The sequence below is a fragment of the Streptomyces sp. NPDC042259 genome (assembly GCF_055582085.1).
On sequence record NZ_JBVJDW010000018.1, the window covers coordinates 1 to 88,962 of the forward strand.

The following is an 88,962-nucleotide window of genomic DNA, read 5'->3' on the forward strand; positions in this document are numbered from 1 at the left end:
GAGCGCAACAGCGACCTCACCGGCCTCGACGCGGCAGACCTCGGCCTCCGCCTGCTCATAGCGTGAATGGGCACCGGTTCGAACCGACCCGGGTTACACCTCCTCGTCACCGTCCTCGGGCGTCTGGGGCGCGGAAGGTACGCAGGCCCTGGCCGGGCCGCTGGCGGTGATGTCGAACAGGTAGCGGCCCAGGAAGTTGATGTGCCGGTCCTTGAGCGGGGAGAGCCGGGCGACGTCCTCGTCCTTGAGGCCGTGGCCCTCGGCGCGGAGCTGAGTGTCGGCGGCGTTCAGGTAGCGGGTGTTCCACAGGACGACGGCGTTGAGGACCAGGTCCAGGGCGGCGAGCTGGTCCTCCTGGCCCTCGGGGTACGCCTGGCGGATCTGGCCACGGCCGCCGTGGCAGATCGCGCGGGCGAGGCGGTGGCGAGCGTCCTGCACGGTGAGCTGCCGGTTCATCAGCCGCCGGTAGGTGCCGTCTACCGGGTCGACCAGGGCGAGCAGGACAGTTGCCGAAGACGAGCGGCTTCCCGGCCGCAGCGTCGCCCGCCACCCCGCGCTCGCCGCAAGCCTCCCACAGGGTCCGGAGCCGGCGGAGGCGCGGATCCCGAAGGCGGCACTGGACGCCTTCACCACGGCGCTGAGCGTGCGCACGGCGGCGCTGCGCACCTGGCCCGACGGCGTCGAGTGGATGTACGAGCTGGGCTCGTGGGACGAGCCGCACCTCGAGGTGGCGCTCATGCCTGGCGGTGAAGAGGTGTGGCTGCGGATGTCCACCGACCGCTCCAGCGTCGCGGTGCGGACCATCGAGCAGTGGCTCGCCTTCACACGAGAACTGCCAGGAGCGGCGCCGCCGCCGGACTGAGGCGCGCGTTCGGTCTGGCGACCAGTCCGTATTTCGCGGGTCGCTGCTTCGGCTGGAGACCGTGGTCGGGCAGTGTCGGCACAGGGGGAGACGTCGCCCTGCGTGCGGTTGCGGGAGTTCGATGGGAACTGCACGATGCGACGATGAGTTTCCCGGCCCGGCCGGTCTTCGGGGTTCGTCAGGTGATCAGAAAGTGCGAAGCAGGAGGAGCGATATGAGCCAATTGCTGCGGGTCCAGAACTTCACCGTCTCGAGCGACGGGTTCGGCGCGGGGGAGGGCCAGAGCCTCGAGAAGCCGTTCGGCCATGCCGATCCGGGGAGCTTGCTCGCCTGGGCCTTTGCCACCGACCACCCGCCCATCAGCCGCTCCGAACCCGGCAGCCGAGGTCTGGACGACTACTTCACGCGGGACTACTCCCGCAACATCGGCGCCGAGATCATGGGCCGCAACAAGTTCGGGCCGCAGCGCGGGCCCTGGCAGGACCACGAGTGGCAGGGATGGTGGGGTGACAATCCCCCGTTCCACACGCCGGTGTTCGTCATGACGCACCACAGGCGCCCGTCGTTCACGCTCTCCGACACCACGTTCCACTTCGTCGGCGGCGACCCGGCCGCGGTGCTCGCCCAGGCGAAGGAGGCAGCTCGGGGGCGGGACGTCCGGCTTGGCGGTGGGGCCACGGTCATCCGGCAGTTCCTCGAGGCCGACCTCCTCGACACCTTGCATGTGGCGGTCGCGCCGACGAAGCTCGGCTCCGGGGCCCGGCTGTGGGAGTCCCCCGACGAGCTGCTCGACCGGTTCCACCAGGACGTCGTGCCCAGCCCGAGCGGCGTGACGCACCACCTGTTCTGGCGGAAGTGAGACCGGACCAGCCGACCGACACGGGCTCCGCACCGGCGCCTGCGGGGTGTCCTCACCTCTGTAGTGAGGGCACCCCGCAACTCGGTTCCGCCCGCGGACCCACGCACCCGGAGAACTATCCGACTGCCGGCAGGAGACGCCAAGAGGCCCGCTCCTCACCAGCCGTCGCGATTCGCGCGCGTCTGTGGGCCGGTCACCTTCAGCGGTTGCTGTTCGACGGTGTTCCCGGGGTCCTTCCGGGGCTGAGGCATGGGCACTCGGCGTTGGGATGCCTACGTCGAGCCGGCGGGCCCGGCACGGTGAAGCGTTGCCCCGGTCAGGGCAGGGTGTGGATCCACTTGGTGATGATGTCGGCGTACTGCTGGGCCATCGGTTCGTGCATGGTGTGCGGGGCGTCGAGCGGGGTGAAGGTGACGGGCCGTCCGGTGGATTCGAGCAGGCGGCGGCCACGGCGATGATCAGAAGCGTGACACCCCGGTCGACGGACCCGGCCGGCTGGGGGTAGACCACGGTGCCGTGGGCGGTGGCCTGCGCGGATGCCGTTCCCGCGCCGGGCAGGGTGAATCCCACCCGGGCGCCGGCGGATCCGGTCCCCCGGAGAGTTCGCTCCTGTGCCGGCGAAAACCGGGGCCCCAGTCAGCAGGAGCGTGCTCGTGATGGCTACAGCCATGGCCATGGTGATGGATATCCGGGGGGCCTTGCTGTTCACGCGTGTTTCCTTACTCGCCAGATAGCCGGGGTCCGGCACGCCATCGCTCGGGAGTTGAAGTCCTGTCGCGAAGGGCGGGCCTTCACGCAGTGCACGCCTCACCGCCACACGGCGCGGAGCCTGCTCCGGAGAGCTAACCGCCTGGCCCGTTGATGCCGCCATCCACTAAAAGGCGGCGAACACCCCGCACTATGGCGGGGGCTTACAGACGCCCCCACCCCTGAGTGCTTCGTCGGGCGCGAGCGTGTGCAGGCGGGTGGTGAATGCCCGGAGGAGGTGGGCAGTGCGCCTGTGCCACGTAGTGGGGGCATGGAGGGCGGCTGGTGCGAGGGCGCGAGATCCTCACTGCCGGGGCCTCCCGAGCCCCGAGGACACCGCCGAGCGCCTGCGCCGGCTTCGCGAGCACGCCCAGCTACTGATCCCGGCCGCACGTCAACGCGGCGAGGGATGCCGGAACGGCATACCCACGGCCTACTTCGGCATCCTCACCCTGGGGCTGGTGGCGGATGAACCGATGCCTCAGCACCAGCGGCAAGGCGAGCCTTCCCGAGGCCGCATGGCTCCGGAGCCGGGGCAGGGCTGTGACAGCAGCCCCGCGCCCCGGGCGAAGGAGGAGGACGAGCTGTGAACCGCGCTATCCACCCGCCCCGCTGAGGTAGTGGGCCAGGGCCGGTCCGCCTCGGCCCATTTCGACCAGTTCCAGCAGCAGGCCGTCCGTGGTGCGGTGGTAGAAGACTCCCGGTTCGGTGTCGCCAGCCAGGACGACCGCCGCGGCCTCCAGCGGGGACCCGGCCTCGGTCAGCCGGGCGGACTCCGCCGGTGCGTCCGCGGCCCAGTAGCCGACGTGGTGCAGCCCTGGCGTGGACCAGATGCTGCCGGGGACCAGTTCCAGGAGTTCGAGGTAGGGCGGTCCCTGTGTGGAGAACGTCATCATCGGGCCGTCACCGGTGGGCCGGCCGTCGGTGATCTGGTTCCCGCTGCGGACCGGTGACAGCCAGCGCACGCCGAGCAGGTCGGTCAGTTCGGCCATGGCCCGGTCCAGGTCGGTAACGACTACGCCGAGGTGGTAGTCGGGGACTACGACAGGCATCGTTCTCTCCCTTCTCGCGGTCGGCGGGGCGGTACGAAAACCCCGCTCCCCTCAACAATACGTCCGACCGATCGGACTTTCTTTGTTACGCTGTGATACATGAAGGTCACCCATCGGAGCGTCGACGGCCGCCGACTGCGCGGCGAACGCAGCAGAGCGGCCGCGCTCGACGCCGCCGTCGAGCTGGCCTCCACCGATGGACTGGACGGGCTGACGCTGGGGCACCTCGCCGACCGGCTGGGAGTGAGCAAATCCGGGCTGTTCACCCACTGGCCCGACAAGGAGACCCTCCAGCTGGCGGTGATCGACCGCGCCCGCGGGCAATGGGCCGAGCACGTGGTGCGCCCCGCCCTCGACGGGCGCGGCGGGGTGCGCGCGCTGTGGGCACTGCACGAACAAAGGCTGGACTTCTACGCCAGGCGCGCGCTCCCCGGCGGCTGCTTCTTCGTCGCCGCACAGACCGAATTCGACGACCGGCCGGGCCCGGTCCAGGACAGTCTGCGCACCCAACTCCAGGAATGGGAGGCCTTGTTGGTCTCCCTCATCCAGGATGCGGTCCGGGCAGGCGAACTGCGCCAGGACACCGCACCCGACCTGCTCGCCTACGAATTCGACGCACTCGGCCAGGCCGCCGTCACCCGCTCCCGGCTCCTGGACCGCCAAGCGGTCTTCACCCACGCCCGCACTTCGCTCCTGCTGCGCCTGCGCGGGCTGTGCACCGATCCCGGCCTGCTGCCCAACAGATAGCCCGGTCGGCGCTGCGGGTGCCGCCCAGGAGGTGGGCTCGTGTGCTCAGTCCGGTGAACCCACGTCCGCCGCTCGGGGCCATCGCACGACGGTGTGGACGGAATGTCGGTCGAAGAGTGCCCCTGCGCTCTTCCCCATGGCCCTCGCTGCGGCTTACGCGTTCGCCCGCTTCGCCGCGCCTGACGACAGCCCATTGCTCAGGGGGAAAGTCGTATTCCTCGCAGCGGCACCGTTGATATGCGGGGCTGTGTTGACGGGTTGGTGACCCACGCCGGCGTGGGCTGTGTCCGGCTCTGAGATGTGCGTGACGAAGGAGGATTCACCAGGGGGACGATGGCTGCGGGGTCAGGTACGCGCAGGCCACCGGCAGGTCTCGGCTCGTACTACCTCGCTGGACCAGGGAGTACCCCGGCCTCCGTTGAACGGAGGTCCGGGGTACTCCGGAGAGCGGCTGGCCGGAGTCCAGGATCTCGCCTTCCGGATCTACGGGTCCCGGCACCGGGCTTCACTCCTCTAGAAGAAGCCGAGCTTCTTCGGCGAGTAGCTCACCAGCAGATTCTTCGTCTGCTGATAGTGATCCAGCATCAGCCGATGGTTCTCCCGTCCGATCCCCGACTGCTTGTAGCCGCCGAAGGCGGCGTGCGCCGGGTAGGCGTGGTAGCAGTTGGTCCAGACGCGGCCGGCCTGGATGGCGCGGCCCGCTCGGTAGGCCGTGGTGCCGTCGCGGGTCCAGACGCCGGCGCCCAGGCCGTAGAGGGTGTCGTTGGCCGTGGCGATCGCGTCGTCGAAGTCGGTGAAGGGGGCCACCGCCACCACCGGGCCGAAGATCTCCTCCTGGAAGACCCGCATGTGGTTGTCGCCCTCGAAGATGGTGGGCTGGACGTAGTAGCCGCCCGCGAGTTCGCCGCCGAGGTCGGCGCGGGCGCCGCCGGTGCGGATGCGGGCGCCTTCCTGCCTGCCGATGTCCAGGTAGGAGAGGATCTTCTCCAACTGGTCGTTGGAGGCCTGGGCGCCGATCATCGTGTCGGTGTCCAGCGGGTGGCCCGGGAGGATCCGTTCCGTGCGGGCCGTGGCCGCTTCCAGGAAGGCGGCGTAGTGGCCTCGCTGGATCAGGGCGCGGGAGGGGCAGGTGCAGACCTCGCCCTGGTTGAGGGCGAACATCGTGAAGCCTTCGAGGGCCTTGTCGAGGAAGTCGTCGTCGGCGGCCGAGACGTCGTCGAAGAAGATGTTCGGGCTCTTGCCGCCCAGTTCCAGCGTCACCGGGATGATGTTCTCCGACGCGTACTGCATGATCAGGCGGCCCGTCGTCGTCTCGCCGGTGAAGGAGATCTTCGCGACGCGGGGGCTGGAGGCGAGCGGCTTGCCGGCTTCGACGCCGAAGCCGTTGACGATGTTCACCACGCCCGGTGGCAGCAGGTCGGCCACCAGGTCCAGCCAGACGTGGATCGACGCCGGGGTCTGTTCCGCCGGTTTCAGGACGACGGCGTTGCCCGTGGCCAGGGCCGGCGCCAGTTTCCACGCGGCCATCAGGAGGGGGAAGTTCCAGGGGATGATCTGGGCGACCACGCCGAGCGGCTCGTGGAAGTGGTAGGCGACGGTGTCCTCGTCGATCTGGGAGAGGCCGCCCTCCTGGGCGCGGATCGCGCCGGCGAAGTAGCGGAAGTGGTCGACGGCGAGCGGGATGTCGGCGGCGAGGGCCTCGCTGACCGGCTTGCCGTTCTCCCAGGACTCCGCGACCGCGAGGAGTTCGAGGTTGTCCTCCATCCGGTCGGCTATGCGGTTCAGCAGGAGGGCGCGCTCGGCGGGGGAGGTGCGGCCCCAGGCGGGGGCGGCCGCGTGGGCCGCGTCCAGTGCCCGTTCGACGTCCTCCGCCGTGCCGCGCGCGATCTCCGTGAACGGCTGCCCGTTCACCGGGGTCGGGTTCTCGAAGTACCGGCCCTGCTTGGGCGGGACGTACTCGCCACCGATCCAGTGGTCGTAGCGGGGGCGGTAGGAGACGACCGCCTCGGGGGAGCCGGGGTCGGCGTAGCGGGTCATGGGCTGCCTTCCGGTGTGCTGCCGCCCGCTCCCGACGCGGGCGGCGGTCGGAGGGACGCTAGCGGCGGGAAGGTTGCCCGAACGTTGCTTCCGCGCCGGGCGCGTACGCCTCACGCAGGCGGCGTGCCCGTGCCGCCACCGCACCCCGCTGCGGCGCGCTCCTCGGCATCGCGGCCAGCAGCCGCTCCCACACCTCCAAGTCCTCCTCGCCCCACGGGCTGTCGGCCCACAGCCGGAGCGCGGTCGCGTCCCCGCCGCCCAGGACCGCGCGCCGCAGCCGGTCCTCCAGCAGCCGGCGCAGCCGGCGGATCCCCGGCGCCTCCGACGACGGCAGCAGGGGGCCGTCATAGGCGCGTACGGCCCCGCGCAGGTCACCCGCCGCCAGTTCCCGTTCCACCCGCGCGGCGTCCGTCTCCACCGGCCCGCACAGGCGGTACGGGCGGGACGCGAGCAGCGGGCCCACCAGCCGCCGCAGCCGTGACAGCTCCGCCCGCGGCGTCACCGCGGGCACGGCGCGCTCGCCGTACAGTGCCACCGACAACTGATCGCCCGTCAGGCCGCCGGGGTGCGCGGCCAGCAGGACCAGGATCTCGCTGTGCCGCCGGCCCAGTCGTATGCGTCGCCCGTCCGCCGTCAGCACGGCCTCGTCCCGGCCCAGTGCCGACAGGGCGAGCCCGGGGGCGGGCGACCGCGTCGTCAGCTGCGCCTCGGCGGCCCGTGCCGTCGCCTGGACCAGCGCCAGGCTGTGCGGGGCGGCCAGGTGGTCGCCGCCGGTGATGTCGATCGCCCCGAGCAGCCGCCCGGTGCGCGGGTCGTGCACGGGCGCGGCGGCACAGGTCCACGGCTGGACGAGACGGTTGTAGTGCTCGGTGGCGAAGATCTGTACCGCGTGATCCAGGGCGAGGGCCGTGCCCGGTGCGTTCGTGCCCGCGTGCCGCTCGTCCCAGCGGGCACCGGGGACGAAGTTCATGGCCTCGGCCCGGGTCCGGACGCCCCGGTGCCCCTCCACCCACAGCATCCGGCCCGACGCGTCGCACACCGCGAGCAGATGCCGTCCGTCGTCGGCGATCGAACCGAGCAGCTCACGGACGAGCGGCAGCACGAGCGCCAGCGGATGCGCCTCGCGGTAGCCCGCCAGCTCGGCGTCGGCCAGCTCGACCGGGGCGACGAACTCCGGGCCGGGCAGCGCCGCGGCGGAGCGCCGCCAGGAGTCGGCGACCACCCGGCGGACGTGGCCGCTCAGCGCGCCCCCGGCCGTGAAGCCCTCGTGGGCGGTCCCGACGGCGGCACACCGCTCGGCGGGATCCGCACCCGACACCAACGCCAGCCATGGGTTGACCACGTGGACCCCTCCCGCCCCGCCCCGGCCGTCCGGAAGCCGTCACCGTCGTCGCCGTCCGGAAGCCGTCGCCGTCCCCTCGCGTCCCCTCGCCGTCCGGAGGCCGGCGCCGACCCTACCGCCGTAACGCGCCCCATCCGGTTTCCCGGCGGCCAGAAACGGCGAGAACAAGCCCAGGAGGTACACGCGCCTCACCTCCCGGAGCCCCCCCGGGCACCCCCCAGAGAACACGCCCCGGCGGCACTCCCGAACCACCCCCGGAAATTCGAGCACCCCCACCTGAAGCGGGAGTTACACCCATGCGCAAATTAGTCGCCGACATCGCCGAACGCACCCTCGCCGCCTACGTGACCACCTTCCTCGGCCTCCTCCTGGCCGACGGTTTCGACCTCACGGACATCTCCGCGCTCAAGGCCGCCGCCATCGCCTCGATACCCGCGGCCCTCTCCGTGATCAAGGGGGCCATCGGGGCCCGCCTCGGTGACAGAACCAGCGCCGCCTGGCTGCCGGCCGGTGGTGGCGGGGCCTCCGGCAGACGCTGACGACGGCGGAACCCGGCCGTTCACACGGGGTGTGCGTGACGCACCCGCGCCCACCCCTCGCACACGCTCCCGCGCCCGGCCCGCACCCGCTTGACTCGTTGCTGCGAGTCCCAATGGAGCGACGGGACGGGGCCGCCGGTCACACCCCCCGAGCCGGCGGCCCACCGCCCCGTACCGCCGGGCGGACGGTACGGGGCGGAGCCGTGCGCCCGGGCGGGCGGCTCCCCGGGCGTCATGACGCCCCCCGCCGTCGTCCCGCGCGCGACGGGTGCAACGATGTGCACGTCATGAGTGCAGGGCAGTCCGGACAGGTACCGCGGACGCTGCGAGCCGCCGTGTTCGCAGCGGTCTGTGTGCTGCTCGCTGCCCTGGGGCACGCGGTCATGTCCGGCACGCACGTTCCCTGGTGGGCGGTGGCCGTCGCGCTGTGCGGTACGGGCAGCGGCGCGTGGTTCCTGGCGGGCCGCGAACGCGGTCCGGCGCTGATCACGCTCGCCACCGTGGGCGCGCAGACGGGACTGCACGAGTTCTTCACGCTCGCCCAGAACGTCGCGCGCAACGCCGCCCTCGAAGCGGCCGCCCGCGCGGGCGGCGGCATGACCGGCATGCCGGGGTCCGGGGCGCCGGGATCCGGGGCGTCGATGCCCATGGGCGGTCACTCGATGCCCATGCCCGCGCCCGTGGGGCACTCCATGGGCGGTTCCATGGACCAGATGGCCATGCACACCGGCCACGGTGCCCTCGGCATGTGGTCCGCGCACGTCCTCGTCGCCGTCATCTGCGGCATCTGGCTGTCCGGCGGTGAGCAGGCCGCGTTCCGGCTCGGCCGCACCCTCGGCGCCCGGCTCTTCGCGCCGCTCCTCGTCCTCTTCCTCGACGTACCGCCCCGCTCCCGGCCGCCGCGCGTCCGCGCCGACCGGACGCGCGCCGCGCAGCGCCTGCGGCAGCTGCTGTACGCCCATGTCCTGGTCACACGTGGTCCACCGGCCGGTGTCGCCGTCGGCTGACGGCGACACCTCAGGCCGAACCCACGTCACCGGGCCCGCCGACGCGCAGCCGTCGGGCGCCCGGATCCCCAGGAAGGACCCAGGGCGATGACCCCTGCCCGCACACCGGACGTGCCACGACGGCACGTTCCCCCTTCGGCCGGCCCGGCGCGTGCCGTTGCCCCGGCCGCCTCGACGACCGCCTCAACCGAGGTCGAAGGCCGCCGTCAGCAGCTTGAGCCGACGCGCCCGCTCGTCCCAGCGGCAGCACTCGGCACACCCCAGCAGATGCGAGTCGAGCGTGGCGTCGAAGATGCCCGGAGGCAGCTCCTCACCGTCCACCCGGGCGGATACAGCGGTACGAAAATCAACGCAATGCACCCCGCCATCGTCCCCGGCGGCACCGCCACCCGGCGCACCACCCCCCGCCCGGGGGGCCGCGGTGCGTGACGACGAGACGGTGACCGCGTGGGCGCTGGCCGCGCGCGGCGGTGATTCCGACGCGGTGGAGCGCTTCATCCGCGCCACCCAGAGCGACGTCCGACGGTACGTCGCCCGGCTGAGCAACGACCCGCAGGGCGCGGACGACCTCGTCCAGGAGACGTATCTGCGTGCCCTGCGCGGCCTGCCGCGCTTCGAGGGCCGCTCCTCGGCCCGCACCTGGCTGCTGTCCATCGCCCGCCGTACGGTCGTGGACCGGCTCCGCTTCAACGCGGCCCGCCCCCGGCTGTCGGACACCGACGACTGGCAGGGCGCCGCCGAGCGCACCCAGTCCGCGGAACTGCCCGGCTTCGACGAGGGGGTGGTGCTCTCCCAGCTCCTCGACCGGCTGCCGTACGAGCGGCGCGAGGCGTTCGTCCTGACCCAGTTGCTGGGGCTGCCGTACGCCGAGGCCGCGGCCGTGGCCGGCTGCCCGGTCGGCACGGTGCGCTCCCGCGTGGCACGGGCCCGCGAGGCACTGATCGCCCAGCTGGAGACGGCCGAGCGGGACGCGGCGCGCGCACCGGCCGCGCCCGTCCCGGCGCTCGCCGGGTAGCGGCCCGCGGCGCCCGGCGCGCCGCGTCCACGACACCGCGCGGGCCGCGGACCGCCGGGGTGCCACCCCAGCGGCCCGCGGCCCGCGCGGCCGGTCCCGCTCAGCTCCCCGTCCCCGGGCGGACGACCACGGCCTGGGTCCGAACGGTGCCGCTCTCGCGGAACCGCAGGACGAACGGGACCCGGTCGCCGACGCGCAGCCCGCGCGGCGGTGCGCCGACCATGACGTCCAGGCCGTGCGGGGACATTTCCAGCTTTCCCCGGGCGGGCACGGTCGCGGACCCGGTCATGCCCATGGAGCCCGCGCCGTTCCTGACGACGGTCCGGCTCAGCATCGCCCGGCCGCCCGCCGTCGGGGCCTCGACGCCGATCAGCTCGTCGTCCCGGTCACCGTCGTTGCGCACCCGGAAGAACACCGCGGTGTCGTCGGCGCCGAAGGGAAGCAGCATGCGCCCCTCCTCGACGGTCACGCCCGCGGGCCGTCCCGCCTCGCCGGACGCGGTCCACGCGACCAGCCCCGCGAGGGTCACCGCGCAGGCGATGACAGGCACGAGCGCCGTGAGCGCGGACCCGGCGAGGCGGGGGAGGAGGGGGGAAGGGGCCTTCATCACCTGTCACCTCGTGCATGCGTAGCGGTGGCGGATCCGTCCGTACGGTCCGCGCCGGCGGACGGCAGGTCGGTGCCGGTGCCGGGGCCCGTGCCGGTGCCCGTGCCGGTGTGCCGGGCGCTGTCGGTACCGGTGTCGCCGGTGGCGTGGCGGCCACTGCCGGCGTTGCCGTGTGCGGCGGCGGCCGGGTGTCCCGCGCCGGTGGACGGCAGGTCCGTGCCGGTGCCGGTGCCGGTGCCGGTGCCTGTGCCGGTGCCTGTGCCGGTGTGCCGGGCGCCGTCCGCGCCGGTGGACGGTCGGTCCGTGCCGGTGCCTGCGCGCCGGGCGTCGTCCGCATCCGTGTCGCCGGTGGCGTGACGGTCACCGTTATCGTCGCCGGGTGTGACGGCGGCCGGGCCTCCCGCGTCGTCCGCCCCCACGCGCCGCCGCGCCACCGCGGCCGTCCGTCCGCCCGCTCGTCCGCCCGTCCGGCCCGGCCGTGCCGGTGACGGCTGCCAGCCGCGCAGCCGCAGGCTGTTGCCCACCACCAGCAGTGAACTCACCGACATCGCCGCCGCCGCGACCATGGGGCTCAGCAGCCCGACGACCGCGAGCGGCACCGTGACGAGGTTGTAGCCGAAGGCCCAGACGAGATTGGCCCGTACGGTCACCGACGTGCGCCGGGCCAGCCGGACCGCGTCCGCCAGCGCGCCCATGTCCTCGCGCACGAGCGTCACATCGGCCGCCCCGATGGCCGCGTCGGTGCCGCTGCCCATCGCGATGCCGAGATCCGCGCCGGCCAGCGCCGCCGTGTCGTTGACCCCGTCCCCGATGACGGCGACCCGGTGGCCCCGGGCCCGCAACGAGCGGACGAGCCCGGCCTTGTCCTCGGGAGTGGCCCGGGCATGCACCTCGGTGATGCCCAGCTCGTCCGCGACGGCCCGCGCGGCGGCCGCGCTGTCACCCGTGGCCAGCACGGGCCGCAGCCCCAGCCGCTTGAGGTGGTCGACCGCCCGATAGCTGCCGGGCCGCACGGTGTCCCCGAGGGCGATCACCGCTTCGGCCGTGCCGTTCACCCGTACCAGCACGACGGTCCGGCCGTCCTTCTCGGCGGCGCGCACGGCCGACGCCAGGACGTCCGGCAGACCGCCCTCCGACGAACCGGCACGCGACCCGCCCTTCGCCCCTCGCTTCCTCGCCGGCGCCGAGTCCGGCCGGACCACCTCCACCCGGTGGCCCGCCACGCGGCCCGCCACGCCCACCCCCGCCGTGGCGGTGAACCCCTCCACGGGCGGGAGCGCCACGGCCGGTCCACCGGCCGTGGCCCGCAGCGCGTACGCGTGGACCGCGCGGCCCACCGGATGCTCCGAGCCACCCTCCACCGCCCCCGCGAGCCGGACCGCCGCCTCGGCACCGAGGCCACCGACGCGGGCCGTCACCTCGGTCACCGCCATCGAACCCGTGGTGAGCGTGCCCGTCTTGTCCAGGACGACGGTGTCCACGCGGCGCAGCCCCTCCAGCGCTCGCGGCCCGCTGACGAGAACGCCGAGACCGGCGCCCCGGCCCGTGGCGGCCAGCAGAGCGGTCGGGGTCGCGAGCCCCAGCGCGCAGGGACAGGCCACCACGAGCACGGCCACCGCCGACGTGACCGCCGCCTGCGGATCGGCACCCGCGCCGAGCCAGAAGCCGAGGACGGTGACGGCGACGGCCAGGACCGCCGGGACGAACACACCGGCGACCGCGTCGGCCAGCCGCTGCACCCGGGCCTTGCCCGCCTGCGCGTCCTCCACCAGCCGGGAGATCCGGGCCAGTCGCGTGTCCGCGCCGACCGCCGTGGCCCGCACCTCCAGCAGCCCGCCGGAATTGACGGCACCCCCCACCACGGCGGTGCCGGGCCCCGCCTCGACCGGTGCGCTCTCGCCCGTGATGAGCGACAGATCCAACGCCGAGGCGCCCGCCACGACCACTCCGTCGGTCGCGACGCGCTCACCGGGCCGGACGACGAAGCGGTCACCGACCCGCAGCTCCGCGATCGGCACCCGCCGCTCGGCGCCGTCGGCCTCGCGGACGACGACGTCCTTCGCCGCGAGCGCCGCGAGGGCCCGCAACGCGGACCCCGTGCCGCGTCGCGCCCGGGCCTCCAGCGTGCGGCCGGCCAGGACGAACAGCGGCACGGCGACCACCGCCTCCAGATACACGTCCGCCGTGCCGCCCATCCCCGTGCCCGAGGGCAGCAGGGTGAACGGCATCCGCATCCCCGGCTCCCCGGCACCGCCGAGGAACAGCGCGTACGTCGACCACGAGTACGAGGCGAGCACCCCGAGGGAGACCAGCGTGTCCATGGTGGCGGCGGCGTGCCGCAGCCCGCGCAGCGCCTTCTCGTGGAACGGCCACGCGCCCCACACCGCGACCGGGGTCGCCAGCGCGAAGCACAGCCACTGCCAGTTGCGGAACTGCAGCGCCGGCGCCATCGACAGCACCAGCACCGGAACCGACAGCAGCGCCGTGACCAGCAGCCGGGTGCGGGCGGACGCCGCCGCCCGAGCCGCGTCGTCCGCCTCCGGGGCCGTCCCCGCCGACGCGTTCTCCCGCGCGGCGGGCGGCTCCGGCAGCCGGGCGGTGAAGCCCAGACCCTCCACCACCGCCACGAGTTCCGCGGGTGTCACCGCCGCCGGGTGCGCGACGCGGGCCTTGCCGGTGGCGAGGTTGACGCTCGCGCTCACCCCGTCCAGCCGGCCGAGCTTCTTCTCCACCCGCCCCACGCACGCCGCGCAGGTCATCCCGCCGACGATCAGCTCGGTGGTCGCGTCAGCGACCGGCGCGGGCCCGGTGACGGCCCCGGGCTCCCGGGCCGCCCCGCTCATCGGACCACCCGCACTGCCGGAGCACCCATGTCGTGCATGCCGCCCATGCCGCCGGAGCGGCCCGAGCCGCCGCCCGAACCACCACCGGAGCCCCCGGAGGTGCCCGGATCGCCGCCGGTGCGGTGCATGCCGGGGGCCACGGGGCCGGCCGCCGTCCCGGTCGCGTACGCGACACCGAAGAGGGCGGCCAGCAGCAGGACGAAACCGATCAGGGTTCCGTACGGACTGAGGAGGTGACGTGCTGTCATCGCGGCATCGTGACACGTCGGGCGCCGCGTCCGGCCCCGTGCGGGCCGCCCCCGGCGCGTGAGGATTATCCCTTTCGCACCCGGGAACCAGCGGCCTCCGGCAACCGACTACCCAAGGATCCCGCGCCCCGGTAATGGCCGCCTGGAACCCCGCTCCCGCACGGGTGTGAAGACGCGGGAACTCACCCGCCGCGCCGTACGACTTCCTGGGGGTCCACGACTTCGCGAGGAGAGACCCCGTGCCGCTGCCCGACCCGTTCCCCCTCTACGGACCCGCGTACAAGCGCGACCCCTACCCGCTCTACGAGCGGATGCGGGCCGAGGGGCCCATCCACCGGGTGCTCTTCCCGAGCGGGGTCACCGCCTGGCTCGTCACCGGGCACGCCGCCGCGCAGCGGACCCTCGCCGATACCCGGCTCGGCAAGAACCACGCCCTGGGCAACGACCGCTGGCGCGAACGCGCCTCGATCATGCCCGAGCCGCAGCACTCCCGGCTCCAGGTGCATCTGCTGCACCAGGACCCGCCGAAGCACACCACCATGCGCCGCTATGTGACCGACGCCTTCGCCCCGCGCCGCGTCGAGGAACTGCGGCCCCGCTTCCAGGAGATGGCGGACGCGCTCGTCGACGCGATGCCCGCCGGCACCGACACCGTGGACCTCGTCCGCTGCTTCGCCGCCCGGTTCCCCTTCCAGGTCCTCGCCGAGGTCATCGGACTGCCCCCGCACCTCGCCGGCCGCTTCCGGCGCGAATGGGGCAAGGTCGTGGCACCCGTCGGGCCTCAGGACCCCGGCCGCCCCGCATACGAGGCGCTGCTGCGCGGCCTGCAGGGCTATATCGCCGAGGTCGTCGCGCACAAGCGCGCCGAGCCCGGGGAGGACCTCCTCGGCCGGCTGGTCGCCGCCCGCGACGAGGGCGAACTCACGCCGGAGGAGCTGGACTCCATGGTCTTCCAGCTGCTGGTCGCCGGACAGGAGCCGGTCACCAACCAGATCACCACCGCCCTGGTGGCCCTGACCCGTCACCCCCGGGCACTGGAACGGCTGCGCGCCGAACCGGAGCTGATGCCGCAAGCCGTCGAGGAGCTGCTGCGCCTCGACAGCGCCTTCGAGCTGACCACCTGGCGGTTCCTGGCCGAGGACGCCGATCTGCACGGCACCCGCGTTCCCGCCGGCGACTCCGTGATCGTCTCCCTGTGCGCCGCCAACCGCGACCCCGAACGGTTCCCCGACCCCGACACCCTCGACCTCGACCGCGCCCAGGGCCCGCACCTGGCCTTCGGCCACGGCATCCACTTCTGCCCCGGCGCGGCCCTCGCCCGCATCGAACTCCAGATCGCCCTGGCCACCCTGATACACCGGCTGCCGGGCCTGCGCCTCGCCGTCCCCGACGAGGACCTCGCCTGGATCCCCGCCGTCCTCGGCCGGGGCGTGAGCGAACTGCCCGTCGCCTTCGACCGGCCCGTGTGCCCCCGCCCCCGGGGATGACGCGACCCATGCCGAACAGCACCCTGACCCGGACCCCGGTCGAGACCCGCGTCCTGGAACTCCTCCTGCCCTACCACCGCACGACGGAGCCGGGCCCCCCGGACCCCGCCGCGCACCCTCGACAGCTGGACCAGATACGTCGGTTCACCGAGGCCGACGAGCCGGTCCTGTTCACCCTGCCCGGCTTCCCGTGCAAGTCCCCGAACCCCGCCAAGGTCCTCGGCCACCTCCCCGACGAGGGCGAACGGCTCTCCCTGCGCTTCCTGGACCGGCTGTGCGCCCGCATCGGCGAGGTGTACGCGCCGGGCGCGCGCATGCTCATCTGCTCCGACGGCCATATCTTCGGCGACCTCATCAACGTCCCCGACGCGCACATCGACGCCTACGGGGACGAACTGCGCGCCCTCATCCGCCGGGAGCGGCTGAGCCACCTCGACACCTTCGACCTGCGCCAGGTGCACGGGGAGCTGGACTACGACACCAAGCGCGCCCTCGTCACCGACGCCTACGCGCCCGCCCTGGAGACGTTGCGCGCCCAGGTCCGTACCGACGAGGAGACCGCCCGTCTCTACCGCGGCATCACCCGTTTCCTCGTCGAGGACACCGCGGGCTTCACCGGCACCCGGTCCGCGCTGCAACGCGCCTGCCGGACCCGGGCGTACGGCGTCATCGCCCGCAGCCGCGCCTGGGGCGACCTCATCGCGGACCACCACCCCCGGTCCGTGCGGCTGTCCATCCACCCGCAGCGACCGGGCGCCGCGAAGTTCGGCATCCGGCTGCTGGACGCCGCCGACGCGTGGGCCACCCCGTGGCACACGACGGTGCTGCGTGAGGCCGGGGGCGGGGCGCGGCTGACGCACCGCGCGGACGCGGAACGGCTGGGGCGGCTGGTCCTGCGGGACGGGCGGCCGAGCCACTACGAAGTGCCCCGCTGACGCGCGGTGTCCGCAATCGCCGGACGGGCCTGATGTGGCTGAGCCCAGCCACATCAAGCCCGCCGGCCCCGGGGCGTTCACACGCCGGCGGGCGCCCGGTGGTCGAAGGCGATGAGGGGGTCGCCGGTCAGCGGGTGCTCGACCACGGCCGCCCGGACGCCGAACACCTCCGCCAGCAGCTCCGGCGTCAGGACCTCGCGCGGGGTGCCCGAGGCCACCACCGCCCCGTCGTGCAGGACGTGCAGCCGGTCGCACACCGACGCCGCCGCGTTGAGATCGTGCAGTGCCACCAGTGTCGTACGGCGCTGGGCGCGCAGCAGGGCCAGCAGCTCCACCTGGTGACGTACGTCCAGGTGGTTCGTCGGCTCGTCCAGCACCAGCACCCGCGGGTCCTGGGCGAGCGCCCGCGCCAGCAGCACCCGCTGGCGCTCGCCACCGGACAGCGCCGAGAACCGCCGCCGCCCGGCGCCGGCCATCCCCACCCGCGCCAGCGCCGCCGTCACCTTCTCGGTGTCGGTGCGGTCCTCGCCCGCGAACGCCCGCTTGTAGGGGGTGCGGCCCATCGCGACGATCTCCCGGACCGACAGCTCGAAGTCGCTGCCCCGCTCCTGCGGCAGCGCCGCCACCTGCCGGGCCGACCGCACGGCCGACAGCGACCGGATGTCGGTCCCGTCCAGCAGCACCCGGCCGGCGTGCGGCCGCAGATGCCGGTAGACGGTGCGCAGCACGGTCGACTTGCCGCTGCCGTTCGGCCCGACGAGCCCCGCGATCTCACCGTCCCCGGCGACGAGCCGTACCCCCGAGACGACGGTCCGCCCGGACAACGCCACCTCCAGGTCCTCGATGGCGATCCTCATGGTCGTCCTCCCTCATGCCTTCTCGAGGCGCCGGTCCAGCAGATACAGCAAAGTGGGCGCCCCGATCAGCGCGGTGACCACCCCCACGGGCAGTTCCTGGTCGGGCAGGGCGGTACGGGCCACGAGGTCGACGACGACCAGGAGCACCGCACCGAACAGCGCGGCCACCGGCAGCAGCCGGCGGTGGTCGCCGCCCACCACCATCCGGCACGCGTGCGGCACCATCAGCCCGACGAAGCCGATCGCCCCCGACACCGACACCAGCACGCCCGTGAGCACGCTGGTGACCACGAACAGCTCACGCCGCAGCCGGGTCACCTCCACCCCCAGACTGGCGGCGGTCTCGTCCCCCATCAGCAGTGCGTTGAGCGCCCGGGCCCGTGCGAGCAGCGCCACCAGACCGAGCAGCACCGCCGCCGCGGGCAGGGCGAGCCCGCTCCACTGGGCGCCGCCGAGGGAGCCCATCAGCCAGAACAGCACACCGTGCGTCTGCTGGTCGTCCCCCGCCTGCAACACCAGGTAGTGGGTGAAGCCGGACAGGAACTGTCCGATGCCCACCCCCGCCAGCACCAGCCGCAGCGGCGAGAACCCGCCCCCGCGCCGGGCCATCGCCCACACCAGCGCGAACGAGGCGAGCGCCCCGGCGAACGCCGCCGACGACAACCCCAGCCCCAGCAGCCCGCCCGCGCCGGCCCCCAGCACGATCGCCGCGACCGCGCCCAGCGAGGCCCCGCTGGAGACGCCCAGCAGATACGGGTCGGCGAGCGGATTACGGACCAGGGCCTGGACGGCCGTGCCGACCAGGCCCAGGCCCGCGCCCACCACCGCGGCCAGCAGGGCGCGCGGCACCCGCAGCTGCCACACAATCAGATCCCGGGTACCGGGCACCGGCTCCCCGCCGCCCACCCCGCGGGCCACCGCGGACCACACCTCGCCGAGCGGCACCGGCGACGACCCCAGGCACACGGACGCGGTCAGCGCGAGCAGCAGGGCGGGGGCCAGCACCAGGCAGGCCCAGCGGGCCGCCGCCGCGCCGTGCTCCCGCTCCCGTACGGGCGCTTCCGCTTCCTCCCCGATCGCGGCGGTCGCCGTCATCTACTTCACCCGGTCCGGGTGGACGGTGTGGGCGATCTCCCGCACGGTGTCCGCGCTGCGCACCCCGCCGATCGTGGTCCGCTCGGAGCCGATGCGCAGGAAGTGCCCCTCCTTCACGGCCTTCAGGTCCTTGGTCGCCGGGAAGGTGCGCAGGAAGTCCGCGGCCTCGTCGAAGCCCTTGCGGTTCGCCTCCTCGCTGCCGCGGTCGCGGACGCCGAGCTGGATCCAATCGGGGTTCTTGGCGACGACGCTCTCCCAGTCCACCGGCTTGAAGTCACCGGCGCAGTCGGCGAAGACGTTCCGCGCCCCGGCCATGGTGATCACCGCGTGGGCGACCTGCCGGTTGCACACCGCCATCGGCTGCTTGGTGCCGGCGTCGTAGTCGAAGAAGAAGTACGAGGGCCGCTTCGCCTCGGGCACGTCCTTCAGCGCGTCCCGTACCGCGTCCGTCTTCTTCCGCATGCCGGCGACCAGCTCGGCGGCGCGCGCCGAGGTGCCGGTCACCTTGCCCAGCTCCTCGATGTCGGCCTCCACCCCCGACAGGTCCGTCCGCGCGGCCTTGCCCATCGACGCGCACGCCGTCGACTTCAGATAGACGTGGCGGATCCCGGCGCTCTTGAACTCCTCGGCCGTGGGCGCCATGCCCATCCCGCCCATGTTCTTCATCGAGGAGAAGGAGTCGACGTACAGGTCGGCGCCCGATGCCAGCAGCTTCTCCTTCGGGATCACCTTCCTGCCCAGCACCGGCACCTTCTCGGTGCGATCCGCGAACTGCGGGGGCACCGTGCCCTTGCCCGGCGGGAAGCCCGTCCCGGCCACCTTGTCGCCCGCGCCCAGCCACATCAACAGTTCCAGGGCGGCGGCGTTGCTGGTGACGATCCGCCGGGGTGCCGCGTCGAAGGTCGTCTTCGTCCCGGCGCAGTCGGAGACGCTCACGGGGAAACCGCCCTTGGCGGCGGAGGCGGCACCCGACTCATCGGCCCCCTTCGACCCACCGCCGCCGCAAGCCGTCGCCGACAGGGCCACCGCGGCCAGCACACCGCACCACGCACGAGGGCGCATCAGAAAACTCCAGGAACTCGACGTACCAACGACACGCGCGAACCCGCGCGCGGGGCCACGCCGGTGCGGGCCCGGTCCAGGTAGTCGGCCCGGGTGCCCGCCCGGTTCCCGCGTGTCGCGAAGAAGCCCGTCCCGCGCCGCGCGCCCGTCATACGCTGCGGGAAAGCCACCGGGGGCCGCGGCGCGCGACGCGGCCCCCGGGAGCCGCCGCAGCCCGCCGACTTCAGGAGACCGGGATGACGAACCAATTCGCCGAGATGCCCACCGACTGGCGCCGCGCCCTCGCCATCGTCGCCCACCCCGACGACCTCGAATACGGGGCCTCCGCCGCCGTCGCCACCTGGCTCGACGGCGACCGCACTTGCGTCTATCTGCTGGCCAGCGTCGGCGAGGCGGGCATCGACACCATGCCCCCGGCCGAGGCCGGACCGCTGCGCGAGCGCGAGCAGTGGGCCAGCGCCGCGGCCGTCGGCGTGACGACCGTGGAGTTCCTCGGCCACCGCGACGGCGTCATCGAGTACGGGACGGGGCTGCGCCGTGACTTCGCCGCCGCCATCCGCCGCCACCGCCCCGAACTCGTCCTCACCCTCAACCACCACGACACCTGGGCGGGCGGCGCCTTCTGGAACACCCCCGACCACCGGGCCGTCGGCCGGGCCGCCCTGGACGCCGTCGCCGACGCAGGCAACCGCTGGATCTTCCCCGAACTCGTCGAGGACGGACTGCTGCCCTGGGACGGCGTCCGCTACGTCGCGGTCGCCGGCTCCCCGCACGCGACCCACGCCGTCGACGCGAGCGACGGTTTCGAGCGGGCCGTGCAGTCCCTGCTCGCCCACCGCACCTACATCGAGGCCCTGACCAAGGAGGACCCGGAGACGTACTGCCGCACCTTCCTGGAGGGCAACATGGCGGCCGTCGCCGAGCGGTTCGGGGGACGGCCGGGGGTGGCGTTCGAGCTGTTCCGGCGGTGAACCCCCGGCCGTCGGCTCAGAGCTTGCGGTAGGCGCGGGCGTCGTCCGTCGCCGCGAGGACCGCGGCCAGGTCGCCGCCCGCCGACGCCGTCACCAGGGCGGTCACCGCGCCCTCGACGAAGGGCGCGTCCGCGATGCGTACGTCGGCCCCGGCGGGCAGGCCGCCCTCCCGGTCGGCGAGGAGTGCCTTGACGGTGAGGACCGCGCTGCCCATGTCGCACAGCACCACTACGCCGCCGCCCCGGTCGACGTCCCGCACCGCCCGGCGGACCAGCTCCGCGCTGGTGCCCACGCCCCCGTCGGGCAGCCCGCCGGCGGCCGCGACCGGGGCCGGGTCGCCCGTACCGACCAGGGCCTCGGCGAGCGCCGCCGTCGAGGCGGCCACCTCGCGACTGTGCGAGACCAGCACCACGCCGACGCGGCCGGCCGGCCGCCGCGCCGCCTCCTCGCGCGGTGCCGCGTCCTCCTCCGCGCTCCCCTCCGGCGCCGCCTCGCACAACGCCGGGTCCGTCGCCTCGAACAGGGCGGTGATCAGCATCGCGGAGGACGTGGCGCCCGGGTCCTGGTGCCCGACGCTGCGTTCGCCCAGGTAACTGGCGCGCCCCCGCCGGGCCCGCAGCGGCACCGTCGCCGCCGCCCCTTCCCGGGCGGCCCGTGCCGCCGCGTCCAGCGCGGCTACCACGTCCCCGCCCGCCAGGGCCTCGGCGTAGGCGTCGGCGGCCGGTTGCAGGGCGTCGACCATGGTCTTGTCGCCGGGGGCGGAGTCACCGAGCCGTCGCACGCTCGCGACGGCGGCGGCCAGCGCCCGCCCCAGCGTCTCGGGGGCGACCACGGCGTCCTCGCCCAGCAGCTTGCCCATGCGGCGCAGCACGGTGCCGAACAGCGGGCCCGAAGCGCCGCCGACGGTATTGGTCAGATGGGCGCCCACGGCGGTCAGCAGCGCTCCGGGCGTGGCCCGCGGCTCGGCGGCCGTGACCTCGGCGGCCGAGGTGAAGCCGCGCTTGAGGTTGGCGCCGTGGTCGGCGTCACCGATGGCGGCGTCGAGTTCGGTCAGATACGCGGCCCGCGCGACGACGACCCGTGTGGTGCGGTCCAGGAAGCGGCGGAAGAAGTCCGTGTCGAGCGTGACGGTCATGGGCGGGCTGCTCCTCGTCGCTGTGGGCCGTTGCCCCACCGGGTGCGGGCCGTCCCAGCGTAGGCGCCCTGCGGGCGCGCGTCCTCGAACGCCGGACGGGCTTGGTTTGGGTGAGCCCTTGGCCAACCAGCCCGTCCGGTGATGGAGGACAGTCCTACTTGATGGCCTTGATCAGCTCACCATTGGCCGTGTCGCCGCTCAGCTCCCAGAAGAACGTGCCGCCCAGGCCCTGCTGTTGCTTGTAGTTCATCTTTCCGGCGATCGTCGAGGGAGTGTCGTAGCTCCACCATTCGTTGCCGCATTTGGCGTAGGCCGTGCCGGCGACCGTGCCGTTCGCGGGGCACTTGGACTTGAGGACCCGGTAGTCGTCGATGCCCTGTTCGTACGTGCCCGCCGCCGGGCCCGTGGCCGTGCCGCCGGGGGCGGACTGGGTGACGCCGGTCCAGCCGCGGCCGTAGAAGCCGATGCCCAGCAGGAGCTTCGAGGACGGGACGCCGAGGCCCTTGAGCTTCTGGATTGCGGCGTCGGTGTGGAACCCGGCCTTGGGGATGCCGTTGTACGAGGTCAGCGGCGAGTGCGGGGCGGTGGGGCCCTTGGCGTCCCAGGCGCCGAAGAAGTCGTACGTCATCGGGTTGTACCAGTCGACGTAGCGCGCCGCGCCCGCGTAGTTCGCGGCGTCTATCTTGCCGCCGTCGCTGCCGTCGGCCGTGATGGCGGCGGTGAGCAGGTTCTTCTGGCCGAACTTCGCACGCAGTGCGGCCATCACGTCGCGGAAGGCGTCCCGGCCGCTGGTGTCGCAGGTCAGGCCGCAGGCGTTCGGGTACTCCCAGTCGATGTCGATGCCGTCGAAGACATCGGCCCAGCGCGGGTCCTCCACGAGCTTGTAACAGGACTCGGCGAACGCGGCCGGGTTTTTCGCGGCCTCGCCGAAGCCGCCCGACCAGGTCCAGCCGCCGAAGGACCAGATCACCTTCAGGTTCGGGTGCAGTTTCTTGAGCTTGCGCAGCTGGTTGAAGTTGCCGCGCAGGGCGCCGTTGTCCCAGGTGTCGGCCTTGCCGTCGACGCTGCCGGCCGCGTCGTAGGCCTTGTCGTAGTCGGCGTAGGCGTCACCGATGGCGCACTTGCCGCCGGTGACGTTGCCGAAGGCGTAGTTGATGTGGGTGAGCTTGGCCGCGGAGCCGGAGGTCTCGATGTTCTTGACGTGGTAATTGCGGCCGTAGACACCCCAGTTGGTGAAGTATCCGACGACCTTGGAACCGGCCGTGGTGTCGTCGTCGGCGGGTCCGGCGGCGGCCCGTGCCGGCGGCGCCGTGGTGACTGCGCCCGCTGTGCCGGCGACGGCGGTGCCCGCGAAGAGGGTGGTGGCGAGCATCGCGGTGCCCGCGGCGAAGGCCGCGACCAGGGTGCGGGGCCGGCGGAGGGGGTGGTGTCCGAGCGGTCTGGGCATGGTTCTCCTCGGTGGGGTGGGGAGAGCGGGGGGTGCGTGACCTGCGCCCATGGTTTGACATGGACGCGTTGAACAGTGGGGAAACGGTAGAAGGACTAGACCAGTGTGGTCAATGGTTTGGACCAACCCCGGCAGCGACCCGCATCGGCCCGGACCAAACCGGGGCCGATCCGGGCCCCGAAGTCCTCATGATCGACAGACCCGTGACGGGAGGCAGCCGATCGGGCATACTCCAATCCGCCACAGCCGCAGGTCATCCCGGACCGAGACCCGGCAGGGGATCATCGACTGAGGCATCCCCGACGGCGGCGCCACACCCTTGCGCGCCCGCCGCCGCAGCGCCCGACAGGGAGGAGAGCCGCGCCATGACCGACCACGGCCCGCAGCCGGTGGAGCGTCAGCTGCCCACCGAGGAGGCCCGCGACCTGATCTCGCTCGTCCGCGAGATGGTCCAGCGGGAGATCGAGCCGAACGCGTCGGGCGAGGAGGACGCCGGGCACTTCCCCCGCGAGGTCTTCGCCCTGCTCTCCGCGTCCGGACTGCTCGCCCTGCCCTACGCCGAGGAGTTCGGCGGCGGCGACCAGCCGTACGAGGTCTACCTCCAGGTGCTGGAGGAGCTGGCCGCGGCCCGGCTGACGGTGGGGCTTGGCGTCAGCGTCCACACCCTCGCCTGCCACGCGCTCGCCGGTTACGGCACCAAGGAGCAGCGGACCGAGCACCTGCCCGCCATGCTCGGCGGCGGCCTGCTCGGCGCGTACTGCCTCTCCGAGCCCGCCTCGGGCTCCGACGCCGCCTCCCTGCGCACCCGCGCCACACGCCACGGCGACACCTGGACCATCGAGGGCACCAAGGCGTGGATCACCCACGGTGGCGTCGCGGACTTCTACACCGTCCTGGCGCGGACCGGCGGCGAGGGCGCCCACGGGATCACCGCCTTCCTCGTCCCCGGCGACGCCCCCGGCCTCACCGCCGCCGCCCCCGAGCGCAAGATGGGGATGAAGGGCTCGCCGACCGCCCAACTGCACTTCGACGGGGTCCAGGTCGCCGACGCCCGCCGTATCGGCGAGGAGGGCCAGGGCTTCGCCATCGCCCTGTCCGCCCTCGACTCCGGCCGTCTCGGCATCGCCGCCTGCGCGATCGGTGTGGCCCAGGCCGCGCTGGACGAGTCCCTGTCCTACGTCGCGGAGCGGCGGCAGTTCGGCCGCCCGCTCGCCGACTTCCAGGGGCTGCGCTTCATGCTCGCGGACATGGCCACCCAGATCGAGGCGGGCCGCTCCCTCTACCTCACCGCGGCCCGGCTGCGGGACGCCGGCCTGCCGTTCTCCAAGCAGGCCGCCATGGCCAAGCTCTTCTGCACCGACACCGCGATGAAGGTCACCACCGACGCCGTCCAGCTGCTCGGCGGCTACGGCTACACCGTGGACTTCCCCGTCGAACGCTATATGCGCGAGGCGAAGGTCCTGCAGATCGTCGAAGGCACCAACCAGATCCAGCGCATGGTCGTCGCCCGCCACCTCGCGGGCCCCGAGTCGCGCTGACCGCGGGGCCCGCCCGGAGGGGTCAGCGCGTCAGCCGCGACAGCTCCGGGAGGGCCGCCGTCGACGCGCCGCGGATGCCCGCGGTGGCCTTCAGGCCCGTCGCGGTGCCGACCGCTATCACCAGCCCGCCGTGCTCACGGACCCAGCGGCGGGCCACGGCGACACCCACCGCCGAGGACGGCTCCAGGAACAGCCCCTGGGCGCCCAACTCCCGGTGCTCGGCCATGAACACCTCGGTCGGGACGGCCACCGCCGACCCGTTGGACCGGCGCAGCGCGTCGAGCCCCTGCCAGGTGGGCCGCTCCTCGCCGAGGGAGAAGGCGGGGGAGGGGCGGTAGGGCACGGAGGTACGTTCCTGCTCCGCCGTCGCGCTGTGGGCCAGTGCCGCGGTGAAGGGCGCCGCCGCGTCGGGCTCGGCCGCCACCAGGCGGGGGGCGCGCGTCAGCAGCCCGGCCGCGCACAGCTCGCGGAAGCCGCGCTCGACGCCGGACAGCAGATCCGCGCGGCTGGTGGGGACCACCACCGCCGCGACCTCGTCCCCGAAGTCCCGGGCGATCTCGTACGCGACGGACTTGTAGCCCTCGTTGGCGTAGGCGTTGCCACCGGGGGCGGGCGAGGCGAAGCTGGTCAGCGGATACCAGCCGAACCGCTCCACGGCCTCCCGCATCGCCGCGTTCCGCGCCGCGCCGTCCTCGCGCACCACCCGGAACGCGCCCAGCGCGTCGATCTGCGCCCGCAGCGGCGCGGGCACCTCGTCCGTGGTGAAGACCACGCACCGCAGTCCGGCGCGCGCCGCGTACGCGGCGGCGGCCGCGCCCGCGTTGCCGGACGAGGCCGCGACCACGGTGTCGGCCCCGGCGGCGACGGCGGCCGCGACGCCCACGGCCATCGCCCGGTCCTTGTGTGAGCCGGTCGGGTTGGCGCCCTCGTACTTCACCCACAGCTCACCGTGGGCCGGCTGACGCGAGCGGAGCGGCACATGGGGCGTGGCACCCTCGCCGAGGGTCACCGGCGGCCCGGTCACGGGCAGGGCGGAGGGCCAGCCCCAGGGGCCACCCGGGTACGCCGGCAGGGACAGGCCGGTCAGATCGGCCAGGGGCGGTACCGGGTTCGCGCCGATGCCCTCCGCGCGGCAGGGTCCGCACCCCGAGAGGTCCTCGGCCGCCGTGGCGCAACGGGGGCAGTGCAGGGGCGTCGAAGGCATGCGAACTCCTCGTGGAGAGAGGGCGGACGAGCCTTCGACGGTAACAGTCAGAATGACTTAGCGACCCATACAGCGAACCCGTGCAGCCCCGTTCCCCCGCTGCCCGGGCCGCCGCGGGATCAGCGGTGCCGGCGCATCTCCGGGATCCGTACCGGGCGGGAGCCGGGGCCGCCGATGTGCGAGAACGGCTGCCGCCGCCAGTCCAGGCTCTCCGGCAGATTGAGCAGCAGGGCCGCGTCGCACTCCCGCGTCTCCAGCGAATCGCCGGCGGGCGCCGCCTCCTCCACGCCGCGGCCCGTGCCGGGGCAGACCGTGAGCCCGAAGGGGTTCCACGGCGACGGGCACAGCGCGTGCTCGGGGAGCACGTCCTCGTCGGCGAGCAGCGCGATCGGCCGCGCGCAGTCCGGGCACGTCACCCGGAACATCTCGTAGATCTCGTACAGGCTGCCGTCGCCGTCATTGAGGCGTTCCAGGCTGGGCATAGTGCTTCTCCCCCTCGGATGGGCCGGCCAGGCACCTCGGCCTCGGCCACAGCAAGCACTTCCCTGGTGGAGGGTCAGATAACCGCCCGTTCCGGCACAGGACACGGGCGCATGGGTGTGTCGTTCCTCACATGCCTTGTGGGGCTATGCGCCCGTTCGGCTGTGCCGGGCCGCCCGCGAACCAGTAGGTTGACCCGCGTGGAGGAGCTGGACAGAGAAATCGTGGAACTGCTCGTCAAGGACGGGCGGATGAGTTACACCGACCTGGGGAAGGCCACGGGCCTGTCCACCTCGGCGGTGCACCAGCGCGTGCGCCGGCTCGAACAGCGCGGCGTCATCCGGGGCTACGTGGCGGTGGTCGACCCCGAGGCCGTCGGGTTGCCGCTCACCGCGTTCATCTCGGTGACGCCCTTCGACCCGAGCGCCCCCGACGACATCGCCGACCGGCTCGCCGAGATCCCCGAGATCGAGGCCTGCCACAGCGTCGCCGGCGACGAGAACTACATCCTCAAGGTCCGCGTCGCCACGCCGTTGGAGCTGGAGCACCTGCTCGCCCGGATCCGCTCGCTGGCGGGGGTCTCGACGCGCACGACGATCGTCCTGTCGACCCCGTACGAGGCCAGACCGCCCCGGGTGGGCTGAACCACCGGGCCCGCCCGGCGGCCGGGGACCGGGCCCGGGGCGGGGCCCCGGTTACGGGCAGGGCCGGGGCTGGGGGAAGATTCGCTGCATGAGCGAGCGCCCCACCCCTCAGGACGAGCCCCGTACCGTGCTGCTGCGCGGCGGCGAGGTGCACAGCCCCGCCGACCCCTTCGCCACGGCCATGGTGGTCGAGCGCGGCCATGTCGCCTGGGTCGGCTCCGAAGGCGCGGCGGACTCCTTCGCCGACGGCGTGGACGAGGTCGTCGACCTCGAAGGCGCGCTCGTCACCCCCGCGTTCACCGACGCCCACGTGCACACCACCGCCACCGGCCTCGCGCTCACCGGACTCGACCTGACCGACGCCCGTACGCTCCCCGAGGCCCTGGACCGCGTCCGCGCCCACGCCGCCGCCCGGCCCGCCGACCGGGTGCTGCTCGGCCACGGCTGGGACGCCAGCCGCTGGCCCGAACGGCGGCCCCCCTCCCGCCGGGAACTCGACGAGGCCACCGGCGGCCGGCCGCTCTACCTCACCCGGGCCGACGTCCACTCCGCCGTCGTCACCACGGCCCTGCTCGACCTCGTCCCGCACGCCGCCGGCCTGCCCGGCGGCAGCCCCGACGGGCCGCTGACCGGCGACGCCCACCACGCCGTGCGCACCGCCGCGTACGCGAGCGTCGCCCCCGCCCAGCGCGCCGCCGCGCAGACCGCGGCGCTGGAGCGGGCCGCCTCGCTCGGCATCGGCTCACTCCACGAATGCGCCGGACCGCTGATCTCCGGTGCCGACGACCTCACCGGGCTGCTGGGCCTGGCCGCCGAACGCCCCGGCCCGCGCGTCGTCGGCTACTGGGCCGAGGCGTACACCACGGCCGCCGACGCGGGCCGCGTCCGTGAACTCGGCGCGCTCGGCGCGGCCGGTGACCTCTTCGTCGACGGCTCCCTCGGCTCGCACACCGCGTGCCTCCACGAGCCCTACGCCGACGGCCCGCACCCGGGCCACACCGGCGACGCGCACCTGGACGCCGCCGCCATCGCCGCCCATGTCACCGCCTGCACCGAGGCGGGCGTCCAGGCCGGCTTCCACGCCATCGGCGACGCCGCGCTCACCGCCGTCGTCGAGGGCGTACGGGCCGCCGCCGACAAGCTGGGCCTCGCCCGCGTCCGCGCCGCCCGGCACCGCGTCGAGCACGCCGAGATGCTCACCCCCGAGCACATCGCCGCCTTCGCCGAACTCGCCCTCACCGCCTCCGTCCAGCCGGCCTTCGACGCCGCCTGGGGCGGTGACGAGGCCATGTACGCCGAACGGCTGGGCGTCGAGCGGGCCCGCACCCTCAACCCCTACGCGGCCCTGCTGCGGGCCGGCGTCCCGCTCGCCCTCGGCTCCGACAGCCCCGTCACCCCCCTCGACCCGTGGGGCACCGTCCGTGCCGCCGCCTTCCACCGCACCCCCGCGCACCGCGTCTCGGTGCGGGCCGCCTTCACCGCGCACACCCGGGGCGGCTGGCGGGCCGTCGGCCGGGACGACGCGGGTGTCCTGGTGCCGGGCGCGCCCGCCGACTACGCCGTCTGGCGGACCGGCGAACTCGTCGTGCAGGTACCCGACGACCGGGTCGCCAGCTGGTCCACCGACCCCCGTTCGGGCACGCCCGGCCTGCCCGATCTCACCCCCGGCGCCCCCCTCCCGGTCTGTCTGCGCACGGTGGTCGGCGGGCACACCGTCTTCACGCGTCCGAACGAGTGACGCGCGAGGGGCCGCGTACGGCCGAACGACGTGCCGTGAGTTCGCCCCTCCGCCGCCCCACGCCCCGTACTGACCTGCTGATTTGAGGCAGCCACGCAGGTCGTGGGGGTGTTGACAGGGTGCGGGCGGCGGCGGGTAGGTTCGGTGGAGTCCACCACAGGACGTCCGACCGGTGAATCTCCACACAGTCGTCGAGCGCCGCTGGGCCATGGGCGGTGAGCCGGAGCGCTCACCGCCACTGGGAGCCAGGTCCAGCGCACGGGGGCGAGGGACGATTCGGCCGGGCCGGCAGGTGCGACCCGGGTGGGGCCCGGACGTTCAGTAGACAACGGCATTCGGTCGACTCGCAGCCAGCGGATCCCAGGCCGGCCCGAAGGACGCCGGGCCCCCATTCGCCCAGGGCGGCAGGGCCCGCTGCCCGCACCCGGGAGCCGGTGGACCCTGCGGGCGTTGTACGGTCGGGCTTCACCACCGGACAGCAGCAGGAAGGCGCGACCGTGCCCCCGGGTCCCGAAACCACCGCCGACGCCGCCGGCGGCGACACCGCCGGCCGGCCGGGCGGGCCGACTTCCCGCTCCCCGCGCCCGCCCGCGCGGCCCGACGCCGCCGACGGGCCGGAGCGCGACACCGCCGACGACGCGGCGAAGGCGCCCGCACCGCCCGTGGCGGCGGGCGCCCCCGACGCAGGGGAGGACCCGGGCACGGGCCCCGCCGACGATGACCGGGCAACCCCGCCCGGCGGCCCCACGCGGCGCACCCGTCTCGTCCGCCTGGCCCGCCGGGAGGCGCGGCGCAGCGTCCTGGCCGCCGTCGCCGGACTGGCCCTCACCGCGTCGTTCCCGCCGTACGACCTGTGGCCGCTGTCCTTCGTGGCCGTCGCCGCCCTGGCCCTGCTGACCCGGGGGCGCACCGCCCGGCAGGGCGCCTGGACGGGCTTCGCCTTCGCGCTGCCGTTCTTCTTCTTCCTGCTCCGCTGGCTGCACGTGGTCGGCTACGACGCCGTGTTCGGCCTCTCCGTCATCGAGGCCCTCTTCATCGCCCTGCTCGGCGCCGGCCTGGCCGTGACCTCACGGCTGCCCGCCTGGCCGCTGTGGGGCGCCTGTCTGTGGGTCGCACAGGAGTGGGCCCGCGACCGGGCCCCGTTCGGCGGCTTCCCGTGGGGGCGGCTCGCCTTCGCCAACACCGCCTCCCCCTTCACCCCGCTCGCCGCGCTCGGCGGCGCCCCACTGGTCACCTTCGCCGTGGCGCTCACCGGAGGGCTGCTGGCCTGCGCGGTGGTCGCCGCCTGGCGCCTGCGGGGAGCCGCGGGCGACCGCGTACGGGCCGTACGCGCCGCCCTGCCCGCCATCGAGGCCGCCGGGCTGGCCGCGGCCGTCGTCCTCGCCGGGTACGCGGTGCCGGTGCCCACCAAGGCGGTCGACACGGTCGACATCGCCATCGTCCAGGGCAACGTCCAGAACCCGGGGATGAACTTCCTCGGCCGCCCGATGATGATCCTCGACAACCACGTGGACGCCACCCTCGCCCTGGCAAAGGACATCACGGCCGGCCGGGTGAAGAAGCCCGACCTGGTCATCTGGCCGGAGAACTCCTCCGACCTCGACCCCTTCCAGTACGCCCGGGCCTACGACCGGATCGAGGAGGCCGTGCGGGCGGTCGGCGCCCCGGTCCTCGTGGGCGCCCTCGTCGACCACCCGGGCAAGCCCGGCTACGTCGACAACCAGGGCATCGTCTGGGACCCCGTCAAGGGCCCCGGCGCCTCGTACACCAAGCAGCACCCGGTGCCGTTCGGCGAGTACGTGCCCTTCCGGTCGCAGCTGAGCAAGGTCATCAGCCGCCTCCAGCGCGTCCCCCGCGACTTCTACCCCGGCGACCACACCGGGGTCCTCGCCCTCGGCCCGGCCCGGCTCGGCGACGTCATCTGCTTCGAGGTGGCCTACGACGAGATCGTCCACGACACCGTCACGGCCGGTGCCCGCGCCCTCGTCGTCCAGACCAACAACGCCACCTACGGCCGCACCGGGCAGCCCGAGCAGCAGCTGGCCATGTCCCGGCTGCGGGCCGTCGAGCACGGCCGGGCCGTGGTCACCGCCGCGACGAGCGGCATCAGCGCGGTCGTCGCCCCCGACGGCGAGGTGCTCCACCGCAGCGCGGAGTTCACCCGCGATGTGATCAGCACCTCCATCCCGCTGCGGGACGAGATCACCGTCGCGGACCGCGCCGGTGCGGCGCCCGAATGGGCGCTCGCTATGGTGGGCCTTCTGTCCTGCGCGGCCGCGATCATGATCGGCCGTCGAGGACGTCCGGACGAGAAGGGGCAGCAGTGAACGACGGTGGTCAGCGGAGATACGGTCCGCTCGGCACGACCTTGGTGATCATCCCGACCTACAACGAGGCGGAGAACATCAAGCTCATCGTCGGCCGGGTGCGGTCGGCCGTGCCACAGGCGCACATCCTCGTCGCCGACGACAACAGCCCCGACGGCACCGGCAAGCTCGCCGACGAGCTGGCCGCCGACGACGACCACGTCAAGGTGCTGCACCGCAAGGGCAAGGAAGGCCTGGGCGCCGCCTATCTGGCCGGCTTCCACTGGGGCCTGGACAACGGCTACGGCGTCCTGGTGGAAATGGACGCCGACGGCTCCCACCAGCCCGAGGAGCTGCCCCGGCTGCTCACCGCCCTCAAGGGCGCCGACCTGGTGCTCGGCTCCCGCTGGGTGCCCGGTGGCCGGGTCGTGAACTGGCCGAAGTCCCGCGAGTTCCTCTCCCGCGGCGGCTCCACCTACTCCCGCCTCCTCCTCGACGTCCCGATCCGCGACGTCACCGGCGGTTTCCGCGCCTTCCGCCGGGAGACCCTGGAGGGTCTGGGCATCGACGAGGTCGCCTCCCAGGGCTACTGCTTCCAGGTCGACCTGGCCTGGCGGGCCGTCAAGGCCGGCTTCCACGTGGTCGAGGTCCCCATCACCTTCGTCGAGCGCGAACTGGGTGACAGCAAGATGAGCCGCGACATCGTCGCGGAGGCCCTGTGGCGGGTCACGTCCTGGGGCGTCGGCTCCCGGGTCGGCAAGGCCCTGGGCCGGGGACCCGGCCGATAGTCGCGGGGTGGTGCCCGGGCCGGTCCGGCGGATCCACGGCCGCGGGCCGTCTTCTGCCGCCCGTGGCGGCGGGCTCCCCGCGGGCGCCTCGCCGCGTGGCGGTGGCGCGGCCGATACGGGCCGCCCACCAGGGCATCCGCACCGGCGCGGCCCAGGCACACTTGAGTCATGACGTTCGGAGCACAGCAGACGATGGACGGCCGGCCGCCGAAGCGAGGCCGGGCCCGCAGGCTCATCCCCCTCGCCGTGGCGGTCTGGGCGGTGCTGGAGATCTGGCTGCTGGCCATGGTGGCCGACGCGGCGGGCGGGCTCACCGTCTTCGCCCTGCTGGCCGGAGGAGTGCTGCTCGGCGGATATGTGATCAAGCGCGCCGGGCGCCGCGCCTGGCGGCGGCTGACGCAGTCCCTCCAGCCGCCCCGGACCCCGGAGGCCGGACAGGCCCCGGAGGCCGCCGGAGGGTCGGGCGGAAACGGTCTGACGATGCTGGGCGGGCTGCTGCTCATGGTCCCGGGCCTGATCTCCGACGCGGCCGGTCTGCTGTGCCTCTTCCCGCCGACCCGCGCGCTGCTGCGCAAGCGCCTGGAGCGCGGCGTGGACCGCCGGGCGGCGGCCTTCGGCCCGGGCACCCTCGGTGACGCCTTCCAGCAGGCCCGGATGCGTCAGCCGGACGGAAAGGTCGTCCAGGGCGAGGTCATCCGGGAGGACGGGTCCGCTCCGCGGCGGGATCCTGGACTTCCCCGGTAGCGTCCCGCCACCGGCCCGTCCTCCCGCCTGCGGCGGTGGGCGCCCTGCGGGCGCGTCCTCAAGCGCCGGACGGGCCGGTAGTGGCGATCCCGGTCGCCGGTCTGTCCGGCCCGCACACGGAACGGACAAGGGCCCGGGCCACTGCTCAGTGCAGTGGCCCGGGCCCTTGACGGATCCGATGGATCAATCCCTATGCCGCCCGAAGGAACTCAGGCGGACTTGCGGTTGTCCCGCGGATGCACAGCGATGTTCATGGCACCGGAGCGCAGGACGGCCAGCCTCTCGGCCAGCACCTCCTCCAGCTCCTCGCGGGTACGCCGCTCCATGAGCATGTCCCAGTGCGTACGCGCTGGCTTGCCCTTCTTCTCCTCAGGACCATCGCCGTCTACCAGGAGTGCCACGGCGCCACACGCCTTGCACTCCCACTCCGGCGGGATCTCCGCCTCTACCGAGAACGGCATCTCAAATCGATGTCCGTTCGGGCATGCGTACTCCACCGCCTGGCGCGGGGCCAGATCGATGCCGCGGTCGGTCTCGTAGCTGGTAACCACGAGTCGCGTGCCGCGGAGAGCTCGCTCACTCATGAATCGTGCCTCCCGGGCTTGGTCGCCCACAGGACAGGTGTCGCTGTCGTCGTCATCCGGTCAACGTCCGGTCGGCGGTGAAGATTCCCCGTTGAGGGACATGCGTCGCCCGTCGTGCCGCCCCTTGTTGTACCCACCAACGCCCGGTTTGTCACATCTGACAACAGATGTCACCCTGTGTTTCTGCTGGTTCAGCGCGCAGTAACGGTCCGTCCGGTGGGTCAAAGGCGTACACTACCGGCCCGTCGGTCCGTGGCCTAAACCAGGTCCGGAACTTCGCGAGCCGTGACCGTCGCGGGGGCCACCGCGACGGCCGCCGAACGCTCCGCCGGGGCGAAGAAACGCAGGAAGAACTGCGACAGCGGCCCGATGGCCACCGCGTACAGCACCGTCCCGGCGCCCACCGAGCCGCCGAGGGCGAAGCCGGTCGCCAGCACGACCACCTCGATGCAGGTACGCACCAGTCGCACCGAGCGTCCGGTCCTGCGGTGCAGGCCGGTCATCAGCCCGTCCCGGGGCCCCGGACCGAAGCGCGGGGTGAGGTAGAGCCCGGTCGCCACCGCGCACAGCGCGATCGAGAGCAGCAGCAGCGGGATCCGCGCCCACAGCGACCCGGGAGCCGGCACCACGGTCAGCGTCGCGTCCAGCGCCAGACCGATCACCAGCACGTTGGAGACCGTGCCCAGGCCGGGCCGCTGGCGCAGCGGCACCCACAGCAGCAGCACGAGCGCCCCGATGAGGATGGCCGCCGTCCCGATCGACAGCCCCGTACGGCCCGCGACACCCTGGCTCAGGACGTCCCACGGCGCCAGCCCGAGCCCCGCCCGCAGCTGCAGCCCCGCGCTCACCCCGTACAGCACCAGCCCGCCGTACAGCTGGAGCAGACGGCGGGCGAGGGACGACCCCCCTGACGCGGACAATGGTTCCTCCTGAAGTCGTCACCGGACCGGGCCGCACCTGGCCGGATCCGGTGACCGAAAGCTTGCCGACGGCGGCCGCCGGTGGTGTGAGTGGCCCGCCGCGTGCCAGTCTGTGGACTGGTACGGGATGAACTCCATGGCCAATTCCCGAAAGGTGGACCGCACGAGATGAGTCAGTGGACCTCTTCGGTGGGGGCGCCGCAATTGGCGCGTCTCCTCGGTTCGCAGCACGCGCGTGACACCGTGACCCCGATCGGCGGCCGCCGCTCGCCCGCCTACCGTTCCCTCGCGGACGGCATCCGGCTGCTCGTCCTCGAAGGACGCGTCCCGGTGGCCGCCCGGCTGCCCGCCGAGCGGGAACTGGCCGCGGCGCTCTCCGTCAGCCGCACCACCGTCGCCGCCGCCTATGAGGCCCTGCGCGGCGAGGGCTTCCTCGAATCCCGGCGCGGCGCCGGCAGCTGGACCGCCGTGCCCGCCGGCAACCCGCTGCCCACCCGAGGGCTCGACCCCCTCCCGCCGGAGGCCGCCGGTTCCGTGATCGACCTGGGCTGCGCCGCCCTCACCGCCCCGGAACCGTGGCTCACCCGCGCCTTCCAGGGCGCCCTGGAGGAGCTGCCGCCCTACGCCCACACCCACGGCGACTACCCCGCCGGGCTCCCCGCCCTGCGCCAGGCCCTCGCCGACCGCTACACCGCCCGCGGCATCCCGACCATGCCCGAGCAGATCATGGTGACGACCGGTGCCATGGGCGCCGTCGCCGCCATCTGCCGGCTGTTCGCCGGGCGCGGCGAGCGGGTCGCCGTGGAATCCCCCTCGTACGCCAACGTCCTGCAGCTCATGCGCGAGGCCGGCACCCGGCTGGTGCCCGTCGCGATGGCCGACCGGCTGGCCGGCTGGGACCTGCCCGCCTGGCGCCAGGTGCTGCGCGACGCCGCGCCCCGGCTCGCCTACGTCATCGCCGACTTCCACAACCCGACGGGCGCGCTGGCCCCCGAGGAGCAACGCCGGCAGCTCGTCGAGGCCGCCCGGGCGGCCGGCACCGTCCTCATCGCCGACGAGACCATGTCCGACCTGTGTCTCGAACCGGACGTCGCGCTGCCGCGGCCCGTGTGCGCCTTCGACCCGGCGGGCAGCGCGGTGATCACCGTCGGTTCGGCCAGCAAGACGTTCTGGGCCGGGCTGCGGATCGGCTGGGTGCGCGCCGCCCCGGACGTCATCCGCAGCCTCGTCGCCGCCCGCGCCTACGCCGACCTCGGTACGCCCGTGCTCGAACAGCTCGCCGTCACCTGGCTGCTGAGCACCGAGGGCTGGGACGCCTCCATCGGCATACGGCGCACCCAGACGCGGGAGAACCGGGACGCCCTCGTCGACTCCCTCGGCCGTCATCTGCCCGACTGGGAGTTCACCGTCCCCCAGGGCGGGCTCACCCTGTGGGTGCGCACGGGCGGGCTCTCCGGATCGCGCATCGCCGAGGCGGGGGAGCGGCTCGGGGTGCGGGTGCCCTCCGGGCCGCGCTTCGGCGTCGACGGGGCCTTCGAGGGCTTCGTGCGGCTTCCGTTCACCGTCACCGGGGCCGTCGCCGAGGAGGCCGCGACCCGGCTCGCCGAGGCCGCCCGTCTGGTGGCGAGCGGCGCGACGGCCGCGGTCGAGGCGCCGCGGACCTACGTGGCCTGAAGCCCCGGACCCGCGCCGGGGGCGTGGTCGCCGGCGCGGGTCAGGTCACCGCTCCCCGGCCCGGCCGGTCCGGGCCCCGTGCTCTCGCCGGCCTCCGCCAGTTCGGCACCGGCCCAGGCCAGCGCCGGCCCGGCCTGGGTCGATTCGACACTGAGCCATACCGGGTCGGTGCCCGCCCAGGGGGGCTGCAGCGTGCCGCCGGAGACCGGGACCGCGGTCGCCCACGCGGTGCCCGCACCGCCCTCCGTCGAGTCCGGGTCGGGCCCGGGCGCCGCGTGCGGGGCCACGGGGGTGAGGGCGGGATCGGGGTACGCCCACGCGTCCGCCATGTCGCCCGCTGCGGGCGGAGCCTCGGGCAGCAGGGACAGCACCGCCTCGCGCTGCGCCTCGGTCGTCTCCTCGTCGTACGGGTTCGGGGTGTGGGGCACCTGCACCCGGTGCACCGGCCCCGAGCCCAGCCGGGCGTACCCGCGGCCCGCGGGGACGTCCCGCGCCGGTGTGGTGTGCGGTGGCGCGCCGAGGGCGGTGCGCACCTGCTCGGGGGTCACGGCGCCGAGGACCAGCCGGGCCCGGGTGTGGGTCCGCACCGGCTCGGTGAGCTGCTCGTAGCCGTCGAGCTGTTCGGCCACCGCGACGGTGACGTTGCCGACCCGGCCGTGCCGCAGCGGCACTTGCAGCAGCTCCTGCGGATCGCGGCGCCCCTCGCCCCGGGCGAGGTGGCTCAGCACCGTGGGCCGGTCGACGACGACCCACAGGGGGCGGCGGATGTCCTCGGGCACCGGCAGCCCCTGCTGGCGGGCGTGGTTGGCGGTGAGCAGCCGGCGCTCGGTCTCGTGCGCGGCCCACTCCAGGGTCGCGAGGGCCCCCGCGAGGGAGGACTCGACGGCCAGCACCCCGTCCCGGCCGCGCAGGAACGCGTACTCGCCCGCGCCGCTGCCGTCGACCACCACGACGTCGCCGTGGTGGAGGGCCTGCAGGGTGAGCGACCGCAGCAGCGTGGTGGTGCCGCTCGACGGCTGGCCGAGGGCCAGCAGGTGCGGCTCGGTGGAACGCTGGCCGGTGCGCCATACGACGGGCGGCGCGTCCCGGGTCTCCTCGCCCGCGGTCACCGGCAGGGTCCGCTGGACGTCCGAGGCGTCGGTGAAGCCGAGCACGGCCTCGCCGGGGGCGGTGACGAACCGTTGGGCGAAGACGTCGGTCGCGAGCGCGGGCAGCGCGTGCAGGGCCAGGCGGTTGCCCGCCTCGTCCCAGTCGAAGCGGTACTCGCGGCCCCGGCCGGCCTTGAGGTGCAGCAACTGCTCGATGCGCGTCCGGGACTCGGCGTCGCCGTCGGTGAAGTAGGCGGGGTAGCGCAGCCGGAGGCCGGTCAGCCGCCCCCTTTCGTCGAAGGCGTGCCCCTCGAACGCCGCGCTCCAGCTGCCCCCGTGCGCGTAGAGCGGCGCCGGGTCGCCCGGCGCCGCGAAGTACGGCACCAGGGCCTCGTACAGGGCCTGGAGCCGCCCGGTGTCCGCCTCGCCCACCTCCGCCGCCGGCCGGGGCGCGTTCCGGCGCCCCGTCCAGGCGGCCGACGCCATCAGCGCGATCGTGGCGAGCGCCGGGCCGTACGGGACGAGTGCCACGATGAACAGGCACGAGCCCACCAGGACCACCGTGGGCCCCCGCCGTTCCTTCGGGGTCTGCGCCCACTGGCGCCGCCCGGAGGCGGCCAGGGAGCGCAGGCCCCGCGAGAGGACGATCAGCGGGTGGAGCACATCGGCGGCGTTGTCGGCGACGGTGCGCGAGAACTCCCGGGCCCGGGTGAGCGTCGGGTTCTCGGACAGAAAGCGGGGGAGCGTACGCCGGCCCACGTCGGTCTCCTGTTGTCGGTGCGTGCGGGGTGCGGAGGCGTCAGAACTTGAGCCCGCCCAGGAGGCTCGCGAGGCTCGCCCCGCCGGCCTTGATGCTGGGCGCGATCGCCGTACCCGCGAGGTAGAAGCCGAAGAGACAGCAGACGAGCGCGTGCGATGCCTTCAGGCCGTCCTTCCGGAAGAACAGGAACACGACGACACCGAGGAGCACGACGCCGGAGATGGTCAGGATCATGGGGTTCTCCTGTTGGTGGGGGACGGTCACCATGAGTCCCTCCAGACTCACAGAAAGTGCTAATACGGCAAAAGCGGCAAAGGGGTCATCGAGGGTCCGCTTCACTCGACCGGGAGGGTGACGATCGTCGGAGCCGGGGCAGGCGAACCCCCAAAACACGGCCCGGAACCGGCGCGTCGATGATCATCGGACTGTCGTCACGCCGCTGACGCCCGCCACCGGGGATCCACGGCGTTTCACCCGGACGGACGCGCCCGAACCCGTGGAGGAGCCGCCGACGGCCCCACCGGGGGCCGGTTGGCCGAAGCGACGCGCGCCGGGCGGCACGCCCGGTTCCCCCGCGCGCGGCCGTACGTAGGGTAGAGCGGCACCCATGTCGGGGTGCCGCCAGGCGCCGAACCGGAGGACCGCAGACCATGACCGAGTCGACTCCCGAGACCGAGCCCGCACACGACCCCGAGGTCCTCCAGCTCGCGGCCAAGGTCTTCGACCTGGCGCGGCACGGGGACACCGACACCCTCGCCGCCTACGTGGACGCGGGAGTTCCGGCCAACCTCACCAACGACAGGGGTGACTCGCTCATCATGCTGGCCGCCTACCACGGCCATCTGGACGCGGTGAACGCCCTGCTCCAGCGCGGCGCCGACCCCAACCGGCCCAACGACCGCGGCCAGACGCCGCTCGGCGGTGCCGTCTTCAAGGGCGAGGACGAGGTCGTCCGCGTCCTCCTCGCCCACGGCGCGGACCCGCACGCGGGCTCGCCCTCGGCGATCGAGGCCGCGGGCGTCTTCGGCCGCCAGGACCTGTTGGAGCTGTTCCAGGGGCAGTGAGCGCGGTGACGGCCGGGCGGGCGCCGCGACGCCGGACGCCCGCCCGGCCGCGTCGCCGTCACCAGCGGACGGGAAGTTCCCGCAGCCCCCCTCCGGGGAAGCGGTCGGTGTGCCAGGCGAGCGTCTCCAGGGGAACCGCCGGCCGCAGGGCGGGCAAGCGGCGCACCAGCGTGGCGACGGCCACCTCGACCATGGTGGTGGCCAGCGCCGTCCCCAGACAGGCGTGCCGGCCGTAGCCGAAGACGAAGTCCGCCACACCCGCCCCGGGGCGCCGGACGTCCAGGACGTCACAGGACGGGAACCGCCCGGGATCCCGCTGGGCGGCCCAGGTCAACGGCATCACTCCGTCGCCGCGCTTGATGGACACCCCCGCGAGGGCGAAGTCCCGGCGTGCCAGCAGAACGCGGTAGTAGGGCGTGGCCAGTTGCGTCCGCATGAGTTCCCGCACGGCGTTCGGAGCCAGTTCCGGCGAGGCGCGCAGGGCCTCCAGCTGTTCGGGGTGGCGCAGCAGACCGTAGACGCAGGCGCCGATGGCGGCGGCCGTGGACTCGTAGCCCGCGAAGAGGACGCTGAAGGCGAGTTGCACGATCTCGTTGTCGGTGAGCCGGTCGTCCTCGTCCTGCGCCGCCAGCCAGGCGCTGAGGAGGTCCGGCCCGGGGCGCGTGCGTTTCTCCTCGAGACGCTCGGTCAGATAGGCGAACATCGCGTGGAGAGCGGTGAGCGTCTCGTCCTCGGACGCCGCCTCGATCGCGGTCATCCGGTCCGCCCAACGGCGGAACACGGCGCCGTCACGCTCGGGCACGCCCAGGAGAGCGCACAGCACGGCGAGGGGCAGGGGGTACGCCAGGCGGGCCAGCAGGTCGTCCGGGGGGCCGCTTTCCTCGATGCCGTCGAGGAGTCCGTCGGCCAGCCGCCGGATGCGGGGACGCAGCTCGGCCACGCGGGCCGGTGTCAGGGGTCTGCCCGCCAGACGGCGCAGCTGGGCGTGGGGCGGGCCGTCGAGCAGGAGCGTACGGTCGCGCAGGGCCGTGGCCATCGTCGCCTCGGTGCCCAGGTGGGGATCATCCGTCGTCAGCTCGCGGCCCAGGCAAGGGTGGTTGAGCGCGGTGCGCACCTCGTCGTAGCCGGTGACCACCCACACCAGGGCACCGCCGGACAGCCGGGCCCGGAAGACCGGCCCCGCCGGCAGCGCAGGCGGCTCGCCCGAGAACGGGCACGCCGGGTACGCGTGGATCTGCTCGCTCACGACGCCACCTCGGGGCTCTCGCTGTGGGCACGGCCGGACATGACGAACGCTTCCGGGAGCGGGGAACGTCGCGCTGCCTCGGGCCCCGTGCGGACGCCCGACCGGTGTCTCGGTGAGGGTCCGCACGACGTGCCCGGCACGCGGTCGGCGCTCCGGGCTGGGGCTGTACGCGAGTGTGGCCCGGCCCCGCCCGGCCGCGCTACGGCTCCGCGAGAGGAGTGATCCGCCATGACGGGTGTGGCGCAGGGGCCGGATCGTCCGGCTCCCCGCGATCCCCCGTCGCACCTCCCGCGCTCACCCGCCGGAAGCCGCGCTCCCGCTCCGGGTCCGGCGCCGCGACCGGTCGGCGCCGGGGGCCCGTGGGACATCCGCTGTCACCCGCGCCGCACACGCAGCGGCCGTTGATCACAAACCGTTGATCACGAACACCCCGCGCACTACGGTTCGATCGCATGACCATGCGCAGGGAAGACGGGTACGAGATCGACACCGATCCGGGACGGCTCGACGTCGACCGGGTGCACCACTGGCTGTCGACGGACACGTACTGGGCCGCCGGACGCAGCCGGGCGACCGTCGAGCGGAGCATCCGGGCCTCGGTCAACTTCGGCGTCTACGACGCGCACGGGTCGCAAGCCGCCTACGCTCGCGTCGTCACCGATCTGACGACGTTCGCCTGGCTCTGCGACGTGTACGTCGACCGCGCCCACCGCGGCACGGGCCTGGGCATGTGGCTGGCCACGGCTGTCCGCGACCACTTGGCTCCCTACCGGCTCAAGCGCGTGATGCTGTCCACGCTCGACGCGCACGGCCTCTACGCCAAGGTCGGCTTCGTCCCCCTCCCGGACCCCGACAGGCTGATGTTCATGGGCCCCGCCTCATGACGGCCTGTGGCTTACCGTTTAGGGGCTTCGACGACCCGTACGAGTGCCCTGACGCGGCCGTCTTCCGTCAGGTCCAGCTCGTTCGCGTCGAGGGGCGACAGGCCGCCCGCGGTGATCGACTCCTTGGCGAATTGTGATGACCGCGTCCCCGCCCGTCGCCGCCCGAGTGGATCCGCGCCGTCTGCCGGTCGAAGACGTGGTGGCGCGCGTGGAGAAGGCCCTGCATGTGCGATTGGACCGGCAGACGCTGGTACGCAAACGCCGGTCCTTGGGGGGCCGTACGGACCGGGGTACGTGGGTGCGTATCGAGCGGCGGGGATTCGAACGGATCGGCCCGCAGGGCTGGAACGGGACCGAGGCCGCCGCGGTGCTGCAAGGGGGCGCGATGCCCGAGTGGTACCAGGGCGTGGCGTGGCGGGAGCCCGGTGAGCCGGTGATGTGGCGGGCGGACGAGTTGGAGATGGCCGTCTCGCCGCCGGTCGGCAAGGGAGCCCTGGCACTTGAGGCCCCGGGCGCAGGGAGCCCCAACGGTAGGCGCCCTGTACGCGGCGCACTGTGGGCGCGCGGGCAGAAAAAGGGGGAGCCCTCGTCGTGGCTAAGGTCGGTCCGACCCAAGTCCTCCATGTTCACCAGCCGGGCGGAACCCTCGGTCGACGATGCAGGACGAGCCGCTAGCTGAGCGGCACGGCATACAGAGTGTCCCCTGCTGAAATCCCCGTACTGTAAAGCAGCCTGTCATCCGACTCTTTCCTGTGAAGGCGGGCCCACGCTGTCCCCATCCTGCGGTAGGCGTGTCCCTTCTTTTGGTCGACCAACACCCACTTGTCTCCGTACGTGTACGGGGGGACCCACTCCGGCGCGAACGACCACGCCTCGTTCAAGAATTCCTGCACGAGAGTATCGTCGCTTACCGGAATCTGCACAGACGCCACATCGTGATCCATTTGGCTGTAGGAAATCTCGATGAAGCGATGACGGAAGTCTTCGCGCGCACTCTCGATCACCCCTGCCACTATGGCGTCCTGGCCGATGGCACCCATTTTCGCATCGAGCATCTTCGGAATCACCTCCTCTATTGCCGAGCGAATTGACGCCTCCATGTTCTCCACGCTGCGGTTGCGTGAAGTGTTGAGAGCGTTGACGAAGTCTCGTACGCTCGGGTTTTTGGAGTAGTCCTTCGGGGCGTAGAGGACATAGGGGCGCTGCACGAGGATCGCGAAAAACGCGGAGGCGACTCCTATCGGAAAGATCACGGAAAAGAGCACCAGAACCGCTTGCAGCCAGCCTTGCGTTTGGGTGGCCGCCGTACCTGCGGCGGCTTCTGATACTGTCAAGAAAAGCGAGATGATCCACAGTGGGTTGAGTGCTCTGGGACCCCTGGGGGCATTCGAAGGCTGGCTCACAATTGCCTCTCACGAGTTGCGCTGCGCATAAGCATTGCAGCGTGCGCTGCGACTCGTAGGTGGTTTTGCGTGATGGGTTGATTTGTGCGGTATGGGGTGCGGCGACGCCCAAGCGGCCTCTGGGTGAAGCGGGGCGTAGGGCCGGTCGCCGAACAGGCGTCGGCGGCGCGAGCGCACTGGCGCGGGCCTTGACGAGCAGTCACCCCGGCGGAGGGGTGCCCACCGCCCGTCAGTCAACGCGCCCCGGCCGTCCCGCCAACCACCGCGTCTTAGGAGCCTCTTAATCCCGTTCGTTATCAACTCCTCATGGACTTCTTCAGCTCCCGCCGCCCCACGCGCGCCACGCGCGCCGTCCGTGCCGCCGCCGTGGCACTCGCGGCCACCATCCCGTGCGTCACCCTCGCCGACCCCGCACAGGCCACCGCGCACCACACCGCTCCCAGCGCCCCGCACTCGGCTCGCGTGCACGCCGGGCACCTCGTCGACCTTCCCGTCCGCGGCGGCACCGCCACCGTCGACACGACGACGCTCCGCGTGACGGCACGCACGGGCAAGGGGGAGGTCGAGCTGTCCGCCCCCGCCGCCACCGTTCCCGGCAGGCCCGGGAAGGTGACCGTCACCGCCGACGGTGCGCGCTGGGACTACCCCGGCACCGGACTGGCCGTCACCGCCCGCTCCGACCAAGGGCGGCTCGTCGTCTCCGTCTCGTCCACCGGCGCCGCCGACCGCGCGCTGTCCTGGCCCGTCACCGGTACCGACCGGGCCGTCTCCGCCCTTCAGCTGCCGCGCGGGGAAGGGCTGTCCCTGCCCGTCGCCGACCCGTTCTGGAACTCCGGCCGGGCGCAGCTCGTCGACGGCGACCTCGACATGTCCTCGGCGCTGACCATGCCGATGTGGGGGCACACCCTCGACGGCCGGGGCGGCGTCAGCTACATCGTGCCCACCGACATCGGTACCTCCCTGCGCTCGACGTCCGATCACGGGCGGCTGCGCACCGCCGCCACCCACCGCTTCTCCCGCGCCGAGGGCACCACCGCGTACACCGTCACCTTCGCCCTCACCGACGGTTCCCCCGTGGCGCCCGCCGTCGACTACCGCGCTTGGCTGCGGCAGCAGGGGAAGCTCGGCAGCCTGCGCGCCAAGACCGACGCGGTGCCGGCCACCAAGAAGCTGCTCGGGGCCTTCCACGCCTACACCTGGGGCGAGGCCCGTACCGCCGAGGGCGTGAAGAAGCTGCGGGCGCTCGGCGTGGACCGCATGTGGCTCGGTTACGACGCCGACGCCACCCCCATGGACGCCGCCGCCGTGACCGCCGCCAAGAAGGCCGGGTACCTCGTCGGACCGTACGACTCCTTCGCCAACGGCCAGGACCCCACGGCCTCCGACGCCCCCACCTCCGTCTGGCCCGGCAAGGTCTACCCCGACTTCTGCGTCCAGGGCGCCGACGGCAAGCCCGTCCCCGGCTTCCACGACCGCGGCTGCTACCTCAGCTCCGAGGCGTTCGAGAAGGCCGAACCCACCCGGCACCACCTCGCCGACCGCACCAAGAAGATGACCGCCAACGGTGCCGACAGCTACTTCCTGGACGTCGACGCCGCCGGTGAGCTGTTCCGCGACCACAGCGCCGCCCACCCCATGGACCAGGCCCGCGACCGTGCCAACCGGCTCGCCCGGATGAAGCGCCTGTCCGGCAAGGACGGCCTCGTCCTCGGCTCCGAGTCCGCCGGGGCCTGGTCCAACCAGGTCCTCGCCTTCGACCACGGGTCCGGCACCCCGGTCGCCGACGGGCTGTGGAAGGCGCAGAAGGACAAGGAGAAGTGGGGCGGCTACACCCCCGCCAAGGCCCCGGGCATCTTCTTCAAGCCCGCCGAACTCCCCGACGACGTCGCGAAGGCCATGTACGACCCCGCCTACCGCGTCCCGCTGTACGAGACCGCCCTGCACGACTCCCTCGTCAACACCGAGCGCTGGGAGCTGGCCTACGACAAGCTGCCGCGCCAGAAGACCACCCGCGCCCTGCTGGCGATGCTCTACAACACCCCGCTCAACTTCGTCCTCGACGGGCAGTCCCTCAAGGAGCGCGGCAGTGAACTCGTCGCGCTGCAGAAGTACTTCAAGCCCCTGCACGAGGCGGCGGGCACCGAGGCCATGACCGGCTTCCGCGTCCTGAACGCCGACCGCACCCTCCAGCGCACCGTCTTCGGCGACGGCACCCTCACCGTCACCGCGAACTTCGACACCCGGGCCCACGACGGGCTGCCCGGCGGCTGCGTCGACGCGAAGCTGCGCGACGACAAGAAGCCACGACGTCTGTGCCCCGCCGACGTCAACCGGTGACCTCAGTCGGCGGCCGGGGGCAGCACGGCCAGCACGCTCTCCACCGTGTCCGCCTCCGCCGCCGTCTTGTCCTCCCGGTAGCGCAGCACCCGCGCGAACCGCAGGGTCACCCCCTCCGGGTACCGGGAGGACCGCTGGACGCCGTCGAAGGCGATCTCCACCACCAGCTCCGGCCGCACCCGCACCACGAAGCCGTCGTCGGAGAGGGCCAGCTCCCCCAGCCGCTCGGTCTGCCAGGCCAGCAGCGCGTCCGTCAGCCCCTTGAACGTCTTGCCGAGCATGGCGAACGAACCGTCCGCCCGCCGCGCCCCCAGATGCAGGTTCGACAGCTTTCCCGTCCGCCGCCCGTGCCCCCACTCGGCGGCCAGCACCACCAGGTCCAGGGTGTGCACCGGCTTGACCTTCAGCCAGGACGCACCGCGCCGGCCCGCGCTGTACGGCGCGTCCAGCGCCTTGGCCACCACCCCCTCGTGGCCCCGCCGCAACACCTCGGCCGCGAACTCCCGCGCCGCCGCGCGCGCCCCGGCCGCCGCCGGGTCGGCGACCACCAGCCGCCGGACGCGCAGCGGCCCGGGCACCACCCGCGCCAGCTCCGTGTGCCGCTCGGCCGTCGGCAGCCCCAGCAGATCACGGTCGTCGACCGCCAGCAGGTCGAAGAAGACCGGGGACAACGGCACCGTGACCGCCGCCCCCGCCACGTCCGTGCGGGAGCCGACCCGGCCGGCGGTCTCCTGGAACGGGCGCGGGCGGCCCGCCGCGTCCAGGGCGATCAGCTCGCCGTCCAGCACGGCCCGGGACACCGGCAGCTCCCGGGCCACGCGCGCCAGTTCCGGGAGCCGCTCGGTGATCTCGTCCAGGGTGCGGGTGTAGACCCGCACCTCGTCGCCGTCCCGGTGCACCTGCACCCGGATGCCGTCCAGCTTCTCCTCCACCGCGCAGGGCCCGAGCCGGTCGAGTGCCTCGTCCACGTCCTTGGCGCTGTGCGCGAGCATCGGCTGCACCGGCCGCCCCACCTCCAGACGGAAGTCCGCCAGCGCCGCCGGCCCTCCGGCCAGCAGCGCCCGGGCGACCGTACCGAGGGAACCGCCCAGCATCACCGCCCGCCGCACGTCCGCCGGGGCCGCGCCCGTCGCGGCCGCGAGCCCCTCCACGGCCAGCGCGTCCAGGGCGCCCTGCCGCAGCTCACCGCTGATCAGTCCCAGCAGGAAACGCTGCTCCTCGGCCGTGGCCGCGCCCATCAGCGCGTCCACCTGCCGCTTGCGTTCGGCCTGCGCGCCCTTGCCCGTCACGCCCGCGATCCGGCTGAGAGCCGCGTCCACCTCCCAGACGGTCAGGGTCGGGGTGCCGGCAGGGGCGGCGGCGTCGCGCAGGGTGCTCCAGCCGACGCCGATCCGGCGCTGCGGCAGCCGGCCGGCCAGATACGGAATGGCGATCGGTGCCTCGTCGGGACCGGCCTCGCGGAACAGCGCCGCCAGCAGGGAGATCTTCACCGACCGCGCGCTCGTCGCCGCGACCTGTGCGGACACCCGGGCGATATCGACAAGAAGCATGCGTTCATCCTGCGCCGCGCGCCGCACGGGCGCCTCCCGGATCACCGGGGCGCCTCACCCGGCGGACCGTCCCGCCTCCCGGTCGCGCCCGGCACCGTCGCTGATTCTGACGAGCAGGGCCACCACCAGCCAGTTCGCGACCAGGGCCGAGCCGCCCTTGGCGAGGAACGGCAGGGCCTTGCCGGTCAGCGGGATGAGGCCCATGACACCGCCCGCCACGACGAAGACCTGGAGCGCCAGCGCCGCCGACAGCCCCACCGCCAGCAGCTTGCCGAACGGGTCGGACGAGGCCAGCGCCACGCTCAGCCCCCGCTGTACGAGCAGCGCGTACAGCAGGAGCACCGCCATGGTCCCGGTGAGCCCGAGTTCCTCCCCGACGGTGGTGAGGATGAAGTCGCTGCGACCCGCGAAGCCGATGAGTTCGGGACGGCCCCGGCCCAGGCCGGTGCCCGTGACACCGCCGCTGCCGAAGCCGAAGAGGGCCTGGGCGAGCTGGTCGGAGCCCGTCCCCGCGGGCTGCCGGTCCTTCGGCAGGAACACCGCGAAGGGATGCTGCCAGGCGACGATGCGCCCCTTGACGTGCGGTTCGGTCGAGCCCACGACGACGGCCCCCACGGCGGCCATGGACAGCCCGACCAGCACCCAGCTCAGGCGTTCGGTGGCGGTGTAGAGCATCACCACGAACAGCCCGAAGAAGATCAGCGAGGTGCCGAGATCGCGCTCGAAGACCAGCACCACCAGGCTCAGCGCCCAGACGCCCAGGATCGGCCCGAGCTGCCGCCCCGGTGGCAGCCGCACCCCCAGTACCCGGCGGCCGGTGAGCGCGAGGGCGTCCCGGTGGGCGACCAGATAGCCCGCGAAGAACACCGTGATCATGGTTTTGACGAATTCGCCGGGCTGCAGCGACAACGGCCCCAGCAGGATCCACCGCTTGGCGCCGTAGGTGTCACCGGGGAAGAAGGCCGGTGCCATCAGGAGCACCAGCGCGACGGTCATCAGGACGTAGAGACAGCGCTGCAACCGGCGGTGGTCCCGCAGCACCAGCAGCACACCGACACAGACCGCGACCCCGATGACGGACCATATGAGCTGGCCCGGGGCGGTCGGTTCGGAGTCGTACGCCGCCCGGTACGCGGGGTCCAGCCGGTACAGCAGCACCAGGCCGAGGCCGGAGAGCAGCGTCGCCAGGGGCAGGATCAGCGGATCGGCGTACGGGGCGTAGCGGCGTACCGCCAGATGCGGCACCAGCGCCAGGACGGTGATGGCGGCGGCGAACCCGGCGAACCCGTCGGGGACGGCTCCGTCGAGCGCGAGGCCCGCGCAGGCGTGGCCGAAGCAGCCGATGAGGACGGCGAAGACCAGCAGCCGTGCTTCGTCGCGGCGCCGCCTCCGTGGTGCCGGTGACGGCGCCTCGGGGATCCGGCTGTCGTCACTGTCCTCGACCCGTACGGAATCCACGGTCACACTCATGAATCATGGACGGCACGGTCCGAAGGAAACCTGGGGGTCACGAAGGTCTCCACGGGAGCGGCGGCATTGTCCGGATCGTGCGCACGCGGGCCACGCGGCGGCCGGATCGGCGGGCCGGGGTGCCGGAAAGCCTGGGCCTTGGCCGATCACCGTGCGTCACTTTTCGCACACCTGGTGGAATTACCGTAACCGGGCGGCGCCGGGCCGAGTTGACGCCTTCGGACAGCAGGAGCCGCCAGCAGGACGGGAGCAGTGGATCAGCCATGAGCAAACGCCAGAAGGGCCGTAGACACCGCGAGGTCAACCGCACCCCCCGCCCGGTCGGTTCGCGCCGCCCGGACCCGCGCGCGCAGCCACGCGCGGAACCAGGTGCCGCACCGCGTGCGGAGCCGCGTGCCGAACCGCGCGTGGTGGTCCCCGCCGGGGCACCGGACCTCGGCCGTCACGAGGCCCGTACCTGGGAGGGGCTGCGGGCGTCCGGCGCCGAGGGGGCGTCCGTCGAGGAACTGTGCGCGGCCGTGGGCTACCAGGCGCGCACCGTCCTCAAGCACGTCAACGGGCTCGCCGCGCACGGCATGGCCGAGCAGCGCGGAGACCGCTGGTACGCGAGGCACACGGCGGAGGGCGGGTCGGCGCGACCGGCCGAGGACGCGCTCGTCGGCTCCTAGGCCGTCTCGTCAAGGAGACCGTGTCGTCAAGCGCCGGACGGGCCGAACGGCTGGGCTCAGCCGGTTCCGGCCCGTCCGGCGCTTGAGGACACGCCGCGGGGCGCTCACCGCCGCGCGCGGCGGCGAGCATGGGCGGGCGTCACCCGAGGTGCGTCGCGCCCCCGGTCTCCCGGCGGCGGGTGGCGAGCGCGGTGAGCACCGCCTCGTGGGCGAACAGGGCGTCGGCCGCCCGGTCCAGCGAGCGCGCCGCCGACTCGGCGCGGGCCGCGTGCCCCAGGATCCGCCGCCGCAGGGCGGCACCCTCGGCGCCGGGCAGCGACACCGCCGCGGCGCCCTCCCGGAGCCGGGCGGCCTGTTCCCGCAGCCGGCCCGCCTGGGCGTGCACGGGCTGCGACCAGGGCGCGATCCCGGCGAAACAGACACCGTCGGCTACCCCGGCGGCCTCTTCGGAGCCGTCGCAGCCGCCCGCCCCTGAGGCCCCGTCCCGCTCCTCGCGGTGGTCCGGGCTCACCGGTTCACCCCCCGCGGCTTCGGCCGCAGCGCCGTCCAGGGCGCGAAGACGTTCCGTGTCCCCTCCAGCGCCGGGGCGAGTTCCGGGTGATGGCGCAGCAGGACGTCGCTCATCCCGGTGCGGTCGATCCACTCCAGGCCCTCGGCGGTGTAGACCTCCGGCCGGTAGTCGGTGGTGAAGAAGCGGTCGCTCTTCAGCCGCCGGGACGCCATCAGCACGAAGACCCGGAACGCGGTGTCGCTGAACGCGAAACCCCGGGGCTTGGGTTCGGCGTACATGCCGACCATCGTGTCCACGCGGTCCAGCCGTCCGTCGTAGACCTCCCGCAGCTCGGCCGCCAGCCCGGCGTTCCCGCCGGTGAGGTCCTCGAAGGAGGTCACGGGGGGACGGTGCAGCGCCGTACGGAAAGCGGCGTAGCGCGGCACGCCCCGCTCGCGGTCGCGCAGGACGTCCACCGTGCCGACGTCGACGTGCTCCCCGGAGATACGGGCGAGATCCCGCAGACAGTCGGGGTGGTTGTGCAAGGTGATGGCCCCGGGGTTCATGGTGCCGAAGGAGTACAGCAGATCGGACCAGCCCCAGTGGTCCACCGCTTTCCGGGTCGCCAGCGCCTGGAGCGCGTCGAAATCCGTCCGGTCGATGAGTTCGCCCGTGCGGTGGGAGCGGATCTCGTACTCGTCGCGGATCAGCGGGTGCAGCCGGTAGGAGCTGACGAACTCCTCGGTCATCGAGAACGGCGCGGTGTGGTGGTCGGTGGCACCACCGGGGATGCCGAAGAGCATCTCGCCCTTGCCGAACCGCCGTACGGTGCGGCGCAGCCGGGCGGGCAGCACCCCGTACCAATTGAGGTGCATCGCCGCCCGGGTCACCCGCTGGTCGATCAGCGCGGGGGTCCACTCCACCGTATGGATCTTCGCCATGACGGCGGCGTTGACGAGTCTCGCCGTCTGGAAGAGCCGCTCGTCGTCCCAGGTGGGGTGGGCGGCGGCGACACGGTCGCAGATCGCGTTGTGCTCCTTGGCGAAGAGCGTGTGCAGCAGGGAGAGGCCGACCCAGTAGTTGTCGTTGAAGCCGGTGGCGTCGATGCCGGAGAGGCCCTCCCCGGTCTCGTCGGGCAACCGGCCCTTCTCCACGATGAGTTTGCCGCCCTCACCGGTGCGCAGGGCCCGGCACCGCGCCTCGCTCGATCCGTAGAGCTGCGAGCCGTCCCACCAGTGGGTGACGGTGTTCTCGTACGTCGGCGGGCGGTCCCCGCCGGTGTGGGCGACCGGGTCGGGACGCGAGCGGCGCACCGCCATCGGGCAGCGCGGCCAGTCGTCGTCCGCGGCGATCGGGACCTCCAGCGGCCCGTCGGTCTTGTTGTCGCCGTGGCTGAACCACCCGTGGTTCTGGAACTGGATCCAGGCCGCCGCCAGCATGTTGAGGGTGGGCGCCGGGCGGAAGCCCGCGCGGCGCGCCAGCAGCCGTCTGCTGACCTCCCGCGGGCTGGGGGCGAACAGGCCGTCGTCCTCGGCTTCGGGGAAGGTCTGCGGCAGCGCGCAGTTGCGGTCGAAGCGGGTACCGGCCCGGCCCATGTCGACGTCGTCCGGGTCGTAGCCCGACCCGTCGTAGCTGCGGTACGGCAGCAGCTCGGGCGTCGGCGTGCGCGGGCGCTCGCCGCCGGCGCCGAAGGTGTCGTGCAGATTGCGCGCGCGCAGCAGCTCCCGCTGCTTCCTGATCTCCAGCAGCGCCAGCGGGAGGGGCAACGAGTGCCACTCGCGACGGGGCCGCGGTACCGGGGGCATCAAACAACTCTCCAGGGCTTGGGACGCCGGCGTATGCGAGGGATGCCGGCATACATGCGTGTGGGTGCGAGGGGCGGGGGTCAGCGGTCGTGGAGGCGGAAGACGACGGTCTCCTCGACGGGCCCCCGGTACGGGGCGAGCAGGGCGTCCACCCGGTCGCGCGCCTCGGGGACGACCTCGTCGAGACTTCGCGCGTAGATCCCCACGTTGTGGCATTGCGGGAAGTCGTGCGCGGGATCCATCCAGGTGATCTCCAGCCAGTCCGCGGGCACCGGGAAGACCGACACCGGACTGCGGCCCTCCAGGTTGGGCACCACATCGTGCTCGTTGACGAGACTGACCACCCGGGTCGCGGGGTCGCGGGGGCGTTTGAAGTCGATGGGCGAGCCGACGGCCACGACGTGGGTCAGCCGCCACTTCTGGTTGACCTCGGGGATCTCCGTCAGATTCATGGCCGCGATGCCGCCCTGACTGTGCCCGATCAGTGCGATCGACGCCCCCTCGGGGACGGTCTGGGCGACGGCCTTGCGGACGGCCCGGGTGTAGGGCGAGTCATTGCGGCCTACCGCCGTGACCGCGCCCACCAGGTCCTGCGGGGTGGCGTTGCGGGGCAGGCCGAAGGCCATGCCGGCCAGCAGCACCAGATAACGGGTGACGCCGTCCGGACCGGTGACCCGCTGGACGAGCATCCGGCCGTCGTTGCCGATCGCGGCCAGGTTCCGCAGATGCGTCACGATGCCCCCGCCACGGGCGCCATGCGTGTCGGGGCCGCCGGACTCCAAGGCGGCCAGCAGCGCCGGGTCCGGCGGCTCGGCCACCGCCCGGCCCGCGCCCCGGTCCCAGCGGGCCCAGGCCCCGATGCCCGTGCCCAGCAGGGGATCGCCCTCGGCCCGCGAACCGGTGACGATGCACCAGGCCGCAGCGTCGTTGAACGGGTTCTCGTCCACCAGCGCGTTCCACGCCATGACCTCGGTGAGCGAGGGGGCGAGCGCGGCCAGGGCCCGTTCGGCGCCGTCCGCCCGGACCGTCCGGCTGAAGATCCGCAGCGCCTGGGTCTGCCGGTCGGCCTCGATGGCGCTCAGCAGCCGGCGCACCGGGCCGTCCTCGACGAACTCCGGGTGGCGCACCGCGCACAGCCGGATCCGCAGCTTGAGCGAGGTGACCGCCACCGCGACCGCCAGATTCTCCCGGCTGGTGAGCACCCCGCCCAGCCACGCGGCCCGGCCCACCCGCCCGCCGTCCGGGGCGTAGCCCAGGCCGGCGGGTTCGGTGAGGGTGCGGGCCAGGGCCCGCACCGCCCGTACCCCGGTGCGGGGCGAGCGGCCGAGCGAGGCCGCCAAGTGCGGGTCGGTGGCGATCGCGGTGACCGTACGGCCCGCCTCGCGGATCACCCCGGCCACCTCGCCGAGCATCCGGGCGACGGCCGCGAGCGAGACGGTGTCCAGGCCCTCGGCCCCGCCCTCGGGCCCGTTCTCGGCCCCGCCCTCCGCAGGGTCCCGGCCGGCCGGGGCGCCCGGCCGGGCCGTGCTGTCGGCCGTCATACGCCCTCCGCCGGCCGGCGCGAGCGGACCCCGAGACGCAGCCGCGCCGTGTCGAAGGTGTGCGGCAACGGCCGGTCCGGGTCCAGCCGCGGACCGGCCACGGCCAGCTCCCCGGCGCGCAGGAACTCGGCGACGAACCCGGTGGCCAGCTGGAGGCCCAGCTCCATGCCGCTGCACTGGGCCTCACCCCGGCTGAAGGGACTGACCGCCCAGTCCCGCTCCGCCGTGCCGTCCAGCCACTTCTCGGGAGCGAACCGGTGCGCGTAGTCGATCCGTTCACCGTCGCGCGCGTGGAACCCCGCGGGCACCAGCACATTGACGCCCCCCGGTGCCACCGCGTCGCGCCAGCGGGTCTCGGCCGTGGTGCGCCGCATCAGGCTCGACACCGGCGGCCACAGCCGGGCGGCTTCCTGGACGCAGGCACGGACGTAGGGCATGGCCTGGAACCCCTCCGCGGTGCGCGGCCCGTACGCCCGGTCGGCCGCCTCCGTCTCCGCGAGCGCCCGCTCGTACTGGACGGGATGCGAGGCGAGCAGGGACAGGGCCTGGAGAGCCGCCGCGTGCACCACGCCCAGCGCCATGAACCAGTGGGCGATCTGCCCCTCGGGGGCGGTCTCCGGCCCCCGGGGGGCGCTGCCGAACAGCCCGGCCAGGCTGCGCGGGTCGGGGTCGCCCAGATAGCGGGCCTGATGCTGCGTCAGCCGCCGTCGGATTCTGCGGGTGCGGCCGGCGCGCCAGCGCCGCGCGCCCATCCAGTTGGCCTCGGCCAGCAGCAGATCGAGCAGCCGGGAGAACTCCACGTCGTCGGCGGCGGCCTCGCCCAGGAAGCAGCGCCGCCCCACCCGCTCGAAACGCTCGCGGATCACGTCCGGCCGCAGCCCCTGCTCCGCCTCGGGGCCCAGCAGGGCCGCCGCCTCCTCGCCCACCACCCGCAGGAAGTGGTCCGCGAGACGGTGCACGGGGCAACCCGCGTCGAGCACCGCGTCGTTGAACACCCGCCGCGCCGCGCGCTGCCCGCCGTGCGAGGCGACCAGCGCCTCGGGCTGCACGGCCGCGAAGCCGCTCACCTTCTCCCAGGTGTCCACCGCGTACACCTCGACGGGGCCGGCCAGCACCTGCTTGGCGTCCTCGGCGTCGAGGACGAGCAGGGTGGGGCCACTGGTGCCGCGCACCAGGACCGGGCCGCGGCCGTGCCGGCGGCGCATCCGGCGCATCAGCTCCAGCCCGCGCCGGGCGGGATCGGCCCGGGCGACGAGCGCGGCGACACGGGGACGGGAACGGAAGACGCCCTTGACGTAGGTGGGAAGGAAATACACCAGGGCGAGGCGGAGGTTCTCGCTCCTGGACGCGGCCGGCAAGGCGGCGCGCCGGTCGTCGAACCCCCGGGCGGTGGTGTCGAAGGAGTCGCTCACGCCAGCACCTTCCCCGGGTTGAGCAGCCCCTCGGGGTCGAGCAGCCGTTTGACGTCCCGCTGCAACCTCAGGTTGCGGGGCGGCAGTTCCCGGGCCAGCCAGTCGCGTTTGAGGACGCCGACGCCGTGTTCGCCGGTGATGGTGCCGCCCAGCTCCAGCCCGGCGGCCATGATGGCGTCGTACGCCTCCTTCGCGCGCCGGACCGCGTCGGGGTCGGAGCGGTCGAAGATGACGGTCGGGTGCAGATTGCCGTCCCCCGCGTGGCCGACGGTGGAGATGTAGAGGTCGTACTCGTCGGCGATCACCTCGATCCGTTCGATGAGCGTGGCCAGCGCGGCCCGCGGCACCGCGACGTCCTCGATGAACGCCGTCACGTCCCCCGACAGCGCCGCCGCCCGCGCCCCGAGCGCCGGCAGCACCAACCGGCGTGCCTCCAGCACCGCCTTCGCCTCCCGCTCGTCGGTGGCGGCGCTGACGGACAGCGCCTTCGCGGACCGGCACAGCGCGGCCATCGCCCGCACCTGTGCGGCGGCGTCCGGGGCGTCGCTCGCCACGATCAGCGTGGCCGCGGCGTGCCCGGCCAGCAGCGGATGGCCGAGCGCGGCGACCGCCTCGGTGGTGGTGCGGTCCATCAGCTCCAGCGCGGAGGGGATGTGCCCCTCCCGGATGATCGCGGCCACCGCCTCGCCCGCGTCCGAGGCGGACGGGAACTGGGCCAGCAGCGCCAGGGCGGGCGGCTGCGGGGGCCGCAGCGCCAGCGTCGCCTCGACGATGACGCCCAACGTGCCCTCGGAGCCGACGAACAGCCGGGTGAGGTCGTACCCGGCGACGCCCTTGACGGTGCGCCGGCCGACGCGCAGCACCTCGCCGTCGGCGAGCACGACGGTCAGTCCGAGGACGTAATCGGCGGTGACGCCGTACTTCACACAGCACAGCCCGCCCGCCCCGGTGGCGATGTTCCCGCCGATCGTGCAGGTCTCCCAGGAGGCCGGGTCCGGCGGGTAGCACAGGCCCCGCTCCGCGACGGCCGCGGCGAGGTCGGCGGTGACCACCCCGGGCTCGCAGCGCACCAGCCGGTTCGCGGTGTCGATCTCCAGGACGCGGTTCATCCGGACCATGGACAGCACCACACAGCCGTCGACGGCGTTGGCGGCCCCGGCGAGGCCGGTACGAGCACCCTGCGGCACGACGGGCACACCGTAGGCGCGGGCCGTGCGGACCACGTGCTGGACCTGCTCGACGGTGTCGGGGCACACCACGGCGGCGGGTCTGCCCGCCTCGCTGAACGGCGCGGAGTCCCGGGTGTGCAGGTCGAGTTCGGCTTCGCCGGTCAGGACGGAGCCGGCCGGCAGGGCGGTGTTCAGGGCGGTGAGGAGGGGATTTTCCACGATGACGGTCATCGGCAACTCCATGCGGCGGGGGGCCGCTGACGAGACGGTGCGAGGAAGAGGGGGAGCGGCGCGGTCACAGCGTGGGGGGAACGGTGGTGATGGGCGCCACGATGAGCACCGGACCGTCCGGGGAGGTGGTGGCGGCCGCGACCAGCTCGGCGAGGTGCGCCGCGTCCGTGGCGCGATGCGCCGGGACCCCGTAGCCCCGGGCCAGGGCACACAGATCGATGCCGGGGATGTCCAGGCCGGGTACGCCGGGAGTGTTCTCGAAGCGGCCGAACCACTTGAGGATCGCGTACTCCCGGTTCGCCGGGATCACGAAGGTGACGGGGACGCGGTAGGCGGCCGCGGTCCACAGCGCGGTGATCGCGTACTGGGCGGAACCGTCACCGACGAGGGCCAGCACCGGCCGGTCCGGCCGGCCGAGCCGGGCACCCACCGCCGCCGCGAGACCGAAGCCCAGACCGCCGCCGGTGGTCATCAGGAAGGAGCCCGGCCGGTCGATGCGCACCTGGTCGCGGAAGGCCTGGACGTTGGAGGGCGATTCGTTGACCCACACGGTCTCGGGCGGGGCGGCGCTCGCGACGGCCGCGAGCGCGTCCACCGCGGACATCGGCTCGGGGGCCGCGTCGGCGGCGGGCGGCGCGCCCCGGACCCCGGCCGGGGTCCGGGCGGCCGCGGGCACCGTCGCCCCGGCCGACGCCTCCGCCGGGCCGTCGGCGCCGTCGGTCTTCTTCTCCAGCACCTCCGTCAGCAGCTCCAGGGTGGGCCGCAGTCCCGCGACGAGGGCGTCCCCGACGGGGGCGCGCGCCGCCTCGTCGGGGTCGCTGGTCAGCAGCACCAGCTCGGCTCCGTCCGGCAGCACCGGGCCGGGCACATAGGGGTAGTAGCGGAAGACGGGCGCCCCCACCACCAGCACCAGATCGTGCCCGGCCAGGGTCTGGGCCAGCGGCGCGAGGGCCGGCGGCAGGACGCCCTGGTAGAGGGGGTGGTCCTCGGGGAAGCCGACCCGGCCCTCGATGGGCGAGGCCCACACCGGCAGCCGCCGGTGCTCGGCGAGCGCGACGGCGGCCTCCCAGGCGCCTTCGGCGTCCACCGCGCCACCGGTCACCAGCACGGGGTTGGCGGCCGCAGCCAGTCTCCGGGCGAGGGCCTGAACGGCGGGCATGGCGGCGGCCGTGGAGTCGTGGACCCGGCGGCCGGCGGCGGCCATCGCCGCCGCGTACTCCGCCGCGTCCAGTTCGACGTCGAAGTCGTCCATCGGCAGGGACAGGAACACCGGGCCGCGCGGCGCGGTCTCGGCCAGGTGGAACGCCCGGGCCAGCGCCGCGGGCACGTCCTGCGCGCGCGGTGGTTCGTACGCCCACTTCACGGCCGGGCGGGGCAGGACGGTGGCGTCCACGTTGGTCAGCAGCGCCTCCATGGTCATCATGGCGCGGACCTGCTGACCGGCGGTCACCACCATGGGGGTGTGGTTGGCGGCCGCGGTGACGATGGCCCCCATGGCGTTGCCGACGCCGGGGGCCGTGTGGAGATTGACCAGGGCGGTCTGCCCGGTGGCCTGCGCGTATCCGTCGGCCATTCCGACGACGACGGCTTCCTGGAGGCCGAGGACGTACCGGAAGTCGTCCGGGAAGTCCTGGAGGAAGGGGAGTTCCGTGGAGCCCGGGTTGCCGAACACCGTTGTCACTCCACGGGACCGCAACAGCTCAAGTGTGGCTGCGCGTACGGTCGTCATGCCTCGCACCTCTTGGGATCGGTGGGCCGATGGGGAGAGGGGAGCATTGCCACTTCCCGCCCGGCGAAGCCATGACAGCCGAAGATCAGCTCAGTATTCATCCGCAGGAGTGAAAACCTGCTTTTACGCCCGGTCGGACCGGTCTGGGGGTCTTACGGTCGCCGGTATGCCCGACTTGGACGAAGTCATCCAGCGGATCCGTCACGACATGGACAGACGGCTGCGCGAGCGGCTGCGCGGGGTGCCGCAGGAGCGGCCGGCCGACTGGCCCGCCGGCACCCTCGCCGACCGCCCGCTCGACGCGGTCGAGCCCGGGCAGGCGGCCGGGACCGGCTGAGGCGTACCCGGGGCGTGCCCGCCCCGGGACCAAGGCGCGCCCGGCCGCGGACGCGACGGCGGGAGGCGGGCCGTCTGTCTCGGCCGCCTCCCGCCGTCCGGTCGCCGCGGTACGGGTGGATGGGGTGTGGGGTGTCCGCCGGTGCTCAGCGCCTGGATCTGCTCATTCCCAGCCCCGCGAGCGCGAGCGAGCACAGGACGGCCACGGCGCCGACGATGATGTTGCTGACGATGGCACGGGTGGTGTCGGCGCTGCCCGCCACGACCCAGGGCGCGACGATCGTCCACGCGGCGATGCACAGCGCGGCCCAGCTCATCGCGTGCGTACGCTCGTACGCCGACCCGAAGCCGCCGAGCAGACAAGCGAAGGCCGCGCCGGCGATCAGATTGGTGATGGCCAGGGTCGTTGAGCCATTGAATCCGACAATCCATGGTGAGGCTGCCAGATAGACACCGCACATAAAGGCGAGGGCTTCGACGCCCTGTGCGGTGGGTGTCGCGGTGGTCTCTTCCGAGTGCGCGCGAAGCGCCAGGAGATCCGGGTGCTGGTCGATACGGGGCGACGTAGGAGCGCTCACGTCGGCCACCTTCTTTCCCTACTCAAGTGCGACCTGGCAGTATTTTAACCTCAATTGCCCCAATTTCCATCCTGATGGCGTAGACGAACCCCGCCCCGGGACTCGTCTACGGCCGCACCGGGACGAACCGCACCGGCGTGCCCGGCACCGCCTGGGCGGCGGCGGCCAGCGCCGGTTCGGGGACCACCCCGACGACGGGGTAGCCGCCGGTCGTGGGGTGATCCGCGAGGAAGACCACGGGGCGGCCGTCGGGCGGGACCTGGACGGCGCCGAGGACCATGCCCTCGCTGGGCAGTTCGCCCTCCCGCGCCCGCTCCAGGGGCGGCCCCTCGGTGCGCAGCCCGATGCGGTTACTGGCCGGCGACACCCGGAATCCGCCGCCCGCCAGGGTGCGCCGCGCCCCGGGGGTGAACCAGTCGTCCCGGGGGCCGAGGACGACCGGCAGCACCAGCCCGGCCGTGGGCGGGCCCGGCCAGGGCACGACGTCGGCCGCGAGCGGCGGCCCGCACGGGGCTCCGAGGGGCAGCGAGGCCCCGTCGGCGAGCGGTGCGGGCCCCAGGCCCGAAAGCAGGTCGCGGGAGCGGCTGCCGAGCACCGGGGGTACGTTCACGCCGCCCGCGAAGGCCACGTGGCAGCGCAGCCCCGCGCGGGCGCGGCCCACGTCGAGCACGGCACCCGCCGGGAGGCGCACCGGCGCGCCCCACGCCACCGGGCGGCCGTCGACCCGTACCGGACAGGGCGCCCCCGTCACGGCGGCCGTCACGGCCGTGTCCGTACGCACGGCGCATCCGTCGACTGTGGTCTCCAGGGTGGCGAACGCGGCGGGGTTGCCCACCAGCCGGTTGGCGAGCCGGTGCGCGGGCTGGTCGAGGGCGCCGGAGCGGGGCACCCCCAGATGCGCGTGGCCGGGCCGGCCCAGGTCCTGCACGGTCGTCAGCGCACCGGCCCGCACCACCGTCAGGGCGCTCACGGGAGCACCTCGAAGCGCACCCGGGTGCCCGGGGCGAGCAGCGCGGCCGGCTCCCGCCCGGGGTCCCACAGGGGCGCGTCGGTGACGCCGACGAGCTGCCAGCCGCCGGGGGAGGAGCGCGGGTAGACGCCGGTGTAGGGGCCGGCCAGGCCCACCGAACCGGCGGGCACGGAGGTGCGCGGAGTGGACCGGCGCGGCACCCACAACCGCTCGGGCAGACCGGTGAGATAGCCGAAGCCGGGTGCGAAACCGCAGAAGGCGACGCGGAATTCGAGCCCGGCGTGGATGCGCGGGACCTCGTCCACGGACACCCCCCACAGGGCGGCGACCTCGGCGAGGTCGGCTCCGTCGTAGCGGACCGGCAGGACGACGGCCGCGGCGTCGGCGGCGGTCGGCGGGGGGACGGACCAGCCCGCGATGTCCGCGGCGAGGGCCCGCGGGTCGTCCAGGCCGTCCAGCAGCACCGTGCGGGCGGCGGGCACGATCTCGCCCACGGGCGGCAGCGCCCCCCTGGCGCGGCGGCGCAGCAGCTCGGCGTGCAGGGCCTGTGCCTGTTCGGCGGTGGCGACCTCGACGAGCAGGGCGCGGCGCCCGACGGGCAGGGCGCGGACACCCGTGAACGTGCCCGCGCGCTCCTGGGGGCGCGCGCTCACGCGAACGCCTCGATCCGCACGTCGGCGGCCGCCAGCGCGTCCCGTACCCGGCGGGCGAGGAGCGCGGCCCCGGGGGTGTCGCCGTGCAGGCACAGCGAGCGGGCGTCGACGGCGACCTCCTCGCCGGTGCGGGCGAGGACGGTGGACGCGCGGGCGATGCGGACGGACCGGGCGACGACGGCGTCCGGGTCGTCGATCACGGCGCCGGGTTCGCGGCGCGGGACGAGGGTGCCCGCGGCGGTGTACGCGCGGTCCGCGAACGCCTCCCGGACCACCGGCAGGCCGGCCCGCCCGGCGGCCTCGTGCAGCCGCGAGGCGGGCAGCCCGAGGACGGGCAGGGCCCCGCCCGCGGCCGTGACGCCCGCCACCACGGCGGCGGCCTGCTCGGCGTCGGCGACCGTGCGGTTGTACAGCGCGCCGTGCGGCTTGACATACGCGACGTCCGAGCCGGCCGCCCGGGCGAAGACGCGCAACGCGCCGATCTGGTAGGTGATCTCGTCGGCCAGTTCGTCGGGCGGCACGTCCATCGCCCGGCGTCCGAATCCGGCCAGGTCGCGGTAGGAGACCTGGGCGCCGATGCGCACGCCGTGTTCGACGGCCCGCTCGCACACCCGGCGCATCGTGGAGGGGTCGCCCGCGTGGAAGCCGCAGGCGACGTTCGCGCTGGTGACGACCGACAGCAGCGCGTCGTCGTCGGTGAGCCGCCAGCGTCCGAAGCCCTCGCCCAGATCGGCGTTGAGGTCGAGCGCGGGCCGGGCCGTGTCCGGTCCGCCGAGGGGTGCGGTCATCGGCCGTCCTCCCGCATCACGTCGAGGATGAGTGCCCGGGCGTCGTCCAGATAGGCGGCCAGCTCGGCTTCGGCCCTCTCGTACGCGCCGTCGTCGAGGAGGGTCGCGAGCGCGCGGTTGCGCGCCAGGAACGGTTCGTGGAAGCGGCGCGGCGAGGGCATCGCGTGGAAGGCCAGGCGCAGTTCGGCCAGCAGCCGGTCCATGGCGGTGTCGATGCGGGCGCTGCCGGCCAGCGCGGCGAGCGCCCGGTGGAAGCGGAGGTCCGCCGAGCCCACCTCGCGCCAGTCCTCCCCGGTGGCGGCGCGCTCGCCCTCGGCCACCGCCCGGGCGACGGCCTCGCGCAGCGGCCGGGCCGCGCCGGCGGCGGCCCGTACCCCGGCGGTCTCCAGGGCGGCGCGCACCCGGTAGATGTCCGTGACGTCGGCGGGCTCCGGGACCCGGACGAACACCCCCCGGTTCAGCACGTGATCGACCAGGCTCTCGTGGACGAGCAGCCGGAACGCCTCGCGCAGCGTATTGCGCGAGACCCCCAGGTCCCGGCCGAGAGCCTCCTCGGACAGCCGGGTGCCGGGCGGCAGACCGCCGTCCTCGATACGGGTCCGCAGCGCGTCGGCCACGCGCTGCGCGGTGGATCGGGCCATGCGTCCTCCACGGTCCGGCAGTCGGAGGTTCAGGGCCGGTCAAGAGCGATACGGATGCGTCAGCCAAGAGACCGGCAGTCAAACCTCTTGAGGATTGTTGAACAATATCTTAGCCTCCTCGCCAGTCACCTCACCCGATCGAGTGAGGTCCGGGAACGCGGAAGGCAAGGCCCATGCTCGTTCTCCTGGGCGTCCTCGTGGTCGTGATCGGCTTCGCCACGAGGCGCAACCCCCTGCTGGTCGTCGGTGTCGCGGGCATCGCCACCGGGCTGCTCGGCGGGCTCTCGCCGCGGCAGGTGCTGGCCGCCTTCGGCACCGGCTTCGCCTCCAGCCGGGCCGTGACGATCTTCGTGATCACGCTTCCCGTCATCGGCCTCCTGGAGCGCTACGGACTCCAGGAACAGGCCCGGCGGCTGATCACCCGCTTCGCCGGGCTCACCACCGGCCGCTTCCTGGCCCTCTACCTGCTGCTCCGGCAGCTCACCGCGGCACTCGGCCTCATCAGCGTCTTCGGACACGCCCAGACCGTGCGCCCGCTCGCCGCCCCCATGGCCGAGGGCGCGGCCGAACGGCGCCACGGGCCGCTGCCCGACAAGGCCCGGGAGAAGGTGCGCTCCTTCGCCGCCAGCGCCGACAACGTCGGGCTCTTCTTCGGCGAGGACGTCTTCCTGGCCGTCGGCTCGATCCTGCTCATCACCGGGTTCGTGAACACCACCTACCACACCCACCTCGAACCGCTGCAGCTCGCGCTGTGGGCCGTCCCCACCGCCCTGTGCGCCCTCGCCGTCCACGGCTGGCGGCTGCTGCGCCTGGACCGGACCCTGGCCGCCTCGGCCGCCGGAGCCGACGCGTGCGAGACCCCCGACCGGAAGGCCGCCAAGTGATCAAGGCAGAGTGGTTCTACTGGCTCGTCGGCGGCATCTTCCTGGTGATGGCCGCGCAGATGCTCGCCGACCGCAGCAACCCCAAGCGGCTGGGCACCGCCGCCTTCTGGGGGCTGATCGGCCTCGGCTTCGTCTACAGCACCTGGGTCGTCGACAAGTCGGCGCCGCCCGAGCCGCTGGGCGCCGCCGTCCTCGCCATGGCCGCTCTCGCGGGCTTCGGCTTCACCGGGCGCGGGGTGGCCCGTACGACGACGCCCGAGGAGCGGGCGGCGAGCGCGCTGCGGTTCGGCGGCAGGCTGTTCGTGCCCGCCCTCACCATCCCCGCCGTGGCCCTGGTCTGCGCGGTCGGCGTCAAGAAGCTCTCCCTGGGAGGCGAACCCGTCCTGCAGAAGGGCAGCGAGACCATCCTCGGACTCGGCATCGGTGCCCTCGCCGCCCTCGCCGTGGGGATGGTGATGCTGCGCGAGCGGCGGATCACCGTGCCCGTGCACGCCGGACGCTCGATGCTGGAGTCGATGGGCTGGGCGATGCTGCTGCCGCAGCTGCTCGCCACCCTCGGCTCGATCTTCTCCGTCGCGGGCGTCGGCGACCAGGTCCGCCGGATCACCACCGCCGTCCTGCCGGACGGCTCGGTCCTCGTCGCGGTCGTCGTCTACTGCGTGGGGATGTTCCTCTTCACCATCGTCATGGGCAACGGTTTCGCCGCGTTCCCCGTCATGACCGCGGCGGTCGGCTGGCCGGTGCTGGTGGAGCAGGCGCACGGCAACGCCTCCGCGGTCCTCGCCGTCGGCATGCTCGCGGGCTTCTGCGGCACGCTGGTGACGCCCATGGCCGCGAACTACAACGTCGTGCCGGCCGCCCTGCTGGAACTCAAGGACCAGTACGGTCCCATCAAGGCTCAACTGCCCACCGCGGTCGTCCTGCTCGGCTGCAATATCGTCATCATGGCCGTCTTCGCCTTTTAACCCTTTACGACATCGTCTGACGTCATATGGCGCCTTATGGCGTCACTTGTCCTCCAGGGAGCGCCCCGCGATGACCCGGGTACTGCTGACCGGTTTCGAACCCTTCGGCGGCGAAAGCCTCAACCCCTCCTGGCAGGCCGTACGCGCCGTCGCCGTCGACCCGCCCCAGGGGATCGACGTGCACGCCGCCCAACTGCCCTGCGTCTTCGGCGACGCCATCGACGCCCTGTACGACGCCGTCCGGGAGACCGGGCCCGACCTCGTCGTCTGCGTCGGCCAGGCCGGCGGCCGCCCCGACCTGACCGTCGAGCGCGTCGCCGTCAACATCGACGACGCCGTCATCCCCGACAATCTGGGCGCCCGGCCCGTCGACGAACCCGTCGTCCCCGGCGGCCCGGCCGCCTATTTCGCCACCCTCCCCGTCAAGGCGTGCGTCGCCGCCGTCCGCGACGCGGGACTGCCCGCCTCCGTCTCCCAGACCGCCGGCACCTTCGTCTGCAACCACGTCTTCTACGCGCTCATGCACCTCGCCGCGACCGAACGCCCCGGTCTGCGGGGCGGGTTCGTCCACGTGCCGTACGCGCCGGAACAGGTCACCGGCCGGGCCCTGCCGTCACTCCCCGTGGCCACCGTCGCCGAGGCGCTGCGTATGATCGTGATCACCGCCGCGCACCGGACCGAGGACGTCCGGGCTGTGGGCGGCGCCACACACTGACCGCGCGGGCCCCGGCGCCCGGCCCCCGCGCCCGTGCCGTTTCGTCCGTTGTCGGGGTGAGCGCCTACTCTGTGCGACGTGACTTCTCCAGCCCCGGCGGCCGTTCCGCCCCAGCTCAACGGGCCGACGCGACCGGCCCCGGGTCCGGCCGCCGACGAGGGCCTGGCCCGCCGGCTGCGGGCGCTCGCCTGCACCGCCCCGCTGCACGACCTGGACGTCCGCAAGGCCAACCTGGCCGGCGAGTACGGCGGCTACGCGATGGCGGAGGTGGCCCTGGCCGCCATCGACCTGGTCACGCTCAACATGGACTTCGACACCGGCGCCGACCACGAGCAGATAGTGGCCAGACTGCTGCCGCGCGTCGCCGCCCAGGAACCGCGCCGGACCGCCGCCGAGCACGAGCGCGTCGCCCGCTGGGTGCTGGAGAACCTCATCAACGTCGGCAGTGTCGACCGCGGCTTCCGGGCCGTCTACGGCACCTTCGGCACCGACGGCGCGTACGTCCGGCGCGACTACGACTTCAAGCTCATCGAGGAAGTGCCCGGCCCCGGCGGCACCGTCTTCCTGCGCACCACCGACGAGGCCGTCAACGTGCTCGTCGGCGCCCTCGACACCGACGTCACCAGCGCGCAGATCGCCGCCGAGGTGAAGCTGGAGGTTCTCATCAGCCGGGGCCGGCTCGCCGACGCCCAGCTCGCCGCGGAGCAGGCCCGCTACCGCACCGTGCAGTACGCGGAGACCCTCCGCAAGACCCTCGACGCCACCCGCCGCAACGTCCGGGCCGTGGACTGGCTGCGCGCCGTCCCCGACATGATCGCCGAGGCGCTCGACCACGTCGCCGACCGCTACCGCCACGAGAACGCGATCCTCACCAACATCCGCAAGGCGCGCGACGAGGCCGAGGAGCCCGAGAACAAGCGGCGCGCCGCCGAGCTGGTCGACATCGTCAAGGACTGCATCCGCCGCCACACCCAGCTGCAGTCCCGGCTGCTGGAAGCCGGCCCCCTCTTCCGCGCCGAACAGGACCGGCAGGCCTTCGCACCCCCCGCCGCCCGCGCCGGCCTCGACCTGTACGGGCAGCTCCTCGCCCCCGTCCTGCCGCTCCCGCTCGAGCGGGCCGGCCGCGTCACCGACGCCTTCTTCACCCATGGCACCGGTCTGCGCACCCCGGTGTCGGTCCGGGTGGGCGACCTGGTGGAGATGCTGCTGACGCCGCCCGCCGAGCGCGAGCACCTCGGCGCGGAGATGCCCGAGCCCGACCTCATCGCGACCCCGGACGACAGCCGCTTCAGCGAGGAGCAGCTCGCGAGCGCGATGGAACTGCTCGACCTGCCGGCCGACGCGCCCCGCCGCCTCTCCGGCCTCCTGGCCGACGCCCGCCGCCGCGACCCGGACCTGCCCTACCTCGTCGCCCTGCTGGCCGTCCACGCCGCGAGCCCCTCCGTCGGCACCGCCTACCGCCAGGGCGAACAGACCCTGCTGTTCGCCGTCGACGACGGCACCCCGCTCGACGACATCGAGTTCGGCGGTGCCGACCTCATCGTCGGCAAGGCCCTCCTGGACGCGGCGGGCATGGCGGCCGACCGCGCGGAGGCGTCGTGAGTGCCGTGCGGCTTCCCGCCGTGGCGGATGGAGACACCACGGTCCTGCCCTTCTCCCGGCCACCGCTGGGAGGCGCTCCCGGTTTCCCGGGGGCATGCCCCCCGCTGACGGGAAGGGGCGGGACCGGGGAAGAACTCCCGCCGCCACGGCGAGCCACCACCGCGGCGCGGCCCGGCGGTGCCGAACCGACCACGACCCATGAAACCCCCAGCAGGAGCACCGACCGTGACTGAGTACGACGCCGAGGACCCGGCGCAGCCCGACGCAGCTGACACGGAACCGGTACGCGGTAGTGGCAGCGTCACCCCCGCCGACGCCGCCGACGCCGCACGGCTCATCGCCTTCGGGCTCCAGCCCAAGCTGCTGCCCGCCCGCGACGCCGAGTACGCCGAACTGCTGCGCCGCCACCGTGACGACCCCGCCTTCGCACGGCTCGCGGACGCCGTGGCCGCCGGGCTCGGGCTCGTCGTGCTGGAGGTGTCCACCCGGGCGGGCATGGCCGTCACCGCCGCCGAGGACTCCGTCTTCGCCGTCCGGATGGGCGACTACGCCCGCCGCGCCACCGCCGACTCCGCCGACCGGTTCCTGCACGGCCTCGCCCACCTCGCGGTCGCCGCCATGGCCTTCCCGCGCCCCGAGGACCTCGCCGACGACGGTTACATCGGCCGCGTCACCGTCAACGGCATCGACGCGTTCGTCCGCCAGGCCTGCCGCCGGCTGGAGGAGAAGGCCGCCGAACAGGGCGAGAACACCGACCCCACCACCGACGCCCCCGGCCTCGAAGCCGCCTGGCGGGTGTACGCGCGACGCAGCGCGACCGGCGCCACCAAGGACGCCCGCCGCCTCGCGGGCTCCACCACCGGCATCATCGCCAAGGCCGTCGCCTTCCTCGTCGACTCCGGCTTCCTCCAGCGCACCGGCGACGACGCCGGCGGCGCCTACCGCACCACGCCCCGCTACCAGCTCCAGGTCCGCGACATGGCGGGCAGCGCCGCCATGGCCGAGCTGCTGGAACTGGGCGTCGTACCCGTCGGCGACGGCAGCGCCACGCTGCTGCCGCCCGACGACGCCGACGCCCTCGACCTCGTCGCGGACGCCGGACTGCCGTTCTTCGAGAACGAGTTCGAGAACAAGTAGCGCCCCCGCGCGCCGACGCGGAACGACACAGCCCCCCACCGCTTCCTGACCACCGCCCGTCACGACAACGAGAGTCCGCCATGTACGAGCTGTCCCGGGTCCGCCTCTACTCCATCGGGCCCGCCGGTGCGCGGTACGCCGACACCGTGCTGGACCTGCGGAGCGTCGGCGCGCCGGTGCCCCACCCCGCGCCCGCGCAGGCGGAGTTCTTCGAGGACGAGCCCGTGGGCCCGCCGCGCCGCCCCGCGCCCGCGGGCGTGCTCTTCCTGGAGAACGGCGGCGGCAAGTCCGTCCTCCTCAAGCTGATCTTCTCGGTGATGCTGCCGGGCCACCGCAACACCCTGGGCGGCGCCAGCTCCGGCGTGCTCCGCAAGTTCCTCCTCGCCGACGACTGCGGTCACGTCGCCCTGGAGTGGAGCCACGTCCTCACCGGCGAGTCCGTGGTCGTCGGCAAGGTCAGCGAGTGGCGCGGCCGCCAGGTCTCGGGCGACCCCCGGAAGTTCGCCGAGGCCTGGTACTCCTTCCGGCCCGGCCCCGGCCTGAGCCTCGACTCGCTGCCCGTCGCCGAGTCCACCGCCATGCGCGGCGGCACCGACGGCGGCTCCGGCGCCCGCGGCCGGCGCCGCACCATGAAGGGCTTCCGCGACGCCCTCACCGAGGCCGGCAAGGCCTACCCGCACCTCGACGTGGTGTGGGAGGAGATCCACGAGCGCTGGAACGAGCACCTCGGCGAGCTGGGCCTGGACCCCGAACTCTTCCGCTACCAGCGCGAGATGAACGCCGACGAGGGCGAGGCCGCCGGCCTCTTCGCCGTCAAGAACGACTCGGACTTCACCGACCTGCTGCTGCGCGCCGTCACCGACACCCGCGACACCGACGGCCTCGCCGACCTCGTGCACGGCTTCGCCCACAAACTGGGCCGCCGCGCCGAGCTGACCGCCGAACGGGACTTCACGGCCGGCTCACTGGATCTGCTGACCCGGATCGCCGACTCCGCCGCCCTGCGCGAGCAGGCGCGCGGCGTGCACACCGGGGCCGAACGCCGCACCCGTGTCCTCGCCCGCCGGCTCTCCGCGCGCGGCGCCGAGGAACGCGGCCGTACCGCCGAGCTGGCCGAGCGGGTCGCCGCCGCCGCGCAGGGCGTCACCGACGCCGAGACCGAACGCGGCCGCCGCTCCCTGGTCGCCGCCGAGCTGGCCTACCGGCACGCCTCGCTGGCGCTCGCCGCCGCCGAGAAGGCCGCCGCCGCCCAGCGCCGCGAACTCCTCGACGCCCGCACCCTGCACTCCGCCTGGCAGGCCGCCGAGACCGTCCTGCGCCACCGGGCCGCCGCCGACCGCTCCGCGCGCGTCGCCGCCGCCATCCAGGAGGCCGAGCGGGACGCGGCCCCCGCGCTGGCCGCCCGCGCCCAGGCCGCCACCGAACTCGTCCGGGCCCTCAACACCGCCGCCGAGGAAGGCGAGCGCGTCGCCAACGAGGAGGAGGAACGCTCGGCCGCCCTCCAGGAGACGAGCGAGGCCGCCCACCGCGACGCCACCTCCGCCGCCACCGAGGCCCAGCGCGCCCGCAGCGAGGCCGGCCACCTGCGCCAGCGGCTCGCCGAGGTCGAGCAGGAGACCGCCGAGGCCGTCCGCGCCGGCTGGCTCGACGACACCGCCCCCGACGCCGACCCGGCCAGGGCCGCGCTCGCCGCCAGCGACGCCGAGAAGCCCGCGGCCGCCGCCTACGAGAGCGCCCGCGAAGCCGCCCGCCAGGCAGCCGAGCGCGCCAAGGAGGCCGCCGCCGCCCAGGCCCGCACCGAGCTGTCCGCCGCCCGCGCCGCCGACGCCGCCACGGCGGCGGAGTCCGCCTACGACGCCGAGCGCCGCGCCGCCGAGTCCCTCGGCGCCGACCAGCGCATCGTCGAACTCCTGGGCCTGCCCCAGCCGACGGCCGCCGGACAGGTACCCGGACCGCGCTCCGGCACCGCCCCCGCCGACACCACCGCGCCGCCCGCCGCCCGCCGCACGGCGGACGGCCCCCTGACGGCCGAGGAGCTGGACCGCAACGCCGACGCGCTGCGGGAAATGCTCGACGCGAGCGTCGCCGCCTCCGAACGGCAGATGTTCGACCTGCGCACCGCCGCCGCCGACGACTCCCGCATCCTCGGCGCGCTCGGTGACGGCGGACTGCTCCCGCCCAGCCCCGACGTCCTCGCCACCGTCGAATACCTCGGCGAGCACGGCATCCCCGCGCTGCCCGGCTGGCGCTACCTCGCCCAGGCCGTCGACCCGGCCGAGCACGCCACCGTCCTCGCGGCCCGGCCCGAACTCGTCGACGGCGTCGTCATCACCGACCCGGACGCCCACGCCCGGGCCCGGGACGTACTCGGCCAGGCCTCGCTGCTGCCCCGCTCCGCCGTGGCCGTCGGCACCACCGCCGCCCTGCTCGCCCCGGCACCCGAGCCGGAGACGAACGACGGCTCCGCCCCCGGCGTCTTTCTCGTGCCCCCGAACCCCGCCATGCACGACGAGCGGGCCGCCGACGACGAACGGCACGCCCTGCGCGCCCGGGCCGCCGCCCGGGACGAGGAGATCCGGGCCATAGCGGCACGGCTGGCCGGCGACCGCACGCTCGCCGCCCGGCTGGCGTCCTGGCGCGCCGGCTGCCCGGCCGGACGGCTCGCCGAGCTGGCCGCCGAGGCCGAGCGGGCCCGCACCGCCGCCGACGACGCCCAGGAGGAGCTGGCCGAACTCCGCGTCGCCCGCGCCGAGGCCGACGAGAACGCCGCCGAAGCCGCCCGGGTACGCGACGAACGGCAGGAGACCGCCCAGCGCGCCCGCCGGGTCGCCGACGCCCTCGCCGGACTCGCCTACCGGCTGCGCGAGCGTGCCGCCTGGCAGTCCCGGCTGCGCGAACTCGCCGAGGAGGCCACCGAGGCCGAGGAGCGGGCGGCGGTCTGCGTGGACCGCGCACGCGCCGCCGACGAGGACCGCCGCGCCGCCCAGCGCGCCGCCGACGACGCCCGCCGCACGGCCCGCGCGCTGCGCGCCGAGCGCGCCGAGATCGCCGGCGCCCCCGACGAGGTCGCGGCCGACGCCCCGGCCCCCACCGCCTCGCTGCCCGCCCTGCGGGAAGCGCACCGCGCCGCCTCGCAGCTCTACGAGAAGGTCGGCGTCGGCGCCGACCTGCGCGCCGAACAGGCCCGCGCCGAAAGCGACGAGAGCGCCGCCCGCGCCGAACTCGACCGCCTCACCAACAAGGTCCGCACCCGCGCCGCCCAGCTCCTCGAAGGCACCGACGGCGCCGACGGCCCGTCCCGGCAGGCCGCGGCGGCCCGCGCCGAAGCCCTCGTGCAGATGCTGGAGACCCGCGCCTCCACCGCCAGCGAACAGCTCGGCCGGCTGCGCGGCGAGGCCGAGCGGCTTGCCCCCGCCGACGGCGACACGCACACCGAACTGCCCGCCGAACTGGTACCCGCCGACGCCGACCGGGCCAAGGAACTGCTGCGCACCGCCACGGCCGAACTCGCCGCCGGCACCGACGCCCTGGAACGCGCCCGCACCGCCCACGGCGACCTGCTGCGCTCCCACCGCGCCGCCGAGGACGCCGCCACCGGCTTCGACGACACCGCCGCCCTCCTGCGCGACCTGCTCCGCGACAACACCCCCGACGACGACGGCGAGCAGCCCGAGCCGTACACCGGGACCCTGGAGGAGGCCCGGCAGGCCGCCGCGGAGGCCCGCCGCTCCCTGCGCGGCTGCGCGGGCGAGCTGTCGGCCGCCGAGTCCGCCGTCCGCGAGGCCAGTGACGTCCTCGTGCGGCACGCCAACTCCACCCGCTACGAGCAGGTGCGCACCCCCGCCCGCCAGCAGATCCGCGAGCTGCCCGCCGCCGCCCTGCCGGAGCACGCCCTCGCCTGGGCGGAGGCCTTCGCGCCCCGGCTGCGGGTACTGACCGACGAGCTGGAGCAGCTGGAACGCAACCGCGACAGCATCGTCGACCGGCTGCGCGGCCTGGTCGAGTCCTCGCTCACCACACTGCGCTCCGCGCAGCGCCTCTCCCGGCTGCCCGAGGGCCTGGGGGAGTGGTCGGGCCAGGAGTTCCTGCGCATCCGCTTCGAGGACCCGGACCAGTCCACCCTCACCGAGCGACTCGGCGAGGTCATCGACGAGGCGACCAGCTCGGCCGTCAAGAAGAACTCCGACCTGCGCCGCGACGGCATGTCCCTGCTGCTGCGGGGCGTCCAGGCGGCGCTGCTGCCGCGCGGGGTGGCCGTGGAGATCCTCAAGCCGGACGCCGTGCTGCGCGCCGAGCGGGTGCCGGTCCGGCAGATGGGCGACGTGTTCTCCGGCGGCCAGCTGCTGACCGCGGCCATCGCCCTGTACTGCACCATGGCCGCCCTGCGCAGCAACGACCGCGGCCGCGACAAGCAGCGGCACGCGGGCACGCTGTTCCTCGACAACCCGATCGGCCGCGCCAACGCCACCTATCTGCTGGAGCTCCAGCGGGCGGTCGCCGACGCGCTCGGCGTGCAGCTCCTCTACACCACCGGCCTCTTCGACACCACGGCCCTGGCGGAGTTCCCGCTCGTCATCCGGTTGCGCAACGACGCGGACCTGCGCGCGGGACTGAAGTACATCAGCGTCGAGGAACACCTGCGCCCCGGCCTGCCCCAGCAGGACCCGGACGCCGAACCGGTCCACGGCGAGATCACCGCGACCCGCATGTACCGCCGCCCGACGGAGGAACCGGCGCGAACCAACGCGTAACGCCTGGCCGGCGGTGCGCTGTTGTCCTCAATCGCCGGACGGGCTCGATCAAGCCCGTCCGGCGATTGAGGACGCGCCCGCAGGGCGCCCGCCGCCGCAGGCGGCAAAGACCGGCCCGTGGCCAACGCTCCGCCGGCCAGGCCTACGCATCAGGCAGAGGCAGAGGCAGCCGCCCCAGCCGCGCGGCGGCCCCCGGGTACCGGCCGTAACGCCCGCGCAGCAACCGCTCCACCTCGTCCCGCAGCCGGCACAACCCGTCGAGCTGCCCGCCGGGCCTACGCATCGCCTCGTCGATCGCCAGCAGCTCCTCCGCGGGCACCTGGCTGACGTACGTCCGCAGTTCGGCGAGGTCGAGCCGGCGGTTGAAGTCGTGCACCGCGTCCCGCCAGCGGTGCAGCAGCGCGATCAGCTCGTCGTGCCCCGCCTCGGAGAACGCCCCGGACACCAGCGCCGCGTCCGTCGCGGACTGCACGAGCCGCGGATAGACCCGGGCCCGCGGGGCCAGCGGGTCCTGGGGCAGGAAGCTCTCCCCGGTCAGCAGCTCGGTGTTCTTCACCAGCTCGTCGGCGAGCGCGCACAGTGCCTGCGCGCGCCGCTCCCGCGCGGCCGCCCGCCGCTCCGCGTACACCCCGGTGATGGCCGCGACGAGGGCGAGGCCGGAGGCCACGGGCTCGAAGCGGCTGCCCGGGTCCGCGGCGACGGTCAGCCACCACACGCACGTACCGAGCGCGAACAGCAGACAGGAGATCGTGGCGGCGGCGAAGAACTGCCGGCTGAACCGGCTGACGATCTCCGCCGGTCGTCCTTCCGGGCGTCGCATCGCGGGCCGTCAGTCGCGGAACGGATTGGGCCCGGCGGGCCGCCGCCCCGGCACGGGCGGCGCGTCGGCGCACTGGAGCATCAGCAACGCCAGCCCGAACGCGGGCCGGTCGAAGGCGGCCTGCCCGACGTCGTGGGTCTCGCCCACCTTCGTCACCCGCGCGTCCACGAGCATCTTCTCCAGCCCGGCCGGGGTGTATTTGCGGCTGAGCAGCAGCCGGATGGTGTCCTGGTCGGGGAACGGCACCGTGCTGCGGTCGGGCAGCGTCAGCTCCAGCGGGCCGCCCGTGCGGTTGCGGTACACGACCTTGATCTTCAGCGCCCGGTCGTCCTCGACCAGCCCCTCGCAGGTGAGGCTGTTCATGTCGATCTGGAGGTCGGTGTACTGCATCAGGGCGCTGGTCACGAACTCCCTGAAGCGCGGGCTGTTCTCGTATTCGTGTGCCGCCGCGTGCGCCGCCGCCTCGTCCTGCCCTGCCGTGCTGGCCACCTCCAGCAGAAAGCGGTCCTGCGGGCGCAGCAGCTTCTCGGCGAGCAGGGCCAGCAGCTGGGTGTCGTTGTCGAAGTTGGCGAGCGTGTTGCCCAGCAGGGAGTACAGGACCGGCTCGTCGCCCACCGCGTGCCGGATCAGGGTGCACAGCCGGTCGAGATTGGCGGGCATCGAGAAGTCCAGCTGCACCGGCAGCACATCGGCGGGCGGCACGTGCAGATGCTCCAGCGCCTCGCGCTGGGCCAGCCGCAGCATCTCGGCGCTCACGTCGACGGGGATGTAGCAGCCCGAGCGGCCCCGGCTGTCGAGGTATCTCAGCAGCGCCTGGTCCTTCTGGCCGGTGCCCGGCCCCAGGCTCACATAGTGCAGCGGACCCTCGGGCAGCGTCTGGGTCATCGCGCGCCAGCGGCGGCTGAACGAGCCGATGCTCTCCCGCATCACCGGGTAGTACAGGTCGTTGCACGCGTGGGCCCACGCCACCGTCGACTCCAGCCCCCAATAGGAGAAGCCGGAGGTGATGCGCTTGCCCGAGCCGCTCGGATCCGGCCCGTGCCGCAGCCCCGCGGTCACCTGCGCGAGCTTGCCCGACTGCTCTTCGCCGACCAGGCACACCGTCCAGCCCGGGTCCCCGAGAATGGACGGAATCCGACGCACTGCCTGTTCCCGATCCGACATCGTGACGCCCCCTCCGGCCGGCCGCCGCGCACGGCCGACGCACCGTCAACTCACGAAACTACCCGCCCGTTGACGATCAGGGGAAGCGTGGTCGGCGTGCTCGGCGCATCGCGCGCGCCGAACTGCTGGGCACCGACACCACACCATGGCGCTGACGCCACACCTGCCGGGTCACCCACACATCCAGCACCCCCCACGTCGCGGCCACCACGCTCGCCACCGCACTGAGCAGCGCGGGCAGCGCGAGCCAGGAACCGGCGAGGGCGAACAGCGTCGCCACGATGGCCTGCACCAGCGTCACCGCGATGAGGAGCACCGCGCGTACCGCGGAGTCACGGACCGGATCGGGCATTCTCGGCCGCTTGGCGGGCTCCTCCACCCACAACGGCCTGCGCGGGTACGACCGGATGTCGCGATCCTGGTTCATGACGGCTCACCTCCCCCATTGGCTGCCCCGTCCGGGCCACTTCCAAAAGGATTCCAAAACGATCCAAAAGCATTCCAACAGTGGGGGAATCGGGTGTGACGCCGTCGTCGTCCCCTCCGGCACGCCCCTTCGAAGAGCGATCGACCAGGCCCGATGGTTCCCGTGGGGAGGGTAATTCCAGCCAGTTCGGCCGGTTGGGCGACCCACCGGAAGCGGCCCCCGGGCCACCGCGGCGTGGGGGAAAGTCGGGAATCATCGGACAACTGATGACGCCCGGACCGCCGCAGCCGGTTCGACGGCCGCACTGGTCTTCGAGCACAGCGCAGCGCAGTAGTAGGCTCACGCCGCGTTATCCGTCGGAACACCACCCCCGCGCGCCGGGGTTCACGTAGGGGAGGCCATGCGCTTTCGCGGGAAGTCGATCCGCCGGAAGATCGTGGCGTTGCTGCTGGTGCCACTGGTGTCCCTGACCGCGCTGTGGGCCTTCGCCACCGTGATCACGGGCAGCGAGGCGATGCAATTGCTCGGCGTCGCCGACGCGATGCGCAAAATCGGTTACCCCGCCGACGACCTGGTGCGCGCCCTGCAACAGGAACGCCGCCAGGCCCTCGTCCACCTCGCCGACCCGCGCCGCTCCGACGCCCAGGCCGCCCTGCGCCAGCGGCAGCGCACCACCGACCGGATGGTCGCCACCTTCCGCTCCGGCGCCGCCGACGGCGTCCGCGACGAGGTGGACGACACCGCCCGGGCCCGCTTCACCGCCATCGAGAAGAGCCTGGAGACCATCGAGACCATCCGCCGCAAGGTCGATGACAACACCGTCTCCCGGTACGGCGCCTTCCAGGCCTACAACGACCTCATCGAGCCCTACTACGCCTTCCTCGGCAGTCTGAGCGCGGTCCAGGACGACGACCTGGACCGCGAGGGCCGCGCCCTGGTCGGGATCACCCGGGCCCGCGAGGCCGTCTCCCGCGAGGACGCCCTGCTCGCCGCCGCGTTCGCCGCGGGCAGCATGAGCCGCCAGGACCTGCGCGCCTTCTCCGACCACGTCGCCGAACGCCGGGTCCTCTACAACAACAACCTGCCCCTCCTCCCCGTCACCGACCAGAAGATCTACGAGGACTACTGGCGCGGCGCCAACGCCCAGGCGCTGCGCACCGCCGAGGACGCCGTGATCCTCGCGGGCGCCTCCCGGGCCACCCACACCGTCAACCCCCAGCGCTGGCAGAACACCATCGGCCCCGTCCTCGACGACCTCGGCCGGATGGGCATCGACGCCAGCAACCGCTACGCGGACCGCGTCGAGCCCGTCGCTGTCGGCGTCCTCTGCAAGGCCGCCGCCGCGGGCGTCCTGGGCCTCGCCGCCCTCGTCTGCTCCCTCGTCGTCTCCTTCAAGATCGGCCGCGGTCTGGTACGGGACCTCGGCCGGCTGCGCAAGGACGCCCACGAGGTCTCCGGCATCCGGCTGCCCAGCGTGATGCGCCGCCTCGCCGCCGGCGAGACGGTCGACATCGAGACCGAGGCCCCCCGCCTCGAATACGGCGCCGACGAACTCGGCCAGGTCGGCCAGGCCCTCAACACCCTCCAGCGCGCCGCCGTCGAAGCCGCGGTGAAACAGGCCGACATGCGCCGCGGCGTCTCCGACGTCTTCGTCAACCTCGCCCGTCGCAGCCAGGTCCTGCTGCACCGCCAGCTGACGCTCCTCGACACCATGGAACGCCGCACCGAGGACACCGACGAACTCGCCGACCTCTTCCGCCTCGACCACCTCACCACCCGCATGCGCCGCCACGCCGAGGGCCTCGTCATCCTCTCCGGCGCGGCCCCCTCCCGGCAGTGGCGCAAACCCATCCAGCTGATGGACGTCGTCCGGGCCGCGGTCGGCGAGGTCGAGGACTACAAGCGCGTCGAGGTACGCCGGCTGCCCCGGCTGGCCGTCCACGGCCCCGCCGTCGCCGACCTCACCCACCTCCTCGCCGAACTCCTGGAGAACGCCACCGTCTTCTCACCGCCGCACACCGCGGTCCAGGTCGTCGGCGAGCGGGTCGCCAACGGCTTCACCCTCGAAATCCACGACCGGGGCCTCGGCATGGCCCCCGACGCCATGCTGGAGGCCAACCTCCGGCTCGCGGAGACCCCCGAGTTCGAACTCTCCGACACCGACCGCCTCGGCCTGTTCGTGGTCAGCCGGCTCGCCCAGCGCCAAGGCGTACGGGTCTCCCTCCAGTCCTCCCCCTACGGCGGCACGACCGCCGTCGTCTTCATCCCCACCACGCTGCTCGCCGAGACGGCGGCGGGCCCCGGAGCGGGCGGGCCGGGCAGGGGCCGGGCGCGCGGCGAGGACACCGGCGCACACGCCGCCCCGCCCAAGGCGTCCGCCGAGCGGGGTGGGACACCCCCGCTCACCCGCCGCCCACCACTGGCCCCCGTGCCCCCGGCCCTCCCGGACCCGGACGACCGTCCCGTGCGGGGCTGGGCGGCCCGGAAGAACCTGCCGGTCGAACTCGAACCACCGCTCTCCCTCTTCGACGACGAGGCGGACGAGAGCTGGCACGACGGCGAGAACGGCTGGCCCATCCCGCACCACGCCAAAGCGGCCCCCGGGACTCCTCCGGCCAAGGACCCCGGTGCCGAGCAGCACCACCAGGCGAACGACGCACCCGCCCCGCTGCCCCGCCGCAGGCCCCCCGTCCTGGTCACCGACCACGGGCGGCGCCTCGACGACACCGACCCGGACGGTCCGCCGGACGTGACGCGCGAGCCCGCCAAGGACACCGCCGGTGAGCCGGACGAGGAGCGGACGCCGACCGGCGGACTGCCCCGGCGCGTACGACAGGCCAGCCTCGCACCCCAGTTGAAGGACGGCCCGCAGGACCGGCCCGGCCCCGCCCCGCCACCCGCCGACCCCCGCCCCCCGCGCGACGCCGACGAGGTACGGGCCAAGATGGCCGCCCTCCAGCGCGGTTGGCAACGCGGCCGGGAGGAGAATGAGGCGAACCCACCGGGAACAGCAGCACCAGGAACAACATCTGAGGGGGACGGTCGATGACCGCACCGAAGGCCGCGATACGCACCGCACCGACCGGGCGGAGCAGCGGATCACCGACCGGCACGGGAGAGCTGAGCTGGCTCCTCGACGACCTGGTCGAGCGCGTCGGCAGCATCAGCAAGGCCCTCGTCCTCTCCGGCGACGGCCTGCCCACCGGCACTTCGAAGGGCCTCACCCGCGAGGACGGCGAACATCTGGCCGCCGTCGCCTCCGGCTTCCACAGCCTCGCCAAGGGCGTGGGCCGGCACTTCGACGCCGGCGACGTCCGCCAGACCATGGTCGAGCTGGACGAGGCCTTCCTGTTCGTCACCGCCGCCGGCGACGGCAGCTGCCTGGCCGTGCTCGCGGACGCGGAGTCCGACATCGGGCTGGTCGCCTACGAGATGACGCTGCTCGTCAAGCGTGTGGGCGCACACCTGGGCACCGCTCCGCGGACCGGCGTGGCCGCCGACGAGTGACGGCCGGCATGACCGGAGACGGCACCGCCTCCGCCCGGGGCGCACCGACACCCCCCGGGCCCCCCGCCCCCGCCCGGCCACGGCCCGGGGCGGGGGAGCCCGCCGCCCGCTGGTACGACGACGCGGCGGGCCCCGTCGTACGCCCGTACGCGATGACCCGGGGGCGCACCCGCAGCGCCGCCGAGGCCAAGCTCGACCTGATCGCGGTCGTCGTCGCCGACGAGAGCCTGGCCGACCACCCCGGCGGCGCGCACGCCATCGCCGACCAGACGCTGTCCCCGGAACACCTCGACATCGTCGACCTCAGCCGCGACGCACCGCAGTCCATCGCCGAACTGTCGGCCGGGCTCGATCTGCCGGTCGGTGTGGTCCGGGTCCTCGTCGGAGACCTGATCGACGCCGAGCTGGTCCGGGTCTCCCGGCCGGTCCCCCCGGCGGAACTGCCCGACGAGAGCGTGCTGCGCGAAGTCATCGACGGACTGCGGGCACTGTGACCCCACCGCCGCCCCTGAGGACTTGTGGGGGCGGTGGTCCGTGCGGAACGATCACATCCACGGGGGAGCGCGATACCGCACTGAACCTGAAGAGGAGGAACAGACCATGGTGTTCAGGCGCTCCGACCGGGGCCGCATACGGTCCGCCAGCGATCCGGTGACCCTCAAACTCCTGGTCGCGGGCGGTTTCGGGGTGGGGAAGACCACGCTCGTGGGCGCGGTGAGCGAGATCAGGCCCCTGCGCACCGAGGAGGTCCTCACCGAGGCGGGCCGCCCCGTCGACGACACCCACGGCGTCGAAGGCAAACGCACCACCACCGTCGCCATGGACTTCGGCCGCATCACCCTCCGCGACGACCTGGTGCTCTACCTCTTCGGCACCCCCGGCCAGGACCGCTTCTGGTTCCTGTGGGACGAACTGGCACAGGGCGCGCTCGGCGCGGTCGTCCTCGCGGACACCCGGAGGCTCGCCGACTGCTTCGCCGCCGTCGACTACTTCGAGCGGCGCGGCATCCCCTTCACCCTCGCCGTCAACGTCTTCGACGGCGCCGTCCGCTACCCGGAGGAAACCGTCCGCGAAGCCCTCGACCTGGACCCCGAGGTCCCCGTCGTGATGTGCGACGCCCGCGAGCGCGACTCCGCCAAGCGGGTCCTGATCTCCGTAGTCGAACACGCCATGACCACGAGCACGGCACGCCGCCGGGCGGCGGCGGTGTAAATCCGTCGCCGCCCGGCGGGCGCAGGCGGCCCGCAGCCAAAGGGCCAAGCCCAGCCGAATCCAGCCCGTCCGGCGATTGAGGACGCGCCCGCAGGGCGCCCTGCCGCCGCAGGCGGCGAGACCGGCCCGCAGCCAAAGAACCGCCGGCAGGCGAGCCGCAGCCAAAGACCCGCCGGCAGGCGAGCGGCAGCCAAAGACCCGCCGTCCCGAGCGAGCCGCAGCCAAAGAACCGCCGTCCCGAGCGAGCCGCAGGCTAAACGGCCCAGCCAAAACTCCGCTCCACGGCCCGGCGCCAATGCCGGTACTCTTCCTCCCGCACCGACGCCTCCAGCCGAGGCGTCCACTCGGCGGCACGCCGCCAGTGCGACCGCAGCTCGTCGAGGTCCCGCCAGACACCCGTGGCGAGCCCCGCCGCGTACGCCGCGCCCAGACAGGTCGTCTCCGAGATCACCGGACGGATCACCGGCACCCCCAGCACATCGGCCTGATGCTGCATCAGCAGACCGTTGGCCGTCATGCCGCCGTCCACCTTGAGCGAGGTGATCCGCACCCCCGAGTCCTGATACATCGCGTCCACGACCTCACGCGTCTGCCAGCTCGTCGCCTCCAGCACCGCCCGCGCCAGATGCGCCTTCGTGACGTATCCCGTCAGCCCGGTGATCACCCCACGGGCGTCGGAGCGCCAGTACGGCGCGTACAGGCCCGAGAACGCGGGGACCACATACGCACCGCCGTTGTCCGGCACGCTCGCCGCCAACGGCTCGATCTCGTCGGCGGAACGGATCAGCCCCAACTGGTCGCGGAACCACTGCACCAGCGAGCCGGTCACGGCGATCGACCCCTCCAGGCAGTAGACCGGCGGCCGGTCACCGAGCCGGTACCCCACGGTCGTCAGCAGCCCGTGTTTCGACGCGACGGGCCGCTCTCCGGTGTTCAGCAGCAGGAAACTGCCCGTGCCGTAGGTGTTCTTGGCCTCGCCCACCCCGAAGCAGGTCTGCCCGAAGACCGCCGCCTGCTGATCACCGAGCGCCGACGCCACCGGCACCCCGGCGAGCCGCCCGACGGCATGCCCGTACACCTCCGAGGACGACCGGATCTCCGGCAGCACCGCCTCCGGGATGTTCATCGCGGCCAGGATCGCGGGATCCCATTGGAGGGTTTTGAGGTTCATGAGCATCGTGCGCGAGGCGTTGGTGACGTCCGTGACGTGCACGCCGCCGTCCGTGCCGCCCGTCAGATTCCAGATCAGCCACGAGTCCACGGTGCCGAACGCGATCTCACCGTTCTCCGCCCGCCGGCGCAGCCCCGGCACCCCGTCCAGCAGCCAGGCGACCTTGGGCCCGGAGAAGTAACTGGCCAACGGCAGACCGGTGGCCTCCCGGAACCGGTCCTGCCCGGCCGTACCGCCCAGCTCGTGACAGAGCGCCGACGTACGGGTGTCCTGCCACACGACGGCGTTGTGGACGGGCTTGCCCGTGGTGCGGTCCCACAGCACCGTCGTCTCGCGCTGGTTGGTGATGCCCAGCGCGCTCAGCTCGTCGGCCCGCAGCCCCGCCCGGGCCAGCGCCCCCGCCACCACCGCCTGCACCTTCGTCCAGATCTCCGCCGCGTCGTGCTCCACCCAGCCCGGCCGGGGAAAGATCTGGCGGTGCTCACGCTGCTCGACGGCGACGATCGCACCCGCCCGGTCGAAGACGATGCAGCGGCTGGAGGTGGTGCCCTGATCGATCGCGGCGACGTACGAGTCCGTCATGGCATCTCCTGACTCGGTGGTCCGAACGGGCAGTGTTCACCCGACGTGACGGAGCGTCAAGGCAGGGAGCGGCGGGAGACGGGGAAGTCGAAATAGGTGTCCGGGAACGGCTCCGCGCGGTAGGTGTAGTGCCACCACTCCTCGGCGAGATTGGCGAAACCTGCCTCCTCCATCGTGGACTTGAGCAGCATCCGGTTCGCCCTCCGCACACCCGTGACGCGCGGATCCGCGGTGTGCGACAGCGTGTCGAAGCAGTCGTACCCGGTGCCCATGTCGACGGAGTTGTCGGGGAAGCGCCGCTCCTTCGGCGCGTAACAGGGCACCAGCCGCTCCCCGGGGACGTACGGGCGGGTCGGCACGGTCGGCAGTCTCACGATCGTCAGATCCAGGGTGCTGCCCCTGCTGTGACCGGACTTCTCGGCGATGTAGCCGTCCAGGAACAGCCGCGACTTCGCCACGCGGGGATAGAACTCGTCCCGCATCCGCACGTCGTCGAGGTCCTTCGCCCACGCCACGAAGTCGTCGACCGCGCGCTGCGGCCGGTAGCAGTCGTAGACCTTGAGGCCGTAACCCCGGCGCAGCAACGACCGCTGAGCCCGGCGCAGGGCCTCGGCGGCGGGCCGGGTGAGCAGACACAGCGGCCGGCGATAGCCGTCGACGCGGTGGCCGGTGAAGTTGTGCGGGGTGAAGTAGCGCATCTCCTGGAGGATCGTCGGATCGACGTCGGAGAGCGCCACGAACTCCTTCGGCGGCCGCGGTTCCGGCTGCGCCTGGGCCAAGGGCGCGGACGCGAGGGCGACGACAGCGGCGACGGGAGCGACGAGAGCACGCAACAGGGCGGAGAGTCCGGACATGCGGTCCAGATAACCAGCGTGGAGGAGACGCGCGGAAGGGGCAGGGAAGGCCAACGTACTGCGGCGGCGGGCGCCCCGTGGGCGGTGTCCTCAAACGCCGGACGGGTTGCTGTGCGGCTGAGCTCAGCCACACATCAAGCCCGTCCGGCGTTTGAGGACACCGCCGCGCAGCGGCGGAGCGCGGCGCCCCGCGGCCCGCGGCCCGCGGCCCGCGGACAGGCTAGCGCCCAGCGCCCCCGCGCACACGCACCCGGTACGCCACCACCTCCGCACCCTCCTGCTCCACCGTCACCACCCCATCCCGCGCCCGCGTCGAGAAACGCACCGCCTCCGGCTCCTCCCAGCCGTCACCCGCGTCCTCGATCAGCACACCGCCGCCCGTGCGGCCCGGCGCCGGCGCCCACACCTCCAGCTCCACCCGCCCGTCCGCGCCCGCGACCGGCACCACCGAACCCGCCCGCGCCAGCACCGGAATCCGGGACAGCGGAGCGTCCAGCAGCACCTGCCCCGGACCCTCGTGCGCCCGGCCCGTGGCCGTGTCGTACCAGCGCCCCCGCGGCAGCCGCACCGCCCGCCGGTCCGCGCCCTGCTCCAGCACCGGCGCCACCAGCAGCGAATCGCCCAGCAGGAACGCGTCCTCGCAGTCCCGCAGCGCCCGGTCCTCCGGCGAGCGCCACCACACGGGCCGCACATACGGCGCCCCGGTACGCCGCGCCAGATGCGCCAGCGTCACGAAGTACGGCAGCAGCCGCATCCGCTCCCGCAGCGCCACCGACGCGTGGCCGAGGATCAGCCCACCGAACTCCCACGGCTCCCGCCGCCCCGCCCCGATGGCCGCGTGCGTACGGAACAACGGCAGATACGAACCCAGCTGGAACCAGCGCAGATACAACTCCGGCGACGGCGAACCCGTGAACCCCCCGATGTCCGGCCCCGAGTACGGCACCCCGCACAACCCCAGTCCCAGCACCAGCGCCAGCGACGCCCGCAGCCCCGGCCACCCCGTCGTCACATCACCCGACCACGTGCCGCCGTAACGCTGCATCCCCGCCCAGCCCGAACGGGAGAAGAGGAACGGCCGCTCCCGGGGCCGCAGTGCGCACAGCCCCTCGTACCCCGCCCGGGCCATCGCGAGCCCGTACACGTTGTGCGCCTCGCGGTGATCACCACCCCGGCCCTCCAGCGCGTGCCGGGCCGAGCGCGGCAGCGTCGGATCACCGAACGCCGCGAACGACACCGGCTCGTTCATGTCGTGCCACACCCCGGAGAACCCCTGCGCCAGCCGCTCCGCGTACAGCCCGCCCCACCACGCGCGCACCCCCGGATCCGTGAAATCCGGGAAGACCGACTCGCCCGGCCACAGCTCACCGCGCACCTCCCGGCCCCGCCCGTCCCGTACGAAGGCACCAGCCGCCACCCCGCTGTCGTACTCCGCGAGACCCGGCTCGGCCTTCACCACCGGATCCACGATCGACACCAGCCGGACCCCCTGCTCCCGCAGGTCGGCCGCCAACCCCGGCAGATCCGGAAACCGCTCCCGGTCCACGGTGAAGACGCGATGCCCCCAGTAGTGGTCGATGTCCAGGTGCAACGCCGACAGCGGCAGCCCCCGCTCCCGGTAACCGGCCACCACCCGCCGCACCTCACGCTCACTGCCGAAACCCCACCGCGCGTGATGGTGGCCCAGCGCCCACGACGGCGGCAGCGCCGGGGCGCCGGTGAGCGCCGCCCACGCGTGCAGCACCCGCGCGGGCGTGCCCGCCATCACCCAATAACGCACCGGGCCGCCGTCCATCCGCAGCTCACCACGGCCCGGCCGGTCGTGCCCGGACCCCTCGCCCTCCTCGCCCTCCCACAAGGTGACCCGCCCGTCCCACGAATTGTCGTGAAACACCAAATGCGTCCCCGCGTCCGCCACCACCAACTGCACCGGCATCGTCACGTACAGCGGATCGTCACCCGGCTCGAAAGCGCCCCCCGGGTCGGTGTTCCACAGCCGGTACGAACCGGTCCGCAGCCGCGGCCCCGCCGCCCGGCCCCCGAGACCGAAGAACCGGGCGTCCGCCGCCACCTCCGAGCGCTGCACCCACCGGGAACCCACCGCGCCGCCGGGATCGCGGCCGGAAGCAGCCGCGGACGAGCCGGGCAGCGGGCCCGCCCGGAGCGAGCCACCGGCTGCCGCAGGACCCCGCAGAGCGACCGGCACCGGCTCCCACCACCGCGGCGGCAGATCACGCCGCAGCATCACCCCGCCCGGAGTCCGCACCTCCACCACCCCGCGCCTGGACACCACCACCAGCACCCGCTCGGACACCACCCGCCAGCCGCCGTCGGTGTCCGGCTCCAGCACCGCCCGCTCGTCCGCCTCCGGACACGCCCCCGCCAGCGCGTACGACGGCTCCGGAGCCGCCCCGTCCCAGCCGCAGAACACCGCCCCGCCCACCGCCACCCGCACCCGCAACGACGACCGCGCGAACCGCACCACCCCACCACCCGGCTGCGGCTCGGCACCCACCGCCTCACCGGGCACCCGCGCCCGCCCCGCCCCGGGCGGCGGCAGCTCCACCGCATCCGCGCGCCACCGCCGCCACGCCGACCTCACCGACCGCAGACCCCGCGCGGACCCCACCGTCCGCACCGCCGCCACCGACCTCACCGACCGCACCAGCTCACGCGCATCCATGCAGATCACCCTGCCACCGCCGACACCGGGCGCGCGGCCCGTTCAACTCCCGTTCACCCGCACCGATCACCCACCGCGGACCGCGCCGGTGCCACCGCGGCGTGAGATGGGCCGCCGAACCCTGGTGCAGGAGTCGATCACATGGCATCGTCCTGGTCAGCCGCGTCACGCGCATACCCCGCCGGTGCGCGCGACGACGCCCACGACGCGTACAGCCGGGAGCCGACCATGACCACCGCACCGCAGCCCGCCACCCAGCCGGAGCCCCTGTGGCGCCCCGGTGAGGACCGAGTCGCCCGCGCGCAGGTCTCCCGCTTCCAGACCTGGGCCGCGGAGCACCACGGCGCCCCCGCCACCGTCCCCGGCGACCCCGCCGCGAGCTACGCCGCCCTGCACCGCTGGTCGGTGGACGAGCTGGAGCGCTTCTGGCAAGCGGTGGCCCAGTGGTGCGACGTCCGCTTCACCAGCCCGTACGAACGGGTGCTGGCCGATGCGGGCATGCCGGGCGCGACCTGGTTCCCCGGCGCCACCCTCAACTACGCCGAACACGCCCTGCGCGCCGCCGAGGACCCCGACCGCGCCCAGCAGCCGGCGCTCCTGCACGTCGACGAGACCCATGAGCCGATCCCCGTCAGCTGGGCCGAACTGCGCCGCCAGGTCGGCTCCCTCGCGGCCGAACTGCGCCGCCTCGGCGTCCGCCCCGGCGACCGGATCAGCGGCTACCTGCCCAACATCCCGCACGCCGTCGTCGCCCTGCTCGCCACCGCCGCCGTCGGCGGCGTGTGGACCTCCTGCGCCCCCGACTTCGGCGCCCGCAGCGTCCTGGACCGCTTCCAGCAGGTCGAGCCCGTCGTCCTCTTCACCGTCGACGGCTACCACTACGGCGGCAAGCGCCACGAGCGCACCGACGTCGTCACCGAGCTGCGCGCCCAGCTGCCCACCGTGCGCGCGGTCGTCCACATCCCGCTGCTGGGCACGGCGGCCCCCGAGGGAACCCTCGACTGGGACGCCCTCGTCTCGGCGGACGTGGCACCCGTCTTCGAACAGGTCCCCTTCGACCACCCGCTGTGGGTCCTCTACTCCTCCGGCACCACCGGCCTGCCCAAGGCCATCGTCCAGTCCCAGGGCGGCATCCTCCTCGAACACCTCAAGCAGCTCGCCCTGCACTGTGACCTCGGCCCGCAGGACCGCTTCTTCTGGTACACCTCCACCGGCTGGATGATGTGGAACTTCCTCGTCTCCGGCCTCCTGGTGGGCTCCACCGTCGTCCTCTACGACGGCAGCCCCGGCCACCCCGACACCGGCGCCCAGTGGCGCATCGCCGAACGCACCGGTGCCACGCTCTTCGGCACCTCCGCCGCTTACGTGATGGCCTGCCGCAAAGCCGACGTCCACCCCGGCCGCGACTTCGACCTCTCCCGCGTCAAGTGCGTCGCCACCACCGGCTCGCCCCTGCCGCCCGACGGCTTCCGCTGGCTCCACGACGAGGTCGCCGCCGACCTGTGGATCGCCTCCGTCAGCGGCGGCACCGACGTCTGCAGCTGCTTCGCCGGAGCCGTCCCCACCCTCCCCGTGCACATCGGTGAACTCCAGGCCCCCTGCCTCGGCACGGACCTCCAGGCCTGGGACGCCCACGGCAAGCCCGTCGTCGACGAGGTGGGCGAGCTGATCGTCGCGGCCCCCATGCCGTCCATGCCCATCCGCTTCTGGAACGACCCCGACGGCACGCGCTACCGCGAGAGCTACTTCGAGATGTTCCCCGGCGCCTGGCGGCACGGCGACTGGATCACCCTGACCTCGCGCGGCAGCGTCGTCATCCACGGCCGCTCCGACTCCACCCTCAACCGCCAGGGCGTCCGGATGGGATCCGCCGACATCTACGAGGCCGTCGAACGGCTCCCCGAGATCCGCGAATCCCTCGTCATCGGCGCCGAACAGCCCGACGGCGGTTACTGGATGCCGCTCTTCGTGCACCTCGCCCCCGGCGCCACCCTGAACGACGAACTGCTCACCCGCATCAAGCGCACCATCCGCGAGCAGCTCTCCCCGCGCCACGTCCCCGACGAGGTCATCGAGGTCCCGGGCATCCCGCACACCCTCACCGGCAAGCGCATCGAGGTCCCCGTGAAGCGCCTCCTCCAGGGCACCCCGCTGGAGAAGGCCGTCAATCCCGGCTCCGTCGACAACATCGACCTCCTGCGCTTCTACGCGGACCTGGCCCGCACCCGCGCCACCGGCTGACCGGCGCCCACGGGCCGTCGGCCACCGCGCCGGCGGCCCGTACCCCCACGCCGAGATCGATTGTCAGTGCCCCCGCTTACTGTGAGTGAGTATCGATCACGCGCGCTGAGGGGGAGTTCATGGCGCACAGCAACGACGGCAGGAAACGACCGGCGGCCCGCAGGCGACGGGGCACACGACGCGGCCTCCGGTGCGAGGTCCCCAGCACCGTGGCCGTGCTGGCCGACGAGCGGGACTTCGCCGCCATGAGGCAGTACGCGTCGTTCACCTTCGACGACCACGCGACGTACTTACGGCAGATGGAGGGCCTGCTGCGGACCCTCGCCGCCGAGGGCACGCACACGAGCGTCACCCTCTTCGACCCCGCCGGCTTCGAGGAATTCTGCTCGGACACCCACCTCGACCCCGACACCCCGGCCAGCCGCACCCGCTACACGGCCGAAGTCGCGGCGGCGGGCAGCAAAGTGACCTACGAGGGCCAGCCCATCGGCAGGCTCCTGCCCCAACTCATCGACGAGGCCGCGCAACAGGTCACCTGGGAGTACGCCACGGCCCTGCTGGCCCGCGGCGGCGACTGCGCGACCTGCGGCGAGGACACCGGAAGAGCCGCCTTCACCAGGGCATCACAGCTCCTGCGCCGACTCGTCGAGGCCGTGGGCCCCGGCACCCACCACCTCGTGTGCAGCATCCCCGCCGAAGGCGGCGTCCCACTCGTCGCCGTGCTCCACACCGAGAGCCACCCCGACGGCACACTGCGGCTCGGGGAGGCCGCGGCGCTGATCTTCTGCACCGTGCTGGCCGCCGGAATCGCCACCGGCCGCCCCGGCGGCGTCGTCCTGCGCACCACCACCCCCGACACCCCCGACACCGTGCGCGGCTGGGGGCTGCGCGACGGCAGACTGCGGCCCCTCAGCGAAGCCGAGGTCTTCGACGCCTACTGCACCGACGCCGACACCGGCGAACCCGTACCGCCCGAGCCCGGCGTGGCCTACCGCGCCGGCCTCCCCCTCGACGACTCAGAGGACCAGGGGACACCCGAGAAGGGAGCCTGACGCACGACCTGACGCACGAGGGGTGCCCCACCGGCTCGGTGGGACACCCCTCGTATCACTCGCGATACCACTCGCGCGCCGACCACCGCCGACGGCACCGGCTCACTCGCCGGACAGCACCGCCTGCGCGGCCACACGGGCCTCCTCGGCACTGTCGGTGGCACGGGCCGCGGCGGCGGCCCGCTCACACTGCGCGAGCGTGTGCTTGGCCAGGGTCGCGCGCACATACGGAATCGACGCGGCACCCATGGACAGGCTCGTCACGCCCAGACCGGTCAGCACACAGGCGAGCAGCGGATCGGCCGCGGCCTCACCGCACACACCACAGCTCTTGCCCTCGGCCTTGGCGGCCTCCGCCGAGGCGGCGACCAGGTCGAGCAGCGCCGGCTGCCACGGGTCCTGCAGCCGCGACACCGCACCGACCTGACGGTCGGCCGCGAACGTGTACTGCGCCAGGTCGTTCGTCCCCAGCGACAGGAACTCGACCTCCTGCAGGATCGAACGCGCCCGCAGCGCCGCGGACGGAATCTCCACCATCGCACCGAACTTGGCGTTCAGCCCCGCCTCACGGCACGCGTCGGCGAACGCCTTCGCGTCGGTCCGGTCCGCCACCATCGGGGCCATGACCTCGAGGTAGACCGGCAGCCCCGCGGCGGCCTTGGCCAGCGCGGTGAGCTGCGTACGCAGCACGTCCGGGTGGTCGAGCAGGGTCCGCAGACCCCGCACGCCCAGTGCCGGGTTCGGCTCGTCGGCGGGCGTCAGGAAGTCCAGCGGCTTGTCCGCACCCGCGTCGAGCACGCGCACGACCACGCGGCCCTCGGGGAACGCCTCCAGCACCTTGCGGTACGCCTCGACCTGCTTGGCCTCCGACGGCGCCTTCTGACTGTCGTCCAGGAAGAGGAACTCGGTACGGAACAGCCCGACGCCCTCCGCACCCGCCTCGACCGCGGCCGGCACATCGGCCGGACCGCCGACATTGGCGAGCAGCGGCACCTTGTGACCGTCGGACGTCGCGCCCGGACCGGACGAAGCGGACAGCGCCGCCTTCCGCTCCTCCGCGGCCTTGGTCAGCTCCTCGCGCTTCTCCGGGCTGGGGTCGACGAAGACGTCACCCGTGCTGCCGTCCACGGCCACCACCGTGCCTTCGGCAAGCTCACCGGCCCCCGGCAGCGCCACGACCGCGGGCACCCCGAGCGCCCGCGCCAGGATGGCGCTGTGGCTGGTCGGCCCGCCCTCCTCGGTCACGAAGCCGAGCACCAGCGTCGGGTCGAGCAGCGCCGTGTCGGCGGGCGCGAGGTCCCGGGCGATCAGCACGTACGGCTCGTCGCTGTCCGGCACACCCGGCATCGGCACGCCCAGCAGGCGCGCGACGATGCGGTTGCGCACGTCGTCGAGGTCGGCCACCCGGCCGGCCAGGTACTCACCGGCGTTGGCCAGCAGTGCCCGGTAGGCGGCGAAGGCGTCGTACACCGCACGCTCGGCGGTGCTGCCGACGGTGATGCGCCGGTCCACGTCCGCCATCAGCTCGGGGTCCTGAGCCATCATGGCCTGGGCCTCCAGCACGTGCTGGGCCTCGCCGCCGGCCAGGTTGCCGCGCGCGATGAGGTCGGCGGCGACAGCCTCGACGGCCTGGCGGGCGCGCCCCTGTTCACGCGGCGCCTCGTCCGTCGGAATCTGCTTGGCCGGCGGTTCCAGAACCGCCGTGCCCATGTGCCGCACCTCGCCGATCGCCACACCGTGGCTCACGCCGACGCCTCGCAGCGTTGTCTCCATTTCACCCGTCTCCGGTTGATGCGGCGGGTTCCGCCCGCCGCGGTGAATGTCGTACGTGCCGTCAGAGACGGCTGAAGGTCGCTGCGATCACTGCCAGGAGAACAGAGGGTCGCCGGCCTTGAGGTCGCCGTCCTCGCGGACGTCGCCCAGCGCGTCGGCGGTGGCTTCGAGGGCGACGATCGGGCAGACCGGCGACTTGCCGGCCGCCTCGACCGCTTCGGGGTTCCAGCGGATGATGTCCTGGCCGCGCGTCACGGTGTCGCCCTTGTTCACGAGCAGCTCGAAGCCCTCGCCGTTGAGCTGCACGGTGTCGATGCCGAGGTGCGTCAGCACGCCGTGCCCTTCGGCGTCGACGACGACGAACGCGTGCGGGTGCAGCGAGACGATGACACCGGCGACCGGCGAGACGGCCGTCGAGGGCTCGCGCACGGGGTCGATGGCGGTACCGGGGCCCACCATCTGGCCGGAGAAGACGGGGTCGGGCACAGCCGCGAGTCCGATGGCGCGTCCGGCGATCGGGGACGTCACGGTGGTCATGGGAAGCCTCCCAGGGGTGGAGATTCAATACGCGCCGCCACTACCTGTCCTGGGCGGCGCGCTGATCAGAAGCGTAAGTCATAGGAACTGAGGATTCCGCACACGTGAGCCCACCTGGCGGAGGTCGCGCGAGGGCACGCGCGCGCGTGCGCAGTAGAGCGGTGAGGGAGCCGTCGGCGTGACAGCCGGGGCGGGATTCGGCAGTTGGCGCGGACCGGGGGAGAGGCCCTCCGAGTGGCGGTCTTGACGACGCTCCCAAATCGATTTGCCTCGCCCAGGCGAGACCTGTACTGTCGTATCCCTGCCCACCACCGAGGCCCACAGTCAACTGTCGGCAAGGCGGGGGCGGCACCTATCGGATTATGATCCTTCCCGGATCTGCTGCTGTGTGCCCGTATGTCTTTATGGCTGCGGAAAACGAGCGGTAAGGGAGCGGAAAAACTCCTGATAGAGTGGTGGAACACGAAGGGAAGCGCCCGGAGGAAAGCCCGAGAGGGTGAGTACAAAGGAAGCGTCCGTTCCTTGAGAACTCAACAGCGTGCCAAAAGTCAACGCCAG

General features: G+C 73.6%; 73 protein-coding genes and 4 pseudogenes. 34 read left to right on the plus strand and 43 right to left on the minus strand.

The window, feature by feature from the left end; genetic code table 11:
- Window positions 1–93 precede the first annotated feature (93 nt).
- A pseudogene (locus ACZ6MA_RS31835) lies at window positions 94–504 on the minus strand (Tn3 family transposase); the annotation flags it as partial.
- On the opposite strand from ACZ6MA_RS31835, the gene ACZ6MA_RS31840 reads away from it, so the two are divergent.
- Both ACZ6MA_RS31840 and ACZ6MA_RS31845 read left to right on the plus strand, forming a co-directional pair.
- Window positions 470–862, plus strand: a complete 393-nt coding sequence (locus tag ACZ6MA_RS31840) for a hypothetical protein (RefSeq protein ID WP_469438146.1) — start codon at window positions 470–472, stop codon at window positions 860–862. The pseudogene ACZ6MA_RS31835 and the gene ACZ6MA_RS31840 overlap by 35 nt on opposite strands.
- A 214-nt stretch (window positions 863–1,076) precedes the next feature.
- The gene (locus ACZ6MA_RS31845; RefSeq protein ID WP_469438148.1) at window positions 1,077–1,721 is read left to right on the plus strand and encodes a dihydrofolate reductase family protein; all 645 of its coding nucleotides are present in this window, start codon (window positions 1,077–1,079) and stop codon (window positions 1,719–1,721) included.
- Window positions 1,722–3,064: 1,343 nt separating this feature from the next.
- Here ACZ6MA_RS31845 and ACZ6MA_RS31850 read toward each other — a convergent pair.
- Window positions 3,065–3,520, minus strand: coding sequence for a VOC family protein (locus tag ACZ6MA_RS31850; RefSeq protein WP_469438150.1), 456 nt, complete (start codon window positions 3,518–3,520; stop codon window positions 3,065–3,067).
- 99 nt (window positions 3,521–3,619) lie between these two features.
- Between ACZ6MA_RS31850 and ACZ6MA_RS31855 the strand changes: the two genes are divergently transcribed.
- The gene (locus ACZ6MA_RS31855) at window positions 3,620–4,267 is read left to right on the plus strand and encodes a TetR/AcrR family transcriptional regulator (RefSeq protein ID WP_469438152.1); all 648 of its coding nucleotides are present in this window, start codon (window positions 3,620–3,622) and stop codon (window positions 4,265–4,267) included.
- Window positions 4,268–4,780: 513 nt separating this feature from the next.
- Here ACZ6MA_RS31855 and exaC read toward each other — a convergent pair.
- Both exaC and ACZ6MA_RS31865 read right to left on the minus strand, forming a co-directional pair.
- Window positions 4,781–6,304: an acetaldehyde dehydrogenase ExaC gene (exaC, locus tag ACZ6MA_RS31860; RefSeq protein WP_469438154.1), complete on the minus strand. Its 1,524-nt coding sequence runs from the start codon at window positions 6,302–6,304 to the stop codon at window positions 4,781–4,783.
- A 58-nt stretch (window positions 6,305–6,362) separates the two neighbouring features.
- Window positions 6,363–7,646: a GAF domain-containing protein gene (locus ACZ6MA_RS31865; protein ID WP_469438156.1), complete on the minus strand. Its 1,284-nt coding sequence runs from the start codon at window positions 7,644–7,646 to the stop codon at window positions 6,363–6,365.
- Window positions 7,647–7,942: 296 nt separating this feature from the next.
- Here ACZ6MA_RS31865 and ACZ6MA_RS31870 point away from each other — a divergent pair, with 296 nt between their 5' ends.
- Together ACZ6MA_RS31870 and ACZ6MA_RS31875 are read left to right on the plus strand one after the other, a co-directional pair.
- The gene (locus tag ACZ6MA_RS31870) at window positions 7,943–8,185 is read left to right on the plus strand and encodes a holin (protein WP_469438157.1); all 243 of its coding nucleotides are present in this window, start codon (window positions 7,943–7,945) and stop codon (window positions 8,183–8,185) included.
- Window positions 8,186–8,472: 287 nt separating this feature from the next.
- Window positions 8,473–9,192, plus strand: a complete 720-nt coding sequence (locus tag ACZ6MA_RS31875; RefSeq protein WP_469438159.1) for a hypothetical protein — start codon at window positions 8,473–8,475, stop codon at window positions 9,190–9,192.
- A 183-nt stretch (window positions 9,193–9,375) separates the two neighbouring features.
- On the opposite strand, the gene ACZ6MA_RS31880 is transcribed toward ACZ6MA_RS31875, so the two are convergent.
- Window positions 9,376–9,513, minus strand: a complete 138-nt coding sequence (locus ACZ6MA_RS31880) for a zf-HC2 domain-containing protein (RefSeq protein ID WP_469438160.1) — start codon at window positions 9,511–9,513, stop codon at window positions 9,376–9,378.
- Window positions 9,514–9,613: 100 nt separating this feature from the next.
- Between ACZ6MA_RS31880 and ACZ6MA_RS31885 the strand changes: the two genes are divergently transcribed.
- Window positions 9,614–10,207: a sigma-70 family RNA polymerase sigma factor gene (locus ACZ6MA_RS31885; RefSeq protein ID WP_469438162.1), complete on the plus strand. Its 594-nt coding sequence runs from the start codon at window positions 9,614–9,616 to the stop codon at window positions 10,205–10,207.
- A 100-nt stretch (window positions 10,208–10,307) separates the two neighbouring features.
- Here the strand turns inward: ACZ6MA_RS31885 and ACZ6MA_RS31890 are convergent, their stop codons facing one another.
- From ACZ6MA_RS31890 to ACZ6MA_RS31900, 3 genes and pseudogenes are all read right to left on the minus strand, one after another.
- A complete protein-coding gene (locus tag ACZ6MA_RS31890) occupies window positions 10,308–10,814 on the minus strand; it encodes a copper chaperone PCu(A)C (protein WP_469438164.1) in 507 nt (168 codons plus the stop codon).
- A 443-nt stretch (window positions 10,815–11,257) separates the two neighbouring features.
- A pseudogene (locus tag ACZ6MA_RS31895) lies at window positions 11,258–13,657 on the minus strand (heavy metal translocating P-type ATPase); the annotation flags it as partial.
- Window positions 13,654–13,905 (minus strand): hypothetical protein, encoded by a 252-nt coding sequence (locus ACZ6MA_RS31900; RefSeq protein ID WP_469438166.1) that lies wholly within the window; start codon window positions 13,903–13,905, stop codon window positions 13,654–13,656. The gene ACZ6MA_RS31900 and the pseudogene ACZ6MA_RS31895, both read right to left, overlap by 4 nt.
- Window positions 13,906–14,144: 239 nt before the next feature.
- Here ACZ6MA_RS31900 and ACZ6MA_RS31905 point away from each other — a divergent pair, with 239 nt between their 5' ends.
- A complete protein-coding gene (locus ACZ6MA_RS31905; RefSeq protein WP_469438167.1) occupies window positions 14,145–15,392 on the plus strand; it encodes a cytochrome P450 family protein in 1,248 nt (415 codons plus the stop codon).
- A gap of 8 nt (window positions 15,393–15,400) precedes the next feature.
- Window positions 15,401–16,327 carry an L-tyrosine/L-tryptophan isonitrile synthase family protein gene (locus ACZ6MA_RS31910; protein WP_469438169.1) on the plus strand — a complete coding sequence of 309 codons (927 nt, stop codon included), beginning with the start codon at window positions 15,401–15,403 and terminating at the stop codon, window positions 16,325–16,327.
- A gap of 77 nt (window positions 16,328–16,404) precedes the next feature.
- Here the strand turns inward: ACZ6MA_RS31910 and ACZ6MA_RS31915 are convergent, their stop codons facing one another.
- The 3 genes from ACZ6MA_RS31915 to ACZ6MA_RS31925 are packed head-to-tail and all read right to left on the minus strand — an operon-like array spanning window position 16,405 to window position 19,341.
- Window positions 16,405–17,184, minus strand: a complete 780-nt coding sequence (locus ACZ6MA_RS31915; RefSeq protein ID WP_469438171.1) for an ABC transporter ATP-binding protein — start codon at window positions 17,182–17,184, stop codon at window positions 16,405–16,407.
- 12 nt (window positions 17,185–17,196) lie between these two features.
- Window positions 17,197–18,279: a FecCD family ABC transporter permease gene (locus ACZ6MA_RS31920; protein ID WP_469438173.1), complete on the minus strand. Its 1,083-nt coding sequence runs from the start codon at window positions 18,277–18,279 to the stop codon at window positions 17,197–17,199.
- Window positions 18,280–19,341, minus strand: coding sequence for an ABC transporter substrate-binding protein (locus ACZ6MA_RS31925; protein WP_469438174.1), 1,062 nt, complete (start codon window positions 19,339–19,341; stop codon window positions 18,280–18,282).
- Window positions 19,342–19,577: 236 nt separating this feature from the next.
- Between ACZ6MA_RS31925 and ACZ6MA_RS31930 the strand changes: the two genes are divergently transcribed.
- Window positions 19,578–20,312, plus strand: a complete 735-nt coding sequence (locus tag ACZ6MA_RS31930; RefSeq protein ID WP_469438176.1) for a PIG-L deacetylase family protein — start codon at window positions 19,578–19,580, stop codon at window positions 20,310–20,312.
- Window positions 20,313–20,328: 16 nt separating this feature from the next.
- Here ACZ6MA_RS31930 and ACZ6MA_RS31935 read toward each other — a convergent pair whose 3' ends face one another.
- The 3 genes and pseudogenes from ACZ6MA_RS31935 to ACZ6MA_RS31945 form a co-directional block, all read right to left on the minus strand.
- On the minus strand, window positions 20,329–20,724 hold the full coding sequence (locus ACZ6MA_RS31935) for a PTS-dependent dihydroxyacetone kinase phosphotransferase subunit DhaM (protein WP_469438265.1): 396 nt from the start codon (window positions 20,722–20,724) through the stop codon (window positions 20,329–20,331).
- An 87-nt stretch (window positions 20,725–20,811) separates the two neighbouring features.
- Window positions 20,812–21,447, minus strand: a pseudogene (dhaL, locus tag ACZ6MA_RS31940) (dihydroxyacetone kinase subunit DhaL); the annotation flags it as partial.
- 154 nt (window positions 21,448–21,601) lie between these two features.
- Window positions 21,602–22,894: a glycoside hydrolase family 18 protein gene (locus ACZ6MA_RS31945; RefSeq protein ID WP_469438178.1), complete on the minus strand. Its 1,293-nt coding sequence runs from the start codon at window positions 22,892–22,894 to the stop codon at window positions 21,602–21,604.
- 365 nt (window positions 22,895–23,259) lie between these two features.
- Between ACZ6MA_RS31945 and ACZ6MA_RS31950 the strand changes: the two genes are divergently transcribed.
- Complete coding sequence (locus ACZ6MA_RS31950) at window positions 23,260–24,432, plus strand: acyl-CoA dehydrogenase family protein (protein ID WP_469438180.1); 1,173 nt, start codon at window positions 23,260–23,262, stop codon at window positions 24,430–24,432.
- 22 nt (window positions 24,433–24,454) lie between these two features.
- On the opposite strand, the gene ACZ6MA_RS31955 is transcribed toward ACZ6MA_RS31950, so the two are convergent.
- Both ACZ6MA_RS31955 and ACZ6MA_RS31960 read right to left on the minus strand, forming a co-directional pair.
- Window positions 24,455–25,636, minus strand: coding sequence for a threonine synthase (locus ACZ6MA_RS31955; protein ID WP_469438182.1), 1,182 nt, complete (start codon window positions 25,634–25,636; stop codon window positions 24,455–24,457).
- Between the two features lie 119 nt (window positions 25,637–25,755).
- Window positions 25,756–26,118, minus strand: a complete 363-nt coding sequence (locus tag ACZ6MA_RS31960) for a hypothetical protein (RefSeq protein ID WP_469438184.1) — start codon at window positions 26,116–26,118, stop codon at window positions 25,756–25,758.
- Between the two features lie 198 nt (window positions 26,119–26,316).
- Between ACZ6MA_RS31960 and ACZ6MA_RS31965 the strand changes: the two genes are divergently transcribed.
- The 5 genes from ACZ6MA_RS31965 to fxsA all read left to right on the plus strand — a co-directional run bounded on the left by ACZ6MA_RS31965 (window position 26,317) and on the right by fxsA (window position 32,336).
- On the plus strand, window positions 26,317–26,760 hold the full coding sequence (locus ACZ6MA_RS31965) for an Lrp/AsnC family transcriptional regulator (protein WP_469438186.1): 444 nt from the start codon (window positions 26,317–26,319) through the stop codon (window positions 26,758–26,760).
- A gap of 88 nt (window positions 26,761–26,848) precedes the next feature.
- A complete protein-coding gene (locus tag ACZ6MA_RS31970; protein WP_469438188.1) occupies window positions 26,849–28,498 on the plus strand; it encodes an amidohydrolase in 1,650 nt (549 codons plus the stop codon).
- 497 nt (window positions 28,499–28,995) lie between these two features.
- The gene (gene lnt / locus ACZ6MA_RS31975) at window positions 28,996–30,825 is read left to right on the plus strand and encodes an apolipoprotein N-acyltransferase (protein ID WP_469438190.1); all 1,830 of its coding nucleotides are present in this window, start codon (window positions 28,996–28,998) and stop codon (window positions 30,823–30,825) included.
- On the plus strand, window positions 30,822–31,592 hold the full coding sequence (locus ACZ6MA_RS31980; protein ID WP_469438191.1) for a polyprenol monophosphomannose synthase: 771 nt from the start codon (window positions 30,822–30,824) through the stop codon (window positions 31,590–31,592). Before lnt ends, ACZ6MA_RS31980 begins: the two co-directional genes overlap by 4 nt.
- 168 nt (window positions 31,593–31,760) lie before the next feature.
- Window positions 31,761–32,336, plus strand: coding sequence for an FxsA family membrane protein (fxsA, locus tag ACZ6MA_RS31985; protein ID WP_469438193.1), 576 nt, complete (start codon window positions 31,761–31,763; stop codon window positions 32,334–32,336).
- Window positions 32,337–32,545: 209 nt separating this feature from the next.
- Here fxsA and ACZ6MA_RS31990 read toward each other — a convergent pair whose 3' ends face one another.
- Window positions 32,546–32,920, minus strand: coding sequence for an RNA polymerase-binding protein RbpA (locus tag ACZ6MA_RS31990; RefSeq protein ID WP_087929069.1), 375 nt, complete (start codon window positions 32,918–32,920; stop codon window positions 32,546–32,548).
- A gap of 257 nt (window positions 32,921–33,177) precedes the next feature.
- Window positions 33,178–33,840, minus strand: a complete 663-nt coding sequence (gene yczE, locus ACZ6MA_RS31995; protein WP_469438195.1) for a membrane protein YczE — start codon at window positions 33,838–33,840, stop codon at window positions 33,178–33,180.
- A gap of 168 nt (window positions 33,841–34,008) precedes the next feature.
- Here yczE and ACZ6MA_RS32000 point away from each other — a divergent pair, with 168 nt between their 5' ends.
- Window positions 34,009–35,514, plus strand: coding sequence for an SCO1417 family PLP biosynthesis transcription factor (locus ACZ6MA_RS32000; RefSeq protein ID WP_469438197.1), 1,506 nt, complete (start codon window positions 34,009–34,011; stop codon window positions 35,512–35,514).
- Here the strand turns inward: ACZ6MA_RS32000 and ACZ6MA_RS32005 are convergent.
- Together ACZ6MA_RS32005 and ACZ6MA_RS32010 are read right to left on the minus strand one after the other, a co-directional pair.
- The gene (locus ACZ6MA_RS32005) at window positions 35,502–37,361 is read right to left on the minus strand and encodes a hypothetical protein (RefSeq protein WP_469438199.1); all 1,860 of its coding nucleotides are present in this window, start codon (window positions 37,359–37,361) and stop codon (window positions 35,502–35,504) included. The two genes, ACZ6MA_RS32000 and ACZ6MA_RS32005, sit on opposite strands and share 13 nt — an antisense overlap.
- A gap of 40 nt (window positions 37,362–37,401) precedes the next feature.
- Window positions 37,402–37,596: a hypothetical protein gene (locus tag ACZ6MA_RS32010; protein WP_130877060.1), complete on the minus strand. Its 195-nt coding sequence runs from the start codon at window positions 37,594–37,596 to the stop codon at window positions 37,402–37,404.
- Window positions 37,597–38,012: 416 nt separating this feature from the next.
- On the opposite strand from ACZ6MA_RS32010, the gene ACZ6MA_RS32015 reads away from it, so the two are divergent.
- Window positions 38,013–38,426: an ankyrin repeat domain-containing protein gene (locus ACZ6MA_RS32015; protein WP_469438200.1), complete on the plus strand. Its 414-nt coding sequence runs from the start codon at window positions 38,013–38,015 to the stop codon at window positions 38,424–38,426.
- Between the two features lie 58 nt (window positions 38,427–38,484).
- On the opposite strand, the gene ACZ6MA_RS32020 is transcribed toward ACZ6MA_RS32015, so the two are convergent.
- The gene (locus ACZ6MA_RS32020) at window positions 38,485–39,672 is read right to left on the minus strand and encodes a cytochrome P450 (protein ID WP_469438202.1); all 1,188 of its coding nucleotides are present in this window, start codon (window positions 39,670–39,672) and stop codon (window positions 38,485–38,487) included.
- A 452-nt stretch (window positions 39,673–40,124) separates the two neighbouring features.
- Between ACZ6MA_RS32020 and ACZ6MA_RS32025 the strand changes: the two genes are divergently transcribed.
- Together ACZ6MA_RS32025 and ACZ6MA_RS32030 are read left to right on the plus strand one after the other, a co-directional pair.
- Window positions 40,125–40,556, plus strand: a complete 432-nt coding sequence (locus ACZ6MA_RS32025) for a GNAT family N-acetyltransferase (protein WP_469438203.1) — start codon at window positions 40,125–40,127, stop codon at window positions 40,554–40,556.
- A 136-nt stretch (window positions 40,557–40,692) separates the two neighbouring features.
- Window positions 40,693–41,235: a hypothetical protein gene (locus tag ACZ6MA_RS32030; protein WP_469438205.1), complete on the plus strand. Its 543-nt coding sequence runs from the start codon at window positions 40,693–40,695 to the stop codon at window positions 41,233–41,235.
- Here ACZ6MA_RS32030 and ACZ6MA_RS32035 read toward each other — a convergent pair.
- Window positions 41,228–41,890, minus strand: a complete 663-nt coding sequence (locus tag ACZ6MA_RS32035; protein WP_469438206.1) for a hypothetical protein — start codon at window positions 41,888–41,890, stop codon at window positions 41,228–41,230. The two genes, ACZ6MA_RS32030 and ACZ6MA_RS32035, sit on opposite strands and share 8 nt — an antisense overlap.
- A 375-nt stretch (window positions 41,891–42,265) precedes the next feature.
- On the opposite strand from ACZ6MA_RS32035, the gene ACZ6MA_RS32040 reads away from it, so the two are divergent.
- The gene (locus tag ACZ6MA_RS32040) at window positions 42,266–44,296 is read left to right on the plus strand and encodes a glycoside hydrolase (protein ID WP_469438208.1); all 2,031 of its coding nucleotides are present in this window, start codon (window positions 42,266–42,268) and stop codon (window positions 44,294–44,296) included.
- A gap of 2 nt (window positions 44,297–44,298) precedes the next feature.
- Here ACZ6MA_RS32040 and ACZ6MA_RS32045 read toward each other — a convergent pair whose 3' ends face one another.
- Together ACZ6MA_RS32045 and ACZ6MA_RS32050 are read right to left on the minus strand one after the other, a co-directional pair.
- Complete coding sequence (locus tag ACZ6MA_RS32045; protein ID WP_469438210.1) at window positions 44,299–45,846, minus strand: ATP-dependent DNA ligase; 1,548 nt, start codon at window positions 45,844–45,846, stop codon at window positions 44,299–44,301.
- Window positions 45,847–45,900: 54 nt separating this feature from the next.
- Window positions 45,901–47,265, minus strand: a complete 1,365-nt coding sequence (locus ACZ6MA_RS32050; RefSeq protein ID WP_469438266.1) for an FtsW/RodA/SpoVE family cell cycle protein — start codon at window positions 47,263–47,265, stop codon at window positions 45,901–45,903.
- Window positions 47,266–47,579: 314 nt separating this feature from the next.
- Here ACZ6MA_RS32050 and ACZ6MA_RS32055 point away from each other — a divergent pair, with 314 nt between their 5' ends.
- Window positions 47,580–47,984: a hypothetical protein gene (locus tag ACZ6MA_RS32055; RefSeq protein ID WP_469438211.1), complete on the plus strand. Its 405-nt coding sequence runs from the start codon at window positions 47,580–47,582 to the stop codon at window positions 47,982–47,984.
- Between the two features lie 139 nt (window positions 47,985–48,123).
- On the opposite strand, the gene ACZ6MA_RS32060 is transcribed toward ACZ6MA_RS32055, so the two are convergent.
- From ACZ6MA_RS32060 to mdlC, 6 genes are all read right to left on the minus strand, one after another.
- Window positions 48,124–48,495, minus strand: a complete 372-nt coding sequence (locus ACZ6MA_RS32060; RefSeq protein WP_469438213.1) for a hypothetical protein — start codon at window positions 48,493–48,495, stop codon at window positions 48,124–48,126.
- The gene (locus ACZ6MA_RS32065) at window positions 48,492–50,279 is read right to left on the minus strand and encodes a peroxidase family protein (protein WP_469438214.1); all 1,788 of its coding nucleotides are present in this window, start codon (window positions 50,277–50,279) and stop codon (window positions 48,492–48,494) included. Before ACZ6MA_RS32065 ends, ACZ6MA_RS32060 begins: the two co-directional genes overlap by 4 nt.
- 80 nt (window positions 50,280–50,359) lie before the next feature.
- Window positions 50,360–51,820, minus strand: coding sequence for an alpha/beta hydrolase family protein (locus ACZ6MA_RS32070; RefSeq protein ID WP_469438216.1), 1,461 nt, complete (start codon window positions 51,818–51,820; stop codon window positions 50,360–50,362).
- Window positions 51,817–53,232: a cytochrome P450 gene (locus ACZ6MA_RS32075; protein ID WP_469438219.1), complete on the minus strand. Its 1,416-nt coding sequence runs from the start codon at window positions 53,230–53,232 to the stop codon at window positions 51,817–51,819. The genes ACZ6MA_RS32070 and ACZ6MA_RS32075 overlap by 4 nt, the downstream gene beginning before the upstream one ends.
- Window positions 53,229–54,632, minus strand: a complete 1,404-nt coding sequence (locus ACZ6MA_RS32080; RefSeq protein ID WP_469438221.1) for an FAD-binding oxidoreductase — start codon at window positions 54,630–54,632, stop codon at window positions 53,229–53,231. Before ACZ6MA_RS32080 ends, ACZ6MA_RS32075 begins: the two co-directional genes overlap by 4 nt.
- 64 nt (window positions 54,633–54,696) lie before the next feature.
- On the minus strand, window positions 54,697–56,361 hold the full coding sequence (gene mdlC / locus ACZ6MA_RS32085; RefSeq protein WP_469438223.1) for a benzoylformate decarboxylase: 1,665 nt from the start codon (window positions 56,359–56,361) through the stop codon (window positions 54,697–54,699).
- A 166-nt stretch (window positions 56,362–56,527) separates the two neighbouring features.
- Between mdlC and ACZ6MA_RS32090 the strand changes: the two genes are divergently transcribed.
- Entirely contained in the window at window positions 56,528–56,698 is a 171-nt protein-coding gene (locus tag ACZ6MA_RS32090; protein WP_469438224.1) for a hypothetical protein, read from the plus strand.
- A gap of 145 nt (window positions 56,699–56,843) precedes the next feature.
- On the opposite strand, the gene ACZ6MA_RS32095 is transcribed toward ACZ6MA_RS32090, so the two are convergent.
- The 5 genes from ACZ6MA_RS32095 to ACZ6MA_RS32115 form a co-directional block, all read right to left on the minus strand.
- Window positions 56,844–57,275 (minus strand): SPW repeat protein, encoded by a 432-nt coding sequence (locus tag ACZ6MA_RS32095; protein WP_469438226.1) that lies wholly within the window; start codon window positions 57,273–57,275, stop codon window positions 56,844–56,846.
- A 106-nt stretch (window positions 57,276–57,381) separates the two neighbouring features.
- A complete protein-coding gene (locus ACZ6MA_RS32100; protein WP_469438228.1) occupies window positions 57,382–58,245 on the minus strand; it encodes a 5-oxoprolinase subunit C family protein in 864 nt (287 codons plus the stop codon).
- Entirely contained in the window at window positions 58,242–58,898 is a 657-nt protein-coding gene (locus ACZ6MA_RS32105; RefSeq protein WP_469438230.1) for a 5-oxoprolinase subunit B family protein, read from the minus strand. The genes ACZ6MA_RS32100 and ACZ6MA_RS32105 overlap by 4 nt, the downstream gene beginning before the upstream one ends.
- Window positions 58,895–59,686, minus strand: a complete 792-nt coding sequence (locus tag ACZ6MA_RS32110; protein WP_469438231.1) for a LamB/YcsF family protein — start codon at window positions 59,684–59,686, stop codon at window positions 58,895–58,897. The genes ACZ6MA_RS32105 and ACZ6MA_RS32110 overlap by 4 nt, the downstream gene beginning before the upstream one ends.
- The gene (locus ACZ6MA_RS32115) at window positions 59,683–60,327 is read right to left on the minus strand and encodes a GntR family transcriptional regulator (RefSeq protein ID WP_469438233.1); all 645 of its coding nucleotides are present in this window, start codon (window positions 60,325–60,327) and stop codon (window positions 59,683–59,685) included. Before ACZ6MA_RS32115 ends, ACZ6MA_RS32110 begins: the two co-directional genes overlap by 4 nt.
- Before the next feature lie 173 nt (window positions 60,328–60,500).
- On the opposite strand from ACZ6MA_RS32115, the gene ACZ6MA_RS32120 reads away from it, so the two are divergent.
- From ACZ6MA_RS32120 to ACZ6MA_RS32145, 6 genes are all read left to right on the plus strand, one after another.
- Window positions 60,501–61,211 (plus strand): DUF969 domain-containing protein, encoded by a 711-nt coding sequence (locus tag ACZ6MA_RS32120; RefSeq protein WP_469438235.1) that lies wholly within the window; start codon window positions 60,501–60,503, stop codon window positions 61,209–61,211.
- Window positions 61,208–62,176 (plus strand): DUF979 domain-containing protein, encoded by a 969-nt coding sequence (locus ACZ6MA_RS32125; protein ID WP_469438237.1) that lies wholly within the window; start codon window positions 61,208–61,210, stop codon window positions 62,174–62,176. Before ACZ6MA_RS32120 ends, ACZ6MA_RS32125 begins: the two co-directional genes overlap by 4 nt.
- A gap of 70 nt (window positions 62,177–62,246) precedes the next feature.
- Window positions 62,247–62,891 (plus strand): pyroglutamyl-peptidase I, encoded by a 645-nt coding sequence (gene pcp / locus ACZ6MA_RS32130; protein ID WP_469438238.1) that lies wholly within the window; start codon window positions 62,247–62,249, stop codon window positions 62,889–62,891.
- A gap of 78 nt (window positions 62,892–62,969) precedes the next feature.
- Window positions 62,970–64,493, plus strand: a complete 1,524-nt coding sequence (locus ACZ6MA_RS32135) for a hypothetical protein (RefSeq protein ID WP_469438240.1) — start codon at window positions 62,970–62,972, stop codon at window positions 64,491–64,493.
- 225 nt (window positions 64,494–64,718) lie between these two features.
- On the plus strand, window positions 64,719–65,630 hold the full coding sequence (locus ACZ6MA_RS32140; protein WP_469438242.1) for a hypothetical protein: 912 nt from the start codon (window positions 64,719–64,721) through the stop codon (window positions 65,628–65,630).
- An 80-nt stretch (window positions 65,631–65,710) separates the two neighbouring features.
- A complete protein-coding gene (locus ACZ6MA_RS32145) occupies window positions 65,711–70,381 on the plus strand; it encodes a coiled-coil domain-containing protein (RefSeq protein WP_469438243.1) in 4,671 nt (1,556 codons plus the stop codon).
- A 142-nt stretch (window positions 70,382–70,523) separates the two neighbouring features.
- Here the strand turns inward: ACZ6MA_RS32145 and ACZ6MA_RS32150 are convergent, their stop codons facing one another.
- The 3 genes and pseudogenes from ACZ6MA_RS32150 to ACZ6MA_RS32160 form a co-directional block, all read right to left on the minus strand.
- Window positions 70,524–71,201 carry a hypothetical protein gene (locus ACZ6MA_RS32150; RefSeq protein ID WP_469438245.1) on the minus strand — a complete coding sequence of 226 codons (678 nt, stop codon included), beginning with the start codon at window positions 71,199–71,201 and terminating at the stop codon, window positions 70,524–70,526.
- A gap of 9 nt (window positions 71,202–71,210) precedes the next feature.
- A complete protein-coding gene (locus ACZ6MA_RS32155) occupies window positions 71,211–72,344 on the minus strand; it encodes an L-histidine N(alpha)-methyltransferase (protein ID WP_469438247.1) in 1,134 nt (377 codons plus the stop codon).
- A 112-nt stretch (window positions 72,345–72,456) separates the two neighbouring features.
- Window positions 72,457–72,792 (minus strand): annotated as a pseudogene (locus ACZ6MA_RS32160) (hypothetical protein); the annotation flags it as partial.
- Between the two features lie 400 nt (window positions 72,793–73,192).
- On the opposite strand from ACZ6MA_RS32160, the gene ACZ6MA_RS32165 reads away from it, so the two are divergent.
- From ACZ6MA_RS32165 to ACZ6MA_RS32180, 4 genes are all read left to right on the plus strand, one after another.
- Window positions 73,193–75,841 carry a nitrate- and nitrite sensing domain-containing protein gene (locus ACZ6MA_RS32165; RefSeq protein ID WP_469438249.1) on the plus strand — a complete coding sequence of 883 codons (2,649 nt, stop codon included), beginning with the start codon at window positions 73,193–73,195 and terminating at the stop codon, window positions 75,839–75,841.
- Entirely contained in the window at window positions 75,838–76,299 is a 462-nt protein-coding gene (locus ACZ6MA_RS32170; RefSeq protein ID WP_469438250.1) for a roadblock/LC7 domain-containing protein, read from the plus strand. The genes ACZ6MA_RS32165 and ACZ6MA_RS32170 overlap by 4 nt, the downstream gene beginning before the upstream one ends.
- A gap of 8 nt (window positions 76,300–76,307) precedes the next feature.
- Window positions 76,308–76,793, plus strand: a complete 486-nt coding sequence (locus ACZ6MA_RS32175; RefSeq protein ID WP_469438252.1) for a DUF742 domain-containing protein — start codon at window positions 76,308–76,310, stop codon at window positions 76,791–76,793.
- Between the two features lie 106 nt (window positions 76,794–76,899).
- Window positions 76,900–77,511 (plus strand): GTP-binding protein, encoded by a 612-nt coding sequence (locus ACZ6MA_RS32180; RefSeq protein ID WP_469438254.1) that lies wholly within the window; start codon window positions 76,900–76,902, stop codon window positions 77,509–77,511.
- Window positions 77,512–77,764: 253 nt separating this feature from the next.
- On the opposite strand, the gene glpK is transcribed toward ACZ6MA_RS32180, so the two are convergent.
- From glpK to ACZ6MA_RS32195, 3 genes are all read right to left on the minus strand, one after another.
- Window positions 77,765–79,264 carry a glycerol kinase GlpK gene (glpK, locus tag ACZ6MA_RS32185; protein ID WP_469438256.1) on the minus strand — a complete coding sequence of 500 codons (1,500 nt, stop codon included), beginning with the start codon at window positions 79,262–79,264 and terminating at the stop codon, window positions 77,765–77,767.
- Window positions 79,265–79,320: 56 nt separating this feature from the next.
- Window positions 79,321–80,118 carry a M15 family metallopeptidase gene (locus ACZ6MA_RS32190; RefSeq protein ID WP_469438258.1) on the minus strand — a complete coding sequence of 266 codons (798 nt, stop codon included), beginning with the start codon at window positions 80,116–80,118 and terminating at the stop codon, window positions 79,321–79,323.
- Between the two features lie 220 nt (window positions 80,119–80,338).
- Window positions 80,339–82,801 carry a glycoside hydrolase family 31 protein gene (locus ACZ6MA_RS32195; protein ID WP_469438259.1) on the minus strand — a complete coding sequence of 821 codons (2,463 nt, stop codon included), beginning with the start codon at window positions 82,799–82,801 and terminating at the stop codon, window positions 80,339–80,341.
- A 228-nt stretch (window positions 82,802–83,029) separates the two neighbouring features.
- Between ACZ6MA_RS32195 and ACZ6MA_RS32200 the strand changes: the two genes are divergently transcribed.
- Together ACZ6MA_RS32200 and ACZ6MA_RS32205 are read left to right on the plus strand one after the other, a co-directional pair.
- On the plus strand, window positions 83,030–85,042 hold the full coding sequence (locus tag ACZ6MA_RS32200) for an acetoacetate--CoA ligase (protein ID WP_469438268.1): 2,013 nt from the start codon (window positions 83,030–83,032) through the stop codon (window positions 85,040–85,042).
- A gap of 119 nt (window positions 85,043–85,161) precedes the next feature.
- Window positions 85,162–86,094 (plus strand): hypothetical protein, encoded by a 933-nt coding sequence (locus ACZ6MA_RS32205; protein ID WP_469438260.1) that lies wholly within the window; start codon window positions 85,162–85,164, stop codon window positions 86,092–86,094.
- 102 nt (window positions 86,095–86,196) lie between these two features.
- Here the strand turns inward: ACZ6MA_RS32205 and ptsP are convergent, their stop codons facing one another.
- Window positions 86,197–87,867, minus strand: a complete 1,671-nt coding sequence (gene ptsP, locus ACZ6MA_RS32210) for a phosphoenolpyruvate--protein phosphotransferase (protein ID WP_469438261.1) — start codon at window positions 87,865–87,867, stop codon at window positions 86,197–86,199.
- An 87-nt stretch (window positions 87,868–87,954) separates the two neighbouring features.
- The gene (locus ACZ6MA_RS32215; RefSeq protein ID WP_469438263.1) at window positions 87,955–88,404 is read right to left on the minus strand and encodes a PTS sugar transporter subunit IIA; all 450 of its coding nucleotides are present in this window, start codon (window positions 88,402–88,404) and stop codon (window positions 87,955–87,957) included.
- Window positions 88,405–88,962 lie beyond the last annotated feature (558 nt).

Excerpts from the sequence above, each read along its gene's own strand:
- ACZ6MA_RS31845 (WP_469438148.1), top strand. The coding sequence starts at position 1,077 with ATGAGCCAATTGCTGCGGGTCCAGAACTTCACCGTCTCGAGCGACGGG.
- ACZ6MA_RS31850 (WP_469438150.1), bottom strand. The coding sequence starts at position 3,520 with ATGCCTGTCGTAGTCCCCGACTACCACCTCGGCGTAGTCGTTACCGAC.
- ACZ6MA_RS31855 (WP_469438152.1), top strand. The coding sequence starts at position 3,620 with ATGAAGGTCACCCATCGGAGCGTCGACGGCCGCCGACTGCGCGGCGAA.
- exaC (WP_469438154.1), bottom strand. The coding sequence starts at position 6,304 with ATGACCCGCTACGCCGACCCCGGCTCCCCCGAGGCGGTCGTCTCCTAC.
- ACZ6MA_RS31870 (WP_469438157.1), top strand. The coding sequence starts at position 7,943 with ATGCGCAAATTAGTCGCCGACATCGCCGAACGCACCCTCGCCGCCTAC.
- ACZ6MA_RS31875 (WP_469438159.1), top strand. The coding sequence starts at position 8,473 with ATGAGTGCAGGGCAGTCCGGACAGGTACCGCGGACGCTGCGAGCCGCC.
- ACZ6MA_RS31890 (WP_469438164.1), bottom strand. The coding sequence starts at position 10,814 with ATGAAGGCCCCTTCCCCCCTCCTCCCCCGCCTCGCCGGGTCCGCGCTC.
- ACZ6MA_RS31900 (WP_469438166.1), bottom strand. The coding sequence starts at position 13,905 with ATGACAGCACGTCACCTCCTCAGTCCGTACGGAACCCTGATCGGTTTC.
- ACZ6MA_RS31910 (WP_469438169.1), top strand. The coding sequence starts at position 15,401 with ATGCCGAACAGCACCCTGACCCGGACCCCGGTCGAGACCCGCGTCCTG.
- ACZ6MA_RS31915 (WP_469438171.1), bottom strand. The coding sequence starts at position 17,184 with ATGAGGATCGCCATCGAGGACCTGGAGGTGGCGTTGTCCGGGCGGACC.
- ACZ6MA_RS31920 (WP_469438173.1), bottom strand. The coding sequence starts at position 18,279 with ATGACGGCGACCGCCGCGATCGGGGAGGAAGCGGAAGCGCCCGTACGG.
- ACZ6MA_RS31925 (WP_469438174.1), bottom strand. The coding sequence starts at position 19,341 with ATGCGCCCTCGTGCGTGGTGCGGTGTGCTGGCCGCGGTGGCCCTGTCG.
- ACZ6MA_RS31930 (WP_469438176.1), top strand. The coding sequence starts at position 19,578 with ATGACGAACCAATTCGCCGAGATGCCCACCGACTGGCGCCGCGCCCTC.
- ACZ6MA_RS31945 (WP_469438178.1), bottom strand. The coding sequence starts at position 22,894 with ATGCCCAGACCGCTCGGACACCACCCCCTCCGCCGGCCCCGCACCCTG.
- ACZ6MA_RS31950 (WP_469438180.1), top strand. The coding sequence starts at position 23,260 with ATGACCGACCACGGCCCGCAGCCGGTGGAGCGTCAGCTGCCCACCGAG.
- ACZ6MA_RS31955 (WP_469438182.1), bottom strand. The coding sequence starts at position 25,636 with ATGCCTTCGACGCCCCTGCACTGCCCCCGTTGCGCCACGGCGGCCGAG.
- ACZ6MA_RS31960 (WP_469438184.1), bottom strand. The coding sequence starts at position 26,118 with ATGCCCAGCCTGGAACGCCTCAATGACGGCGACGGCAGCCTGTACGAG.
- ACZ6MA_RS31970 (WP_469438188.1), top strand. The coding sequence starts at position 26,849 with ATGAGCGAGCGCCCCACCCCTCAGGACGAGCCCCGTACCGTGCTGCTG.
- fxsA (WP_469438193.1), top strand. The coding sequence starts at position 31,761 with ATGACGTTCGGAGCACAGCAGACGATGGACGGCCGGCCGCCGAAGCGA.
- ACZ6MA_RS31990 (WP_087929069.1), bottom strand. The coding sequence starts at position 32,920 with ATGAGTGAGCGAGCTCTCCGCGGCACGCGACTCGTGGTTACCAGCTAC.
- ACZ6MA_RS32000 (WP_469438197.1), top strand. The coding sequence starts at position 34,009 with ATGAGTCAGTGGACCTCTTCGGTGGGGGCGCCGCAATTGGCGCGTCTC.
- ACZ6MA_RS32010 (WP_130877060.1), bottom strand. The coding sequence starts at position 37,596 with ATGATCCTGACCATCTCCGGCGTCGTGCTCCTCGGTGTCGTCGTGTTC.
- ACZ6MA_RS32015 (WP_469438200.1), top strand. The coding sequence starts at position 38,013 with ATGACCGAGTCGACTCCCGAGACCGAGCCCGCACACGACCCCGAGGTC.
- ACZ6MA_RS32025 (WP_469438203.1), top strand. The coding sequence starts at position 40,125 with ATGACCATGCGCAGGGAAGACGGGTACGAGATCGACACCGATCCGGGA.
- ACZ6MA_RS32030 (WP_469438205.1), top strand. The coding sequence starts at position 40,693 with ATGACCGCGTCCCCGCCCGTCGCCGCCCGAGTGGATCCGCGCCGTCTG.
- ACZ6MA_RS32040 (WP_469438208.1), top strand. The coding sequence starts at position 42,266 with ATGGACTTCTTCAGCTCCCGCCGCCCCACGCGCGCCACGCGCGCCGTC.
- ACZ6MA_RS32045 (WP_469438210.1), bottom strand. The coding sequence starts at position 45,846 with ATGCTTCTTGTCGATATCGCCCGGGTGTCCGCACAGGTCGCGGCGACG.
- ACZ6MA_RS32055 (WP_469438211.1), top strand. The coding sequence starts at position 47,580 with ATGAGCAAACGCCAGAAGGGCCGTAGACACCGCGAGGTCAACCGCACC.
- ACZ6MA_RS32065 (WP_469438214.1), bottom strand. The coding sequence starts at position 50,279 with ATGCCCCCGGTACCGCGGCCCCGTCGCGAGTGGCACTCGTTGCCCCTC.
- ACZ6MA_RS32070 (WP_469438216.1), bottom strand. The coding sequence starts at position 51,820 with ATGACGGCCGACAGCACGGCCCGGCCGGGCGCCCCGGCCGGCCGGGAC.
- ACZ6MA_RS32080 (WP_469438221.1), bottom strand. The coding sequence starts at position 54,632 with ATGACCGTCATCGTGGAAAATCCCCTCCTCACCGCCCTGAACACCGCC.
- mdlC (WP_469438223.1), bottom strand. The coding sequence starts at position 56,361 with ATGACGACCGTACGCGCAGCCACACTTGAGCTGTTGCGGTCCCGTGGA.
- ACZ6MA_RS32090 (WP_469438224.1), top strand. The coding sequence starts at position 56,528 with ATGCCCGACTTGGACGAAGTCATCCAGCGGATCCGTCACGACATGGAC.
- ACZ6MA_RS32110 (WP_469438231.1), bottom strand. The coding sequence starts at position 59,686 with ATGACCGCACCCCTCGGCGGACCGGACACGGCCCGGCCCGCGCTCGAC.
- ACZ6MA_RS32115 (WP_469438233.1), bottom strand. The coding sequence starts at position 60,327 with ATGGCCCGATCCACCGCGCAGCGCGTGGCCGACGCGCTGCGGACCCGT.
- ACZ6MA_RS32120 (WP_469438235.1), top strand. The coding sequence starts at position 60,501 with ATGCTCGTTCTCCTGGGCGTCCTCGTGGTCGTGATCGGCTTCGCCACG.
- pcp (WP_469438238.1), top strand. The coding sequence starts at position 62,247 with ATGACCCGGGTACTGCTGACCGGTTTCGAACCCTTCGGCGGCGAAAGC.
- ACZ6MA_RS32145 (WP_469438243.1), top strand. The coding sequence starts at position 65,711 with ATGTACGAGCTGTCCCGGGTCCGCCTCTACTCCATCGGGCCCGCCGGT.
- ACZ6MA_RS32150 (WP_469438245.1), bottom strand. The coding sequence starts at position 71,201 with ATGCGACGCCCGGAAGGACGACCGGCGGAGATCGTCAGCCGGTTCAGC.
- ACZ6MA_RS32165 (WP_469438249.1), top strand. The coding sequence starts at position 73,193 with ATGCGCTTTCGCGGGAAGTCGATCCGCCGGAAGATCGTGGCGTTGCTG.
- ACZ6MA_RS32170 (WP_469438250.1), top strand. The coding sequence starts at position 75,838 with ATGACCGCACCGAAGGCCGCGATACGCACCGCACCGACCGGGCGGAGC.
- ACZ6MA_RS32175 (WP_469438252.1), top strand. The coding sequence starts at position 76,308 with ATGACCGGAGACGGCACCGCCTCCGCCCGGGGCGCACCGACACCCCCC.
- ACZ6MA_RS32180 (WP_469438254.1), top strand. The coding sequence starts at position 76,900 with ATGGTGTTCAGGCGCTCCGACCGGGGCCGCATACGGTCCGCCAGCGAT.
- glpK (WP_469438256.1), bottom strand. The coding sequence starts at position 79,264 with ATGACGGACTCGTACGTCGCCGCGATCGATCAGGGCACCACCTCCAGC.
- ACZ6MA_RS32190 (WP_469438258.1), bottom strand. The coding sequence starts at position 80,118 with ATGTCCGGACTCTCCGCCCTGTTGCGTGCTCTCGTCGCTCCCGTCGCC.
- ACZ6MA_RS32195 (WP_469438259.1), bottom strand. The coding sequence starts at position 82,801 with ATGGATGCGCGTGAGCTGGTGCGGTCGGTGAGGTCGGTGGCGGCGGTG.
- ACZ6MA_RS32200 (WP_469438268.1), top strand. The coding sequence starts at position 83,030 with ATGACCACCGCACCGCAGCCCGCCACCCAGCCGGAGCCCCTGTGGCGC.
- ACZ6MA_RS32205 (WP_469438260.1), top strand. The coding sequence starts at position 85,162 with ATGGCGCACAGCAACGACGGCAGGAAACGACCGGCGGCCCGCAGGCGA.
- ptsP (WP_469438261.1), bottom strand. The coding sequence starts at position 87,867 with ATGGAGACAACGCTGCGAGGCGTCGGCGTGAGCCACGGTGTGGCGATC.
- ACZ6MA_RS32215 (WP_469438263.1), bottom strand. The coding sequence starts at position 88,404 with ATGACCACCGTGACGTCCCCGATCGCCGGACGCGCCATCGGACTCGCG.